At 72.2% G+C, this 115,343-nt stretch carries 93 protein-coding genes and 2 pseudogenes (2 of these 95 cut by a window edge); 48 read left to right on the forward strand and 47 right to left on the reverse strand.

From position 1 onward, the window contains the following. Positions 1 to 108: the start of a cytochrome P450 gene (locus ACFZBU_RS23500; RefSeq protein ID WP_391585573.1), read on the reverse strand. Its footprint begins 1,182 nt before the window's first position; 108 of the gene's 1,290 nt are visible here — the first part of the coding sequence; it begins with the start codon at positions 106 to 108; its stop codon lies beyond the left edge, outside the window. Positions 109 to 412: 304 nt separating this feature from the next. Between ACFZBU_RS23500 and ACFZBU_RS23505 the strand changes: the two are divergent. Next, a pseudogene (locus ACFZBU_RS23505) lies at positions 413 to 658 on the forward strand (ArsR/SmtB family transcription factor); the annotation flags it as partial. 133 nt (positions 659 to 791) lie between these two features. Here ACFZBU_RS23505 and ACFZBU_RS23510 read toward each other — a convergent pair. The 3 genes from ACFZBU_RS23510 to ACFZBU_RS23520 form a co-directional block, all read right to left on the reverse strand. Next, on the reverse strand, positions 792 to 2,033 hold the full coding sequence (locus ACFZBU_RS23510; RefSeq protein ID WP_391585574.1) for an ROK family protein: 1,242 nt from the start codon (positions 2,031 to 2,033) through the stop codon (positions 792 to 794). A 134-nt stretch (positions 2,034 to 2,167) separates the two neighbouring features. Further along, complete coding sequence (locus ACFZBU_RS23515) at positions 2,168 to 3,043, reverse strand: sigma-70 family RNA polymerase sigma factor (RefSeq protein ID WP_391585575.1); 876 nt, start codon at positions 3,041 to 3,043, stop codon at positions 2,168 to 2,170. Next, positions 3,040 to 3,432 carry a VOC family protein gene (locus tag ACFZBU_RS23520; protein ID WP_391585576.1) on the reverse strand — a complete coding sequence of 131 codons (393 nt, stop codon included), beginning with the start codon at positions 3,430 to 3,432 and terminating at the stop codon, positions 3,040 to 3,042. The genes ACFZBU_RS23515 and ACFZBU_RS23520 overlap by 4 nt, the downstream gene beginning before the upstream one ends. A gap of 395 nt (positions 3,433 to 3,827) precedes the next feature. Here ACFZBU_RS23520 and ACFZBU_RS23525 point away from each other — a divergent pair, with 395 nt between their 5' ends. After that, positions 3,828 to 5,306 carry a carboxylesterase/lipase family protein gene (locus ACFZBU_RS23525; RefSeq protein ID WP_391585577.1) on the forward strand — a complete coding sequence of 493 codons (1,479 nt, stop codon included), beginning with the start codon at positions 3,828 to 3,830 and terminating at the stop codon, positions 5,304 to 5,306. Positions 5,307 to 5,474: 168 nt separating this feature from the next. Here the strand turns inward: ACFZBU_RS23525 and ACFZBU_RS23530 are convergent, their stop codons facing one another. Continuing rightward, a complete protein-coding gene (locus ACFZBU_RS23530) occupies positions 5,475 to 6,251 on the reverse strand; it encodes an SDR family oxidoreductase (protein WP_391585578.1) in 777 nt (258 codons plus the stop codon). 378 nt (positions 6,252 to 6,629) lie between these two features. On the opposite strand from ACFZBU_RS23530, the gene ACFZBU_RS23535 reads away from it, so the two are divergent. The 3 genes from ACFZBU_RS23535 to ACFZBU_RS23545 all read left to right on the forward strand — a co-directional run bounded on the left by ACFZBU_RS23535 (position 6,630) and on the right by ACFZBU_RS23545 (position 9,335). Continuing rightward, entirely contained in the window at positions 6,630 to 8,096 is a 1,467-nt protein-coding gene (locus tag ACFZBU_RS23535) for an MFS transporter (RefSeq protein WP_391585579.1), read from the forward strand. Further along, a complete protein-coding gene (locus ACFZBU_RS23540; RefSeq protein WP_391585580.1) occupies positions 8,093 to 8,557 on the forward strand; it encodes a MarR family winged helix-turn-helix transcriptional regulator in 465 nt (154 codons plus the stop codon). The genes ACFZBU_RS23535 and ACFZBU_RS23540 overlap by 4 nt, the downstream gene beginning before the upstream one ends. Positions 8,558 to 8,714: 157 nt before the next feature. Beyond that, the gene (locus ACFZBU_RS23545) at positions 8,715 to 9,335 is read left to right on the forward strand and encodes an isochorismatase family protein (RefSeq protein WP_391585581.1); all 621 of its coding nucleotides are present in this window, start codon (positions 8,715 to 8,717) and stop codon (positions 9,333 to 9,335) included. Positions 9,336 to 9,747: 412 nt separating this feature from the next. On the opposite strand, the gene ACFZBU_RS23550 is transcribed toward ACFZBU_RS23545, so the two are convergent. The 5 genes from ACFZBU_RS23550 to ACFZBU_RS23570 form a co-directional block, all read right to left on the reverse strand. Then, entirely contained in the window at positions 9,748 to 10,728 is a 981-nt protein-coding gene (locus tag ACFZBU_RS23550) for a hydroxyacid dehydrogenase (RefSeq protein WP_391585874.1), read from the reverse strand. Between the two features lie 77 nt (positions 10,729 to 10,805). Continuing rightward, on the reverse strand, positions 10,806 to 11,750 hold the full coding sequence (locus ACFZBU_RS23555) for a carbohydrate ABC transporter permease (protein WP_391585582.1): 945 nt from the start codon (positions 11,748 to 11,750) through the stop codon (positions 10,806 to 10,808). Continuing rightward, on the reverse strand, positions 11,747 to 12,652 hold the full coding sequence (locus ACFZBU_RS23560; RefSeq protein ID WP_360317097.1) for a sugar ABC transporter permease: 906 nt from the start codon (positions 12,650 to 12,652) through the stop codon (positions 11,747 to 11,749). The genes ACFZBU_RS23555 and ACFZBU_RS23560 overlap by 4 nt, the downstream gene beginning before the upstream one ends. 140 nt (positions 12,653 to 12,792) lie before the next feature. Further along, a complete protein-coding gene (locus ACFZBU_RS23565) occupies positions 12,793 to 14,130 on the reverse strand; it encodes an ABC transporter substrate-binding protein (protein ID WP_391585583.1) in 1,338 nt (445 codons plus the stop codon). 119 nt (positions 14,131 to 14,249) lie between these two features. Continuing rightward, on the reverse strand, positions 14,250 to 15,422 hold the full coding sequence (locus ACFZBU_RS23570) for a substrate-binding domain-containing protein (RefSeq protein WP_391585584.1): 1,173 nt from the start codon (positions 15,420 to 15,422) through the stop codon (positions 14,250 to 14,252). A 225-nt stretch (positions 15,423 to 15,647) separates the two neighbouring features. Here ACFZBU_RS23570 and ACFZBU_RS23575 point away from each other — a divergent pair, with 225 nt between their 5' ends. Beyond that, positions 15,648 to 17,567, forward strand: a complete 1,920-nt coding sequence (locus ACFZBU_RS23575; RefSeq protein WP_391585585.1) for a DUF2264 domain-containing protein — start codon at positions 15,648 to 15,650, stop codon at positions 17,565 to 17,567. A 54-nt stretch (positions 17,568 to 17,621) separates the two neighbouring features. Here ACFZBU_RS23575 and ACFZBU_RS23580 read toward each other — a convergent pair whose 3' ends face one another. Next, positions 17,622 to 18,281 carry a class I SAM-dependent methyltransferase gene (locus tag ACFZBU_RS23580; RefSeq protein WP_391585586.1) on the reverse strand — a complete coding sequence of 220 codons (660 nt, stop codon included), beginning with the start codon at positions 18,279 to 18,281 and terminating at the stop codon, positions 17,622 to 17,624. 142 nt (positions 18,282 to 18,423) lie between these two features. Here ACFZBU_RS23580 and ACFZBU_RS23585 point away from each other — a divergent pair, with 142 nt between their 5' ends. Beyond that, positions 18,424 to 19,011 (forward strand): helix-turn-helix domain-containing protein, encoded by a 588-nt coding sequence (locus ACFZBU_RS23585; protein WP_391585587.1) that lies wholly within the window; start codon positions 18,424 to 18,426, stop codon positions 19,009 to 19,011. 99 nt (positions 19,012 to 19,110) lie between these two features. Here ACFZBU_RS23585 and ACFZBU_RS23590 read toward each other — a convergent pair whose 3' ends face one another. Together ACFZBU_RS23590 and ACFZBU_RS23595 are read right to left on the reverse strand one after the other, a co-directional pair. Continuing rightward, positions 19,111 to 19,701, reverse strand: a complete 591-nt coding sequence (locus tag ACFZBU_RS23590; protein ID WP_391585588.1) for a lytic polysaccharide monooxygenase — start codon at positions 19,699 to 19,701, stop codon at positions 19,111 to 19,113. A gap of 241 nt (positions 19,702 to 19,942) precedes the next feature. Continuing rightward, a complete protein-coding gene (locus ACFZBU_RS23595) occupies positions 19,943 to 20,674 on the reverse strand; it encodes a FadR/GntR family transcriptional regulator (protein ID WP_391585589.1) in 732 nt (243 codons plus the stop codon). 144 nt (positions 20,675 to 20,818) lie between these two features. Between ACFZBU_RS23595 and ACFZBU_RS23600 the strand changes: the two genes are divergently transcribed. The 4 genes from ACFZBU_RS23600 (at position 20,819) to argS (ending at position 25,390) form a co-directional block, all read left to right on the forward strand. Further along, entirely contained in the window at positions 20,819 to 21,343 is a 525-nt protein-coding gene (locus ACFZBU_RS23600) for a gluconokinase (protein WP_391585590.1), read from the forward strand. Next, on the forward strand, positions 21,340 to 22,740 hold the full coding sequence (locus ACFZBU_RS23605; RefSeq protein ID WP_391585591.1) for a gluconate:H+ symporter: 1,401 nt from the start codon (positions 21,340 to 21,342) through the stop codon (positions 22,738 to 22,740). The genes ACFZBU_RS23600 and ACFZBU_RS23605 overlap by 4 nt, the downstream gene beginning before the upstream one ends. Before the next feature lie 177 nt (positions 22,741 to 22,917). Continuing rightward, complete coding sequence (locus ACFZBU_RS23610; protein ID WP_391585592.1) at positions 22,918 to 23,529, forward strand: TetR family transcriptional regulator C-terminal domain-containing protein; 612 nt, start codon at positions 22,918 to 22,920, stop codon at positions 23,527 to 23,529. 82 nt (positions 23,530 to 23,611) lie between these two features. Further along, the gene (gene argS, locus ACFZBU_RS23615) at positions 23,612 to 25,390 is read left to right on the forward strand and encodes an arginine--tRNA ligase (RefSeq protein ID WP_391585593.1); all 1,779 of its coding nucleotides are present in this window, start codon (positions 23,612 to 23,614) and stop codon (positions 25,388 to 25,390) included. Between the two features lie 177 nt (positions 25,391 to 25,567). Here the strand turns inward: argS and ACFZBU_RS23620 are convergent, their stop codons facing one another. Both ACFZBU_RS23620 and ACFZBU_RS23625 read right to left on the reverse strand, forming a co-directional pair. Then, positions 25,568 to 26,386: a hypothetical protein gene (locus ACFZBU_RS23620; RefSeq protein ID WP_391585594.1), complete on the reverse strand. Its 819-nt coding sequence runs from the start codon at positions 26,384 to 26,386 to the stop codon at positions 25,568 to 25,570. Between the two features lie 4 nt (positions 26,387 to 26,390). After that, a complete protein-coding gene (locus tag ACFZBU_RS23625; protein WP_391585595.1) occupies positions 26,391 to 27,059 on the reverse strand; it encodes a papain-like cysteine protease family protein in 669 nt (222 codons plus the stop codon). 235 nt (positions 27,060 to 27,294) lie between these two features. On the opposite strand from ACFZBU_RS23625, the gene ACFZBU_RS23630 reads away from it, so the two are divergent. From ACFZBU_RS23630 to ACFZBU_RS23640, 3 genes are all read left to right on the forward strand, one after another. Then, positions 27,295 to 28,230 (forward strand): hypothetical protein, encoded by a 936-nt coding sequence (locus ACFZBU_RS23630; RefSeq protein ID WP_391585596.1) that lies wholly within the window; start codon positions 27,295 to 27,297, stop codon positions 28,228 to 28,230. Between the two features lie 130 nt (positions 28,231 to 28,360). Further along, positions 28,361 to 28,675, forward strand: coding sequence for a hypothetical protein (locus ACFZBU_RS23635; protein ID WP_391585597.1), 315 nt, complete (start codon positions 28,361 to 28,363; stop codon positions 28,673 to 28,675). A gap of 278 nt (positions 28,676 to 28,953) precedes the next feature. Further along, positions 28,954 to 29,895, forward strand: coding sequence for a ribose-phosphate diphosphokinase (locus ACFZBU_RS23640; RefSeq protein WP_391585598.1), 942 nt, complete (start codon positions 28,954 to 28,956; stop codon positions 29,893 to 29,895). Between the two features lie 192 nt (positions 29,896 to 30,087). On the opposite strand, the gene ACFZBU_RS23645 is transcribed toward ACFZBU_RS23640, so the two are convergent. The 5 genes from ACFZBU_RS23645 to ACFZBU_RS23665 form a co-directional block, all read right to left on the reverse strand. Beyond that, positions 30,088 to 31,125 carry an ROK family protein gene (locus tag ACFZBU_RS23645; RefSeq protein ID WP_391585599.1) on the reverse strand — a complete coding sequence of 346 codons (1,038 nt, stop codon included), beginning with the start codon at positions 31,123 to 31,125 and terminating at the stop codon, positions 30,088 to 30,090. Positions 31,126 to 31,231: 106 nt separating this feature from the next. Next, positions 31,232 to 32,524, reverse strand: a complete 1,293-nt coding sequence (locus ACFZBU_RS23650; RefSeq protein ID WP_391585600.1) for an ROK family protein — start codon at positions 32,522 to 32,524, stop codon at positions 31,232 to 31,234. A gap of 55 nt (positions 32,525 to 32,579) precedes the next feature. Continuing rightward, on the reverse strand, positions 32,580 to 33,242 hold the full coding sequence (locus ACFZBU_RS23655; protein WP_391585601.1) for a hypothetical protein: 663 nt from the start codon (positions 33,240 to 33,242) through the stop codon (positions 32,580 to 32,582). 157 nt (positions 33,243 to 33,399) lie between these two features. After that, entirely contained in the window at positions 33,400 to 33,612 is a 213-nt protein-coding gene (locus tag ACFZBU_RS23660; protein WP_391585602.1) for a hypothetical protein, read from the reverse strand. 599 nt (positions 33,613 to 34,211) lie between these two features. Beyond that, the gene (locus ACFZBU_RS23665; RefSeq protein WP_391585603.1) at positions 34,212 to 35,930 is read right to left on the reverse strand and encodes an amidohydrolase; all 1,719 of its coding nucleotides are present in this window, start codon (positions 35,928 to 35,930) and stop codon (positions 34,212 to 34,214) included. Between the two features lie 305 nt (positions 35,931 to 36,235). Here ACFZBU_RS23665 and ACFZBU_RS23670 point away from each other — a divergent pair, with 305 nt between their 5' ends. The 6 genes from ACFZBU_RS23670 (at position 36,236) to ACFZBU_RS23695 (ending at position 43,752) form a co-directional block, all read left to right on the forward strand. Further along, positions 36,236 to 36,928: a type 1 glutamine amidotransferase gene (locus ACFZBU_RS23670; RefSeq protein ID WP_391585604.1), complete on the forward strand. Its 693-nt coding sequence runs from the start codon at positions 36,236 to 36,238 to the stop codon at positions 36,926 to 36,928. Between the two features lie 1,283 nt (positions 36,929 to 38,211). Then, positions 38,212 to 39,279, forward strand: a complete 1,068-nt coding sequence (locus ACFZBU_RS23675; RefSeq protein ID WP_391585605.1) for a phytanoyl-CoA dioxygenase family protein — start codon at positions 38,212 to 38,214, stop codon at positions 39,277 to 39,279. Then, positions 39,261 to 40,574 (forward strand): DUF6271 family protein, encoded by a 1,314-nt coding sequence (locus ACFZBU_RS23680; RefSeq protein ID WP_391585606.1) that lies wholly within the window; start codon positions 39,261 to 39,263, stop codon positions 40,572 to 40,574. Before ACFZBU_RS23675 ends, ACFZBU_RS23680 begins: the two co-directional genes overlap by 19 nt. A 36-nt stretch (positions 40,575 to 40,610) precedes the next feature. Further along, entirely contained in the window at positions 40,611 to 41,834 is a 1,224-nt protein-coding gene (locus ACFZBU_RS23685) for a type III PLP-dependent enzyme (RefSeq protein ID WP_391585607.1), read from the forward strand. Further along, positions 41,835 to 42,491, forward strand: a complete 657-nt coding sequence (locus ACFZBU_RS23690; protein ID WP_391585608.1) for a GNAT family N-acetyltransferase — start codon at positions 41,835 to 41,837, stop codon at positions 42,489 to 42,491. Between the two features lie 10 nt (positions 42,492 to 42,501). After that, positions 42,502 to 43,752 (forward strand): MFS transporter, encoded by a 1,251-nt coding sequence (locus ACFZBU_RS23695; protein ID WP_391585609.1) that lies wholly within the window; start codon positions 42,502 to 42,504, stop codon positions 43,750 to 43,752. A gap of 110 nt (positions 43,753 to 43,862) precedes the next feature. Here ACFZBU_RS23695 and ACFZBU_RS23700 read toward each other — a convergent pair whose 3' ends face one another. From ACFZBU_RS23700 to ACFZBU_RS23720, 5 genes and pseudogenes are all read right to left on the reverse strand, one after another. Beyond that, on the reverse strand, positions 43,863 to 45,050 hold the full coding sequence (locus ACFZBU_RS23700) for an NAD(P)/FAD-dependent oxidoreductase (RefSeq protein WP_391585610.1): 1,188 nt from the start codon (positions 45,048 to 45,050) through the stop codon (positions 43,863 to 43,865). Between the two features lie 3 nt (positions 45,051 to 45,053). Beyond that, on the reverse strand, positions 45,054 to 45,242 hold the full coding sequence (locus tag ACFZBU_RS23705) for a ferredoxin (RefSeq protein WP_391585611.1): 189 nt from the start codon (positions 45,240 to 45,242) through the stop codon (positions 45,054 to 45,056). 66 nt (positions 45,243 to 45,308) lie between these two features. Continuing rightward, positions 45,309 to 46,163, reverse strand: a complete 855-nt coding sequence (locus ACFZBU_RS23710; protein WP_391585612.1) for a fumarylacetoacetate hydrolase family protein — start codon at positions 46,161 to 46,163, stop codon at positions 45,309 to 45,311. Then, positions 46,160 to 47,077, reverse strand: coding sequence for a catechol 1,2-dioxygenase (locus ACFZBU_RS23715; RefSeq protein WP_391585613.1), 918 nt, complete (start codon positions 47,075 to 47,077; stop codon positions 46,160 to 46,162). The genes ACFZBU_RS23710 and ACFZBU_RS23715 overlap by 4 nt, the downstream gene beginning before the upstream one ends. A 5-nt stretch (positions 47,078 to 47,082) precedes the next feature. Then, positions 47,083 to 48,540, reverse strand: a pseudogene (locus ACFZBU_RS23720) (aldehyde dehydrogenase); the annotation flags it as partial. Between the two features lie 183 nt (positions 48,541 to 48,723). On the opposite strand from ACFZBU_RS23720, the gene ACFZBU_RS23725 reads away from it, so the two are divergent. Both ACFZBU_RS23725 and ACFZBU_RS23730 read left to right on the forward strand, forming a co-directional pair. After that, positions 48,724 to 50,205: an aldehyde dehydrogenase gene (locus ACFZBU_RS23725; RefSeq protein WP_391585614.1), complete on the forward strand. Its 1,482-nt coding sequence runs from the start codon at positions 48,724 to 48,726 to the stop codon at positions 50,203 to 50,205. Positions 50,206 to 50,339: 134 nt separating this feature from the next. After that, positions 50,340 to 51,041 carry a gamma-glutamyl-gamma-aminobutyrate hydrolase family protein gene (locus tag ACFZBU_RS23730; protein WP_391585615.1) on the forward strand — a complete coding sequence of 234 codons (702 nt, stop codon included), beginning with the start codon at positions 50,340 to 50,342 and terminating at the stop codon, positions 51,039 to 51,041. Between the two features lie 41 nt (positions 51,042 to 51,082). On the opposite strand, the gene ACFZBU_RS23735 is transcribed toward ACFZBU_RS23730, so the two are convergent. Further along, positions 51,083 to 51,655, reverse strand: coding sequence for a MarR family winged helix-turn-helix transcriptional regulator (locus tag ACFZBU_RS23735; protein ID WP_391585616.1), 573 nt, complete (start codon positions 51,653 to 51,655; stop codon positions 51,083 to 51,085). 165 nt (positions 51,656 to 51,820) lie between these two features. Between ACFZBU_RS23735 and ACFZBU_RS23740 the strand changes: the two genes are divergently transcribed. Further along, the gene (locus ACFZBU_RS23740) at positions 51,821 to 53,281 is read left to right on the forward strand and encodes an APC family permease (RefSeq protein WP_391585617.1); all 1,461 of its coding nucleotides are present in this window, start codon (positions 51,821 to 51,823) and stop codon (positions 53,279 to 53,281) included. A 66-nt stretch (positions 53,282 to 53,347) separates the two neighbouring features. Here ACFZBU_RS23740 and ACFZBU_RS23745 read toward each other — a convergent pair whose 3' ends face one another. Then, complete coding sequence (locus tag ACFZBU_RS23745; protein ID WP_391585618.1) at positions 53,348 to 54,154, reverse strand: acetoacetate decarboxylase family protein; 807 nt, start codon at positions 54,152 to 54,154, stop codon at positions 53,348 to 53,350. Between the two features lie 181 nt (positions 54,155 to 54,335). Between ACFZBU_RS23745 and ACFZBU_RS23750 the strand changes: the two genes are divergently transcribed. The 7 genes from ACFZBU_RS23750 to ACFZBU_RS23780 all read left to right on the forward strand — a co-directional run bounded on the left by ACFZBU_RS23750 (position 54,336) and on the right by ACFZBU_RS23780 (position 64,263). Then, positions 54,336 to 55,694, forward strand: coding sequence for a glutamine synthetase family protein (locus ACFZBU_RS23750; RefSeq protein ID WP_391585619.1), 1,359 nt, complete (start codon positions 54,336 to 54,338; stop codon positions 55,692 to 55,694). 94 nt (positions 55,695 to 55,788) lie between these two features. Next, positions 55,789 to 57,036, forward strand: coding sequence for a cytochrome P450 (locus tag ACFZBU_RS23755; protein ID WP_391585875.1), 1,248 nt, complete (start codon positions 55,789 to 55,791; stop codon positions 57,034 to 57,036). Positions 57,037 to 57,097: 61 nt separating this feature from the next. Further along, positions 57,098 to 57,769, forward strand: a complete 672-nt coding sequence (locus ACFZBU_RS23760; RefSeq protein WP_391585620.1) for a hypothetical protein — start codon at positions 57,098 to 57,100, stop codon at positions 57,767 to 57,769. Positions 57,770 to 58,216: 447 nt separating this feature from the next. Next, complete coding sequence (gene lanA / locus ACFZBU_RS23765; protein ID WP_391585621.1) at positions 58,217 to 58,393, forward strand: SCO0268 family class II lanthipeptide; 177 nt, start codon at positions 58,217 to 58,219, stop codon at positions 58,391 to 58,393. A gap of 94 nt (positions 58,394 to 58,487) precedes the next feature. Then, the gene (locus ACFZBU_RS23770; protein ID WP_391585622.1) at positions 58,488 to 61,781 is read left to right on the forward strand and encodes a lantibiotic dehydratase; all 3,294 of its coding nucleotides are present in this window, start codon (positions 58,488 to 58,490) and stop codon (positions 61,779 to 61,781) included. Beyond that, positions 61,774 to 63,135: a lanthionine synthetase C family protein gene (locus ACFZBU_RS23775; protein WP_391585623.1), complete on the forward strand. Its 1,362-nt coding sequence runs from the start codon at positions 61,774 to 61,776 to the stop codon at positions 63,133 to 63,135. The genes ACFZBU_RS23770 and ACFZBU_RS23775 overlap by 8 nt, the downstream gene beginning before the upstream one ends. Before the next feature lie 60 nt (positions 63,136 to 63,195). Continuing rightward, positions 63,196 to 64,263 carry a PI-PLC domain-containing protein gene (locus ACFZBU_RS23780; protein WP_391585624.1) on the forward strand — a complete coding sequence of 356 codons (1,068 nt, stop codon included), beginning with the start codon at positions 63,196 to 63,198 and terminating at the stop codon, positions 64,261 to 64,263. A 376-nt stretch (positions 64,264 to 64,639) separates the two neighbouring features. On the opposite strand, the gene ACFZBU_RS23785 is transcribed toward ACFZBU_RS23780, so the two are convergent. Both ACFZBU_RS23785 and ACFZBU_RS23790 read right to left on the reverse strand, forming a co-directional pair. Further along, positions 64,640 to 65,329, reverse strand: coding sequence for an HU family DNA-binding protein (locus ACFZBU_RS23785; protein ID WP_391585625.1), 690 nt, complete (start codon positions 65,327 to 65,329; stop codon positions 64,640 to 64,642). A gap of 2,340 nt (positions 65,330 to 67,669) precedes the next feature. Next, positions 67,670 to 68,056: an MmcQ/YjbR family DNA-binding protein gene (locus ACFZBU_RS23790; RefSeq protein WP_391585876.1), complete on the reverse strand. Its 387-nt coding sequence runs from the start codon at positions 68,054 to 68,056 to the stop codon at positions 67,670 to 67,672. Between the two features lie 314 nt (positions 68,057 to 68,370). Between ACFZBU_RS23790 and ACFZBU_RS23795 the strand changes: the two genes are divergently transcribed. From ACFZBU_RS23795 to ACFZBU_RS23810, 4 genes are all read left to right on the forward strand, one after another. After that, positions 68,371 to 68,898: a gamma carbonic anhydrase family protein gene (locus tag ACFZBU_RS23795; RefSeq protein ID WP_391585626.1), complete on the forward strand. Its 528-nt coding sequence runs from the start codon at positions 68,371 to 68,373 to the stop codon at positions 68,896 to 68,898. Between the two features lie 564 nt (positions 68,899 to 69,462). Then, positions 69,463 to 70,635: a globin domain-containing protein gene (locus ACFZBU_RS23800; RefSeq protein ID WP_391585627.1), complete on the forward strand. Its 1,173-nt coding sequence runs from the start codon at positions 69,463 to 69,465 to the stop codon at positions 70,633 to 70,635. 215 nt (positions 70,636 to 70,850) lie between these two features. Continuing rightward, complete coding sequence (locus ACFZBU_RS23805; protein ID WP_391585877.1) at positions 70,851 to 71,957, forward strand: nitric oxide synthase oxygenase; 1,107 nt, start codon at positions 70,851 to 70,853, stop codon at positions 71,955 to 71,957. A gap of 188 nt (positions 71,958 to 72,145) precedes the next feature. After that, complete coding sequence (locus ACFZBU_RS23810; RefSeq protein ID WP_391585628.1) at positions 72,146 to 72,355, forward strand: cold-shock protein; 210 nt, start codon at positions 72,146 to 72,148, stop codon at positions 72,353 to 72,355. Positions 72,356 to 72,505: 150 nt separating this feature from the next. Here the strand turns inward: ACFZBU_RS23810 and ACFZBU_RS23815 are convergent, their stop codons facing one another. Further along, positions 72,506 to 72,910, reverse strand: coding sequence for a hypothetical protein (locus ACFZBU_RS23815; protein WP_391585629.1), 405 nt, complete (start codon positions 72,908 to 72,910; stop codon positions 72,506 to 72,508). A 189-nt stretch (positions 72,911 to 73,099) separates the two neighbouring features. Between ACFZBU_RS23815 and ACFZBU_RS23820 the strand changes: the two genes are divergently transcribed. From ACFZBU_RS23820 to ACFZBU_RS23835, 4 genes are all read left to right on the forward strand, one after another. Beyond that, the gene (locus ACFZBU_RS23820) at positions 73,100 to 75,079 is read left to right on the forward strand and encodes an ABC1 kinase family protein (protein WP_391585630.1); all 1,980 of its coding nucleotides are present in this window, start codon (positions 73,100 to 73,102) and stop codon (positions 75,077 to 75,079) included. 116 nt (positions 75,080 to 75,195) lie between these two features. Next, the gene (locus ACFZBU_RS23825) at positions 75,196 to 75,900 is read left to right on the forward strand and encodes a hypothetical protein (RefSeq protein ID WP_391585631.1); all 705 of its coding nucleotides are present in this window, start codon (positions 75,196 to 75,198) and stop codon (positions 75,898 to 75,900) included. A 208-nt stretch (positions 75,901 to 76,108) separates the two neighbouring features. Further along, positions 76,109 to 76,867, forward strand: coding sequence for a class I SAM-dependent methyltransferase (locus ACFZBU_RS23830; protein WP_391585632.1), 759 nt, complete (start codon positions 76,109 to 76,111; stop codon positions 76,865 to 76,867). Between the two features lie 90 nt (positions 76,868 to 76,957). Further along, a complete protein-coding gene (locus ACFZBU_RS23835; protein ID WP_391585633.1) occupies positions 76,958 to 77,191 on the forward strand; it encodes a hypothetical protein in 234 nt (77 codons plus the stop codon). Between the two features lie 108 nt (positions 77,192 to 77,299). Here the strand turns inward: ACFZBU_RS23835 and ACFZBU_RS23840 are convergent, their stop codons facing one another. Next, on the reverse strand, positions 77,300 to 77,881 hold the full coding sequence (locus tag ACFZBU_RS23840) for a dihydrofolate reductase family protein (protein WP_391585634.1): 582 nt from the start codon (positions 77,879 to 77,881) through the stop codon (positions 77,300 to 77,302). A 65-nt stretch (positions 77,882 to 77,946) separates the two neighbouring features. Then, positions 77,947 to 79,056: a helix-turn-helix domain-containing protein gene (locus ACFZBU_RS23845; protein ID WP_391585635.1), complete on the reverse strand. Its 1,110-nt coding sequence runs from the start codon at positions 79,054 to 79,056 to the stop codon at positions 77,947 to 77,949. On the opposite strand from ACFZBU_RS23845, the gene ACFZBU_RS23850 reads away from it, so the two are divergent. Continuing rightward, entirely contained in the window at positions 79,055 to 81,097 is a 2,043-nt protein-coding gene (locus tag ACFZBU_RS23850; protein WP_391585636.1) for a prolyl oligopeptidase family serine peptidase, read from the forward strand. The genes ACFZBU_RS23845 and ACFZBU_RS23850 overlap by 2 nt on opposite strands. Positions 81,098 to 81,188: 91 nt before the next feature. On the opposite strand, the gene ACFZBU_RS23855 is transcribed toward ACFZBU_RS23850, so the two are convergent. The 4 genes from ACFZBU_RS23855 to ACFZBU_RS23870 all read right to left on the reverse strand — a co-directional run bounded on the left by ACFZBU_RS23855 (position 81,189) and on the right by ACFZBU_RS23870 (position 85,781). Then, positions 81,189 to 82,049, reverse strand: a complete 861-nt coding sequence (locus tag ACFZBU_RS23855; protein ID WP_391585637.1) for a DUF6777 domain-containing protein — start codon at positions 82,047 to 82,049, stop codon at positions 81,189 to 81,191. An 827-nt stretch (positions 82,050 to 82,876) separates the two neighbouring features. Continuing rightward, positions 82,877 to 83,539 carry an NAD(P)H-binding protein gene (locus ACFZBU_RS23860; protein WP_391585638.1) on the reverse strand — a complete coding sequence of 221 codons (663 nt, stop codon included), beginning with the start codon at positions 83,537 to 83,539 and terminating at the stop codon, positions 82,877 to 82,879. Positions 83,540 to 84,143: 604 nt separating this feature from the next. Continuing rightward, complete coding sequence (locus tag ACFZBU_RS23865; RefSeq protein ID WP_391585639.1) at positions 84,144 to 84,452, reverse strand: AzlD domain-containing protein; 309 nt, start codon at positions 84,450 to 84,452, stop codon at positions 84,144 to 84,146. Between the two features lie 603 nt (positions 84,453 to 85,055). Next, a complete protein-coding gene (locus tag ACFZBU_RS23870; RefSeq protein ID WP_391585640.1) occupies positions 85,056 to 85,781 on the reverse strand; it encodes an AzlC family ABC transporter permease in 726 nt (241 codons plus the stop codon). A gap of 127 nt (positions 85,782 to 85,908) precedes the next feature. Here ACFZBU_RS23870 and ACFZBU_RS23875 point away from each other — a divergent pair, with 127 nt between their 5' ends. After that, the gene (locus ACFZBU_RS23875; protein ID WP_391585878.1) at positions 85,909 to 86,442 is read left to right on the forward strand and encodes a helix-turn-helix domain-containing protein; all 534 of its coding nucleotides are present in this window, start codon (positions 85,909 to 85,911) and stop codon (positions 86,440 to 86,442) included. Between the two features lie 208 nt (positions 86,443 to 86,650). Here the strand turns inward: ACFZBU_RS23875 and ACFZBU_RS23880 are convergent, their stop codons facing one another. From ACFZBU_RS23880 to ACFZBU_RS23900, 5 genes are all read right to left on the reverse strand, one after another. Beyond that, a complete protein-coding gene (locus tag ACFZBU_RS23880) occupies positions 86,651 to 86,896 on the reverse strand; it encodes a hypothetical protein (protein WP_391585641.1) in 246 nt (81 codons plus the stop codon). A 422-nt stretch (positions 86,897 to 87,318) separates the two neighbouring features. Next, the gene (locus ACFZBU_RS23885) at positions 87,319 to 88,710 is read right to left on the reverse strand and encodes a VWA domain-containing protein (RefSeq protein ID WP_391585642.1); all 1,392 of its coding nucleotides are present in this window, start codon (positions 88,708 to 88,710) and stop codon (positions 87,319 to 87,321) included. A gap of 770 nt (positions 88,711 to 89,480) precedes the next feature. Beyond that, positions 89,481 to 90,272: a DUF3152 domain-containing protein gene (locus tag ACFZBU_RS23890; protein WP_391585643.1), complete on the reverse strand. Its 792-nt coding sequence runs from the start codon at positions 90,270 to 90,272 to the stop codon at positions 89,481 to 89,483. A gap of 119 nt (positions 90,273 to 90,391) precedes the next feature. Continuing rightward, complete coding sequence (locus ACFZBU_RS23895) at positions 90,392 to 91,363, reverse strand: hypothetical protein (protein WP_391585644.1); 972 nt, start codon at positions 91,361 to 91,363, stop codon at positions 90,392 to 90,394. A 356-nt stretch (positions 91,364 to 91,719) separates the two neighbouring features. Continuing rightward, a complete protein-coding gene (locus ACFZBU_RS23900; RefSeq protein WP_391585645.1) occupies positions 91,720 to 92,232 on the reverse strand; it encodes a SigE family RNA polymerase sigma factor in 513 nt (170 codons plus the stop codon). Between the two features lie 160 nt (positions 92,233 to 92,392). On the opposite strand from ACFZBU_RS23900, the gene ACFZBU_RS23905 reads away from it, so the two are divergent. The 3 genes from ACFZBU_RS23905 to ACFZBU_RS23915 all read left to right on the forward strand — a co-directional run bounded on the left by ACFZBU_RS23905 (position 92,393) and on the right by ACFZBU_RS23915 (position 100,305). Next, positions 92,393 to 93,688 (forward strand): WS/DGAT domain-containing protein, encoded by a 1,296-nt coding sequence (locus ACFZBU_RS23905; RefSeq protein ID WP_391585646.1) that lies wholly within the window; start codon positions 92,393 to 92,395, stop codon positions 93,686 to 93,688. An 889-nt stretch (positions 93,689 to 94,577) separates the two neighbouring features. Next, a complete protein-coding gene (locus ACFZBU_RS23910) occupies positions 94,578 to 95,087 on the forward strand; it encodes a cupin domain-containing protein (protein ID WP_391585648.1) in 510 nt (169 codons plus the stop codon). A 619-nt stretch (positions 95,088 to 95,706) separates the two neighbouring features. Beyond that, positions 95,707 to 100,305, forward strand: coding sequence for a hypothetical protein (locus ACFZBU_RS23915; protein WP_391585649.1), 4,599 nt, complete (start codon positions 95,707 to 95,709; stop codon positions 100,303 to 100,305). Between the two features lie 122 nt (positions 100,306 to 100,427). Here ACFZBU_RS23915 and ACFZBU_RS23920 read toward each other — a convergent pair whose 3' ends face one another. Beyond that, positions 100,428 to 101,450, reverse strand: a complete 1,023-nt coding sequence (locus ACFZBU_RS23920) for an ABC transporter substrate-binding protein (protein WP_391585650.1) — start codon at positions 101,448 to 101,450, stop codon at positions 100,428 to 100,430. A gap of 265 nt (positions 101,451 to 101,715) precedes the next feature. On the opposite strand from ACFZBU_RS23920, the gene ACFZBU_RS23925 reads away from it, so the two are divergent. Then, complete coding sequence (locus ACFZBU_RS23925) at positions 101,716 to 103,113, forward strand: aminotransferase class V-fold PLP-dependent enzyme (protein WP_391585651.1); 1,398 nt, start codon at positions 101,716 to 101,718, stop codon at positions 103,111 to 103,113. 37 nt (positions 103,114 to 103,150) lie between these two features. Here ACFZBU_RS23925 and ACFZBU_RS23930 read toward each other — a convergent pair whose 3' ends face one another. The 3 genes from ACFZBU_RS23930 to ACFZBU_RS23940 form a co-directional block, all read right to left on the reverse strand. Then, a complete protein-coding gene (locus tag ACFZBU_RS23930; RefSeq protein ID WP_391585652.1) occupies positions 103,151 to 104,761 on the reverse strand; it encodes an ATP-binding cassette domain-containing protein in 1,611 nt (536 codons plus the stop codon). Between the two features lie 146 nt (positions 104,762 to 104,907). Continuing rightward, positions 104,908 to 107,871, reverse strand: coding sequence for a helix-turn-helix transcriptional regulator (locus tag ACFZBU_RS23935; protein WP_391585653.1), 2,964 nt, complete (start codon positions 107,869 to 107,871; stop codon positions 104,908 to 104,910). A gap of 79 nt (positions 107,872 to 107,950) precedes the next feature. Continuing rightward, positions 107,951 to 108,529, reverse strand: coding sequence for a GNAT family N-acetyltransferase (locus tag ACFZBU_RS23940; protein WP_391585654.1), 579 nt, complete (start codon positions 108,527 to 108,529; stop codon positions 107,951 to 107,953). Between the two features lie 314 nt (positions 108,530 to 108,843). Here ACFZBU_RS23940 and ACFZBU_RS23945 point away from each other — a divergent pair, with 314 nt between their 5' ends. Further along, positions 108,844 to 110,649 (forward strand): glycosyl transferase, encoded by a 1,806-nt coding sequence (locus tag ACFZBU_RS23945; RefSeq protein WP_391585655.1) that lies wholly within the window; start codon positions 108,844 to 108,846, stop codon positions 110,647 to 110,649. A gap of 130 nt (positions 110,650 to 110,779) precedes the next feature. Here the strand turns inward: ACFZBU_RS23945 and ACFZBU_RS23950 are convergent, their stop codons facing one another. After that, complete coding sequence (locus ACFZBU_RS23950; RefSeq protein WP_391585656.1) at positions 110,780 to 111,151, reverse strand: hypothetical protein; 372 nt, start codon at positions 111,149 to 111,151, stop codon at positions 110,780 to 110,782. Positions 111,152 to 111,425: 274 nt separating this feature from the next. Here ACFZBU_RS23950 and ACFZBU_RS23955 point away from each other — a divergent pair, with 274 nt between their 5' ends. After that, positions 111,426 to 112,046 (forward strand): histone deacetylase, encoded by a 621-nt coding sequence (locus ACFZBU_RS23955; protein WP_391585657.1) that lies wholly within the window; start codon positions 111,426 to 111,428, stop codon positions 112,044 to 112,046. 26 nt (positions 112,047 to 112,072) lie between these two features. Here the strand turns inward: ACFZBU_RS23955 and ACFZBU_RS23960 are convergent, their stop codons facing one another. Next, positions 112,073 to 112,798 carry a flavodoxin family protein gene (locus ACFZBU_RS23960; protein WP_391585658.1) on the reverse strand — a complete coding sequence of 242 codons (726 nt, stop codon included), beginning with the start codon at positions 112,796 to 112,798 and terminating at the stop codon, positions 112,073 to 112,075. A 303-nt stretch (positions 112,799 to 113,101) separates the two neighbouring features. On the opposite strand from ACFZBU_RS23960, the gene ACFZBU_RS23965 reads away from it, so the two are divergent. After that, positions 113,102 to 113,497, forward strand: coding sequence for a WXG100 family type VII secretion target (locus ACFZBU_RS23965; protein WP_391585659.1), 396 nt, complete (start codon positions 113,102 to 113,104; stop codon positions 113,495 to 113,497). Between the two features lie 3 nt (positions 113,498 to 113,500). Beyond that, positions 113,501 to 115,343 carry the 5' portion of a hypothetical protein gene (locus ACFZBU_RS23970; RefSeq protein WP_391585660.1) on the forward strand. It continues 284 nt past the right edge of the window, so only the first 1,843 of its 2,127 coding nucleotides appear in the window; it begins with the start codon at positions 113,501 to 113,503; its stop codon lies beyond the right edge, outside the window.

Here is a 115,343-nt window from a genome sequence, read left to right on the forward strand (position 1 = left end):
GGTCACCGGCACTACGGGGCCGAGTTCGCGGGCCTGTTCGTACAGTGGGTAGGGGTTCGCCCGAGTCTGCGGGGCGGTGAGCCGGTCGACGATCGCGGATGCATCCATGCGTTGCCCTCTCGTCCCGATCACGGGCCGTCACCGGCCGCCTGCCATCCGGTCAACCATTCACGGCCGTAGCGGAGTTCCCGCACACCCGAACCGATACGAGAACGAACTCCGGTACGAACCGGGCGACCTCACGGCGCCCCGGACGCAGGCGGGGGCCGAACGTGTTCGACTCCCTGCGCCCGAACCATGCCTGCCGCGTGAAGGGGTCACTCGGCGGGCCGGGTGTGCTCGCAGGGGTTTGCCGGGGTTCGGTCGTCGGGGGCCCAGCGGTGGATGGCGGCTGCCGCGGTCAGCCCGACAGCGCCTGGTGGCGCTGTCGCATCCGGTCCGGCTACGCCTGGCGCGCACGCTCGCGCGCGGCTCGCACACCACCGGCGAACTGGCCTCGGCCTGGGAACTGTCCGCACCCGAGGTCTCCCGACACCTGGCCGTACTGCGCAAGGCCGGGCTGCTGAAGATGCGGCGGCGCGGCCGGTACGTGCACTACGACCTGGACACGTCGGCGACGGCGGCGCTGGGCGCGGACCTGATGGCGGCGATGCTGCGCCGAGACGCCCCGCCCGAAGCGGATCCGGTACCGCCGCCGGGCAGGGCATCTCGTCCGACCGTTCGTACCCGGGACGCCGACTCCGGCCGAGGCCGTGGCGGCTGCCTCTACCGCCGTCGCTGCGGTTACCGGGTCAGGCCGGTGGGGTCGTCCGGTCGAGCGGGGGGACGGTCGCGGCGTCGTCGAGGGTGGCTTCCCGGCTGGTTCGCAGCGCTCCGTGCAAGGTGGCGTCCGGGCCCAATATGCCTTGTGCGATGGTCGGTTCGAGGTGCGGGGCGACCGCGCGGCGGCCCGCCAGGACGGCGTCGATACCGGGGGTCAGCCACGCGACCCAGGTCGCCAGGTAGCCGCCGAGGATCACCTCGCCCGGGTCCACCAATCCCGAGATCGCCAGCACCGCCGCGCCCACCGAGCGGCCCGCGACCGCCAGCGCGTCGGTCGCGCGCGGGTCGCCGGCGCGCAATCGGCGGTCGAGTTCGGCCAGGGCCGCGTCCACCCCGTCCCGCGCGGCCAGGTCGGCGAGTCCGGCGGCGGCGGTCAGCGGCTCGGGCCCGACGTACATGGCCAGGCATCCGCGCGCGCCACACGGACAGTCGGGGCCGTCGAACGCGAGCGGGATGTGGCCCACTTCGCCGGCCATACCATGCGTACCGGTATGCATCCGGCCGTCGACCACCAGACCGCCGCCGACACCGGTGTCGGCCTTGATGTACGCGGCTGCGCAAGGGAGTTCGCCACCCCGGTCGGCGCGGGCGTGGTACTCGGCCAGGGCCGCGACGTTCGCGTCGTTGACCACGTCCAGTGGGCAGGCGAGGTCGGGCAGGTGCGCCAGCACCAGCGCGCGCAGGTCGGTCCGCGACCAGCCGAAGTCGATCGCGGCGGCAACGGTGTGCCCGGCCCCGGTCACCGGTCCCGCCATCGCGATCACCACCCGGGCCAGATGCGCATCGGGCCGGGCTCGGACCACGGCCTCGGCCCGTTCGATCTCGCGAGCGAGCACCTCGGCCAGCGGCTCGGGGTCGCCGAACGGCGCACGGTGCGGTACCGACGCACGATGCGCCACCGCGCCGGCCAGGTCCGCGGCCATCACCTCGACCCGCTCCAGCGTCACCTGCAGCGCGATCGCCACCACGCGCCCCGGCACCAGGCGCAGCAGCCGACGCGGCCGGCCCCGACCCCCGGAGGACATGGAGCCGACCTCGGCCACCAGGCCGCGCCCGATCAGGTCGGCGGCCAGGGCGGTGACCGACGCATGTACCAGGCCGGTGGCCGCCGCGACCTCGGTACGCGCGCAGGGACCGTGCGCGGCGATCTCGCGCAGCACGAGGGCCACGTTGTGGCGTCGGACCGCGGCGGTGTCGGTGGGGGTGTTCACCCACCGATTCTGCCCCAGCCCGATCCGGCCACCTCCGGGTGACGCCGAGAGCCGGGCCGCCGGGCCACGGCCCGGGGCTCGGCACCGGGCCCGAGCAGCCCTCGGTAGCCGATTCCGGCTTCGGCGACGCCGGCTCAGGCCGGGGCGGGCAGCCGGATCGAGGCGAGTTCGACCGGGTCGACGACGATACGGATCCCGGTGATCCGGCCTTCGGTGACCGTGAAGGCGATGACGGACAGCGGGGTTCCGTCGGGGCGCCAGGACATGTGGCCGGGGATGCCGTCGAGCAGCACGCGTCGGTGGCGGGCGACCTCGCCGGAGAACATCCGGGCACCGGCGGCGACCCTGGTGGCGCCGAGGGTGACCACCACGCCGTCGGCGGTGTCGACGGTCAGCTTCACGTTCGGGTCGAGGACACGCAGGAGCGCTTCGAAGTCGCCGCCGAGGGCGGCGGCCTGGAATGCCCGGACGGCCTCCCGGTGCTCGCGACCGGGGCCCGCCGGCCGATCCGCGGCTCGGACCTTCCGGCGGGCGCGGCTGGCGACCATCTTGGTGGCATCGGCGGATTTGCCCAGGATCCGGCCGATTTCCTGAAACGGGACCGCGAACATGTCGTGCAGGACGAACGCCACACGCTCGCTCGGGGTGAGCGAGTCGAGCACGACGAGCAGGGCGAGGCCGACCGAATCGGCCAGCGCCACCTGCTCGTCCGGCGCGGGGTCGTCGTCGGGCAGCACCACGAGGTTCGCGAACTCCTGCCCGTAGCCGACTTCGGGGCGGGCTTGCCGGGACCTGAGGAGGTCCAGGCTGATTCGGCCGACCACGGTGGTCAGCCAACCCGCCAGGTTGCCGATGGTCGCCTCGTCCTGACGGACCAGGCGCATCCAGGCTTCCTGGACCACGTCCTCTGCGTCGGCGTGCGAGCCCAGCATGCGGTGCGCGACGGCGCGCAGCCGATCGCGCTGGGCTTCGAACGCCTCGGTCACGAAGCCGGACGGGTCGGCGGTCACGGCTGTCGCTGCTGACGGAGCGAGACCCGGTTGCCGTCCGGATCCACCGCCTCGACGCGGATCCCGAACGGATAATCCACGGGCTCGGATTCCTCGAAGTCGACGCCACGCCCGCGCATGATCTCGAAGTCCTTTCGCAAATCGTCGGATTCGAGAATCAGCGGACCGGGCGCGGCCTCCCGGCCCACGTCGGCCGGCTGTCCCGCGGCCGCCGGATGCGACCACAGGATGATCTGCACCGGGCTGTCGGGAACGCCGACGGTGAGGAAACGTCCGTCGGGCCCCGGGAAGTCGATCCGCTTCTCCAGGCCGAGCCCCTCCGTATAGAACGCCAGCGCGCGGTCCTGATCGGTGACGTAGATCGTCGTGTACATGATGTTGGTCAGCATCCGGTTCTCGATTCACTCGTTGGTGTGACGACCGTTCGGATTCGGTCTTCGCATCTACGACGGATGCCGACGCGAGAAGGTAACAGGACCGGTTCGCCGGAGCGGGCCGACGACCCCGCAGCCGCCGGAAGGCCGCCGACGTGACGACTCCGCGCCACCGCGGGGCGGCGGGGCGAGCGCCTCGCGCTCGCTGCGGGCCTCGGGCCTCGGGCCTCGGGATCCGCGACCTCGGTCGACGCGGTCGACGTGATTGCCTCGGATGCTCAACCAAAGCAATTTTTTCAACTCTTGTAATATATATCGGGCGAGGTCGATACTCAGCCATGCAACCGCAGGGAACGCTCGGGCCTCACCCCCGCGCCGACCGCCAGATTCCTCCGCGCAAAGGATGACCCGTGTCCCAGCAGCCGCTCGTCACCACCACCCTGGGCCCCGTCCAAGGGTTCTGGCAGGGCCGGTCCGCCCGCTTCCTGGGCATTCCGTACGCCAAGCCCCCCGTCGGCGACCTGCGCTTCGCCGCGCCCGAGCCCCCCGAGGCGTGGACCGAGCCGCTGGCGGCCACCGCGTACGGTCCCACCGCCCAGCGCCGCACGTTCGGTGACGGGCCGACGATCATTCCGGAGCCGTCGATCCCCGGCGACGACGTACTCGGCGTCAACGTGTTCACCCCGAACCCGAGCCCGGACGCCGCACTGCCGGTACTGGTCTGGATCCACGGCGGCGGCTTCGTGGCCGGCTCCGCGGCCAGCCCGTGGTACGACGGCGCCGCGTTCAACCGGGACGGCGTGGTGCTGGTCTCGCTCGGCTACCGCCTGGGCATCGAGGGCTTCCTGCACCTGGAGGGCGCTCCCGACAACCGGGGCGTCCTGGACTGGATCGCCGCGCTGCGCTGGGTCCGGGACAACATCGCGGCCTTCGGCGGCGATCCGGCCAAGGTCACCATCGCCGGCCAGTCGGCCGGCGGCGGCGCGGTGCAGACGCTGATGGTCACGCCGTCCGCACACGACCTCTTCCGGGCCGCGATCTCGGTCTCCGGCGCGGTGATGGAACCCCAGAGCCGCGCGGCCGGCCTCGCCGTCTCCGAACTCTTCACCTCCCGCACCGGCCTGCCCGCGACCGTCGCCGCGCTGCGCGACCTCTCGCACGACGAGATGCAGCGCCTTCAGGACCTGGTCACCGCACCCGAGGAGGGCGCCGCCGCACTGCCCGGCCTGCTGCTGGCGCCGTTCACCGACGGCGAGTCGATCCCCGAGGACGTACACGCCGCGTTCCGGGACGGCTCGGCCGCACCCGCGCCGCTGATGCTCGGCGCCACGCATCACGAGTTCAACGCCGCCGTCGAATTCGGCATGCCGGACGCCCCGATCGAGGCCGCCGTCGACATCCTCGGCTCGGTCGGCCTGCCGCCGGAGGGCATCGAGGCGTACCTCGCCCTGCACGACGGCGCGACCCCCGCCCAGGTGATCGGCCAGGCGCTCACCGACAGCCTGTTCCGCGCCACCGCGGTCTCCATCGCCGAGGCCCGCACCGACCGGGAACTGCCGACCTGGCTGTACACCTTCGAATGGCTCTCCTCCGCGCCCGTGTTCGGCGGCAAGGCGTTCCATTGCCTCGACCTGCCCTTCGCCTTCGACCTGCTGGCCGCCGAGGGAGCGGAGAACGCAACCGGCCCCGACGCACCCCAGAAGCTGGCCGACGCGATGCACGGCGCGTGGGTCGCCTTCATCCGCGACCTCGACCCGGGCCCCCAGTGGCCGCGCTACACCCGGGCCCACCGCGACACGATGGTCTGGGACACCACCCCCCGGGTCGCCCCCGACCCCCTCGGCCCCGAACGCCGAATCTGGACCACCCGCCGCACCCCGACCGTGTGAGCCGAACGGCGCCCCCGCCGGGCCGCGAACCGCGGGGCGGCGGCCCGGCATCGGGGGGGTGCCAACCGACCCGAACCGATGGACACGCCCGCCCCGTACGAGCGGTCCCGATCCGGGCACTCGGTGCCTACCGGTCGATGCGCGTGCGCCACGGCAGACCACCGGGGCCTACGCCTGGACGTCGAGCCAGTCGCGGTAGGTCGGGCCGGCGAGGGTGGCGTGCGGGGAAGGGAGCAGTGCGCCGTTCTCGAAGATGTCGCGGTCCGGGTTGGCCGGGTCGCTCACCTCTTCGATGCGGACGTCGAGGCCGCGTCGGGCCAGTGCCAACTCGGCCATCGCGGCGAGGTTCTCCTCGCGGGGGCCGGCTACCTCCGCGAACGGGGTGCCGGGCGACTCGGTCACCGGCCCGTCGCCGGTGGCCAGGTCGACCAGTGCTTCCGCGACGGCGCGGGCGGCGATCAGCTGGGTGCGCATCCTGGGCACGTAGCAGACGTCGCCCTGGATCCCCCAGCTCGCGAGCTCCGCCACGAACTCGTGGAACTGCGCCGCGCGCAGGATCCGAACCGGCAACGGACCGGCCAGCACGGCCTGTTCGTGGGCAAGCTTGGCCGCGTTGTAACCCGCGATCGAGGCATCGATGCCGATGATCGAGGCCACCACCATACGATTCACGCCGGCCTTGACGCCCGCCTCGTGCAGGTTGCGCGCCGAGGTGGTGAAGAACTCGGTGGCCTCGTGCTGTTCCGGCGACGGTGTGCTGGACACGTCGATGATGCATTCGATGCCGGTCAGCGCCGCTTCGAGACCTTCGCCGCTGATCACGTCCACACCGATGGACCGGGAGATCGGGACAGCCTCGTACCCACGCTCCCGAAGCACGTCCACGACATGCCGCCCGGCCCGCCCGGTCGCTCCGACGACGGCGATCCTCGAACGAGTCTCCATGGTTCTCTCCCTCTACGACGGTGTGCGATCCCCAGCCCGGCGGCACCGGATTGCGTCGACACAGCCCTGACGGACCCCGGCCCGAAGATGTGACAGCCGGGGGTGGGAAACCTCGATCCGGAACTCTTCGAAGCCCGGTACACGAAAGCCGCGACCCGCTCCGGGCCACCGGCACATCCATGGGTCGGTCCGTCGATCCGCCAATCCGTCGATCGGTCGGTCCGTCGCGCCGTCGTCACCCGCCGACCTCCGGCCCTCCGGCAGCGACAGGCGCAGCGCCGCGCAGCCACCAGGCGACCAGGCGACCGGTTGACTACCGCTTCAGTTTAGTTGTACAACCTATAATGATTGTACAGAAGTAATGATTGGAGTGATTGCATGGCGTTCACCGGGACCGGTCGGCACGGAAAACTCCTCGTTCTGTTCACCTGTTGCCTGAGTCTGTTCATCGTCGGGCTCGACAACACGATCCTGAACGTGGCTCTACCATCCATTCGGAGCGACCTGAACGCCTCGGTCTCCCAACTGCAATGGACCATCGACGCCTACACGTTGGTGCTGGCCTCCCTGCTCATGGTGGCCGGCTCGACGGCCGATCGCATCGGTCGGCGTCGGGTCTTCCAGACCGGACTCGTGTTGTTCGCGGCAGGCTCGGCATTGTGCGGTCTGGCGCCGGGACTCGGGTGGTTGATCGCGTTCCGGGTGGTCCAGGCCGTCGGTGGGTCGATGCTCAACCCGGTCGCGATGTCGATCATCACCAACACCTTCACCGAGCCCCGCGAACGCGCTCGCGCCATCGGCGTGTGGGGTGCGGTGGTCGGAATCGCCATGGCGCTCGGGCCGGTCGTGGGCGGCGCGCTGGTCGACTCGGCGGGCTGGCGGTCGGTGTTCTGGATCAACCTGCCGGTCGCGCTCGCCGCCATCGTGCTCAGCGCGCTGTACGTGCCCGAGTCCAAGGCGGCGCATCCCAGGCGGGCGGATCCGGTCGGCCAGTCGCTCGTGTTCGCGTTCCTGTTGTCGCTCGCCTACGCGATCATCGAGGGCCGCGCGGCGGGGTGGTCCTCGCCGCTGATCCTCGCGCTGTTCGCCCTCGCCGCGGGCTGCCTGACCGGACTGCTGTACTGGTCGCCGCGGCGTGCGGAACCGCTGATCGACCTGCGCTTCTTCCGCAGCGTGCCATTCGCGGGCTCGACCGTGATCGCGGTGTGCACGTTCGCGTCGATGTCCGGATTCCTCTTCCTGAACACGCTCTACCTCCAGGACGCGCGCGGCTACTCGCCGACCGAGGCGGGCCTGCGTACGCTGCCGATGGCGCTGATGACGGTCGTGTTCTCGCCGATCTCCGGACGGCTGGTCGGGCGGGTCGGCCCGCGCGTACCGCTGATCGCGGCCGGCCTCGCCATCGCGGCGAGCGCGGCGTTGCTGGTCGGGCTGGCCGACGACACCTCCACCGTGCGGATGGTGGCCGCGTACAGCCTGTTCGGCATCGGCTTCGGGCTGGTCAACGCGCCGATCACGAACACCGCCGTGTCCGGCATGCCGCGTGCCCAGGCGGGAGTGGCCTCGGCGATCGCGTCGACGAGTCGCCAGGTCGGCCAGTCCTTCGGGGTCGCGGTGGTCGGCACCACCATGGGGTCCGTCCTGTCCGCACCCGGCGGAGCCGGTCTGGCCGCCGCGACGCACACCGGATGGTGGATCGTGCTGGGCTGCGGCGTCTCGGTCGCGGGCCTCGGTATGCTCACCACGGGCCGCTGGGCCCTGCGCACGGCCGAACGCACGGGCGCGGAACTGATGCCCGCGGCGCCGCCCGCCGGGACGCCGAGGACGACGGACGTGAGGCAATGACCGGTTCCCCGGCACACGACGCGGCGAGCGACGCCCCCTCGGACGCGGCGGGACGCGTCTGGACCGGAATGCGCGTCCTCGTCCTGGAGCGCCACGACCGCCGCCGCGAGGTCGTCGAGGCCACCGGACTGAGCTTCATCCGGGTCAAGGCGCTGCGGCGGATCGCCACCGGTCCGCTGTCGATGCGCGAACTGGCCGCCGGGCTGTCCACCGACAAGCCGTACACGACGCTGGTCGTCGACGACCTCGAACGCCGCGGGCTGATCGAACGCACCGTCCATCCCACCGACCGCAGACAGCGGATGCTGGCGGCGACCGCACAGGGTCTGCGGGTGGCGCGGACCGCCCGCGAAATTTTGGACAACCCCCCGGAATTCCTGCGCAACCTCCCCCCGGCGGACCTGGCCGCACTGGACCGAGTGATCACCGCTCTCGTCGACGCGGACCACGCTGCGGAATAGCGCATCCCCACACCGGCTTCGGCACCGGCACTCGTGACCGTGACCGCGAGCCACTCGCCGCCATCCGCCGACGGGTTCCGCCGACCGGCGCTCGGACCGGGCGAGTCCGCGGACCCCACGAATCGGCGGAGCGGCTCGGCAGGCAGGATGGGGTGCCATGACAGAGAACACGGCCCCCGTATCCGCCCTGCTCGTCGTCGACGTGCAGATGGCCTTCGTCACCGGCGCCGGCGCGGTACCGGATGCGGAGCGCGTGGTGGAACGGGCCGCCATGTTGATCGCCCGGGCCCGGGCGAGTGGTGCGCTGGTGGTGCATCTCCAGAACGACGGGCCGGTCGGCGCGGACGACGAGACCGGCACGCCCGGGTGGGAATTGCGGCTGCCGGTGGAGGCCGGCCCCCGCGAGGTGGTGATCCGCAAGACCGAGGACGACGGCTTCGACGGTACGCCGCTGGCCGACCTGCTGACCCGGGCGGGCGTGGCGGGTGTGTCCGTGTGCGGGGTGATGTCCGAGATGTGCGTGGGCGCGACCGCGCGGGCCGCGCTGGAACGGGGCTACCGGGTGGTGCTGCCGCACGACGCCCATGCCACGTACGACATCCCGGCCGCGCCCGGCATCAGCGCGGCGGTACCGGCGCCGATGGTCTCGCGCGTGGCCGAATGGGCGCTGGGCGACGAGGTCGAGATCGTCGCACACGCCGAGGACGTGTCCTTCACCGCCGCGGGAGCCGCGGAAGCCGCCGCTCGGCCCGCCGAAGAAACCCGGGACCCGGCGTAGTTCACACCCGGGCTTTCGCGGCGCCCCACGCTCTCGACCGACGCTCGTCGACGCGATGCGACGCGACGCGACGCGGCACGGCACGGCACAAGACGGCACGGCACGGCACAAAGCTGAGGGCCTTTGGCGGAGCCGGCGCTTCGGTTGCTCCGGTTGGCCTCAAGCGCCGGCCGGGCTGAGTTCGGCGGCCTCGGGCCCGACCGGGCCGAGGTCGGCCTCCGGCCCGGCCGGGCCAGGGGGTTCGGCCGACATCACGCGTCGGTCGCTCTGGGGTGGCCTCGAACGCGGGCCGGGCCGGGCCGAGGTTGCGGAACTCGGGGGCTCGATCGAAACGAATCGGGGCCGGTACCCGCCCGGTTGTTCGCATGCCGGCCGGGGTCCTCTTCGGGCCCGGCCGGCGGTCGGGGGTTGTTCAGGCCGAGTGGGTCAGGGTTGCCCGTTCCACGGCGTGGGCGAAGGGGATGCCCTGGGTGTAGCGGTCGAGTTCGTCCAGGGCCAGGGCGACCATGCGGCGCAGTTCGCCGCCGAGGGAGCCGGCGATGTGCGGGGTCAGGAGCACGTTGGGCAGATCGTAGAGCGGCGAGGCGGCCGGGAGTACGTCCGGTTCGGTGACGTCGATGACCGCGTCGAGGCGGCCCGCGACCAGTTCCTCGGTGAGGGCGTCCTGGTCCACGAGGGAGCCGCGGGCGGTGTTGATCAGCGTCGCGCCGTCCCGCATCAGCGCGAGCCGGCGGCGGTCCAGGAGGTGCCGGGTGGACTCCAGTTCGGGGGCGTGCACGCTGACCACGTCCGAGCTTCGCACCAGTTCGTCCAGATCCACGCTGCGCGCGCCCAGTGCCTCCGCCTGATCGGCGGTCACGTACGGGTCGTGCAGCAGCAGTTCGAAATCGAACGGGCGGAGCAGTTCGAGCACCCGGCGGCCGATCCGGGAGGCGCCGACGATGCCGATGGTGCGTCGGTAGTTGCCGAACCCCGGGAATCGCGCGTCCCAGTCCACCAGGCGCCGTTCCGCGCGGTAGGCGTCCCGGATCCGCAGCACCCGCTTGTTGGCGAACAGCACGGCGGCGACGGTGTATTCGGCCACCGGCAGGGCGTTGGCGGCGGCGCCCGAGGAGACGATCAGGCCGCGTTCCCAGGCGGCGTCGGTGAGGTGGTGTTTGACCGAGCCCGCCGCGTGGACCACCGCGCGCAGTCGCGGCGCCCGAGCCAGCACCGCGGCGTCCAGGCGGGCGCTGCCCCAGCAGGTGAACAGGACTTCCGCCTCGGCCAGCGCCGCGGCGGCCTCGGGACGGTCGAAGTCGTCGACGATCAGGTCGAGATCGACGTCGGCCAGCGCGTCGAGCCGCTCGCGGGCCTCGGCGTCCAGGATGCGTGCGGCCACTGACGGGTCCATCGCGAGCAGGAGTCGGGGCCGGTGCCGCGCCGGCGCGGACGTACCGGCGGGGGACTCGAATCGGGTGGTGCCGTTGGTCACTTGACGCTCCCCGCGGATAGGCCCGCACGCCAGTGGCGCTGGAGCGAGACGAAGGCGACGACCAGCGGGACCACGGCCATCAGCGATCCGGTGATGACCAGCGGATAGAACTCCGGGTACGCGTGCGCGTTGGTGTTCCACGAGTACAGGCCCAGGCTGACCGGGTACAGCTTCTGGTCGGAGAGCATCACCAGGGGCAGGAAGAAGTTGTTCCAGATCGCGGTGAACTGGAACAGGAAGATGGTCACGAAGCCCGGCATCATCATCGGCATGGCGACCGAGAAGAAGGTCCGGATCTCGCCGGCGCCGTCCATCCGGGCGGCTTCGAGCACCTCGCCGGGGATGTATCCGGCGCTGAACACCCGGGCCAGGTAGACCCCGAACGGGTTGACGATGACCGGGATGAACACCGCCCAGAAGGTGTTGACCAGGCCCACCTTGGACGCGAGCAGGTACAGCGGCAGCGCGACGGCGGTGGTGGGCACGAGCACGCCCAGCAGCACCCCGCCGAACAGCTTCTCCTTGCCGGGGAAGTCGAACTTGTCGAACGCGTAGCCGGCCAGCACGCTGATGAACGAGCCCAGCGCCGCGCCGACGCCGGCGTAGAGCAGGCTGTTGAGGTACCAGTGCCAGTAGATGCCGTCGCCCTCGGTGCCGACGGCCTTGACGTTCTCGGTGAAGTGGAAGCCCTCGAAGGCGAAGCCGTCGCCGCCGAACAGGCCGCCCATGTCCTTGGTCGCGGCGATCAGCAGCCAGGCCAGCGGCAACATCATGTAGAGGGTGACCAGGACCAGGGCACCGTTGACGGCGACCTTGCCCATCAGCGCCTCGGTGGCGCGAACCTTGGCGCGCGGGCGGCGGGCGGGCTTGGTTGCGGGTGGGCGGGTCGGCGCGGGCGCGTCGGCCGCGACCCCGTCCGGCTGCTGCACGGTGGTGCTCATGCGGTCCTCCGTCCGGACGACAGGCGGGTGACGCCGAACGACAGCGCCGCGGCGAACACGGCGAGCAGCACCGAGGCGGCCGCCGCGAGGCCGAAGTCGTTGGCGCGGAAGGCGGCCGAGTAGGCGTACATGTTGGGTGTCCAGGAGCTGCCCACGGCGGGATTGGCGTCGCTGAGGATGGACGGTTCGGTGAACAGTTGCAGCGAGCCGATGATGGTGAACAACATCGTCATCGCGACGGCGGCGCGGATCATCGGGATCTTCACCGAGACCGCGATGCGCACCGGTCCGGCGCCGTCCACGGTGGCGGCCTCGACCACCTCGCGCGGGATCGCCTGGAGCGCGGCGTAGAAGATGATCATGTTGTAGCCGATCCACTCCCACGTGGCGATGTTGACGATCGAGAACAGCGCGGTGTCCGAGGCCAGGAAGTCCCAATGCAGGCCGCCGGATTCGAGCAGTTCCACGACCGGGCTCAGGCCCGGGGTGTAGAGATAGACCCAGATCAGCGCGGCGATGATGCCCGGGACCGCGTGCGGCAGGAACAGGGCGAGTTGGAAGAACCGGCGGGCCCGGGCGAGCGCCGAGTCCAGCAGGAGCGCCAGCGCGAGGGCGGTGCCGACCATCACCGGGATGTACAGGAGGCAGTACAGCCCGATCGCGACGAACCCGTCGCGGAACTTCTCGTCACCGAGCGCGTCGGCATAGTTGCCGAAGCCGCTGAATACGCGTCTGGTGCCGCCGAAGCCCAGGCCCGAGGTCTTCTCGGTGAACAGGCTGAGCCAGATCGCGTAGCCGATCGGCACGACCATGGTGGCGATGAACAGCACGTAGAACGGGGTCAGGAACAGCGCGGCGGTGGTCTTCCGGCGCCGGCGTCCGGCGCGCAGGGATGTGTTCATGGAACTGCTTCCTCGTGGCGGTCCCCCGGTGCGGGCGGCGCGGGGCGCCGGGGGCCTGCGGATCACGGGCCGACGGGCGGCCGCGCAGGGCTGGTGCCGTGGCCGGGAACGTCGCCGGTTCCCGGTCACGGCACCAGTGGTCAACTCTTGACCGAGATGCCGCGCTTCTTCAGGTCCTCGACGGTGCTCCGCTGGGCCTCCTCCAGGGCGCCCACGATGCTGCCGCCGCTGGAGAGCTTGCCGAACTGGTCCTTGAGGATGGTGTTGGTCTGGGTCATCGACGGGCCCCAGGTCCAGCCGCCGCCGATCCTGCCGGTCGCCTCGGTGAACAGCGGGTAGATGTCCTGCTTGCCGAAGTAGCCGGTGTCGAAGAACTGCGCTGCGACGGGCACCAGCTCGGTGGCGGCGGGGTAGGCGCTGGAGGTGCCGGAGGCGATCCGCGCGGAGATGCCCTCCTTGGTGGTGGTCATCCACTCGATGAAGGTGAGCGCGGCCTTGCCCTTCTTGCTGTCCTTGCTCACCGCGAAGGTCGAGCCGCCGAGCATGCCGTTGGAGGGGGTGCCCCAGTCCGGCAGCGGCGCGACCGCCCACTTGCCGGCCAGGTCGGGCTGGCTGCTCTTGAGGACACCCGCGCTCCACGAGGCACCGACGATGCCGACCGTGCCGCCGCTCTTGAGGTCGGCGTTCCACTGCTGGCTGAACGAGGGCTGCACGCGCACCAGGTCGTCGGAGACGAGCTTGTTCCAGTACTCGCCGACCTTGCGCGCGTTCGGGTCGGTCAGCGAGACCTTCCAGGCGTCGCCCTCGGTGCCGAACCACGCGCCGCCGGCCTGCCAGGTCAGCCCGGCCATGGTGCTGGGGTCGTCCGGGTAGAAGGTGCCGATCCGGGCGTTCGGGTCGGCCTTCTTGACCTGCTCGGCCGCGGCCCGGTACTCGTCCCAGGTCTTGGGCACGGCGATGTTGTGGTCGGTGAAGAAGTCCTTGCGGTAGTACAGCGCCATCGGTGCGGCGTCCAGCGGCACCGCCCAGGTCTTGCCGCCGAGTTCGGTCAGCTTGTTGACCGACGCGGGAAACTTCGACTTGAGGCCGGACACCTTCGACGTGAGGTCCTGCACGGCCCCCTGGCTGACGAAGTCCGGCAGTTGCGGGTACTCGATGGTCAGCACGTCGGGGGCGTTGCCCGCCTTGACCGCGTTGGCCATCTTCGCGTAGCCGCCCGCGTTGCCGGAGGGGATCTGCTCGTACTTGACCTGGATGTCGGGATGCGACTTGTTGAACGCGTCCACGACCTCCTGGGTGCCCTTGGTCCAGGACCAGAAGGTGAGCTCCTGCTTCTGGCCCGGGGCGCCGCCGGGGGCGGCGGGGGCGGCTCCGGCGTCCTTCTTCTTGTCGTCGCCGCCGCCACAACCGGTGACGAGGCTCAGGGCGGTGACTATGCCGACGAGAGCCGTGCCGAGTCTGATGGATGTGCGCTGCATGGACGCTCCTGGGTCGAACCTGCATCGAAGGCGATAGCGAGCATCATTCGGTCAGGAGCGAACAGCGTCAAGAGCAAATGAACAATCGATGAAAAACGAAACTCGCTATGATCGTTCGATCACAGAGTGGCTGGGTTACTTTCGCTTGTCCGGACGGGTTCGGCCCGCGTGGTCCGCTCGCCCTCCCGCTCGATCGGCTCCCCCGCGTCGGCCGGCTCGGTGGTGGCCCGCAGCCGCAGCCTGGGCACCAGCGAGATGTGCCGCGGCGCGCGCCCGTCGTCCCCGTCGGCCAGGCGCGCGGCGAGCAGCTCGACCGCGATCCGGCCGACCTCGTGCTTGGCCGGCGCGATCGCGCTCAGCGGCGGATCGGCCAGCGCCGCCACCTCGTCGTCGTAGGCGATCAGCGCCAGGTCACCGGGCACGTCCAGACCCGCCGCGCGCAGCCGGGACACCAGCAACAGCGCGTCCTGGTCGTTGTGCACGAGCGCGGCGGTGGCCGCACCCGAGCGGGCCGCCTCGATCACCCGCGACACCGCCCGGTCGAAGCCGTCCGCGTCCTCGCCCGGATGCGGCGTCTCCACCCCGGCCGGGTCCGGCGGGGTCAGCCCCAGGGCGGCCATCGCCGCGGTGTACCCGGCGTGCACGGCCGGCGTGGTCGGACTGCCCAGCCGGGCCACGAGCAGGATGCGCTCGTGGCCGAGCGTGCCCAACCGGCGCACCGCCTGGGCCGCGCCCAGCGCGTGGTCGGAGGCGACCCGGTCCAGGTGTTCGAGCCCGGAGCCGATCTCGGCCCGGCGCTCCACCAGCACGACGGGCACCGGGAGCCGCCCCATCCACGCGTCCTCGCCACCCGGTCCCGGCGCCCGCGAGGGGGTCAGCAGCAGGCCGTCCACGCCGCCGCGCAACAGCTGGTCCACCTGGTCGCGGTCCTCACTGGGCAGATAGCGCGAGATGCCCAGCACCAACCGCCCACCGATCGCCTCGACCGCGTCCCGGGCGCCGCGCACGACCTCCGGGAAGTAGTAGGTGGCGGACGGCACGAGCATGCCCACCGTCGGCCCGTCGTGGCCGTTCGCCGGCGGCCGGCCCGGCTCCGGCGCGGAGGGGCGGGCGTGCGGCAGGGTGGCACCGCCGTGCACCCGGGCCAGCAGACCGCTCGCCACCAGGGCGGTCACGTCGCGCCGCACGGTGACCAGGGACACGCCCAGTTCCTCGGCGATCTCGACCACCTTGACGCTGCCCTGTTCGCGGGCCGTCCTGAGAATGAGTTCCTGCCGCTGTTCCGCCAACACCGTGGACGTCGTCCTTCCGATCAGCGCACGCCCGGAACGGGCCGTGCCCCCCTGCGCCCGGCTGCTGTCCGGCCACCGGCTCAGCCTAGGGCATCGCCATTCGATTTTGATTGAAAAGGATCGTTCGATCAAACCGACTCTTGACCTGATCGATCGACCCCGCCTAGCGTGTCGACGCCCGGGCGCGTCCAGCCGAGGAGGTCCGTGCACACGTCGAGGAGATCCGTGAACACACCGCACCCCTTCGTGCTGCCCCCGGAGGACCGCACGCTGAGCCCGTACACCGGCTGGACCCGCGCGCACTGGGAGGCGGTGGCCGACGGCCTGCTCGCCGCGGTGCGCCCGTACCGCTCGCCGGGCGGCGCGCTGATCACCCTTCCCGGGCGCACGAGTTGGTCCGGCGAGCGCTCGGACGGCCTGGAGGGCTACGCCCGTACGTTCCTGCTCGCGGCGCTGCGCGCGGCCGGCACCGTCGCCTGCGGCCGGCCCGTCCCGGCCGGACTGCTGGAGCCGTACGCGGACGGGCTGCGCACGGGAACGGCCGCGCCCGGCACGGCGGATGCGGAATCCTGGCCGGCCGTGGTCGATCGCGGCCAGGCGATGGTGGAGGCCGCGTCGGTGGCCCTGGCCCTGCACCTGACGAAGGCTCAACTGTGGGACCGGCTCGACGAGAACACCCGCGAACGGGCCGCCGACTGGCTCGCCGGCGCGCTGCGGCACGAACCGGTGGACAACAACTGGTGGCTCTTCCCGGTCGCGGTGGGCACCTTCCTGGAGGCGGCCGACCGGCACACCGAGCAGGCCCGGGCGGCAATCGAGCGGGGCCTGGCCCGCATCGAGCGGTGGTACGTCGGCGACGGGTGGTACACCGACGGCGCCGGGCGCTACTTCGACCACTACAACGGCTGGGCCATGCACCTGTATCCGCTGCTGTGCGCCGCGGTCGCGGGTGCGCCGGCCGACCCGGTCCGGCGCGAGCGGCTGCGCGAGTTCCTGACCGGGTACGGCCGGCTCTTCGACCGCACCGGCGCGCCGCTGCACCAGGGGCGTTCACTGACCTACCGGTTCGCCGCGGCGGCCCCGCTGTGGCTGGGCGCGCTCGTGGACGCCACGCCCTACGCACCGGGCACCACCCGACGCCTGGCGAGCGGCGTGCTGCGGCACTTCCTGGACCGCGGCGCCGCCCGCGACGGCCTGCTCTCGCTGGGCTGGTACGGCCCGGACGCCGCGACCGTGCAGCCCTACTCGGGCTCGGCGTCGCCGTACTGGGCGGCCAAGGGCTTCGTCGGCCTGCTGCTGCCCGAGCGGCACGAGGTGTGGACCGCGCGCGAGTGCGCCGGGCCGGCCGAGGAGGGGGAGCCCGACCCCGCGCTCGGCCTGCCCGGTCCCGGACTGCTCGTGCACGCCGGGCACGGCGTGGCCCGGTTGGTCAACCACGGCGCCGACCACCAGCCGGCCGCGCCGGCCGGCGCGCTCGACGCGGACGATCCGCTGTATGCCCGGCTGGCCTACTCGACGCTGACCGGCCCCACCCGCGGCGGCGATCCGGCGGACAACCACATCGGTCTGGTCCTGGCCGATCGGGTGACCGAACGCGGCCGGATCCAGCCGCTGGGCGCGGGTCCCGGATGGGCCGCCTCGGCGCAGTCGCCCACCCTCGACGGGCAGCCGGTCCCGGACACCCGAATCGTCACGGTCAGCGTGGTCCGCGGCCCGTACGAGGTGCGCGTGCACCACGTACGGGCGGCGGCGGGCACCACGGTGCGCGAGGGCGGGTGGGCGCCGGCGGCCGGGCCCGGCGAGGAGGTGCGGGCCTCGGTCGACGGCCTCGGTGCCCGGGTGGCCACCGCGTCGGTGCACAGCACGCTGACCGGCGCGCACGGCTGGGACCGGGCGGCCGTCCGCGCGGCGCCGCACGGGACCGCGTTCGGTGAGCAGGCCGAACTCGCCGTGCTGGAGGGCACGGTGGCGGCCGGCCCGCTGGTCACGGTGCTGTCCCTGACCTGGGCGGACGCCGCCCCCGCCCCGGCGCCGCGGGTGTCGGCGACGGCGGCGGACGTGGACGTGACGTGGGCGGACGGCGGCGTGAGCCGGATCCGGCACGCGCCGGCGGACCACTGGTCGGTCACCCACGAACCGGCCTGACCGGATGCTCTCCCGGCACCGGGCAGATCGGCTCCGGTCGTGCCGGAACCCCGCTCAGCCGGCCGGGCGACGCCGCACCATCACGGTGTTGTCCGTGCGGGTGATCGGCCGGCCCTCGGGGTCGTTCTGAATCCGCTCGTGCTCGTCCTTGCGGAGCACCTCCCACTCTCCGTCCGGGAGTTCGAGCGCGGCGAGCACCTCGTCGGGGGTCGGCAGGACCACGTCGGGGTGCGGGTTCTTCTCCCACGGCGGCATCCCCGAGTGCCCGACGATCAACAACACGCCGCCGGGTGCGACCGTCGTGGCGGCGGTGCGCAGGATCGCCTCGCGGTCCAACTCCCCGTGCGAGTGCAGGAAGTGCGCCGAGACCAGGTCGAAGGTGCCGGCCGGGAAGGTCGCGTTCAGGTCGTGCCACTGCCAGTCGATCAGATCGGCCACCCGCTTCGCCTTCGCGTGCTCGGCCGCCCGCTCCAGGGCGATCCGGGACACGTCGGTGGCCGTCACCCGCCAGCCCCGCTCGGCAAGCCAGATCGCGTCGCCGCCCTCGCCGCAGCCCAGGTCCAGGGCCCGGCCGGGCGGCAGGTCCGAGGTCTCCCGGACCAGGGCGGCGTTCGGCTTGCCGCTCCAGATGCGGGTGCTCTCCGCATAGCGTGCGTCCCACACCTCCGCCGCCGAGGGCTGTCCGGCGTGCTCGGCGATTCGGTCGTCGGTCATCGTGGGGTCCTCCGTGCGGTGGGGGATGCGGCCCGACCGCAGCCGATCGGGCCGGGCGGCGTGTGGTTCGGCGCCCGATCGACATGGTCCGCCCGCTGCACCGCGGTTGACAAACGTTGTTGCCGAGTCGGCAAATGGAGCCATGAAAGATGGCGAACTCGTCTCCGTCCTGACCGCCGTCGGCCCGCGTCTGCGAGCCCTGCGGCAGGAACGGGGCACCACCCTGACCGAGCTGAGCACGACGACCGGGATCTCCCCCAGCACGTTGTCCAGGCTGGAGTCCGGACAGCGCAAACCCACCCTGGAACTGCTGCTCCCGCTGGCGAAGGCGTACGGCGTGCAGTTGGACGAGCTGGTGGACGCGCCGGAGACGGGTGATCCGCGGGTGCACGCGCGCCCGATCCAGCGCTACGGCATGACCATCATCCCGTTGACCCGGTACAGCGGCGGGCTGCACGCGTTCAAGCAGATCCTGCCGCCCGGACTCGGCGGGTCCCAACCGGAGTTGCAGACGCACGAGGGCTACGAGTGGATGTACGTCCTGTCCGGTCGGCTGCGGCTGTTCCTGGGCGAGCACGATCTCGTCCTGGCCGCGGGCGAGGCCGCCGAGTTCGACACCCGTACCCCGCACGCCTTCATCTGCGCCGGGCCGGAGCCGGTGGAGTTCCTCAGCCTGTACGGCAAGCAGGGCGAGCGCATGCACGTACGGGCCCGGCCCGGCGGCGGGTGAGCCCGGTCCGCGCGGGTGGCCGGGCCGGTGGGTCGCCGCGGTACGGCGACCCACCGGCCCACCCCGGTCCCGCCGGCGTGGGACGGCGGACGGGGTCGATCAGAAGGTGACGTCGGTGCACTGGTAGAAGGCGTTGCCGGTGTCCGCGATGTCCCAGACCGCGAAGATCACCGCCTTGCCGCTGCGGCCGGCCGGGAGCGTGCCGGTGTGCGAGACGGTCGCGGCGGGTTGGACCCCACCGTAGGGAACGGTCAGGAACGGGGTGCTCTCCAACTGCGCCCGGGTGATCGACTGGCCGGGACTCCAGCTCGACTTGGTGATGAAGTAGCGGAACGACGTGGTGGCGTGCCGCGCGGTGAGCTTCCAGGTGAACGTCTTGCTCGACCCCGAGCTCACCGGGGTGCTCGGCCACGCGCCGCCACGCGGGTCGTCGAGTTCGGCGAATCGGCTGTTGCCGCCCGCGCAGAGCCTGCCGTCGGCCGGTCCGCGCGCCGGGAAGCCCTTGGGGCCCTCGACGCTCTGCGGCTCCCACTGGATCTCACCGCAGTTGCTGACGGTGCCCTGGGCACAGTAGGCGGCTCGGCTCGGCGGGCTGGTGACCCAGCCGTGCGCGCCCGCCGTGCCGGCCATCATCAGGGGAAACGAGACGGCGGGGATGGTCAGCGCCGTCAGGATGGTCCTTTTACGCATGGAACTCTCCTAGGGGACGAGTGAATGCGAAGGACGTTCGAACGGTCCGGGTCCGCGTCGTACGCCTTATTTCACCGGTTGTTCACATCCGTAGTGCGCTCCTCAAGTTAAGAGGTCCAGACCACTCGGTCAATGGTCTGGACCACGTCAACGAAAGCGAAGTCCCTTTCCGGACAATGCGGTTGGCGATCATGCCGGCGCCGACGGCGCAGGCCGGGGCCGCCCGCGGGCCGGGGGACGATCACTGGACCCGATCGACGCCCGTCTCGAACTGCGGTGCCAGTACCTCCAGTTCGGCCATCGCACCGACGGTGATCTCGCGGGTCAGCCGCTCGGCGCCGGCCGCGTCGCCCTCGCGGATCGCCTCGGCGACGCGTACGTGCAGCGTGACCGCGGTCGGGTCCGGGTCCGGAAACATCACGTGGTGGTGGGTGCGACCGGTCAGCACCTCGGCGACCACATCGCCCAGCCGGGCGAACATCTCGTTGCCCGACGCGGCCAGGATCACCCGATGGAAGGCGATGTCGTGCACGAGGTACGCCGCCAACTGCCGACCGCGCGAGGTGGAGACCATGCCCAGCGCGTGCTCGGTCAGCGCGGCGCACTGGGCCGGCGTCGCGGACACCGCGGCCAGCGCCGCCGCCGCGGGTTCGATCGCCGAGCGCAGCGCGGTCAGCGACCGGAGCTGGCGCGGCCGATCGGCGCCGGCCAGGCGCCAGCGGATCACGTACGGGTCGAAGACGTTCCACTGCTCGGGCGGGCGCACGGTGACCCCGACCCGGCGCCGCGACTCGACGAGCCGCATCGATTCCAGCACCCGAACGGCCTCGCGGACCACGGTGCGCGAGACCTCGAAGCGGTGCTCCAGCTCGTCGGTGCGCAAAACCGTGCCGGCGGGGTAGGCGCCGGCCGTGATGGCCGGCCCGAGGGACTCCAGCACCTTCATATGCAAGCCCCGGCCCTCGTTCTCCATGGCGTCAGCCTACTGGGAGGGGTGCTCCGAGCCGCCCGGATTACGTATGACTTAATTGCTCCGAAGTCTTGATTAAGTACTACCTATGCGTTTGGGTATGGGACGGCGCCCGGGCACCAGCCGGGCAAAGACAGCGAGGTATCGATGAACGCCCCCCACGTCGTGGTGGTCATGGGTGTGTCCGGCACCGGGAAGTCCACGGTCGGCCGCATGCTGGCCGCGGAACTGCGGGTGCCCTACGCGGACGCGGACGACTTCCACCCAACCGCCAACGTCGCCAAGATGTCGGCCGGGATCCCGTTGGACGACGTGGACCGCGCGCCGTGGCTGGACGCCATCGGCGACTGGCTCGCCGCGCACGAACACTCCGGCGGCGTGGTCGCCTGCTCCGCGCTCAAGCGCGCCTACCGCGACCGACTGCGCCGAGCGGTCCCCAGGGTGATCACCGTCCACCTCGTCGGCGACCGCGCGCTGATCGCCGCACGCCTGCACGAGCGGACGGGCCACTTCATGCCGGAGGCGCTGCTCGACTCGCAGTTCGCCGATCTGCAACCCCTGGAGCCGGACGAGGCGGGCCTCGCGGTCGACGTCTCGCCCGGGCCCGAGGCCATAACCGAGCAGGCCGTCGCCGCGCTGCGCCGCCTGGACGCGGATCAGGGAACCACGTGAGCACCATCGACCTGCCGGCGCTGGCGGCGGGGACACCCACCGCGCCGATCACCTCGGCCGGACACGCCCAACTGGGCCTCGCGGTGCTCGTCGGCATCGGCGTGATCGTGCTGCTCATCGGCCGGTTCAAGCTGCACGCCTTCCTCGCGCTGACCATCGGGTCGCTCGTGCTCGGCGCGGTGGCCGCCGCTCCGCTGGACAAGGCGATCGCCAGTTTCACCTCGGGTCTGGGCTCCACGGTCGCGGGCGTGGGCGTGCTGATCGCGCTCGGCGCGATCCTGGGCAAGCTGCTGGCCGACTCCGGCGGCGCCGACCAGATCGTGGACACCATCCTGGCCAGGGCGAGCGATCGCACCATGCCGTGGGCGATGGCGCTGATCGCGGGCGTCATCGGGCTGCCGCTGTTCTTCGAGGTCGGCGTGGTGCTGCTGATCCCGGTGGTGCTCCTGGTGGCCAAGCGCGGCAACCACTCGCTGATGCGGGTGGGCATCCCCGCACTGGCCGGCCTGTCCGTGATGCACGGCCTGGTTCCGCCGCACCCCGGACCGCTCGCGGCCATCGACGCGATCCACGCCGACCTGGGCGTGGTGCTCGCCCTGGGCGTGCTGGTGGCGATACCGACGCTGGCCATCGCGGGCCCGCTGTTCGGCCGTTACGCGGCCCGCTGGGTGGACATCGCACCCCCGCAGGACCTGGTCCCGGAACGCTCCTCGGCGGACCTGGAGCGGCGGCCCGGCTTCGCCGTCACCGTGGGCACCGTGCTGCTCCCGGTGGTGCTGATGCTCGGCAAGGCGCTGGTCGACATCGTCGTCGACGACCCCGCGGACCGCGTCCAGCGGGTCGCGGACGTGGTCGGCTCGCCGTTGATCGCACTGCTGTCGGCGGTGATCGTGGCGATGTTCACGCTCGGTCGGGCCGCCGGATTCACCCGGGACCGGCTGTCGACCACGGTGGAGAAGGCACTGCTGCCGATCGCCGGCATCCTGCTGATCGTCGGCGCGGGCGGCGGCTTCAAGCAGACCCTGGTCGACGTGGGCGTCGGCCGGATGATCCTGGACATCTCCGAGGACTGGTCCATCTCACCCCTGCTGCTCGCGTGGTTGATCGCGGTGGCGATCCGCCTGGCCACCGGGTCGGCGACGGTGGCGACCATCTCGGCGGCGGGTCTGGTGGCGCCGCTGGCGGCGGACATGAGCAGCACGCACACCGCCCTGCTCGTACTGGCCGTGGGCGCGGGGTCGTTGTTCTTCAGCCACCTCAACGACGCCGGATTCTGGCTGGTCAAGGAGTACTTCGGGATGAGCGTGGGCCAGACGGTGAAGACCTGGTCCCTGATGGAGACGATCATCTCGGTGGTCGCGGGCGGCTTCGTGCTGCTGCTGTCGCTGGTGTTGTAGCGCACCCCCAGGGGGCGACGGGCGCGACGGGTACGACGCGCACCGGCGACGGGCACGACCGATGCGACCGGGCAGCGCGGGGTGCATCGGGCGGGAGGAAGGTCGCCCGATCCGGCGCAGCGCGAAGCACGGTGCGGGGTCCACCGGGATCGGGCGGACAGGCTTTAAGCTGCCGGCATGTCGGGTCCCCAGGATGCTGCCCATGACCAGGACCGAGTGCGGGCCGCCGCGTTCCGGCTCGTGACGGCGAAGGGTGGCGCCGCGGTCGCGCCCGAGGAGGTGGCCGCGGCCCTGGACCCCCCGCCGGCGGAACTCGACCTGGCCGATTCCGACGACGTGCTGCTCGCCGCCGTGCACTGGTCGCACCGGCGGATCGCCCGGCGCTTCTTCGACCTGACCGCGGGCCGCTTCGGGCTGGCCGCGCTGCGCGCCGGCCTGACGGACCTGCTGCCGCTGGACGAGGACCACCTCCTGGAAAGCATGCTGGAGGTGGCCGTGTGGCATCGCAGCCTGGCCGCCCCGAAGGTCGCCGAGAGCAACCGCCGCGAACGCGAGGACCTGAGGGTGATCGTCCGCGGCGTGCTGCTCGACGCCCGGGACAACGGCGAACTGGCCGACGGCGTGGACGTGGACCGGGCCGCGGCCGACCTGCTGGCCCTGATCGACGGCCTGAGCGTGCACGTCCTGCTCTACCCCGACCGGCTGAGCCCCGCCGCCGCTGCCCGCACGCTCGACGCCGAACTCGACCGGATCACCCGCTCCGACAACTCGCCCCCCGGCACTCGATGACCCACCCCGCGCCCGCCCGATCCGCCCGCGCGGCCGGGAAAATGGCATGAACCCGGTGCGCCCGGTGGGCTAGCTTCCGCACATGGTCACTCCGGAGAAGCTGCTCATCGAGCGGCTGGCACCGGCGTTCGCACAGGTCGCGGGCATGCCCGCGGACCCGTCGATGCGCCGCGGCCGGCACGCGGACTTCCAGTGCGACGGGGCCCTGGCCCTGAGCCGACGCCTGGGCCGCGACGCGCGTGAGATCGCGGCCGAGGTGCTCCGGTACGCCGTGCTGGACGACGTGTGCTCGGCGGTGGAGATCAGCGGGCCCGGCTTCGTGAACCTCACCCTCGCGCCGACCGGACTCGGCCGGCTGCTCGCCGGGATCGCCGCCGACGAACGGCTCGGCGTGCCGCGGACCGCCCGGCCCGAGACGATCGTCGTCGACTACTCGGGCCCGAACACCGCCAAGGAGATGCACGTCGGCCACCTGCGCTCGACGATCATCGGCGACGCCGCCGTGCGGGTGCTGGAATGGCAGGGGCACACCGTGCTGCGCCGCAACCACCTCGGCGACTGGGGCACGCCGTTCGGCATGCTGATCGAGCACCTCCTGGACATCGGCGAGACCGAGGCCGCGCACGAACTCTCGGTCGGCGACCTGACCGGCTTCTACCAGGCCGCACGGCGGGCGTTCGACGCCGACGAGGCGTTCCGGGTCCGCTCCCGCGAACGTGTGGTCGCGTTGCAGGCCGGTGATCCGACCACGTTGCGGCTGTGGCGGGTCCTGGTGACCGAATCCAAGAAGTACTTCATGGCCGTCTACGCCCGGCTCGGTGTCCGGCTCACCGCGGACGACTTCTTCGGGGAGAGCCGGTACAACAATGAACTGCCGCCATTGGTAAAGGAGTTGGCCGAGCTGGGTCTGCTTCGGGAGAGCGCCGGCGCGCAGTGCGTCTTCCCCGCCGGATTCGTCAACCGCGACGGCGAGCCGCTGCCGCTGATCGTGCGCAAGGGCGACGGCGGATTCGGTTACGCCGCCACCGATCTGGCCACCCTGCGGCACCGGCTGCGGGACCTGGCCGCGGACCGCTTGTTGTACGTGGTCGGCACGCCGCAGAGCGAACATCTGGCGATGGTCTTCGCGACCGCGCGGGACGCGGGCTGGCACGGTGCGGCCGCGGACGGGGCCGGCCCGACCGCGGGCGACGCGGGCCCGCCGCGGGCGCCCACGCGGGTCGAGCACGTCGACTTCGGCTATGTCCTGGGCTCCGACGGGAAGATCCTGCGCACCCGGGCCGGGGCCTCGGTCAAGCTGGTGGACCTGCTCGACGAGGCGGTGGCCCGGGCCGCCGCGACGATCGCCGAAAAGGACCCGGACCTGGATGCGGACGCCCGGGCGGCGCTCGCCCGGGCGGTGGGCATCGGTGCGGTGAAGTACGCGGACCTGTCCGGGGATCGGCGCAAGGACTATCGCTTCGACTACGACCGGATGTTGTCCCTCGACGGCAACACCGCGCCCTACCTCCAGTACGCGCACGCCCGAATCCGCTCGATCTTCGCCCGGGCCGCCATCGAGGCGCCCCGGGTGGCCTCCGGGCCCCTGGTGATCCGGGAGCCCGCCGAACGAGCGCTGGCCCTGCGGCTCCTGGCCTTCCCGGACGTGATCGAGGAGGTCGGCGAATCGCTGCGGTTCCACCGCCTCACCCACCATCTGTTCGAACTGGCCACCGCATTCACCGGCTTCTACGAAAACTGCCCGGTGCTGCGCTCGGAGGGCGAGATCCGACACTCGCGGCTGGTCCTGTGCGACCTGACCGCGCGCACCCTGGCCCGCGGCCTGGACCTGCTGGGCATCGAGACGCCCGAGCGGATGTAGTCGCCCGTACCGCGCTTGCACCCGCACCCGCACCCGCCCCCGCGTGCTCGGCGGGTGCGGGCGCGGGCGCGCGGGCCGTCGTGGCAGAGCCGTTCCCGAGCGGGGTCGACGTGGGGAGGGGCGTCGACCCCGCTCGGCCGGAAGGTCCCGGCCCGGTCGGGCCGGGACGCATCGGGGTCAGCCGCGGCGGCGCCGCACCTTGACCAGCACGCCGCCCACGCCGGCGACGCCGAGCAGGCCGGCCGCGGCGATCGCGGTCGGTCCGACGCCGAACGGGTCGTCGGCGGTGCGCGCAGCGCCCGTACCGGTGTCCGTCGGCCCGAAGCCGCCCGCGAGGCCCTTGGCGTCGTAGCCGGAGCCGGGCAACTTGTCCGCGTAGGCCCGGTGCACCCGGTCCCGGTACGCCGAGACGCTGGTCCCGGCGGCGCCGATCGCGCGTTTCGCGTCGGCGTTCAGCGGCAACACCCGGTCGCCGCCCTGCACGTACCAGGCGTTGATCTGCGGCTCGCGGAAGACGATGCCGCCGGCCGGCAGACGCGCGCCGGCCGCGGCGTAACGGGCCTCGTCGTCGCCGTCCGCGATGTTGACCACCTGCCGGCCGCGCGGCGTGTCGGCCGTCCACACCGACGCCTTGCGGCCGTCCGCGGCCACGACCGTGGCGGCCAGGAACTCCTGCCGGGCGATCGGCACCGGCCGAGCCCCCGGTCGGGCCGCGACGAACTCCGGGGCCAGTGTGTACACGGCGACCACGTCGCCCTCGATCCTGGGTGCCGCGTCCGCCGCGGCGAGCGCGCCGTCGCGGGCGAAGAACCTGGACAGCGTGTCGAGCGTGCCGGGCGCCGCGACCACGTCGCGCGCGGCGCCCACGCTGATCGCGTCCGGCGCCGGCGGCGCGGGTACGGACGCGGCGTGCGCGGACTGCGGGGTGAGCGTCAGGGTGAGCGCCGCCGCGAGGGTGCCCGCCGCGAACAGGCGCTTGATGCCGCCTCCGGTCATGGCGTCACGCTCCGATCCGGTAGAGCGAGTGGGTCCAGGAGAACTCGTTGTTGTCCACGTACCAGTTGTGCGCGGCCCAGTTGTAGCGGTAGTTGTCCGGCCACGGGTCGCCCCAGTAGACCCAGTTCTGCGCGGTGTCGTAGCCGTGGATCACGTGCATGTGGCCGCCGCCCGAGGACCACTGGATCCGGGTCTCGATCGGCCGGTTCGCGTTGACCTCGGTCTGAACCGTGCCGTACTGGAGCCAACCGCTCACGTAGGAACCCGAGTTGATGCCGGCCCAGCGCAGCGCGGTCTGCACGTTGCCCAGCGTGGCCTGCGAGTTGGGGCACTCGGTGCTCTGCGAACGGCCGAAGGCCGCGTTGCAGAACTGGTTCTGGCTGTAGTTGCGGCCGTACCAGGTCGCGATGGTGTTGCCCGCGCCCGCCCAGCACCAGTTGCTCTTCTGCTGGGCCTGCATGGTGATGTTCAGCTTCTTGGCGGCGAGCGCGAACGGCTGCGCCTGCTCCGCGGAGTTCTGCGTCCGTGCGGCCGGTGCGATGGTGCCGGCGGTCGAGGCGGATGCGGCCGAGGGCACCGCGAGCAGCGCGGAGAGCAGCGCGAGCACCGTGAGGGTCAGCGCCGACGTGCGGCGGCCGGATATGCGGCCCGTTCGTGGGGACGTTCGAGTCATGACGTTCCTTCCGTAACGGAGGGACGAGGTGGGGCGTGGTGCGCGTCCGGACGCTGCAAGGTGGAGCATCGGGTGTTGTCGTGGTGTGTTTCAAGACGCTTCAATGCGGGGTGAAGCGGTGGTGTGAACGCCTCGACCGGCCTGTGAACGACGCGTGACCGGTCGACCGGAACACCTCGGTCGCGAGCGCCGATCCCGACCGGTCCGCCGTGAACGTTCACAAGGGAGGCGTGCGATGCCGCGGACCGACACCCGGGGCGAGCCGGTCGAGGCGGAGTTGGCCCGGGTCCTGCGTGCGGGGCCGTTCCATCTGGCGCTGCGCGCGGCGCTGGCCGCCCGCGGCCTGGCCCTGCACCGGGTGCAGCACCGGTTGGCCCAGCGCGGAGTGCAGGTCGGGGTGACCAGCCTCAGCTATTGGCAGCAGGGCGCGCGTCGGCCGCAGCGGGCCGAGTCGCTGCGCGCGGTGCGAGCGCTCGAAGAGGTGCTGGACCTGCCGCCGCACGCGCTGACCAGGTTGTTGGAGCCGGGGGCCGCCGAGCACACGGCGTCGCGCTCCTATCGTGCGGTGGTGGAGGAGTCCGGCACGCTCGGCCGGTTGTTGACCGACCTGGAGTCGCCCGCGGACGGCGGCCTGCACACGGTGTGCCAGCTCGAACAGGTCCGGGTCGGAGCCCGGCGCGAACTCCTGGGCCGCGCCTCGCAACACGTGGTCCGCGCGCATCGCGACGGGGTCGACCGCTATCTCGCCATCCACATCGGCGACCGCGGCTGCGCGCCCGAGCAGGTTCGGGTCCGGGCGACGGAGAACTGCCGGGTGGGACGGGTGCGCTGGAGCCGGGACGCCGCCGTGCTCGTGGCGGAGTTGTTGTTCGACGCGCGGTTGCGCGCCGGCGACACCTACGTCTTCGGCTACGGGTTCGAGGACGGCACCGGCGGGCCCAGCGACGAGTACGTGCGCGGCTTCACCTTCCCGTGCGGGCAGTACGTACTCCAGGTGCGTTTCGACCCCGCCGCGCTGCCGGTGCACTGCCGTCGGTTCACCCGGAGCACGGCGGGCGCGCCGCGCACCGACCGGCGCGATCTGACCCTGAACGGCCGGCACTGTGTGGTCCACCTGGCCGAACGGGACGTCGGGCCGGGCATCCTGGGCATCGGCTGGGACTGGACCTGACCGCCCGGGAGTTCGGCCGCCCGGGTACGCGGTGGGCCGAACCGCGCGTCACCCGATGGGCGCAGCAGCGGAAGCGCCCGGGTGCGCGATGGCGTTGGATGGGCCGCACCCGACGGAAGGAGCGGCGCGCGTGAGCGACGCGATCGAACGGCCCGTCCTGCGAGCCGCGAATTCACACCTGTATCCCGGTGCCCTGGTGCGCGTGCACGCCCCGGGCACGACCGATCCGCACCGGGCCGGGACGGCGCCGGGCGACCTGCTGTTCGCGGACGGTTCGCGGACGACGGCGCAGGTGCTGGTCGATCCGGACGAGCACTCGACGCTGTGGGTCGGGGAGTACACGACCGAGCGCGGCACCACCATCTCCGAGCGGGTGTGGTCGGTGCACCCCTCCCCCGACGGTTCGGGCGACGTGCTGCTGCGGATCGGCGCCCGGCTCCCGTAGCACTCGGCGTCGCTCGCGTCGCGCAACCCGGATCCGCGCCGACAACCGCACATCGCGCGGGTCACCCGGGCCGCCGAGCGGCTTCGGGCCGACATGGCTGCCCGAGTCGATCGACGGCCACCGTCCCGCGTGATCACACCCGCGAACAGCGGCACGCACAGCGGCCGACGCGGCCGCGTCGCGGGCGGGCGTCGTCGTTCTTTCGGTGTCTCGGGGGGTCGGCCCATAGCATGTGGCGACGGGCCCACGACTGCGACTCGAAAGAACAAGGAGCGTTCGTGCGAGAGATCGCCGTGTTCAGCGGTAGCGCACATCCCGAACTGGCCGCCCAGGTCTGCGCACACCTGGGTGTCCCCCTCAGTCCGACCCGGGTGAACAGATTCGCGAACGACTGCCTCGAAGTGCAACTTCAGGCCAACTGCCGTGAACACGACGTGTTTCTGATCCAGCCGCTGGTCGCGCCCGTCCAGGAGAACCTGGTCGAGTTGTTGCTGATGTGCGACGCCGCCCGCGGCGCCTCGGCGGGCCGGATCACGGTGGTGATGCCGCACTACGCCTACGCTCGCTCGGACAAGAAGGATGCGCCGCGCATCTCGATCGGCGGCCGGCTGGTCGCCGACCTCATGGTCGCCTCCGGCGCGAGTCGGGTGCTGGCGATGACGCTGCACTCGCCGCAGGTGCACGGATTCTTCTCGGTCCCGGTCGACCATCTGCATGCGCTGCGCGAGTTGGCCGAGCACTTCCGGCGCTACGACCTGTCCAACACCACCGTGGTCTCGCCCGACCTGGGCAACGCCAAGGAGGCCGCCGCGTTCGCCCGGATGCTCGGCGCGCAGGTGGCCGCCGGCGCCAAGCAGCGCTTCGCGGACGACCGGGTGGCGATCAGCGCGGTGATCGGCGAGGTCGCCGGCCGGGACGTGATCGTGCTGGACGACGAGATCGCCAAGGGCAGCACGGTCCTGGAACTGCTCGACCGGCTCCGCGAGTTGGGCGCGCGTTCGATCCGCGTCGCGTGCACGCACGGCCTGTTCGCCGCCGGGGCCCTCAAACGCCTCTCCGACCAGCCCGACGTGCTGGAGATCGTCTGCACCAACACGGTCCCGGTCCCCTCCGGTGAACACACCGACAAGCTGCGCGTGTTGTCCATCGCCCCCGCCCTCGCCGAGGCCGTCCGCCGCATCCACAACGGCGAAAGCGTCAGCGCACTGTTCGACATGTGATCGACGCCCACCCGCCCCCCGCCCCGGGGCGGGCAAGCCCGCGGGCCCACTCCGACGCTCGCGCGGCTCGCCGCTCCGGGATCATCACGACGGCGCCCCGGACCGACCCGGCGGACGGCCCGCCCGGATCCACGGAGCCGATCCCGCGTGGTACGGCCGCGATCACGGCCGTACCGAATCGCGGAGGAGGCGTCACACGGCGGCCGCGACCGGGGTCGGGGCGTCGGCGCGGGTGGCGGGTGGCTCGTCCAGGGCGAGGATGGCGGCGCCGACGATGCCCGCCTCGGTGCCGAGGGCGGCGGGGACGACGGGGGGCAGTTTTCGGTGGTCCCGGGCGACGACGAGGCGCTCGAAGGTGGCCCGGGTGGGACGGAACAGGTGGTCGCCGGTGGCTCCGAGGCTGCCGCCGATGACGACGATCTCGGGGTCGAAGATGTTGACGAGTGAGGCGACACCGGTGCCGAGCCAGAAGCCGAGCCGCTCGAAGAGGGCGCGCGCCGTGGGGTCCCCCTGTTCGGCGGCGGCGAAGACGGTCTCGCCGGTCACCTCGCCGGAACTCGGGGCGAAGCCCGCCAGCGCACCGTCGGGGTCGGCGGCGACGGCCTCGCGGGCCATGCGTCCGAGCGCCGTTCCCGACGCCTGGGCCTCCAGGCAGCCGGTGGCCCCACAGCCGCAGATGTTGCCGCCTTCCGGGTTGACGATGATGTGCCCGACCTCGGAGCCGATGCCGGTGTGCCCGCGGTAGAGGGCGCCGTCGAGAATCAGGCCGCCGCCGATGCCCGTTCCCACGGTGAGGACGACGACGTCGGCGTGCCCCGCCCCGCCGCCGAGGCGCACTTCGGCCCAGGCGGCGGCGTTGGCGTCGTTCTCCACGACGACGGGTAGGCCGGTGCGTTCGATCAGCAGGTCCCGCAGAGGCAGCTCCTGGTAGTCGTTGTTCGGCGCCCAGCGCAGGAGCCCGGCGGGCCACTCGACCATTCCCGCGGCGCCGACCCCGACGGCTTCGACGGTCGGGTACTCGGCGCGGAGGCGGGCGATCAGGTCCAGGAGGGCAATGGGGGTCCCGTCGCGTCCGGGGGGCGTGGGGACGCGCAGGTACCGCAGGAGCTCACCGGACGCGGCCACGACGCCGCCGGCGATCTTGGTGCCGCCGATGTCGAGGCCGATCGCGAGACGGGGGATGGGCGGTGCCGCGCTCCGCGCGGGGGCCGAGGGGACGTGTTCAGACATGGGCACAGGCTCCGTCTTGTGGCGGTGGGGTGGTGGCGGTGGGGCGGTGGGGTGGTGCGGGACATGTGGGCGCGGCGGCGCGGTCGGGGCGTGTTCGGCCCGGCGCTCAGCGCTCGGCGGTCGCGCCGACGTCCACGGCCCCTGCGATGACGTCGCGGATGACCATGGTTGCCGCGCCGCGAGGACCGTTCCAGTGCTCCCTGTCCTGGATGAGCAGGAACGAACCCGGCGGTGGACCGGAGAAGACGGTGTACTCGTCGACGGCACGAAGCATCGCCTCGTGATAGTGGTCGCTGTACAGGACGAGCCGCTGTGCGTCCGACTCCGACGCGGTGACGGCGTCACCGGTGAAGATGATCTTCGCCGGGTCGATGCAGGTGATCATGGACGCCAGACCACGCCCGAGCGCGGTGCCCGCGTCCACGAAGGCCTTCCGGGCGCCGGCATCCTGGTCGGCGGCACGCGCGCGAGCCTCGGCCAGGTCCTTCGCGTCGGCGGCCTTGACGATCGCCGACGTGGTGGCCACGGCCTCCACGCATCCACGATTGCCGCAACGACACGGCTCGCCGCCGGGGACGGCGACCACGTGGCCGAGTTCCCCGGCCTTGCCGGTCGCCCCTCGGTGGGGTTGGCCGTCGCGGAACTCGCATGCGCCGACCCCGTCCCGGGTGACGAGCACCATCAGGAACGAGTCTTCGTTGCGGGCGGCCCCGAACCATCTCTGGGCCGTGCCGAGCGCGTTGGCGTCGTTGTCGACCACGGTGTGCAGCCGGGTGGCCGCGCGCAGCAGCCGGCGCAACGGCACCCGCGGGATGGCCCAGTGTTCCCCCCACTGGAGGTCGGGGGAACAGACGACCTCCCCGCTGCGGCCGTCGATGTGGCCACCGAGTTCGACGCCCAGCCCCAGGAGCGGCGCCTGCGCGTCGTCGCGAAGTGCGCGCAGACTCAGGGTCAGTTCGTCGACGAGGTCGCGTACGCCGTCGACCAGGAGGTCGACGTCCATGGGTCCGCGAACGGGGGCCAACGCGAGTTCGCGCCGCTCGCCGACGGGCTCGCCGCGCAGGTCGACGATCAGTCCGGTGAGGCCGTCCCGGCGGATCTCCACCCCGGCGAGGTAGTGCCTGCCGGCAACGACGCGGACCCGGGCGGACCGGCCGACGCGCTTCGACCCGTCGGAGGCGACGGGCTTGCGGGTGATGAGGTTCTTCTCCTCCATCCGCTGCAGCACCCCGGTCACCGTGCTCCCGCCCAGGCCGGTGATCTCGGCGATGTCCTTCGCCAGTGGCCCGTCGACGCGGACGATGGTGTCGAAGATGCGTTCCCAGTTGCGTTGTTGGGCCTGGAGTTGCAGGGCCACCAGTTCCCCGCGTCGCCTGCGCAGACCCGCTTGGCGCAGCATGACTTCGACGGGGATTCCTTGATCGCCGACGGGCACGGTCGACACATCCGTTCTCTCAGGCGGCGGTTTCCGCCGACACGTGAAACGCGCGTTCCATGGGGGTGACACCGAGCCGGCGGTCGCGCCCTCCGGGTGGGGTGAGCAGGACCGCGACCGGAGACCTTCGCTTGGCGTCCCACGCCAGGCTGAACTCGACGTGGTCGCCCACCCGGAGCCCCTCACGGTCCCGGGGCAGCAGTCCGTTGTGGTGCTGCCGTCCTCCGCCGGAATACCAGACCTCGCCCCGCTTCTCCTTGTGCGGAAGCAGATTGACCCGCCCGGTGTACCTGCGCGGCAGCAGGTCCCAGGGCTCCAGGCGGTGGTGGAGGTGTTGCGCGTACTGCTCCTGGTGTCCGTTGAGATAGAGCACGACGTGGAATGTGCAGGAACCGAGGCCGAGCACCAGGGTGGAGGGCCTGGGCATCGGAACGAAGACGTTGCTTCCGCTCGCGTTGGCCGCCGCGATCCAGAGCGCTTCGGGCTTTCGCCCGACGACGGCGTAGAGAGCGGTGTAGTGAAGATCGTTGAATCCGGCGAGGAGTTCGATGTCCTTGCGGAAATCGGATCCCAGCCGCAGTTCCGAGTTGTACTCGGCGGCGATCCCGCGATACTTCTCGACGGCCTCGCAGGCCCTGGCCGCCGTGCGTTCGCGGTCGCGTTCGTTCTTCCCCTTGCGCATCGGGGTCCCCTATTCCTGCGTCAATCCGGAGTTCGCGCCCTCATGTGGGCGGGGTCGATCGGATCCCGTGGGTCCGGGCGACGCGTGTCGTCCGGACCCACGGGCCGATCACCTGTTGTCGGTCGGGTGGCGTCTTCGGTCGGTCGTGCGGCGTCGGTCAGTCGTGCGGCATCGCGCGCAGGGCGTACACGATCGCGACGACCACGGCCACGAGGCCGGCCGCCCACCCGATGTCGGCGGGTGCGCCGAAGTGGTCCGTCGATACGGCCCGCTCGCACATACCGGCGGCGCACTCGGCAGCCGTGAAGGCATGCATCGCCCGCCACCGCTCCTCATTCGGGTCCTGGGGCCCCGTCCCGGCCGTACTCATAGGGACATTCCTCCTCGCCATCGCGCTTTTCTCGGTGGGCGGTACACCGCAACGAATGCGGCCAAGCGCCGAAAGACAGGCGACGGTGACGAGGGACCGAACAGGAGAATGATCAATTAGCCGTTCGGAGCTTTAGGATGACCTCTTGAAGGGAGCGTACGACGGTTTCGGGCGGAGAACAAACGTCTCCCGATTCACGGCTCCGGATCATTCGTTTTTGATTTTGATGGCCGTCCGGTTTTCACCGCTTCGGCCGGCCCGAAGGAAAGAATACGTACAAAACAGTTCACCTCGGGGCGTGCTCGACCGGGTTTCGATGGATTCCGGTCGTCGAGGCTCCGAGCCGGCCGGGAAAAGAAATTTTCGAAGATCTTGGAACGGTCTCCCCGACGGATCGGCGACGCGAAAATCGATGCGGGATGCACGAATTCCGCCCGAATAACTGATGGTCCGTCAGGCAGCGGGGGTACCGACGCACCGGCATACTCCGAAACCGCTCCCGGTCGCGCGAAGGTCCGCCGTCCTCACCTGGCCCCGACCCGGCCGCCGCGGCGAGGCGGTGGGGTCCGGCGACGGACCCTGCGGCGCTGTGGGCGGCGCTATCGGGCCGCGTACACGATCCGGCCGTCGAAGATGGTCAGCGCGACCGCGAGGTCGGCGATCTCGTGCGGGTCGGCGGTGGTCAGGTCGCCGTCCAGGACGCAGACGTCGGCCACCTTGCCCACCTCCAGCGAGCCCTTCCAGTCCTCGGCGAAGTCCTGGCGCGCGGCGTTGATCGTGTACGCGCGCACCGCCGTGGCCAGGTCCACGCACTGCTCGGGGCCGCTGGTCCGGCCGGTGGCCTTGGATTCGCGCAACATCATCGCGGACACCCCGCGCCGCCAATCGGGGTGCGTGATCGGCGCGTCCGAACTCGCGGTGACCGCGATGCCCGCTTCCACGGCGCTGCGCACCGGCCACTGGTAGGCGGAGCGTTCCGGACCGACCACGCCGTCCATCAGGTCGGCGATGGTCCACTTGATCGCCGGGTTCATGTTCACCCCCCAGCCGTGTGCGGCGAGCGTGCGCAGGCTGCGCGGCGTGCAGAAGTCGCCGTGGATGACGTAGTGCCGCTCGTCCCGACGCGGGCACGCCGCGGCAGCCTCCTCGAACGCCTCGACCAACGCGTCGATCGCCCGGTCGCCGGTGACGTGCACGCCGATCTGGTGCCCGGCGGCGTGTGCGTGCCGGACGATGGCGCGCAGTTCGTCCACGCGCAGGACATCCGAGTCGCCGTGCATGCACAGGCAGCCGTTGCCGCCGCCGACGTACTCCTCGCGCATCCACGCGGTGCGACTCGGCGGTATCCCGTCCGCGAAGACCTTGACGCCCAGGATCCGCAGCAGTCGGGGGTCCAGGTCGGCGATCCCGTCCGGGAGCGGTGCCGCCAGCCGCTCGGGCAACACGTCGGCGGCCTCGCCCATGGCCAGCGGGAGCAGCAACACGCTCACCCGGGCCGCGAGTTTCCCCGAGCGGGCCAGCTCCGCATAGACCGCCAGGGTGTCCGCGCCGGCCGCGCCGAGGAACAGCGAGCCGCCGCCGGGGCCCAGGCCCGGTTCGGTGAAGCTGGTGATGCCCTCGGCGTGGCAGATGGCCACGGCCGCGCGCACGGCCCGCTCCCGGTCGGCCCGGGTCATCGGCGGTACGGCCGCGTTGACCAGGTTCTGCGCGCCCTCGCGGAGCAGGCCGGTGGGCTCGCCGGCGGCGTCGACCTCGATGATGCCGCCGGGCGGGGCGACCGTGTTCCGGTCGATCCCGGCGACCCGGAGGGCGTGGCTGTTCAACCATGCGGTGTGCCCGCTGAACTCGTAGAGCAGGACCGGTCGATCCTCGACCACCGCGTCCAGGTCCCGGCGGTGCGGCAGGCGGGCGCCGGCCTCGGTCGGTGCCGGCGACCGGCACTCCGCCAGGTAGCCGATGTCCCAGCCGTTGCCGATCACCCAGGCGTCCGGCGGCAGCGTCTCGGCGTGCCGGGCCACGGCGCCGGCGATGTCGGCGATCGAGCCGACGGCGGGGTGCGACACATCGACGGCGAGCGGCGGGCGGGTCGCGCCGAAGGCGCACGCGTGCAGGTGCGAGTCGTTGATGCCGGGCAGCGCGGTGCGGCCGGCCAGGTCGACCACCTCGGTCCCGGGGCCGATCAGCGGCCGGATCTCGGCATCCGAGCCGACCGCAACGATCCGGCCGGCGCGCACCGCGAGCGCCTCGACGACGGTGAACGCGGCGTCCACGGTGAGGACGCGGCCGTTGATCAGGACGAGATCGGCGCAGACCGGCATCCGGGTCTCCTTGCGTAGCGACGACACATCGGGGAGTCGACACCCAACATTATTTGAGGCCAAACGATATGGATCGACCCCGGCCGCCACAAGACCTCGGCACGATTCTTCGACCTCGGACGGGGAGACCGACGAGCGCGAGCCGCCCGATCTCGCAAACCGGCCCCGCTCTCCGAGCCCCTGGGCCGGCCCTGGACCCCGGGACCGCCCCGGCGCCCCCGAGACCTCGCAACCGGCGACCCGACCTTGTGATCCGCGCCGACGCGGCTTATCGTTTGGGATCAAATCAGTCTCGGAGGCCTTCGGTGCGCGCCCTGATCATTCGCCACGACCACCACTCGCACGCCGGATACGTGGGTGCGCGGCTGGCCGAACGCGGCTTCGTGCCGCACGAGGTGACGGTCGTGCCCGAGCGGCGTTTCCACTCCCCCGATGTGCGGGTCGACTTCCCGCGCCCCACCGACTTCGACCTCGTCGTGTCGCTGGGTGCGCCGTGGTCGGTCTACGACACCGCGACGATCGGTACCTGGATCGGCGAGGAACTCGCGCTGCTGGCCGAGGCGGTCCGGGCGGACGTACCCGTCCTGGGGATCTGCTTCGGCGCACAGGCGTTGGCCGCCGCGCTGGGCGGACGCGTCGAGCGGGCACCGCGGTTCGAGCTGGGGTGGCACCCGATCGCGTCGGACGAGCCGACCCTGATCTCGCCCGGCCCCTGGTACCAGTGGCACTTCGACCGCTTCACAGTCCCGCCGGGCGGGCGGGAGATCGCCCGGTCCGCGGCGGGTCCGCAGGCGTACGTCGTGGGGCGCTCGCTCGGCGTGCAGTTCCATCCCGAGGTCACTCCGGGGATCGTGGCCGCCTGGCTGGCCGGCGGCGGCGCCGTCCAGGCCCGGGAACTCGGCCTTGACGTCGCGGCGTTGCGACGGATGGAGCCGGATGCCCGAGAGCGGGCCGACGCGCTGGTGGACGCATTCCTGGCGGACGTGGCCAAGCTCTGAGCCACCCCCGACACCGGCGGCCGAGAGCCGCTCGGTGAGCCCCGGCGGCCGAAACACGTCGCGCGGTCGCGCCCCGTCTGTCGGGTGGCCGGATCCGGCCGGGTCGGCGACGTACTCGGCGTCCGTCGGCGGTGTGCGCCTGCGCCGTCCGATCGGGCGCGAGCACTCCCGGCACACGGGTGACGACCTTGTGTAGCGGCGGATCTTTCGAGTTCCTTCTGATCCTGTGAGTAGATCGCGGCGTGTCGCGGCGTGTCGCGGCATCGTCGGGCACCGGCGCAGAGCCGCCCGGGGGTGCCGGCCAGACGCGATCGGGCACGTCGAGCAGGCGGCCCGACCAGCCGGCCGCAGCCGCGATCACCGCCACCGGCCGGTCGGCCGCACCACGCCGGCCGCTTGCCGCGTTCATCCAATCTTGAGAACGAACTCCCTTATTCATAACCGACGTTGGTCTATCATCCCGCCCTTCGCATCGACTGCCCGCGCGCCCCGACGCACGAAGCGCATCCGTCACCACACGTCAACGGACGGCTGCAAAAAGGATCAACGCGGGGGTTGACACTGAAAGTTGGTCTAGACCAACCTAGTGGAACGGGGATCGGAGAGGTGTGCCCGGCATGGCTGTCCGCCGACCAAGCGGACCGGCCGCGGCCGGCACCGCGCGTCCGCCGCGGGCGTTCCACGACCCGTACGGGCACCGAGTACAAGGAGGTAGGAATCCCGGCTCTGTCATCGCGGAGAACCACGACCTCCGCAGCGCGACCGGCCGGGGGCGGCAGTGCGCTCTCTTACCAAGTCCGCTTGGCATAAGGCCCGTTCAGCTCTTCACGACACCGCAGCATGGGTCCGGCGCCCGGCGCGGCGAGGGACCACGAACCGCTCATCCATCTGCCGATCGGCGCCCGCCGGCGGGCCGGTGGACGGTCACCGCCGGGGGCCGCACCGCGGCTGCCGCGGCCCTGTCCGGCGGATCCCGGCGGGTCCGCGACGCGACTTCCGCCGACCGGGATAGCGGTCCTCGGTCACGTCCTTCCGATGTGCGCGAACTGCCCTTGGCGAAGGGCTGCTTCACCATGCCATGACACGGATCCGGCGCGGCCGCCCGCCGGGCCGGCGATCCCGGACGGCGACGGCGACCCGGTCGAAGCCGTTCCCGGTGCCGGCCGCGGCGCCCTGACACCCGCTATCCGACGTCCGACATCCGACATCCGATCGATCAACCGCCGAGAGTGCGGTCGATGTGCGCTCAGCCACGGAAAAATCTCGCGCCTTGGAGTGATCACATGCCGACGCCCGACCCTTATCCGTATCGAGCAGCCTCCGACATCCCCTACTTCAGCGCGGACGGCGAGACGTATCTGGCTCCGACCCCGCTGCGTGACCTCAAGAAGTCCCGGCCGCTGCGGGTGTTGTCCGAGCAGGACTTCGACTTCTGGCAGACCTACGGTTACGTCGTGGTCAAGGAGGCCATCCCGGCGGCTGCGGCGGCCCGCCTGCTGGAGTTCGCATGGGACTTCCAAGGGCTCGACCCGTCCCGGCCGGAGAGTTGGTACCGCGACGATCGGCAGTTCCGCTCCGATCTGGACCGGGAACTGCACATCTACGGGTTCGTCGAGGCCTACCACCATCAGCTCATCTGGGACAGCCGCCAGACCCGGCGCGTCTACGACGCGTTCGTCGACGTGTGGGACTGCGAAGAGTTGTGGGTGACCCTGGACCGCCTCAACCTGAACCCGCCCAATATCCGGGACCGCGATCGTGCGCACATCGCGCCCACGGACAAGGGCTTCGACATCGAACTGCACTGGGACGTCGACACCACCCAGGATGTGCCGCCGCAACGGGTACAGGGCATCATCGCGCTCGACGCGACCCGACCGGACCACGGCGGATTCCAGTGCTCGCCCGAGTTGTTCCGCCGGTTCGGCGAGTGGAAGGCCGGCCAGCCCGCGGATCGTGATCCGATCCGACCCGCCGCCGACCGCGACGAGTTCCCGGTGATCCGACCGGAACTCGAAGCCGGCGACCTGCTGATCTGGAACGGGATGCTCGCCCACGGGGTGGCCCGCAACACCTCCACGAACGGTGTGCGCGCGGTCCAGTACCTGTCCATGATGCCCGCCCTGGAATCCCACCACGAGCAACGTCGGTCCCGGATCGAGTCCTGGCGTCACCTGCGCACACCGGACTGGAACAAGACGCTCGTCGGCGACGCCACGAAGCACGAATCGCTCAGGTACGGCACCGCCACGCTGAACGACCTCGGCAGGAAACTCCTGGGGCTCGACTCCTGGAGCGGGCAAGACACCGACCAGTTCACCGGAGAGCCGGCATGCACAAAATCTGCCTGACCCTGCCCACGAACCGAGCCTGCGCCGCCACGATATCCGCCATCGGCGAGGAGGCCGCCTACGCGGCGACGCACTTCGACGTCGAGGTGCATCTGCTGATCCTCGACTCCTGCGAGGAGTCCGCGTTCGCGATCCACGCCAAGGCCGTCGACGCGACGCCCGCGACGCCGAATGTGATCGTGCACCATCTCGACGAGGCCGCACAGCGGAACTTCCTGCGCCGGGTGGTCGACCGATCCGGCGTCGACAGGCCGGACCTGTTCCTCGACCTGATGTTGCCCGCCGCGGTCTCCTACGGCGCCTGCACCAATCGTGCCTTCCTGATCGCCGCCGCACTCGGGTGCGCCTCGGTCCACCGTCGGGACTCGGACAGCAACTATCAGACACTGGACGGGCAACCGGTCTTCCCCATCCACCACGAGCTGACATCGCTCGGCAAGCGCGCCCGCGACGCGGCGTACGGCGTGAGCGAAACCGTGCTGGATCCGGCCCACGCGGACAAACCCGTGGTATTGGCGGGCAGTTCGTTCGTCGGGGAGTTGTCGGTGGACATCGGCGAGATCCAACGTCTGGACCCGGAAGCCTACTTCGACATCGTCAGTCTGTGGGCACCGACCGAGTGGTCGCCGGAGAAGAAGCGGCGGCTGGTCGAGGAGTCCTTCACCGGCGCGGGCACCGACCCCTTCGTGCGGGATCACTCGACGCTGACCATCGTCGACCCGATGCGGCTGGACATGTGCAACATCTCCTTCCGGCACGAGGTGTACGAGCGGGTGCCGCTGCCGCCGGCGACAGACACCATCGGCAGCGACTACTTCCTCATGCACCTGGTGCACGACGCCCGGTTGCCGGGGGTGCTGCACAACCGCAACATCGTGAACTTCTACACCGAGGAACGACGCACCGACTCGGGCTTCGTCGCCTATCAGTTGCGGCTGACCAAGTTCTTCCTGTCGATGCTCTACTTCAACGCCGTCTATGCCGAGATGGCGACGGCCGGCGCCGCGCTGCTCGATGCCGAACAGCGCCTTCGGCCCGCGGCGGTCGCCGAACTCGCCCGGGCCGCCGCCCGGTCGGATCGCGCCGAGAACGTACACCGTCTGCGCAGCCTCGACCGCTCCTACCGCAGCCTCGGCGGCCGATACGCCGCGTTCGCCGACACGCTGGCCGCCTGCGGCCCACGCCTGCTCGACGAGGCCCAGGCGGACATCGAAGACTTCGCGCTGCTGATCGAGGCGTGGGCGGCACTGATCCACACGAGCAAGGCCACGAGCGTCCACGAACCGCACCGATAGTGGGACCCGGACCCAATCATGCACGTAAACGCACACATGCGCGCTGCCCTGGCGGCCTCCACCGAGGACCGCATCGTCTTCGATCTCGCCGGCATCGAGGAGCGATACGACTCGCTGCTCGCGGAGTTGCCCGACATCTCGGTCAGATTCGCGATGAAGGCCTGCCCCGTCGACGAGGTGCTCTCCTGCCTGGCCCGCAAGGGCGCCGGCTTCGACGCGGCCAGTCCGCACGAGATCGAGCAGGCGATCGCCACCGGCGTACCGACCGACCGCATCCACTACGGCAACACCATCAAGTCGGACCGGAACATCCGGGACGCATACCGGCTCGGGATCCGGGACTTCGCCACCGACAGCGTCGAGGACGTGCGGGCCGTCGCCGTGCACGCCCCCGGTGCCCGGGTCTTCTGCCGGCTGGCCACCAGCGGCGACGGGGCCCTGTGGGGCCTGAGCCGCAAATTCGGCTGCTCGGGCCCGGATGCGATCCTCGTCCTGGAGCAGGCCCGGGCCCTGGGTCTGACCCCGTCGGGTCTGTCGGTCCACGTCGGCTCGCAACAGATGACCGCCGAAGCCTGGCAGGACGCCTTCGACAGACTGGCGGACGTCCTCGCGGACCTGAATCGACGCGGCATCGCCCCGGACCACATCAACCTCGGCGGCGGGCTGCCCGCCCTGGGCTACCTGGACCGGCGCGGGCGGCCGCTGGATCCGCCGCTGGACAAAATCTTCGTGGTGATCCGCGAGGGCATCCAACGGCTCCGCGAAGTGTCCGCATCGCCATTGCACTTCCTGATGGAACCGGGTCGCTGGTTCGTCGCCGACAACGGCGCGATCCGGGCCCGGGTCTCCCGCTTGTCCGCCCGGGAGCAGCTGGACGGCGAACGCCAGTTCTGGCTGTACCTGAGCTGCGGCAAGTTCAACGGGCTGTACGAGATGGACGAATTGCAGTATCGGCTGGTCTTCCCCACCCACGAGGGCGCGGAGTGCGTACCGGCCGTCGTCGCCGGCCCGACCTGCGACAGCGACGACGCCTACCCGCACGAGGACGACCTCGTGCCGGTGCCGAGGGCGGTCGCCTCGGGGGATCCGGTCTGGATCGTCTCCTGCGGCGCCTACGTCACCAGCTACACGACCCGGGGATTCAACGGCTTCGCTCCGCTTCCGTACACCTGCGTCGGCGGCGACCACGACGCCGGCAACCAGGCGCGGAACCCGAATCCCTCCTCCGCCGTCGACGTACTTCCGGAAGGGCTGGTGTAGATGGGACACGACGTGCGCATCCGGCACATCGTCGAAGGCGACTGGGACGCCATCGTCGCGCTGGAGGCGGCCACCTACTCCGCCGGCGCGCTGTCCGAGGAGCGGCACGCGCTGGAGTCCCGGGCCCGTTCCTCGCCCGGGACGTGCTTCGTGCTGGACTTCGAGCAACGACCCGCGGGTTACGTACTGGCCCTGCCCTACCCGATGTTCCGCTATCCGGACCTGTCCCGCGCGGAGGACGTGGTCCACCACTCGCGCAATCTGCACCTGCACGACCTCGTCGTCGCCGAGCACGTGCGGGGCAACGGCCTGGCCCGCGAACTCCTGCACCGGCTGACCGCGACGGCCCGGGCGAAGAAGTACGAACGCATCTCGCTGATCGCGGTCGGCGGCAGCGAGGCCTTCTGGTCGGCGAACGCCTTCGACGCCGTCCCCGAGGTGGCGCTCGCGCCCGGTTACGGCGCGGGCGCGGTGTACATGTCCAAAACGCTGTCCACGTCCAGGGCGGCGTACACGGCCGGTCCGGCGTACACGGCCGGTCCGACGTACACGGCCGATCCGACGTACATGTCCGAAGCGGTGCACGAGGACCGCGATGCGAGAAGGCGAAGCCAGCCGATGGTCCCGTCCGCGGATCATCCCCGGAAGACGAAGTAGGCCGATTCACATGTTTCGCGTTCGCGATGACTTCCGCCGAGCACAGGTGGCGATCGCAGCACTGTTCTGTTTTCTCGGGCTGCAATACGCCACCTGGGCATCGCGGTTGCCCGCGATCAAGGCGGAACTCGACCTGAGCGAAGCCGAGGTCGGCCTGTTGCTGATGGCCTGCGGCGCGGGCGCGGCGGCCTCCTTTCCGCTCGTCGCGGCGTTGACCAAGCGGCTGGGCTCGCGCCTGTTGGCGCTGTCCTCCGCCCTGGCGCTGGGCCTGCTCCTGCTCGCGCTGGCCGCCGCGCCGAACTATCCGGTCGCGCTGGTGATCATCTGCTGCGACGGCGTCGCCGTCGGCTGTCTCAACGTGGCGATGAACGCGCAGGGCGCCGCGCTCGAAGTCGAATACCGGCGCACCGCGATGTCGCAACTGCACGCGACGTTCAGCGCCGGTTCGTTGTGCGCCGCACTGCTCGCGTCCGGGATGAACGCGCTGACCTCGAACCTGGCCGCGCACTTCGCGGTCGCCGCCGTACTGCTGTTGCTGCTCCTGGCCTACGCCCGACCCGGGCTGCTGACCGACGATCGAGCGGCGGCCGAATCCGCCGAGGCCGAGGAGTCGTCGCGGTCGGAGCGGCGGGGGTTGACGCTGCCGTCCCGGATCACCATCTGGATGGGCTGTGCGATGGCGTTCGGCACGGTGACCGAGGGCGCGATGAACGACTGGTCGGCGCTGTACATGAAGGACGTCGCGCACGCGGCGTCGGAGGTGGCGCCGCTGGGCATCGCGGTGGTCTCGGTGATGATGGTGCTGGCCCGGGTGTTCGCCGACGGGTGGCGCAGCCGTTGGGGCGACGGGCGGATCGTCCGGGTCGGCAGCGCGCTGGCCGGCGTCGGGCTGGCGGTCGCGCTGCTGGTGGGTGGTGTGGTGCCGGCGCTGATCGGCTTTGCGTGTGTCGGGTTGGGCGTCGCCGCGGTGACGCCGTGCGTGTACGTGGCGGCGGCCCGCGCGGGCTCGGACGCGCTGGCCCTGGTGGCCGCCATGGGCACGACCGGCCTGCTCGCCGGGCCGGCGCTGATCGGCTTCATCGCGAGCGGCAGCAGCCTGGTGTGGGGCATGGGCGCGGTGGCCGCCTCGGCGGTGCTGGTGTCGGTATGCGCCACGCAGATCCGCTGGACCGGTCCGGACGAGGCCGAGTCGGTCACCGCGGTCGAACCGCACGGGCGACCCGAGCCGGGAACGGAGGTCGAGCCGCTCACCGGCGCCTGAGCTCCGCCGCCGGGAGGGTGGGGGCAACCGGCTCCCGGCGGTGCTTCGCGATCGGTCGACCCGCACCGCCGATACTTCGCACGCGGTCGGCTACCGGCGCGGGCCCGCGGTCACGCGATCAGCTCCCGGCGGTACTTCGCGGCCAGGGTGATCGCCCGTCCGCCCAGCGCCACCACGCCGACCAGTGCGCCGGCGCGGTGGTAACCGACCGCGCAGTCCGCGTCCCAATCGCCCTCCAGGAGGCGGATGTCCGCGCCGCCCAACCCGGGAGCGCCGTACGACTGGAGGCGTTCGTCGTACTGGTCCGACCAGAACGTGGGCAGCGGTGCGAACGGGGTCGACGCGCGGTCCGCGCTCCCGGCCAGATACGCGGCGAGCGTGCGGGCCGCGTGTTTGGCGCTGTCGGTGGGGATGCTCCAGTGCTCGACCCGGCGCGGTACGTCGTCGTAGCGCGGATTGGCGAACCTGGCCACGTCGCCGACGGCGACCACGTCCGGGCGCGACTCGACTCGCAGGAGGGCGTCGCAGCGTACCCCGTCGGCAAGGTCGAGGCCGTTGCCCGCGAGCCATTCGGTGTTCGGGATCGCGCCGATCGCCTCGACCACGGCGTGCGCCGGCAGTTCCCGGCCGTCGTCCAGGACCACCCCGGCGACCTGCCGATCACCGATCAACTGCCGTACGGTGTGCCCGAGTTCGAAGCGCACGCCGCGGGCGAGATGGCGTCGGCGCAGCGCCGCGCCCAGGTCGGTGCCGAGCGGGCGGTGCATCGGCTCCGGCTCGGGCGCCACCACCGTCACCTCGGCCCCGAGCGAGCGCGCCGTCGCGGCCACTTCACAGCCGATGAAGCCGGCCCCCACGACCACCACCCGGCGGCCCGGCCCGAGTGCGGCATGCAGCCGGTGTGCGTCGTCGAGGGTGCGCACGACGTGCCGTCCCGCGCTCGGTCCCGGGCAGGTCAGCCGGCGCGGGCGCAGGCCGGTGGCCACCACGAGGCCCGCGTAGGACAACGACTCGCCGCCCGCGAGCCGTACCGTACGGGCGGTCAGGTCGACGCCGACGGCCGGTCGGCCCAACCGCCAGTCCACGTCGGCGCAACCGGCCCGCAGCCGAAAGGCGACCGCGGCGTGCGTCACCCCGCGCGCGAGCGCCTCCTTGGACAGCGGCGGTCGGTTGTACGGCATGTGCGGCTCGTCGCCGATCACGGTGATGCCGCCGTCCCAACCGGCTGCGCGCAGCTGTTCCGCGGCCCGCAGGCCGCCCATGGAGGCACCCACCACGAGGACCCGGGGAGCGGTCATGGTTCAGTCCTCGATCGTGATGGCCTGGAGCGGGCACACGTCGGCGGCCTCCTCGACCGCGTCGCGCAGCGCGTCGTCCGGGTCGGCGACGAACTCCAGCCGGCCGGAGGCGTTGATGTGGAAGACCTCGGGTGCGGAGAACACGCACTGTCCGTGGTCCCGGCACCGGTCCATGTCGACGACGACCTTCACGGTGGTGGTCCTTTCCGATCGATGGGCGGGTCGAGTGGGCGAAACGCGGGGCGGGGGCGCCGGCGGTCAGCGTCGCGGGGCGCGGATGCCGCGCAACTCCCAGTCGCCGCCCAGTGCGGTGGAGCGCACCTCTTCGGACTCGGTGGGCTGCGCGCCGCAGTCGGTGCGGATCGGGGTCGGGCCCTCGACGATGTGGTTGGCGAGTCGGCCCAAGCCCTCCACCTCGACCTCGACCACGTCGCCCGGCTGCACCGGACGCGATCCGGCCGGTGTGCCCGAGAGCAGCACGTCGCCCGGATCGAGGGTGATCGTGCGGGCGATGTCGGCGACGAGGTAGTGCATGTCCCACTCCATCTCGTCGGTCGAACCCTCCTGCGCCACCATGCCGTTGACGTAGGTGCGCAGGGTCTTGCCGCGGAAGTCCCAGCCCTCGACCAGTCCGGGGCCCAGCGGGCACAGCGTGTCCGAGCCCTTGACCCGGAGCATCGAACCCGCGTCGGTGTCCCGGAAGTCGTGCAGGCCGTAGTCGTTGGCCACGGTGTAGCCGCGAATGAAGGTGCCCGCGTCGGCGGGGGCGATGTTGCGGCAGGTGCGGCCGATCACGATGGCGATCTCGCCCTCGTAGTTGAGGTACTTGCAGCCGGCCGGACGCACGATCGCTCCGCCGTGCGCATTCAACGACGAGGTCGGCTTGTGGAAGTAGGTCGGCGCGGGCGGCAGTGTGGTGCCGAACTCGTCCACCCGGCTGCGGTGGTTGAGATGCACGGCGATGATCTTGCCGGGCTCGACCGGCGGCAGGTGCCGGGCCTCGGAGACCCTGGTACGCCTACCGTCGGCGGCGACCAACTCGGCGCCCTCGCGCACGACTTCGACGATCGTGCCGTCGAGCAGGATGCGGCGGTACTCGGTGGTGCTGCTCATGCGACGTGTCCTTGGCTGGTGGGGGTGCGGGCGTCGGGGGTGGTCCAGCCACCGTCGGGTCGGTCGAACCAGACGTGGGCCTGGCCGGTGCCGGTGGCGTTCTCGTAGTCGCCCACCAGCCGGCCGGGTGCGGTGCAGCGTTCCTCACCGAGCGCGCCGAGCATCATCAGGTAGTGCCCGAAGCGCGCCTCGGGCTTGTACCGCAGGAAGTCCGGCATGCCGGCGAGCACGCTCGCGTGGTCACCGCGTCGCATCCAGGCGATCCGCTGTTCGTCGGCGGCCCGGGCCTGCGGGGTGCGCACGTGCACCGGGTCGGATGCCTCGTGGGCACGCAGTTCGCGCAGGTTCCAGAAGGTGTGCGAGAAGGCGCCGGAGGCCACGAGCAACACCTTGCGATCGGTGGCCGCGATGCCGTCGGCGAGCGCGCGGCCCAGCCGCAGGTTGTCCTCCACGTCCGCGGTCTGGCAGCAGCCGATGCCCATCCAGCGTTTGCCGGGCACGCCGAGGTGGTGCCACAGGTTGACGGTGGCGTAGTGGATCGGCAGGTACGGATCCTCGATCGCGGTGATCCAGGTGCCGTGCCGGTCGGCGAAGGCGGCGGTGGCGTGGGCCAGTTCCGGATCACCGGCGAAGTCGTAGGGGATCTGCCGCATGCCGCGCGGCAGTTCCTCCGAGGTGTACAGCCCGCTGCGGTGCGGCTGTGCGGCGATCACGTATTCGACGGTGGTCGCCCAGTGCGAGTCGAAGACCACGACGGTGTCGTAGTCGAGCCGCTCGAACACCTCGGCGCGCAGCCGGGCCAGGGCCGGAACCAGGCTGATCTCCCGGCCCTCGTTGAGTTCGTACCGGACCTCGCGGGGCAACATGATGGTGGGCGAATGGGCCAGGATGCCCGCGCCGACGATCTCGCCCATGGTCAGTGCCATCCGTTCGGCGCGGTCACGGTGTTCTTGACGTCGCAGTAGAAGTCGAAGCTCCAGGTGCCGCCTTCGCGGCCGATGCCGGAGTGCCGGGCGCCGCCGAACGGCGCCCTCAGGTCGCGGACGAAGAAGCAGTTGACCCACAACGTCCCGGCCACGAGTTGCTCGCCGACCCGCCGGGCACGATCCCGATCCCCCGTCACCAGTGTGGCGGCGAGCCCGAATCGGGTGTCGTTGGCGAGCCCGATCGCCTCGGCCTCGGTGCCGAAGGTCTGCAGGGTCAGGACCGGGCCGAAAACCTCCTCCTGGACGATCTCGCTGTCCTGCGCGACGTCGGCGAGCAGTGTGGGTCGGTAGTACAGGCCGCCGAGGTCGGTGTTGCGCCCGCCGCCGAGCAGTGCCTTGGCGCCGGCGTCGAGGGCACGGCGGACGAAACCGTCCACCCGCTCCACGTGGTCGGCGTGGATGTTGGGCCCCACGTCGGTGGCCGCGTCGCGCGGGTCGCCCTGGACCAGGGTGCGTGCCTTGGCCAGGAAGCGGGCGGTGAACTCGTCGGCGATCGAGGCGTCCACGAGCAGTCGGGTCCCGGCCAGGCAGACCTGGCCCGCGTTGTCGTACTGCTCGACGGCGAGTTCGACGGCCAGGTCCAGGTCGGCATCGGCGAAGACCAACAGCGGTGATTTTCCGCCGAGTTCGAGGCTCACCGGAGTCAGGTTGGCGGCGGCCGAGGCGCCGATCCGACGGGCGGTGGGCACCGATCCGGTGAAGCTGATCCGGCGTACGTCCGGGTGTGCGGTCAGCGCGGCGCCGACCTCCTCGCCGTAGCCCTGCACCACGTTGAACACGCCGGCGGGCAGGCCCGCCTCGGCGGTGATGTCGGCGAGCAGCGACGCGGTCAGCGGCGTCCACTCGGCGGCCTTGAGCACGACCGTGTTGCCGGCCGCCAGCGCCGGGGCGACCTTCCAGGTGGCCAGCATCAGCGGCGCGTTCCACGGGGTGATCAGCACGCACGGCCCGGCCGCGTCCCAGGAGACGTGGTTGCCGTGGCCGCGGGTGTCGAAGTCGTCGTGGCCCAGGTGTTCGGTGAGCCAGTCCGCGAAGAAGCGGAAGTTGTGGGCGACGCGCGGCATCACCCCGCGCAGGTGCGAGCGCAGCAGCGCGCCGTTGTCGGTGGTCTCGACGATCGCCAGGTCGGCGAGCCTGGCCTCGACTCCGTCGGCGATGGCGTGCAGGAGGCGGGCCCGCTCGGCGCGCGGCGTGGCGGCCCAGGCGGGGAACGCGGCGCGCGCGGCGGCGACGGCCGCGTCCGCCTCGACACGGCCGGCCCGGGCGATCTCGCCGAGGGTGGTGCCGTCGATGGGCGAGACGTCGGTGAAGGTGTCCGCGGACCCGACGCGCTCGCCACCGATCCAGTGCCGGGTGTCGACGGTGACGCCCGCAACGGTGACCTCGGTCATGGAAAAGCCTCCAAGTCGTTTGACCCCAAACAATTTAGCCGGCTGCGATCGGGGCGGTCAAGGGGCGTGCGGGCTTCGCCCGGCGTTCCGACGAGGCCGGTGGGGCTCCGGCGGCATTCCCGCCGACCGGGCTCGCGTTGTATCGTTTGCTCCCAAACAATCTCGTCGGCGAAAGCGGGCACCATGGCGCGGCTCTCCCATCAGGACTGGCTCGACCGGGCGGCACGGCTGCGCCCGGTGACCGTCCACCACATCGACGGCGCCGACCACGCGGGCGACGGCGACACGTTCACCGTGATCGCGCCGCGCGACGGGAGACCGCTGGCCGAACCGGCCCGGGCCGGGCAGCGCGAGGTGGACCTGGCCGTGGCCGCCGCCCGCCGCGCCTTCGACACCGGGGTCTGGCCCCGACTCGCGCCCGCCGAACGCGGTCGCGCGCTGATCCGGTTCGCGGACGCGATCGAGGCGCACCGGGAGGAACTCGCGCTGACCGTCGCGCTGGAGATGGGCAAGCCGGTCACCGAGGCATACGACATCGAACTGCGCGCGGTCGCGGCCTGCTTCCGCTGGTACGGCGAGGTCGCCGACAAGCTGATCGACGAGGCCCCACAGACCGGCCCGGACGCACTCGCACTGGTCACCCGCGAGCCGGTGGGCGTGGTCGCTGCGGTCGTCCCGTGGAACTTCCCGCTCACCATGGCCGCCTGGAAGGTCGCCCCGGCGCTCGCGGCCGGCTGCACCGTCGTTCTCAAACCGGCCGAGCAGTCACCGCTGTCCGCCCTGCGGCTGGGCCGGCTCGGCGCCGAGGCCGGCCTGCCGCCGGGCGTGTTCAACGTGGTCGCCGGCGAGGGCCCCACCGCCGGGCGGGCGCTGGGCCTGCATCCGGACGTCGACGTGCTCGCGTTCACCGGCTCGACCGCGGTCGGCCGACACTTCCTGCGCTATGCGGCCGACTCCAACCTCAAGCGGGTCTGGCTCGAACTGGGCGGCAAGTCCCCGAACATCGTGCTGCCCGACGCCGACCCGATCGCCGCGGCGGCGAGCGCGGCGTGGGGCGTCTTCTTCAACCAGGGCGAGATGTGCACCGCGCCGTCCCGGCTGCTCGTGCACTCCTCGATCGCGGAGCACGTGACGGATGCGGTGCTCGAACGGGCCCGCGCGCTGCGCATCGGCGACCCGCTCGACCCGGCCACCACGATGGGCGCGCTGGTGAGCGCGGCGCACCTGGCCCGGGTGCGCGCGCACATCGCCGGAGCGCAGGCGGCCGGCGCCCGGTTGCGCACCGGCGGGGAACGGGTGGACCGGCCCGGCCACTTCCTGGAGCCGACGGTGTTCGACCGGGTCGCCCCGGACATGGCGTTGGCTCGCGAGGAGGTGTTCGGTCCGGTGCTCGCTGTACTGACCTTCGACACCGAGGACGAGGCGATCCGGCTCGCCAACGCGACCGAGTACGGCCTCGCGGCGGGCGTGTGGACCACGAACCTGTCCGCCGCGCACCGGATCTCCCGCTCGGTGCGGGCGGGCACGGTCTGGGTCAACTGCTACGAGGAGGGCGGCCTGAACGTGCCCTTCGGCGGGATGAAGCAGTCCGGCCACGGACGGGACAAGTCGCTGCACGCACTGGAGAAGTACACGGACCCGAAGACCACCTGGATCCGGCTCTGACCCGACCGCGCCCGCATCCCCCGCCCATCTCCCTCCCGCCCTCCTTCCTTTCGAACCCGTCGAACCCGTCGAGCCCGTCGAGCCCGTCAAGCCCGTCAAGCCCGTCAAGCCCTTCGAGACCCGCGGAGACCGCAGTGACCCGTCCGCTGATCGCCATGCCGTGCCGGTTCGCGGCCACCACGTCCGCCCTGCGCTACGCCGCCGAGGTGACCGCCCGGGCGCTGGCCGAGGCGGTGTACGCGGCGGGCGGCGAGCCGTTCATGATGCACCCGGCCGAGCCCGCCGGCGCCGCGTCCCGACTCGCCCGCGCGGACGGCCTGTTGCTGCCCGGCGGCGGCGACCTGGCGCCGAGCACCTACGGCGCGGACACCGTGCACGACCGGGTGTACGACGTCGACGCCACGCAGGACGCCTTCGACCTCGCCTGCGCCCGGCACGCGCTCGCGGTCGGCCTGCCGACCCTGGCCGTCTGCCGCGGCCTCCAGGTGGTCAACGTCGCCCTGGGCGGCACCCTCACCCAGGACATGCCCGTCCACCACCGCCACCTGCTCCACCGGGTCACCCTGACCCCCGACTCGACCATCGCCCACGCCACCGGCACGGGACACCTGAACGTCTCCTGCTACCACCACCAGGCCATCGACCGGGTGGCCCCCGGCCTCCGCATCACCGGCACCGCCGCCGACGACACCATCGAGTCCCTCGAACCCACCACTCCCACCGGCTGGTTCACGGCCGTCCAGTGGCACCCCGAGGACACCGCCCACACCGACCCCACCCAACATTCCCTCTTCACCACCCTCACCGAGGCAGCCCACCACCACGCCCGCCGCTGACCCGACCGTTCATTGGCCCGCGTCGGCCGAGGGTTGCGTGGTCAGCCCTTCGCCCGCCGCCCCCCGCGCCTCGGCTTCGGTGCGTCACCGCCGAGCAGGTCCTGGCGGCGTTCCTCACCCTTGGCTTCGAGGCGGGCGACGATGCGGCGCAGGGAGTCGGCGAGGGTGAGGCACTCGTCGGCGGTGAGGTCGTCGGTGACGAACGCCTCCTCGGCGTTGAACGCCGGGAAGACCTTGGCCATCAGTGCCTCGCCGGCGGGGGTCAGCGAGAGCAGCACGAGCCGGCCGTCGGTGGCGTGTGCGGCGCGGGTGAGCAGGCCACGCGACTCCAGCGTGCGGGCCACGCCGGTGAGCGTGCCCTTGGAGATGCCCGCCTCCTCGGCGACGTGCCGGGTCTCGCTCTCCCCCCAGATCCACACCTCCCACAGCACGGTGAACGCGGTCCAGGTGAGTTCGGCGTCGCGCAGCACCGAGTTCTCCAGGTGCTGGCGTACCGCGGCGGCGGCGCGGTAGATGTTCGACACCGCGGCCATCTGCTCGCGCCGCAGCGGGATGTCGCCCAGTCGTGCCTGGACGGCCTTCTCCGTTTCGGTGATGGACCGCTTGCCGACCACGTGCTCCGCCTTCCTCGTCGACCGCGTCCGGGTGGTGCCCCGATACGCCTTCCGCACCCCGAAATCTAGTCCTTGTGGCGACCTGTTTGCATCCGTACGATCAGCGGCACCCGCAGATCGTACGGGCCCAAACGAATGGGTTCCCGCCCCTCGGAGGCGCCGGGCATGGCAACCAGACAAGCGTCGACGAACGGCATCACCGACCCCACGGCCGCCCCCGCGCGCGGTTCGCTCGGCGTCGCACACATCGTCTTCTTCGTGGTGGCGGCCTCCGCCCCGCTCACCGTCGCCGCAGGCGGCATCCCGCAGAGCCTCGCGGTCACCGGCACCTCCGGCATCCCCGCGGTCTACCTCGTACTGGCCGCGCTGCTCGCGGTGTTCAGCGTCGGCTACGCCGCGATGAGTCGGCGCATCACCGGCGCGGGCGCGTTCTACGCCTACGTCGCGCAGGGCCTGGGCCGGGTGGCCGGCCTGGGCGCCGCGTTCGTGGCGCTGATCTCCTACAACGCGATGCAGATCGGCATCTACGGCCTGTTCGGCTTCACCACCGCCGACTTCCTGGACGCCAAGCTCGGTTGGCACCTGGAGTGGTGGGTGGTGGTCCTGGTCGGCATCGTCCTCGTGGGTGTGCTGGGCTACCTGCGGATCGACCTCAACGCACGGGTGTTGGCCGCGCTGCTGATCGCCGAGACGGTGACCGTACTGATCTTCGACATCGGCGCGTTCAGCCGGGCGCCGGACGGCCTGTCGCTGCACCCGTTCTCCTGGGACGCGCTGACCTCGGGCTCGATGGGCGCGGCGTTCTGCTTCGTGATGGCCTCCTTCACCGGCTTCGAGTCGGCCGCGATCTACGGCGAGGAGTGCGCGGATCCCCGGCGCACCGTGGCCCGCGCGACGTACGTGTCGGTCGGCGTGATCGGCGTGCTGTACGCGGTCACCGCGTGGGCCCTGATGAGCGGCGCCGGCACCGACAGGGCGGTCGAGGCGGCGACCGAGCACGGGCCGAACCTGATCTTCGTGCTGGGCGGCGACCGGATCGGCTCCGGCTTCGCCGACCTGGCCCAGGTGTTCCTGATCACCAGCCTGTTCGCGGCCCTGCTGTCCTTCCACAACGCGGTCGCCCGCTACTTCTTCGCGCTCGGCCGCGAGGGCGTGCTGCCCTCCGCGTTGGGCCGCACCCACCCGCGCAACGACTCGCCGCACATCGGTTCGGCCACCCAGAGCGTGCTCGCCGCCGCGGTGGTGATCGTCTTCGCCGCGCTCGATCGCGACCCGATGGCGACGCTGTTCAACTGGTTCACCAACCTGGGCGCGCTGGGCGTATTGCTGTTGCTCGTGCTGACCTCGCTCGCGGTGATCGCGTTCTTCCTCCGGCGGGGCGCGGACGGGGAGAGTGTCTGGAGCCGGTCGATCGCGCCCGCCGGGTCGGCGGTGCTGCTCGCGGCGGTGTTCGTCGCCGCGCTGGACAACTTCGGTGTCCTGCTCGGCGTGGACTCCGGCTCCGTGCTGCGCTGGGTGTTGCCCGCGCTGGTGCTCGGCGCGGGGGTGGTGGGCGCGCTGTTCGCGCTGTACCTGCGCGCGGCCCGGCCGGGCGTGTACGCGGGCATCGGGCGCGGCCGGAGCTGACCGGCGGCCCACGCGTCGGGGCCGGCACCGTCGGGTACCGGGCCCCGGCGCGTTCGTCGCCACCCGCTATGCCGCGCCCGAACCGCCGCTCTCCAAGAGCGTGCCGCCGTTCCAGACCACGCCCACCTGCCGGTAGTAGGCGCCGATCATCTCGACCGGCTCCAGTCGGGCCAGTTCCTCGGTGGGCGCCTCGAACAGGGTCAACTCCGCGTCGCCGGTCCAGGCCTGCCCGCCCTCGGCGGACTCGGCGCCGGTGGCCACGAGTTCGTCCAGCGCCGGACCCCGACCCGATTCGATGGACGGCAACCAGCGGTGGTGGGCCATCGGGTGCCCGTTGACGAAGCCGTTGGTCGGCGACGGCTCGCGCAGCGTCACCACGGCCTCGGCCAACCGGCGGTCGGCGGCGGCCAGGGTCGCGCCGAACCTCGCGCCCGCCTCGATCCGCGGCGCCGGGCCGTACGGGTGCGGCCGGGTCTGGTGGATCGAGCCGAGCTTCTTCGGATACCCCTGGTGCAGGCCGCGCGCGATGGCGAAGTCCTTGTCGACCCAGATGTACACACAGCGCGAGTAGGTCACCCCCGCATACCGGCAGCGCACCACGGCGAAGCACTCCTTGTACTGCGCGCGCACCGGATCGAGCAGTTCCGCGCGGCCGGTCGAGCAGGACTGCCAGTCGGCCCAGATCAGCGCCACCGCCCCCGGGTCCTCCTCGGCGAGCGCCAACTGCGGGGGCAGCAGCTCGGCGACCCGCGCGGGATCGGTGCGGTACTCGACGGTGAGCAGGTCGCCCGAGTACGACCAGGGCGGTGCCGGGATCAGCGAGGACCGGCCCGTGCCGGTCTTGGGGTGGAAGAAACCGTGTACGCCGGTCATGGCGCCTCCCTCTGCGAACGTGCCAATCGTTTGGGTCCGTACGATATGCCTCCCGCAGCGCGTTGTCACGCACGCAAAGCCTTGCCCTCAACCCCTTGTGCGACGTCTGCCACGTCCATATGGTTTGGGCTCAAACGAATCGGCCGTCCCGCCGTCGCCCGTCCTGTGCGAGGAGAATCCGGTGAATCCATCCGAAGCGGACCGGGCCCACGCCGTCGTCGCCGACCTCAAGGCACGCGGCATCGACGTGGTCCGGATCGCCTACCCGGACCTGATCGGCACCGATCGCGGACGCGACGTGCTGGTGGACCACCTGCCCTCGGTGTGCGCACACGGTCTGGCGTTCTGCCGGGCGGTCTTCCACACCACCCCGCGCGGCGAGACCGTGCCGGTGGCCGGCGGCATGGACGTCGGACTGCCGGACATCTGCGTCCACCCCGACCTGGACACCCTCGTCGACATCCCGTGGGAGCCCGGCGTCGCGTGGTGCCTGGGCGAGACCACGGACCCGGCCGGCAACGGCCCCGCCGCCGAGGCGCCCCGTTCGCTGCTGCGCGACGTGCTGGCCCGGATGGCCGACGAGGTGGGCCTGCGACCGGTCGTCGGACCGGAGTTGGAGTACTTCCTGTGCGAACCGGACCCGCGGCGCACGGGCGGTTGGCGGCGGTACGGCGACGCGCCGGGCAACGTCTACGTGGCCGGGCGCCGCGGCGACCCGGACGGCCACCTGCTGCGCACCCTGCGCAGCCTCGGTCCGCTGGGCATCGGCGTCACCACCGGCAACCACGAGTACTGCTCCGGCCAGTTCGAGATCAACCTCGACCACTCCGACGCGCTGGACGCCGCCGACCGGGCCTTCCGCTTCAAAGCCGCGATCAAGGAACTCGCGCGCCTGGAGGGCAGGTTGGCCACATTCATGGCCAAACCCTTCAACGACGAGGGCGGTTCCGGCTTCCACCTGCACCTGAGCTGCCTGGACGCGGACGGCGCCAACGCCTTCGACGACCCGGCCGGCCCGCACGGCCTGTCTCCCGCCGCACACCACGCGATCGCCGGCGTCCTGGCCCACGCCCCCGCGCTCACCGCGCTGTTGAACCCGACGATCAACTCGTACAAGCGGTTCGGCCCGGACACGCTCGCGCCCTGGCTGATCGACTGGGGCCTGGACAACCGCAGCGCGATGGTCCGCATCCCACCCGAGCGCGGCGCCGGCGCCCGTCTGGAGATCCGGCTCGGCGACGCGAGCGCCAACCCGTACCTGGCCGTCGCCGGCGTGCTCGCCGCGGTCCACCTGGGACTGCGCGACAAGGCGAGCCCGCCGCCACCGCTGGAGGGCTACGGGTACGACGCCGCCAAGGCGCCGATCCTGCCCGCGACCCTGGCCGAGGCACTGGACGCGTTCGAGGCCGACACGGAACTCACCGCGCTGCTCGGCGCGCGGTTCACCGACGCGTTCACGACCTACAAGCGCGACGAGGTCGCCCGCTTTCGCCGGCACGTCACCGACTGGGAGTTCACCGAGTACGCCTACCACCTGTGAGTCCACCCGCGCCGGCGCCCCCGCGCACCCGGCCGATCCCCCGCGAGGAGCCTTCGTGAGCACCACCACCACCGCCTCCGCGGTCCCCGAGCCGATGCCGCTCGACGAGATCGACCTCGCCGACAACGACCGCTTCGTGGACGGCGAGACGCCCTGGCGGATGTTCCACACGCTGCGCCGCGAGGACCCCGTGCACTGGCAGCCCGAAGCGGCCCCCAACAGCGGCTTCTGGGCGCTGACCCGGCACGCGGACATCGTCGCGGTCGACCGCGATCCGCAGACCTTCACCTCCTCGCGGTTCACCAACCTGGAGGAGGTCGACGACTCGCAGATCGCCATCCGCCGCTCGCTCCTGGAAACGGACGGGCTGCGGCACACCGCGCTGCGCCGGCTGCTCCAGAAGCAGTTCACCCCGCGCGCGATCGCCGACTACGGCACGTTCCTGCGCGGGCTGACCGCGCGCACCCTGGACAACGCGCTGGCCAAGGGCACCTTCGACTTCGTGCACGAGGTCTCCGCCGACTTCCCGATCAACGTGTTGGCCAAGATGCTGGACGTGCCCGGCGAGGACACCGGCAGGCTGATCGACTGGGGCAACCGGATCATCGGCAACACCGACCCGGACTACGCGGACGTGCTTTTGGAGAGTGCGGAGAGCGAGCGCTACCGCGAGTTGCCCTTCCGCAGTCCCGCCTCGCTGGAGGTCTTCGAGTACGGACGGGAGTTGGCCGCCCGACGGCGCGGCGGCACCGGCACCGACCTGGTCAGCCGGCTGGTCAACCAGACCCCCTCGGACGGCGTTCCGCTGTCGCGGCACGACTTCGACAACTACTTCCTGCTGCTGGTCGTGGCCGGCAACGAGACCACCCGGCACGCCATCTCGCACGCGATGCTCGCGCTGCTGCGCAACCCGGAGCAGCTGGCGCTGCTGCGCGACAACCTCGCGCTGATGCCGGACGCGGTCGAGGAGTTCCTGCGCTGGGCCTCCCCCGTCTACCACTTCCGCCGCACCGCGACCCGGGACACCGAACTGGGCGGCCGGTCGATCCGCGAGGGCGACAAGGTGGTGCTGTGGTTCGCCTCGGGCAACCGGGACGAGGCCGTGTTCGAGAACCCGTACGACTTCGACGTCACCCGCCGCGGCGTGGACCACGTCACCTTCGGCAAGGGCGGCCCGCACTTCTGCCTGGGCAACGCCCTCGCCCGCCTGGAGATGCGGATCATGTTCGAGGAACTCCTGCCCCGGATCGCCGACATCCGGCTCGCGGGCGAGGTACGCCGGGTCCGGTCCAACTTCGTCAACGGCATCAAGGAACTCCCGGTGACGGTGACCCCGGCCTGAACCCGCCGTCCGGCCGACGGCGACCTCGGCGGCGTCCGGGCCGTCGATTAGGGTGCGCCGCATGGACACGCGTGGACTCACCGCAGGGGTCGTACTGTCGGCGGCACTGTTACTGGTCGGGTGCGGGAGCACCGAGGCCGGCCACGGCCCGGCGGCCGGTTCGGGCGGCCTGCACCCCCAGGGCGCGAACCCGCCGACCGGGGACCCCGGGTCCGCCGGTACACCGCCCGCGGGCGTCGAGCCCCGGTTCGTCCACGTCACCGACGTGCCCGGCTACGTGCTCGCGCGGCAATCGGTCGCGGTGTACGAGGACAGCGGCTTCCAGGCGGTCTACGTATCGGCGCAGGGCAGGCAGATTCACCTCGGCGTGGACGCGGGCGACTCGAACTCCGCGGACTGCCGGCCGAATCCGCCGGCGGGCGAGACGTGCGTGGCGGACGGCACCGCGTGGTATCGCAGCACGTCGGCCGAGCACACCTACTCCCGCGCCGGCAACGGCATGGTCGTGCGGGTGTGGGCCGACCCGAAGGAGATCGACCGGGCCACCCTGTACGCGGCGCTGCTCGCCGCCCGCCCGGCCGAACCCTCCGCCGCCCTCCCGGCGCCCCCGGCGTCCGGCACCCCCGCGCCGCGCTCGGCGCCGACCACCGCGAACACCCCGGTCGAGCGTGGCGATCTGCCGCCGGTCGGGGACGGTGCCCCGCTGAACCACCCGCCGCGTGCCGGCGGGTGATGCGGGCGGGCCCGGACCCGACATCCCGCACCACGGCCTCGAACCGAAGCGAAGATCACCCTCGAAGATCATTTCCGAATAGGGCCGGGCGGCTCATTCGAATGAATTCCACGAGACCCTGCGGCCCGCACCGAAAAATTGCCGCGCGGAATGTTCTCGACGCAGAAGATGCCAACGAAATCGGTTAACCGGGATTCACCTCCCGGCCCGTCACGACGCAGGCGACCCCCTCGTGAAGACGCCGGTCCGGCCCGCACCCGCTCGGCATCCTTGCAGGGTAGGAGCCTGATCGCGCTTTCCACAGGGAGATTTCCAGCCGGCGCGGATGGCTGGTAATCGTTCTTGTCGGCCGCCTATTCAGCGCTTAGCGTCCTCCCCGAGATCAAACAGATCTCCTGGATTCGCGGCACCCACCAAAGCGCTGCGACCGATATCGCGGGAGTTGTCATGAACGACAAGATTCTGCTCGAAGAAACCACCGAGACGCGCGACTTCGCCGACTTCGACCTCGACGTCCGCATCGCGGACGGCGAGCTCGAGGCGGCCGACTTCGGGGCGGCCGGCGGCTGGACCTCGCCGAGCACGTACGGCGTGCAGTCGCGCTGTCCGCTCTGCTGCGCCTGACCTGCAAGTCCGGGGGCGGGCGGTTGCGCCCGCCCCCGGGTGTCATCCTTCGGCGAGAGCCGGTCACACGGGCATGGGGTCGGTGCGGAACACGGTGCGACACTCCGAGCGGAATCCTGGGCACGTCGACGGTCCCGGCGCGGGACGCGACGACGCGCGAGACAAGCAATACGAACCGGCCGGCCCGGTCTTCGTGCGGATGGCGAGCGTGCCGCGCGCCGGCTCCGGCTCCGGCCTCCGACGCGCCGAATCGGCTCCGGAGACGGCCCACGCGCACACCGCCGAGGGGCTGCGCCGGATCATCGCCGACCCGCTGCTGCGCGAGGCGGTACGAGTCGCCAGCGGCAGCCTGGCCGCCGCCCTGGATCGGCTCGACGCGGGCGTGGACCTCGGCGCGAAGCGGCTGACCGGCACCGCGCTGTCGGTGACCCGGTACGCGCTGCGGATGAGCGGCCGGCCGACCCCGTTCGGCCTGTTCGCCGGCGTGACCACCGCCCACCTGGGAACATCCGCACGAGTGCGGGTGCACGGCCCCGGCACCAAGGCGGTCCGCCCGGACGCCGGCCGGCTGGACGAGCGGGTCCGGGCCTGGCTCGCCGAGCCCGAGGTCCGCCGGCGCGTCGACGTGGTGCTCAACGACCTGTGTCGGGTGCGCGGCGACCGGCTCGTGTTGTCCGGCCCCGAGCGGGAGATCTCGGTGCGGCACAGCCCACTGGTCGCGCACATCCGCGCGGCCGCACCGCACCCCGTCCCGTACCGGACCCTGCTCGACCGAGCCGCCGAGGCGTTCCCCGGCGCACCCCGCGACCGGCTCGACGCCTCGGTGGCGCAACTGCTGCGACACGGCTTCCTGCTCAGCTCGATCACCCCGCACCGGCTCGACGACGCACTGCTCGATCGCATCGATGCCGCCGTCGAGGAACTGCCGTCCGTCGCCGCAGAGTTCCGGGCCACCCGCAGTGCGGTGCGCGAATACGAGAAGGCCCGGCCGGGCGAGGGCACCGAGCCGTGGCACCGGTTGATGGCACTGGTCGATCCGCACGCGGACGCCGCCCGTCCGCCCGTGCAGGTGGACCTGCGGATGGACGCCGAAGTCACCCTGCCCCGAGCCGTGGGCGAGGAGGCGAGCGCCTACGCCGACGCGATGTGGACGCTGTCGGACGCGTGGGTCACCCACGAACACATGCGCGACTACCGAAATCGGTTCATCGAGCGGTACGGCACCACCCGGACCGTCCCGCTGGCCGAACTCGTGGACCCGCACCGCGGCCTGGGCTTCCCGACCGGCTACGGCGACCGCCTGGCGCCGGGCGAACAACCCACGACCCGCTACCGACCCGGCCGCGACCGGCGGGTGCTGGTCGCCGAACTGGTCCAGGAGGCACTGCTGCGCGAGGACCGCGAACTGCGGCTCACCCCGGAGCTGATCGAACTGCTCGCCGGGACCGCGCAGTCCGAGGGTGGCGAACCCGCCGCACCGCCGAACTCGCTCGACCTGTGCTTCCAACTCCTGGCGCCCGACGCCGCCGCACTGGACCAGGGCCGCTTCACGCTGGTCGGCACTGCGCACGCGGGCTCCTGGGTGGCCGGCTCGATGGCCGGGCGCTTCGCCGAACTCACGGACGGCAGCGCCGAGTTGGCCGAATTGGTGGCGGCCGCGGCGGATGCCGACGCGGTACCCGCCCAGATCTCGTTCCGCCCGCACACCGCTCGCGCGCTGAACATGATCCAGGTACCGCGCCTGTTGCCGCACGAGATCCCGGTCGGGGTGTACGCCGATCGGCGCGACCCGCACAGCCTGGACTGGCGCGAGTTGCTCGTGGGAGTGGGCCCGGCCGGTCTGCACCTGATCCTGCCCCGGACCGGGCAGCGGGTGATGCCCGTGGTGCCGCACATGCTGGCGCTCGATCGCGAGGCGCCCAAGGTGGTCCGGCTGATGGTGGACATCGTCTTCGGCCGGTCCCGGACCTGGACCGGATGGGACTGGACCGGCCTGGAGGCGCTGCCGCTGCTGCCCAGGGTGACCTTCGGCCGGGTCGTCGCCGCACCCAAACGCTGGACCCCGGACCGCGCGATGTGCGCGGCGGCCGAGGACCCGCCCGAGTTCGACCGCGCGCTGCGCGAATGGAGCGACCGCTACGGCGTGCCGGACCGGGTCCAGGTGGTGCACTGGGACCGGGTGTACGGCGTGGATCTGGCCCTGCCCTGGCACCGCACGCTGCTGCGCCACGAGGTGCGCCGGGGCCGGATCGCGCTGCTGGAGGACCTGAGCGAGGACGGCCGCGGCTTCGGCTGGGCGCACGGGCACAGCACCGAGGTGGTGGTCCCGCTGACCCGCCGCGCCACGGTTCGGGCGTTGCCCGCGATCGCCCCGGCCGTGCCCGAACCCGTCGTCGAGTCCGCCGCCGCCTACCATCTGCCGGGCGAGGACTGGTTGTTCGCGAAGCTGTACGCGACGCCGGACACCCACGACGAACTGCTCCGGGTGCACCTGCCCGCGCTGCTCGCCGACGTCGGTGAGCACGTCGACCGCTGGTTCTTCATCCGATACCTGGACCCGGACCCGCACATCAGGATCCGCCTGCACGGCGCCCCGGCCTCGCTGCGCGACCGGGTGCTGCCCGAACTGGCCCGGCATGTAAGGGCCATGCGCGATGTGGGTGCCATCCGCACGATGGCACTCGACGTGTACGAGCCGGAGACCCGGCGCTACGGCGGGCCGAACGCACTGGCGGCGGCGGAGCGCCTGTTCACCCTGGACAGCAGGTCGGCCATCGCCCAACTGCGTCTGCGGGCAGGCGGTGCGCTCGCGGTGCCGGACGAGGTGCTGATCGCGGTCAACCACGCACTGCTCCTGGAGAGTCTGGGCGACTGGGACTGGCCCTCGTGGGTGCGGTACGCGTTCGTCAAGGACCCGGACCAGAGCGCGTTCCGCCGACATCGGCCGCTGATCCGGGAGCTGATCCGGCCCGGACACACCGCCGCGGCGGTCGGCGAACGGCTGGGCGTCCCGGCGCTGGCCCGGTTGTGGACGCGGCCGGAGTACGGCCGCGCGTACGGCGCGATCGTGTTGTCCGACGCGGGCCGCCGACCGGCCGGCGCCGCGCACGAGAACGCCGTGCTCGGCCTGTTGCACATGCAACACAACCGACTGCTCGGCATCGACCGGGCGGGCGAACAGCGCGGCTACGCCCTCCTGCGCGGGATCGCGAGCGACCACCTGGGCCGGCTCGCGCACGCCCCGGGACGGCCCGGGGCGGCGGAGCCCGGCGCCACCGGCCCCAAGGCCGCGATCTCGAAGAGCGCCACCCGCCCCGGGGCCGCGGGCGCCGGTTCCGGGACCGGCGAGGGCGCAGACGACCGGGAGAGGAACGAGCGGGATGGCTGAGCCGGCGCAGGACGGCACGACGACGACCACGGTCGGCGCACCCGCCGAGCCCCGCTTCGCCGACCGGGCGCGGGCGATGGTGGCGCGGGTGTTGGAGCGGCTCGCCGACCCGGCCGCGGTCGCCGCGGACACCGCCGTCCTGGCGGAGATGTCCTGGGACGGCGACGACCAACCGTTGTGGGTGGACCTGTCGCTGTCCAGCGGATTCCCGGGCGTCTCCCTGGCCTTCAGCGGCAGCACCCCGCGCGGGCCCGAGCACGCCGCCCGCGCGCACGCGCACCTGGCCAGGGCGATGGAGGTACTGGCCGCGGAGCGTTTTCCGGCGGCCGGCATCTTCACCGGGCCGGGCTCGGTCGCGTTCGCCACGCTGGTCGCCCACCGCGCGACCGGCGGGTATGTGAACGCCTTGGCCCGCATGGACGAGCACCAGCGCCGGGTGGTCCGGGCGGCGCTGCCGCGCCCGCGCACCAACACACCGCTCACCACCAACGGCGAGTTCGAGGCCGTCCGCGGGCTGAGCGGAGTCGGCCGCTACCTGCTGGCCCGCGACGCCGACGGCGACGAGTTGCGGATGGTGCTGTCCTATCTGGTCGGGCTGGCCGAGGGCGAGATCCTGCATCGGGGCCGGCGGGTGCCGCGCTGGTGGACCCTGGCCGCGCCCAAACTGGGCCAGGAGGTGGAGATGCCCGCCGGCCATCTCAACCTGGGCCTGTCGCACGGGATCGCCGGACCGCTGGCGCTGCTCGCGCTGGCCTGGCGTGCGGAGGTACGGGTACCGGGGCAACGCGCCGCGATCGAACAACTGGTGGCGCTGCTCGCCGAGTGCGCCGTCCCCACCGGCGATGCCCTGTGGTGGCCGGCTTTTCGAACCCTGGAGCAGTGGGCGACCGCACCCGACCCGGGTACCCCGGCGCAGCGCCCGTCCTGGTGCTACGGCGCCCCCGGGGTCTCCCGTGCCGTGCAGTTGGCGGCGCTCGCCCTCGACCGGGCCGACTGGCACGAGCTCACCCGCCGTTCGCTCACCGGCCTGCTCGGCACGCCGGTCGCGGACTGGGGCATCGACGATCCGGCGCTGTGTCACGGCTGGGGCGGGCTGCTGCACCTGCTCGGCCTGCTGGGCGAACACCTGGACGACGCCCGACTGCCTTCCGTTCGGGACGAGTTGGCCGCGCTGGTGTTGGCGCAGTATCGCGACGAGTACCGTTTCGGCTTCCGCTCGACGATGACCCGCGTCCCGCAGGGCGTGGACGTGCCGGCGTTCCTGGAGGGCGCGGCGGGTGTCGCGCTCGCCCTGGACGCGTACGCCGAGGGTCGCGTGGTGGCCGGCTGGGATCAGGCGCTCCTGGTGGCGTGATTCCGGCCGGGCGGTCGACGGGGGTCAAAACGCGGCCTGTTGCGAGTACGTTCCCCTGCCATGGACTCTTCCAGCGGCACACCGACCGCCTCCCCCGGATCCCGGGAACGACCCCGATCCCGCAGCAGGTTGCGCCCCTTCGGCCGGCCCGGACGTGGCCTCCTGTTCGTGGTGCTCGCGCTCCTGGCCGCCCTCGTCCCCTCGACCCTCCCCGGCACGGCCACCGCGGCACCCCTCACCGCCGCGGAGCAACGCTGGGGCAACGACCGGCTCGACCAGGTCACTTCGTTGACCACGCACAACTCGTTCACCAACTACGAGGACTCGCGCTGGTCCTCGGTCAACCAGTCCGAGTCGGTACGCGGGCAGTTGGACCGGGGCGTACGCGGGCTGATGCTCGACACGCACTGGTACGAGCACAGCACCGGCCTGTGCATCATCAGTTTTGGCAGCGACTGCTACCCGAGCGACGTGTACCTGTGTCACGGGGACTGCAAGGCGTTCGCGGGGGTGACCTATGCGCTGCCTCGGCAGAGCCTCGCCGGGACGATGCAGACGGTGGTCGACTTCCTGAAGGCGAATCCGCTGGAGGTGGTCACCGTGTTCCTGGAGGACTACGTCGACACCGACCGGCTCCGCCGGTCCCTGGAGCAGGTGCGCGGCCTGCCCGATCTGCTGTTTCGGCCGGACACCGCCGGCGTGCGGAACAACGGCTGGCCCAGGGTGGCGGACATGGTCACCGCGGACAAGCGCCTGCTGCTGTTCTCCGACAAGCCCGGCAAGGAGGGTCTGGGTGTGATGTACGACCGGGACTGGACGGTGCAGAACTACTGGAGCCTGGGTGACCTGGGCAACGATCTGGCCTGCACCAGCCGATGGTCCGACATCCCGCTGAACCGGACCGAACCGGGCTTTCGCCGGTTGTTCGCGATGAGCCACTTCCGCAATGTGCCGACGATCGGGACCGCCGCCCTGGACAACGGGACCAAGCTGCGCAATCGCATCGCACAACAGTGCGCAACGGCGGCGGGGCGGAATCCGAACTTCGTCGCGGTGGACTTCCATCGGCAATCCGACGGGAGCGGGCACAGCCCGGCATCGATCGTCGGCGAGTTGAACGGGGGCTGAGCGGCGGCCGGCGGCGGAAGCCGAGGGGCCGGGCGAGGTCGCGTGGTGCGGGCCCTGGGCGCATGGTGGGCGCGGGGCAGGCCCGTGCCGCGGGACGGGCAAGGCGCGAAACACCCGGGTGGCACGGGGCGGGTCGGCGTGGGGGCGAGAAGGCACGCGGGGCGGGCCCGGGCCGCGGCGACCCCGTTGTCGCCGGCGTGATCCCGCGCGATCCGGCGGATTCCGACGCACGGCGGGGCGACCGGCGGCACGACGCGTGTGCCGGTCGGTCCGCCGTCGGAACGCTCCGGCGGGACCCTCGGGGCGTTCCGACCCGGCACCCCGGTCGGACCGCCCCGCACGGGCGGTCCGACCATCGCATCCGACCGGGTGGTCCTCAGGCGCGATTGGCGGTGCGAGCGCCCGTCGCGCGCTTGGCGCCGGCCGTCTTGCGACCGGGCGCGCTGCGCGTGGTGGGCGTCTTCTTGGCAGTGGTCTTCTTGGCCGCCGTGGACTTCGCGGTCGTCTTCTTCGCGGTGGTCTTCTTGGCCGCCGTCGACTTCGCGGCGGTGGTCTTCTTGGCGGCGGTCGTCTTGGCGACGGCCTTCTTCGCCGTGGTCTTGCGGGCCGGAGCGGCGGTCTTCGCCGCAGTGGTGCCCCGGGTGGTCGCCTTCTTGGCGGGGGCCTTCTTGGCGGTGGCCTTCTTCGCGGTCGTCTTCTTGGCCGCGGCCTTCTTGCCGGCGACGGTGGTACCGCCGGTCACCGTGCCCGGCGAAGCCTTCTTGATCGCGGTCTCGCCACGGGTCAGCTTCTTGGTGCCGCCGGTGAGGTCCTTGAAGCCCTGGCCCGGGCGGAAGCGCGGCACCGAGGTCTTCTTCACCCGAACCCGTTCGCCCGTCTGGGGGTTACGGGCGTACCGGGCGGCGCGCTCGACCTTCTCGAACGAGCCGAAGCCGGTGACCGAGACGCGGTCCCCGGCGACGACCGAACGGATGATGGTGTCCAGGACCGCGTCGACCGCTTCCTCGGCCGCAGCCCGGCCGCCGAGCTTGTCGGCGATGGCTTCGACGAGTTGTGCCTTGTTCATGAGATGCCTTTCGTGGTGCGGGGGTACCGATCGTTTCGACCGGCCGGACCATCCGACCGATCGGGTCGAACGCCGTTGCGCCAGTACCCATTTCCATGACTGTAACTCTCCGTCACACGGGGGGCATTTCGAACCGCGGCAAAGACGCGCCCGAAACACCCCCTTGGATCAACGACGAGGGCCCACGCGGGGATCCGCGAAACGCTCGACAAATCCTCCTGTCCGGTCCCGATGTTGACCCACCGAGGGGCGGTTTCCCCTTGTGGCGCAAGGCCCGAGGCACTCCGGACGAGCTTCCCCCGTGGCCCGGCGACGGTCTCCGCAGGTGCGGTAATCGGGAAATACTCGCCGACGCGAGCTTCCGCCGAACGGATTTCGCACATTCGGCGTGGCAACGTCCGTCCGTGGACGTGATCCGCGCCCCGAGCCGCCGGCAACTCATCGAATCCGACCCGCAATCGATCGACCGCCCGACACTCCGTGCGGCCCCGGCCGGCGCATTGCGACCGGCCCCCGCCCGAAGGCGGAATCGACCCTCGATCTCCGACACCGCGGCGCCACCACAGGGCCGTTGACGTGCACGAATGCCCAGCAATGGGCGCCGGCAGCGACCGAACGGGCGGTATGTCGGGGTCGCACACCGACCCGCACACCGACCCGCACAACGACGACTCCGGGCTCTCGAACCGGGCCCGATCACAGCCCCGGCCGTGGTAATTCCGGCCGTCACCGGGCCGACCCGGGCCCGAAGACGCGAAATCGGTCCGCCCGGGGGCTCGTGCCCGCGAAATCCGCCCGCCGGAAGGGCCGATCCGAGGCCGGAACACGGGAAAGCGGACCGGTGAAGCCGGATCCGGGCGGCCGCCCGGGGCGGATCAGGGCCACCGAAAGCCGATTCCGCGGCCGCCGTCGGCCGATCGGGAGGGCCCACGGGGGCATCGGCGGGCCGGTGGAGGGGGCCGAATCGGGTCGATCCGCGCCGGATCGCCCCGGGTCCGCCCTGAATCCGCCCTTCGTCGCTGCGGATCCGCCCTTCGCCGCACCGGATCCTCCGCGGGCGTCGGGGAAATCGCAGCCGATCCGGACGAATCCTCGATTTCGCGACGGGTCGAGGCGCGAGCCATCCGGTCAGGGCACGGGCCGAGTCGGCGCACGCCGAGCGCGTCGAGGCGTTCCGGGCCGATTTCGGCCACGCACAGCCCGCCGAGAGCGGAATCCGCAACGCCCCGAAGCACATCCGCGCCACCCGACGGCGGGCTCGGCGACGGACTCGGCGGCGGGCGGTGGCGTGTGGCGCCGGCACCCGGCGGATCCGGGATCCGCAGTGGTCGGCGCTGGTCCGCGCTGGTCCGCGGTGGTTCGTAGGGGGACGGGCTCACCGGCGCAATCCGGCTCCCCATCCGGTGCACCGGCGCGGTCGAGGACGGAATCACGCACCGGGACAAGGCGCGTACGGGCCTGCCGGAACGGATTCCGTGGCCGGATGGGATCCGTCGAGCAGGCCGGGGTCCGATTCCGCGGCGTGCCGGGCGGATCGGGGCTCGGGAGCCGACCCGCCGACCGTCTCCTCGGACTGGTGCGCCGGTCCGGTAGCGCAGCGTGATCCCTTGTCGATGCCGAAGGGGCCCACCGGCAGGCTCGGACGGAATCGGCGGCGGCGACCACGTGCGGACCGGGTCGACGGGCGGTTCGGGATCACCCGAATGGTCGTGCCCGGGCCGATCGGCCCGCCCGGGGCCGCAGCGGTGGTCACGGACGCGCGGAGGCCGATCGGGCAGGCGAATCCGGTGCCGAGACGGGCCGGCTCACGGGCGGCGTCGGTCGGTCGGCCGCCCGGCCGAGAGGGCGCGGGCGGGCGGCCCTGCGCCGCGCCCGGCGCGAGTTCGACCGGCGTGTTCGCCCGGCTCGTCGGACGGTACGCGCGGCCGGGATCGTGCCCGGCCGAGTCGGCGAGACGACGCGTACGCCGACCCGTACGCCTCCTCCGAGCGCAACCGATCGGGCCGGATGAACTCGTCGGCGTGGCGTGTCGATTCGCTCGATCGGCACCGAGCAGACAATCCAGGGGTCGGGGCCCGACCTGCGTCGACCGGGGTCAACATCGCCTCGAAGCCGACGTGTTCGACCGCCGCGGTGATCTGCGCGAGGTGGCCCGAGCCCAGGTGGGCGACGACCATGCCCAAGCACGCCGGCGGTGGCGGTGGCAATGGCGGCGGAGCGTAACGGAGCCGGCCGTCCGGCGACATGGCCGTCGGCTCCGGGTGTCTCGCCACCCGGACCGGCCGAATCCACCCGGCGGTCGGCCGCGTTCGCCCGATCGACCCCGGCCGGCCGGGGCGGCTATGCCTGTTCCGGCTGTTGTCCCGGCCAGTCCAGCTTCAGCCGTTGCAGCTTGGGCAGTTGGGCGACGACGAGGTCGTAGGAGTCCTCGATCAGGTCCCGCACCATCGTCTCCGGCAGCGAGCCGTCGAGGGTCACGGTGTTCCAGTGCCGCTTGCTCAGGTGATAGCCGGGAGCGATCGCCGGGTGTTCGGCGCGCAGCCGGATCGCGAGTTCCGGGTCGCACTTCAGGCTCACCCGCAACGGCCGCGGGTCGGTCAGCGTCGAGAACGCGAAGATCTTCCCGCCCACCTTGAACGTCGACAGGTCGGGATTCCGGCCGAACGGAAACTCCTCCACGGCTCCGTTGAACTCCAGACACATGGCCCGCAGCCGCTCGGCCCCCATCCCCGCCAACCCCTGCGCATCGACCATCCCGCCAGTATGCCCACACCACAACGGCCCACCCGAACCGGGCGGCACCCCCGGCACACGACAACCAGGCGCCCGACCCGCCCCGGCATCGAAACGCCCCCGCCCGACCCCCTGCCCGTCCGCCCTGCCCTCGCGGCCGCCCCCCGGCAGTCCGTCCCCGCCACCCTCGCCCGGCCCCGGTCCCGGCAGCTCCCGTCCCCCCTCTCGGCGGCCCGACGCCCGAGTCGCAGGCCCTAGAGTGCGGTCGCGACGGACCTGCCAAGGTCCACCCACCGACGAGGAGGACCATGACGAACCCGCTGATCGCCGCCGTGGGCGGGCACGAGCCGCAGATCGATCCCGCCGCATTCGTCGCCGCGAACGCGACCGTCGTCGGCGCCGTCTCCCTCGCCGCCGGCGCGAGCATCTGGTACGGCGCGGTGCTGCGCGGCGACGCCGAATCGATCGCGGTGGGCCCGGACACCAACATCCAGGACAACTGCACCGTGCACAGCGACCCGGACTTCCCGACCGTGATCGGCGCGCGTGTGTCCGTCGGCCACAACGCGGTGCTGCACGGCTGCACGATCGAGGACGATGTCCTGGTCGGCATGAACTCCACGGTCCTCAACGGCGCCCACATCGGTGCGGGCGCCCTGATCGCCGCCGGTGCCGTGGTGCCCCAGGGCATGCGTGTACCGCCCGGCGTCCTGGTCGCCGGCGTACCGGGCCGGATCAAGCGCGAGCTCACCGAGGACGAACGCGCCGGCATCAAGGCCAACGGCGCCGGCTACCAATTCCTGGCTCGGGCGCACGACGAGATCACCTTCGACTGATCTCGGGGCGGCTCGATCCGACCGACCGGCATCGAGCCGGCAGGTCGGTATCGAGAAGCGAGGACCGAGGACCGAGGACCGAGAACCACCGCATCCAACCCCAACGCCGGCCGGTGCGCAAGGGTGCTCCGGCCGGCGGCAGTCGGCCCGTCGACGGAAATCGCGGTCCCGGGCAGCCGTCCTCGTCGTCGCCTCGGGCCGAGCACTGCGCTCGCCGGCGCCCGATGCGTCCGGGCCGCGGCCGAGCAGCCTCCCCGGCCGCGCGCCGGGCCCGTCGGGCCATCCGGCACGGCCGTCGAGCGTGGAGCGCACCGGCTTGAATTCGCCCTCCCATCAGGCAACTTCAGAGCCATACGTAAGCGTATGGCTGCGGAGAGTGTCCGATCGAATGCCGCCAACAGCCGCAAAGGGGACTTCTGTCGATCCACAACCGGAACCGGGCCTTCGACTTGACGCCGGTACGACAACCCCATGATCGTGTTCCGGCCGCCGGTGTTCCGCGAAGGACTCTCGACGGAGCCGGCCGGACAACCCTCATGCGGAAGGGCTACCGATGGGCCGATTTTGGAATCTCAAGACGCAGAAATCATCCGACAGAATCTCGCGGTCATCGCCCCCCAGGCCGCGGATGTCACGTCCCACTTCTACGCACTGCTGTTCCTGCGCCGTCCCGACCTGCGCGACCTGTTCCCCCCGGCGATGGACGTCCAGCGCGACCGTCTGCTGAACGCGCTGATCCGCATCGTCGGCGACCTGGACAACGCGCCGGCGCTGACCGGATTCCTCGGCCAACTCGGCCGAGACCATCGCAAGTTCGATGTCATCGCCGAGCACTACGACCTGGTCGGCGAATGCCTGGTCGCCGCCCTCGCCCGATTCAGCGGCGAAACCTGGAACGATGCGGTACAGGACGCCTGGGCACGCGCGTACGGCGCCGCCGCGGGCATCATGATCGGCGCGGCCGACGAGGACGCCCTGACCAACCCCCCACACTGGACCGCGGAAATCGTCTCGCACGAGAAGCCCGCCGACGACATCGCCGTGGTCACGGTGCGCCCCGACATCCCGTTCCCCTACCGGGCAGGCCAATACACCTTCCTGGAAACCCCGTGGTGGCCGCGCGTATGGCGGGCGTACTCGATCGCCAACGCGCCCGACCCGAACGGCCTGCTCACCTTCCACGTGCGCTCGGTGCCCGCGGGCTGGGTCAGCAACGCCCTGGTCCACAAGGCCAAACCGGGCGACCGCGTCAAACTGGGCGCCGCCATGGGCGAGATGGTGGTGGACCACCTGGCGCCCAATCCGGTGTTGTGCGTGGCGGGCGGTACCGGACTGGCGCCGCTGAAGGCGATGGTCGAGGAACTGGCCTACTACGGCACCGATCGATTCGTCGACCTGTTCTACGGGGCGAGCGCGCACAGCGGGCTGTACGGCCTGGAGGATCTGCTGCGGCTGTCCCAGCGGGTGTCCTGGCTGCGCGTGCGACCGGCACTGGACGACCTGACCCTGGCCGGGATCAGCGGAGGGGTCTCCGACGTGGTCCGGGAGTACGGGCCGCGCTACGACTGCGACGCGTACCTGAGCGGACCACCCGCGATGGTGCTGGACAGCGCCCGGGTGCTGCGCCGACTCGGCCTGAGCAAGCGACAGATCCACCACGACCCGGTCGTCGGCGCGTATTCCGCCGACGACGCGGCCCAACCGTCCGCCCCGGTGCCCGCGGATGCGCCGGGCTGACCCGCGAGCCGTCGCCGGCTCGTACCCCCACCAGACCCGAAACAGGCTCCCGCGACCTCGGTCGCAGCGCCGAGCCGGTTCCCAGGAGAGCGTTGACCGAGCACAGCATCACCCGGATCCGCGGCGACCAGCCGTCGTGTCCCGTGCCACACCACCCGCAAATCCCCGCCCAGCAGCCCCCGTCCGCCCCTCCCGATGTCACTCCCGAGGGCGCCGTGGACCCCGCCCGGGCCCTCGCGTTCCTCGATCGATTCCATCAGGAGACCAGGTCGCCGGAGGATCGGGACACTCGCCGGCGTGAGATCGTCGAGCAGATCCGCGAAACCGGCACCTACATCCACACCTCGGCCGAACTCGTCTGGGGCGCCCGGGCCGCCTGGCGCAACTCGGCCCGCTGCATCGGCCGGTTGTACTGGAACAGCCTGGTCGTCCGGGACCGCCGGCATGTGAGCCGCCCCGAGGAAGTGGCCGCCCAGTGCGCGGGACACCTGCGCGAGACCTGGCGCGGCGGCCGAATCCGGCCGACGATCACCGTATTCGCGCCCGACGCCCCCACCGGGCCGAGGGTACGGATCTGGAACGAGCAGTTGATCCGCTACGCCGGCTACCGCCGGGCCGACGGCGCGCTCGTGGGCGACGGACGCAACCTGGGCATCACCGAACTCGCGGGCGAACTCGGCTGGCGCGGCGCGGGCACCGACTTCGACCCGTTGCCGCTGATCATCGAGGGCGCGGACGGCCGACTCCGCGCGTACGCGCTGCCGCCGGACGCGATCCGCGAAATCGCGCTCACCCACCCCGAACACCCCGGCTTCGCCACCCTGGGCCTGCGCTGGCACGCGATCCCGGCGATCTCCAACATGCGCCTGGAGATCGGCGGCGTCTCCTACAGCGCGGCGCCGTTCAACGGCTGGTACATGGGCACCGAGATCGGCGCCCGCAACCTGGTCGACGCGGACCGCTACGACATGCTCCCGGCGATCGCCGCCCTGTTCGGCATGGACACCTCCAGCGAACGCACCCTGTGGCGGGACCGGGCCTTGATCGAACTCAACCGCGCCGTACTGCACTCGTTCGACGCGGCCGGTGCGACCATCACCGACCACCACACCGAATCCGACCGCTTCCTCCGGCACGTCGAACGCGAGGCGGAGGCGGGCCGCACGTGTCCGGCGGACTGGAGCTGGATCGTGCCACCGGTCTCCGGCGGCCTGACCCCGGTCTACCACCGCTACTACGACGACCACGACGAAAGTACGGAGAGCCCGGCCTACCTGCTCGACGAGGCCGCCGGCCGGCGCTCGGCGGGCCGGCGCCCCTGAACATGCCCGGCCACCGGGCGAACGAGTGAAATTCGGCGGACCGGGCGGGGCGTGCCCGGTCCGCCGCCGCAGGCACGGGGTGTTTCGCCGGTGGCGGGACGGGAAATCTCGGGGGCCGCAGTCGCGACAAGGCTCCGGTCGGCGCGTCCTTCACGACACGTCGTGGCATCAGGTGAAGGAATGGATCGATGGCTACAGGCAAGGTGAAGTGGTTCAACGCGGACAAGGGCTTCGGCTTCATCGAGCAGGACGACCGCGGCCCGGACGTGTTCGTGCACTTCTCGGCCATCCAGGGCGCGGGCTTCCGGCAGCTGGAGGAGAACGACCTGGTCGAGTTCGATGTCGTCCAGGGCCCCAAGGGCCCGCAGGCGGAGAACGTCTCCGTCCGCAAGGACTGACGCGTAGCAACCCGACCGCCGCACGACGACCGGGCACCGCCGGGACCGACGTCCCGGCGGTGCCCCGGTGCATGTCCCGGCCGGCCGGGCGGCGGGCGAAACGGCGGGCGGGCGGCGGACGGACTGCGAACCGGTCGGCGCGTTGCCCGATCAGCCCGGCAGGCCGGCCCGTCGGGCCTGCTCGCGGCGGCATCGGCCGCGGGCGACGGCCAGGCCGACGAAGCCGGCGACGGCGAGGACGGCGGTGATCGCGGCGGCGAGCAGCCACAGGTCGACCGTGCCCTGGTGGTCGTTCCACGCGGACGGCGGGACCGCCGAGCCGTCGCCGTATGTGGTCGTGTCGTGCAGCGACTTGCCCGCCCGCACGCCCGCCCACACCACGCCGGCGACCACCACGCACGACACGGCCAGGACCGCCGAGCCGGCGGGCGCCACGTACCACGCACCGTGCGGACGCACCGGCGCCGGCGGCGGGACGTGCCACGGCCGGGTCGGGAGGGGCGAGGTCGGCCGGGGCACGGGCGGGTACGACTGGTGGTTGATCACGGCCACCATCCTGGGTCCTCCCGGATCGGGCGTCCCGAGTACCCCTACTCGGATTCGCCGCGGCTTCCGGCCCGGACGATAGGTTCTCCTGCGCACGTGTGTGCGATCACTCGGGGAAGGTCTCATCGGCATGTCGCAAGCAATGTCGCGGTCCGACGGCGCGCACGTCGCGCTCGGTTCGTGCCGGGGGTGGAATCCGTGCTGAGTACGGCCGAGCCCCCGGTGAGCGCGGGTGTGTTGTGGGTGGCCACCGCGCTCACCGCGCTGTTGCTCACCCTCGGACTGGCCTGGGGTGCACGGCGATTGCTCGGGCTGCCGGTGGGCACGCGGCGCACGCTGGCCGCGGGGTTGCTCGGACTCGTGGTGTCCTGGGCGCTCGGCGGGAGCATTCAGCGGCACAATCCCGGCGTCTTCATGACCGTCACGCTCGGTGTGGCACTGCTCGCCGCGATGACCTTCATCGTGGTCGTCGAGGCACTCGTGCCGAGCGGATCGTGGCCGGGCACGGTCGAGTTCGCCCGCGGACTGCGCCGGCGCCTGGCCCGCGGGCGCCGTTATTCGCAGATCAGCCGGATCGCCGCCCGGCACGGACTCGGGCCGTATCTGCGCGGCCGTCGGGCCGATCGCACGAGTCGGCGGGCCGGTCTGGCCCGGTCGTTGCAGGAGGCGCTCCAGGACGGCGGGGTGACCTTCGTCAAGCTCGGGCAGGTCCTGTCCACCCGCCGCGACCTGCTGCCGGTCGAGTTCGTGGACGCGCTGGCACTGCTCCAGCATCGGGTCGCGCCCGCGCCGTGGGCGGAGGTGGAACGGGTCCTCACCGCCGAGTTGGGCGCACCGGTGACCGAGGTGTTCGCCGAATTCGACCCGGAGCCGCTCGCGGCCGCGTCGATCGCGCAGGTCCATCGGGCCCGGCTGCGCTCCGGCGGCAAGGTGGTGGTCAAGGTGCAGCGTCCGGGGATCGGCCCGATCGTCGAGCGGGACCTGGACATCCTGGCGCGGCTCGCGGCGAGCCTGGACCGGCGCACCACGTGGGGGCACGCGCTGGGTCTGGTCGAGCTCGCCGACGGCTTCGCGGTGGCACTGCGCGAGGAGTTGGACTTCCGGATCGAGGCACGCAATACGAGCGCGGTGACCGCCGCCGGGGTCGGGCGGCGGCATGCGAACCTGGTCCTGCCGCGCCTGCATCCCGAACTGAGCACCGCACGGGTGCTGGTGCTCGACTGGTTGGACGGCATACCACTGGGCACCGCCGCGACGACCCTGGACGAACGCGGGGTCGACCGGAACGAGTTGGCGCGCATCCTACTCGGCGAGCTGCTTCGACAGATCATGTTCGACGGGATCTTCCACGCCGACCCGCACCCGGGCAACATCATGCTGCTCGGCGACGGTCGGCTGGCCCTGCTCGACTTCGGCTCTGTGGGCCGGATCGACGCACAGTTGCGGTCCGGACTCCAGGAGTTGCTGCTCGCGCTCGGGCAGGCCGATCCGGTCGCGATGTCGGATGCGCTGCTCCAGGTGGTGACCCGGCCTGCGGAACTGGACGAACAGCGGCTTCAGCGGGCGCTCGGCCAGTTCACGGCCCGCCATCTCAGTGCGGGACTGGCGCCGGATCTGGCCATGTTCACCGACCTGTTCCGGCTGGTGTCCGCGTTCGAACTGACGGTCGCGCCGGAGATCGCGGCCGTCTTCCGGGCGCTCGCCACGGTCGAGGGCACGCTGACCGGCATCGAACCGGGCTTCGACATCTTCGCCGAGGCGCGCGGCTATGCGACCAAGCACGTCACGGAAACGTTGGAGCCGACCGGTCTGCGGGACGCGGCCACGAGCGAACTCCTGCACCTGCTACCGGTGTTGCGTCGGCTGCCACGTCGCTTCGAACGGGTGACCGGGGCGCTGGAGGAGGGCCGACTCGGGGTCAACGTGCGACTCCTGGCCGACGAACGCGACCGCCGGGTGCTCACGTCCATGCTGAACCGCACGCTGCTGACGGTGCTCGGCGCGACCGCCGGGATCATGGCCGTGCTACTGCTCGGTACCGAGGGCGGGCCGCAGGTGAGCGACCGCGTGGGGCTGTACCAGGTGATCGGCTACAACCTGCTGGTGGTCAGTTGTGTCCTGGTCCTGCGGGTGTTGTTCACCATCTTCCGAGCGGAACGCGCCGACGCCCGGACATGACGCGGCGCGGCGCGGCGCCGAAGTACTACCGCCGTTTCGGCACCGGTGTCGTTCGGCGCCGAGGTGGTTCGGCACCATGGTCGTTCGGTACCACCACCACTCCCAGGGAGAACTCGATGAAGCGTTGGCCTGCCGCCCTCGTCCTCGCCTTCGGCATCACCATCGGCGCCGGCGGCGCCCAGACCGCGGTCGCCGCCGGCCCGCACAGCCCGGCGTGCGCGGCCGACGCGTCGCCCGGACACACCCGCCGGCACCTGCCGGAGGCGGAGATCTTCGTCACGAACAACACCGCGGTGATCAGCGATCCCGACGACCCGCGACTGAACACCCGGCTGAACGGCTTCGCCTGCGAGGTGCGCGCGATCATCCGCGCCCACGGCGCCGATCCGGGGAAGTCCTCGCTGCTCGACGGCGTGTTCTGGTCCGGCGAGCTACAGAACACCACCTATGAACGCTCGCGCGAATTCGACGTCGACGACATGGACGCCGCCGGGCTCAACCATGTCGCGGAGGTGCTGCGCAAGCGCTTCGCCCAGGAGTCGGTACTGACCTTCGAATACCTGCGCATCGACTCGCCGCGGGCGGATGCGATCGAGGTCGAGGTGCCGGGCGTGGACGTACAGCGCCTGCACGACGGTCTGGTCGCCGATGCCGAGGCACGCGAGCGTCTGTTCGGCGGCTCGGTCACCGTGCGCGGCGGCAAGCTGATACTGGTCGCCGACCGTGCGGACGCGGCCCTGGTCGAGCGCTTCGTCGGCACCCTGGGCGGCGACTGGTCCAAGGCCACGGTCCACTACGGGGACCGGGAGTTCGTCGGCTAGAGCACCGGGCGGCGGTCGGCCCGGCAGGTGTTCCACCCGATCGGCACCGCCGGGCCGACGGCGCACGGGGGCGGGGCGGGTGCGCTTCCCGGCCGGCGGCGCGACCCGCCCACACCGCGCATTTGCCCAGGTCATGGCCCGTCCGGTGGTTCGAAAGGCGGGTGAAACCCGTTTGGCGAACCCGCCGGTTCGCGGTAATGATTCGGTTATGTCACGCACGTTCGAAGATCTGTTGGCCGAGGCCGAGTCGGCCTCCGTGGACGGCTGGGACTTCTCCTGGCTGGCTGGGCGGGCCACCGAAGCACGCCCCTCGTGGGGTTATCAGCGGCTGATGGGTGAGCGACTGGCCGGTGTGTCGGCCGCGCTGGACATCCAGACCGGCGGCGGCGAGGTGCTGGCGGGTGCGCCGAAGTTGCCGGCCACCATGGTCGCCACCGAGTCGTGGCCGCCGAACGTGGCCAAGGCGACCCGACTGCTGCACCCGCTCGGCGCGGTCGTGGTCGCGGATCCGGACGAGCCGCCGCTGCCGTTCGCCGACGCCGCGTTCGACCTGGTCACCAGCCGGCATCCGGCGACGGTGTGGTGGGCCGAGATCGCCCGCGTGCTCCGCCCCGGCGGCACGTACTTCGCACAACACGTGGGTCCCGCCTCGGTGTTCGAGCTGGTCGAGTACTTCCTCGGGCCACAACCCGAGGCGCGCGAGGGCCGCCGGCCCGAAACCGAGAGCGCGGACGCGCGGGCGGCGGGACTGGAGATCGTGGATCTGCGCCTGGAACGGTTGCGGATGGAATTCTTCGACGTCGGTGCGGTCGTCTATTTCCTGCGCAAGGTGATCTGGATGGTGCCCGGCTTCACCGTGGCGGCCTACCGGGACCGGCTCCGCGAGCTGCACGAACTCATCCAACGGGACGGCCCGTTCGTCGCACACTCGACCCGATTCTTGATCGAGGCACGGCGGGCCGACTGAGCGGATGGGCGGGCCGGCCGGGCCGGGCATGGGCGGGTCCGGGCGGGTGACAGGGCGTGCCCAGGAGGCGGTCTCGCCGTTGAGGATGGCATGACGCACACTCGACGTATTCTCGCCACCGTCCTGCTGACCGCGGGCGCCGCGGCGCTGGCCGTGCCGGTCGCCAACGCCGGCCCCGGACAGGACATCACACTCACCACGTCGGACGGGACGGCTCCGGTCGCCGGCGGCGCCGGCACGGGCACCGGCACCGACACAGGCGCCGAGGCCGCCGACACTCTCGACACCGCGGTGACCTCACTGATGGGCGGCCTCACGAGCTGACGCCGCGCGGGGGCTCCGGGCCGGCGACGGCACGGGCCTCCGCCCCGGCCCCGAGTCCGAGCGGCGGGCGCTCTCCCGTGGAACGCCCGTCGCCCCCGCTCGGATCAATCAACGGCGCACCCGATAGCGCAGGTGAAGCACCCGGTCGCCCTGAATCACCACGTCGGGATCCTCCAAGAGGTGCTGCGCCCGGACCGACCCGAAGTAGCGCTTGCCGGACCCGAACACGACAGGTACGACGTCCATGCGCACCTCGTCGATCAGACCCGCGGCAAGCACCTGGCCACCGACGTCGCCGGCGGCCACCTCGACCAAGCGGTCACCCGCAAGCTCCCGCGCCTTGGTCACGCCCGCCTCGATGCCGTCGACGAAGTGAAACGGCGCCTCGGGGTCCCAGCCCTCGGGCTTCGGCCGGTGCGTCACGACGACCACGTGGTCGATCCCGCCCGGAGGCTTCCCGTCCCAGCCGTCCGTCATGTCGAAGACGTGGCGGCCGACGAGCGTTGCCCCGATCTGGTCCCAGTACGGCCGGGTGTAGTCGTAGGACGTCTGCGACACCCTCACCTCGCCGCTCTCGTCCAACGGGACGTCACCGCCCGACAACCAGTCGAACAGGGGTCCGGGCTGGTCATTCTCGTCCGCGACGAAGCCGTCCACCGACACCGAGCCGTACATGACCACCTTGCCCACGGGGCTCTCCTCTGCTTTGGGGTGCCCCAAATTAGCGTGCCGTGAGCTGTCGCTCTTGTAAGAAATCAATCGGCCGGCAGCGGCCAGCCGTCCAGCGCGTGGCCGGGGTGCTCGCGCAGGAACCGCCGCCGGACTTCGACGTACCGGGTCGGCGTGAGCCCGGTGAACGCCCGGAACTCGTGGCCGAAGTGGGCCTGGTCGAAGTAACCTGCGCCACCGACCAGTTCGCCCCAGTCGATCGGTCCGGCGGGGTTGATCGCGAACACGGTGGCGGCGAAGCGGTAGGTGCGGGCCAGCCGCTTCGGCGTGACGCCGATGAGCTCCTTGAACCGCTGCGCCAGATGAGTGCTGCTGACCCCGGCCGCCGCGCTCAGATCGCCGATCGCCACCGCCCCCCGGGTCGCCGCGATGACGCTGCTCGTATGACGGACCAGCCCCAGTCCGGCGGTCTCGCACAGCCGTCGCATCAGCTCCTCCTCGAGCACCGTCAGCATCTCGTGCGGTCTGTCCGCAGTGGCCAGCCGGTCTCGCAGCTCGGCAACGGCGGGCCGGCCCCACACCTGCTCTACCGTCACCGGCCGGTCACACAACTCGGCCGCGGGCATCGGCAGGAACGGCGCGGGCCCCCACGGCTTGAAGTGCACGCCGACGGACCGGGTCCCGAGTGGGTAGCCGAACTCCAACGCGCGGGTGGGCGTGGTGATCACGCAGCCGTCGGCGTACTCGGCCGTCTCGATGTCGGTGCCGGCACGGATGCGGAACGGCGCCCCGAGGTTGACGATGAGCACCGCCGCCGGCATCGGCGGCAGCGTCAGCCGGGCGTACGGCGGCGCACCCTCCAGGTAGTAGAGGTCGTCGATCAGCCCGTCCAGCGGCGGTCGCGGCACTCTGGACACGTACTCCACGCGCACAGCATCGCCGACGACCCGCCGGCATCGCGCGCCGGGATGGTCCAGCCGCGCTGCCGCCGACATCGAGCCGACGCCGATCCCGGACCCGGCGCTGTCGGCGAGCGTGTCGCCCGGCCGGGCGGTCGGTCGGGCGGCCGGGCGGCCGGGCGGCCGTGGGTCGGTCGCGTCCGCCCATGCGCCGCGATGCCCCACTCCGACGCCGAGGTTTCGCTGCTCCGCGAAACACTGGAGGGACCGGGCGGCCGGGTTCAGCCTGAGCCGCATGTCGACGATCGAGTTGCCCCGCCAGTTCGTACGGACCCGGCGTTTCTCCGCCGGTGTCCCCACGGCCTTCACCGTGTCCCCGGACGGCACCTCGGTGTTGTTCCTGCGCAGTCGATCCGGTGACGACCCGGTCGGTTGTCTGTGGCACCTGGACCTGGACTCGGCGACGGAGCGGCTGGTCGTGGATCCGACCGCGCTGCCCGGGTCGGCCGGAGCGTCCGGGATCACCGGCTACGCCGTCGACGACGCGGCCGGCCTCGCCGCGTTCGCGCTGCCCGGCGGCCTGTGGGTGGTCGAGGTCGCTTCCGGCCGGACCCGGCGGCTGCCCGTCGAGGGCCCGGTGCTCGACCCCCGGCCGGACCCGACCGGCCGGCGGGTCGGCTACCTCGCCGACGGCGCGTTGCGCGTGATCGACGTTGCCGGGACGAACGACCGGACGCTCGCCGAACCCGACGGCGCCCATGTGCGGTTCGGTGTCGCCGAGTACGCGGCGACCGCGTCGATCGGCCGATCGCGCGGCTACTGGTGGGCCCCGGACAGCGCCCGACTGCTGGTGGCCCGGGTGGACGAGAGCGAAGTACCGATCTGGCACGTGTCGGACCCGACCCGTCCGGCCTCGCCGCCGCGCACGGTGCGCTATCCCGTGGCCGGCGGTGCCAACGCCCGGGTCACCCTGCGGGTCGTCACGCTCGCCGGGGATCACACGCAAGTGTCCTGGGATCCCCGGGAGTTCGAGTACCTCACCGCTGCCGACTGGGATTCCCACGGCCCGTTCGCGGCGGTGCAGAGCCGCGACCAGCGCACCGTCCGCACCCTGGCCGTGGATCCGACGACCGGCCGCACCCGGCCGCTCGCCGAGCAGCACGACCCGCACTGGGTACACCTGTTGCCCGGTACGCCGGTGCGTACCGGGTCCGGCGCACTCGTCGCGCACAGCGACGCGGACGGCACCCGACGGCTGACCCTGGACGGCGTCCCGATCACCCCGCCGGGGCTGCACGTCCGCGAGGTGTTCGGGGTGGACGGCGACGACGTGCTGTTCGGCGCCTCCGCCGAACCGACCGAGGCACAACTCTGGACCTGGCGACCGGGCACCGAGCCGCGCCGCCTGGACACCGAACCCGGCGTACACAGCGCCGTCCGCCGCGCCGGGACCCTGATCCACACCGCGCGCACCCCCGACCGGCCCGGGGCGCGCACCGCGGCCCTGCGCCCGGGCCGACCCGCCGTCCCCGTGCGCTCGTCGGCACACGACCCGGTCCTGCGGTTGTACGCCACCCGGTTCACCACGACCGAGCGCAACCTGCACACCCAGTTGCTGCTGCCCTCGTGGTACCGCCGCGGCGCGCCGCCGCTGCCCGTGCTGGTCGACCCGTACGCGGGCCCGGCCCTCCAGCGGGTCACCGCCCAACAGGGCCCGATGGCCTTCGTGTCGCAGTGGTTCGCCGAGCAGGGTTTCGCGGTGCTGATCACCGACGGCCGCGGCACCCCCGGGCGCGGTCCCGCATGGGAGCGCGAGGTGGCCGGCGACATCCTCGGACCGGTACTCGCCGACCAGGTGGCCGCGCTGGCCGAAGTCCTCAGCGCCCGACCGGAGTTGGATGCGACCAGGGTCGCCGTTCGGGGTTGGTCGTTCGGCGCGATGCCGGCAATGGCCGCGGTGCTGCGCCGTCCCGACGTATTCCACGCGGCGATCGCCGGGGCCGGTGTCAGCGATCAGCGGCTGTACGACACGCACTGGCGTGAACGATTCCTCGGCCGACCCGACGAATATCCCGAACGCTACGCCGCCTGCTCGCCGTTGGCCGAGGCGGCGCAACTGAGCCGACCGCTGCTGCTGGTGCACGGCCTGGCCGACGACAACGTGTTCCCGGCGAACACCCTGAGACTGTCCGCCGAACTGCTCGCCGCCGGACGGCCGCACGAGGTGCTGTTGCTACCGGACACCGGACACGCGCCTTCGGACGAGAACCTGTTCGAGAAGCTACTGCTGCATCAACTCGACTTCCTGCGACGCCACTTGGGCATCCCGGCGGGCTGAGCGGGGGCGGGGCGGGGGCGGAACGGAGCGGGGACCGGCGATCGGCGGTCGGCGGTCGGCGGTCGGCGGCGGCCCCGCTCCGTCGGTCCGGTCAGCGGAGCACAGGGGCGATCGACGCGGGGGCGATCGACGCGGGGGCGCTGCCGGGTTTTGCGGACTTCCCGCCTCCCGGCGTGGTCGGCCGCCGGGTGCCGGTCGAGGTCGAGGTGGACTTCGAGGTCGAGGTCGACGAGGCGCTTCCGGACGGGCCGGTGACCGCGGCGGTGCCGGTGGACCCGCTGGGTGTCGCCTTCTTGCCTCGCTCGGGCAGCGGCGGCGGGGTCGCGGTGGGCGCGTCCCGGTCCCCCGTACTCCCCGGTGGCCGGGCGACGGCGAGGTCGGGGCGGATCGGGTCGGTGATCACGAACGTCTTCACCGGCTGCTTGGCCTTCTTGATCGCCGTGGGCTTGGATCCGGTCCGCTTCCAGTCGGCGTCGCCGGTGTCGAGGCGTACGCGCCCGGCGTCCTTCTCCGGCTCGGCCAGCGGGTTTCCGCAGTTGCACTTGACCACCGGTTTGCCGCGTTCGTCGATCAACACGGCGGTACCGGCCTGAAGAATCGCATCGAAGGCCACCAGCGTGCCGTTCTTGAGCGTGTGGTTGCGCACGAGGGTGTCGGTCCGTAGTACGACCGGCGTCAGTCGTGCCACGAACGTGCGGATGGCCGGTGTGCCGACGATCTTGAGTGCCTTCATCCACCGGGTGGCGGGCACCACGTTGGCGGCCAGGCCGAGGAATTCGATCAGCCGCTCCTTGTCGCAGATCCGCGCCTTGTTGGAGCCGCCGAAGAGCCCGGGGGTATCGCCGGACAGGTTCGTGGCGGACACCTTGGGACGCAAACCGAGCGCGTCCAGTCCGAAGTTGACCGAGAAGAACGGGTCCGCGCCCAGGTCGCCCGCCACGATCCCGAGCACCCTCGGCACCTTCGAATCCTCACAACCGGACGCGGCCCCGAGCAGCAACGCACACGCGGTACACACCGCAACGAGTGCCGCGTACCACGGACGCCGCCGCCGAACGGCCCTCCTCCGCACAGGCGTCGGCCAAACCTCCATCGGACCCCCCGAGCCAACAGAGCGGAACCTCTCCCCGATCCCGCGTCCCTCACTCCATGATGAGCCAAAAACCCGCCCACAGTCAGCCAAACCATCACGTTTCCCACCCCGCCCTTTCCGGACGGCGCCCCCACCCCCACTCCCACTCCCGCCCACGAGCAAGCAGCCTGGTGGCGCCGGGCGGGGTGGGCCTGCGGCGGGAGCGGGCCGGGAGGGTGGCCGGCGGATGGGGCGGCGACCGTGCCGGTAGCGCTCCGAACGGGTGCGAGCGGGCCGGCGGGGCAGACCCCGCGTGTCGGTGCTCTCCTGCGGCTCCGAGCGAGTGCGGGCCGGCCCGACGAGGGGCGGGCTGGTGACGACGTCGGGCGGGGCGAGCCGGGGTCGTGCCGGTGGCGGATCGAGGATCGGTAGCGGATCGGGCGGGAGTCCTACGGGTGGCGGGTCCGGCGGGTACCGGGTCGAGCCGGGCGGCGGGGCCGGGCGGAAGTGGGTCGGGTGGGCCTCACGGGGAGCAGCTCTGCCGGGCCGGAATCGGCCGGGTGGACGCGGGCGCGAGAACGGGCCTCGTACGAGCCGACGCAAGGGCGCTCACCCGGACACGGTGGCGGTCCGGGCAGGGCGTACACCCCGGGACGGCGCGCCCGGAGCATGTCGGCGAGGTCGGGTGGGGCGGCTGGGTGGATCGGTCAGGGCCGGGTGAGGGTGGTGATGGCCTGCGGGATGGGCGTATCGCCGTCGATCAGGTCCAGGCTGCGGCCGGCCGTGGCGGGTTCGTCCAGGAGTGCCACCAGGACCGCGGCGACGTTGTCGCGGGAAACGGCGCCTCGGTCGGTGTGTTCGGCGAGGGTGACCAGACCCGTGCCGGGGTCGTCGGTGAGTCGGCCGGGGCGCAGGATCGTCCAGTCCAGTTCGGCCCGGGCCCGTACATCCGCGTCCGCCGCGCCCTTGGCCCGGAGGTAGGCCGCGAACACCTCTTCGGTACCGGCGGGCGGTTCGTGGTCGACGCCCATCGCCGAGACCACCAGGAAGCGCCGCACGCCGGCCGACTCGGCCGCGTCCGCGCACAGTGTGGCGGCGGCTCGATCCACGGTGTCCTTGCGGACGATGCCACTGCCCGAACCCGCGCCGGCCGCGAACACCACGGCGTCGGCACCCACCAGGTACTCGGCCAATTCCTCTGCGGGGGCCGCTTCGAGGTCGCACACGACCGGTTCGACTCCCACCGCGACCAGATCGTCGGCCTGTGCGGCGCGGCGGATCAGTCCCACCGCCTCGTCGCCGCGTCCGGCCAGCAACTTCCCCAACCGGAGCCCGATCTGCCCGTGCCCACCCGCAATGACAATGCGCATGAGCTCGATGCTAACGCGCCCCGCGAACCCCACCCCGGCAGGAAAACGCCCCACCGCCACAACCGACCCGCACCCGGGCCGGCCAACCGCACCGATGACTTGGGCCCGACGGGAGTGCGCGTGGTGGAGCACGCCACCGACTCCGCAGACCCCGCCGGGTGTCGCGAAGCGTGCTCCCACCGGTGCCGCCACCGGCCGGGCTCGCCGCCCAGGCTCAACCTGACGGCCCCTGCGGACGACAATCGTGCAGCGGCCGAACGCACCCGGGTGGGCCGAGTCCCATGGGTCACGAGACCGTCGTCACGCCGGCGCCACCATCGGCCGGCCCCGCCATCCTCGGCCCAACCCGACGACTCGGAGACGCAAGAGAGTTCGCGGCCACCTGCGCGACCGAGGCCGCAGAGTCCGATGGGGGTCGCGAGGCCGTGTTCCCACCGGCGCGGCGACCGACCGGGACCGGGCCCGCCGGCCCCGCGCCGACCAACGGCTCAGGGGCGGCAAGAGTGCCGGCGCCGAACACGCGCCCGGGGCCGCCGAGTCCGGCGACGATCGCGGGGGCGCGTTTCCGCCGGCGCCGCCAACGGCCGGGCTCATCGCCCTCGGTTCAGGATGCTCCGGCCAGCCGTAGGAGCGCGGTGGTGCCGATCGCCGCGACCACCACCGCCGGGAACGGCGCGCGGCGGATCGCCAGGATCCCGGCGACGAGCACGCCCGCCGGCCTGGACCAGCCGGCGAAGTCGTGCCCCTCGGTGAGGGTGCCGACGCCGACCAGGGCGATCAGGAGGACGGCGGCGGCGATCCCGAGCAGTCGGTGTGCCCGCTCGGGCAGGTGTATCCGGTCTCGGGAATGTGGGCCGACCAGGCGGAGGGCGTAGGTCCCGGCGGCGAGGAAGGCGATGGCTAGCAGCGGCATCAGGAGGGCTCCCGGGTCGGAACGTTGCGCCGAGACGGTCGGCGGGACGATGTGCCGGCGAGCGCAACGGCCGCGCCGAGCGGTGGCATGCGGACGATCGGCCGACGCGGCTCGAAGAGCGCCACGCTGCCGGGACCATGTACGCCCGGCGCCCGGCGATCGCAGCGTCGGGACGACTGCCGAGCCCAGACGGGCGGGGCCGGACGAGCGGGGGGCAGGTAGGCGGTGCGGGTAGGCGGTGCCGGCGGGCGCTGATTGCGGGGTGGGCCCGGCAGCACGAGCGCTACCTGCGGGGCCGGCGGACCGGAATGCGGACCGCCCCGCCGCGATCGCCTGAGGGCGGCTCCCGAGGCGGCCCAGGCCGGATCGGGCGAACACCGACGGCGCCGGGTGGGCACAGATGGGGGCGGCCGAGCAGCGTGAGCGGTGCCGGCGCGCCAGGGCGTGGTCTGCGCCCCGCGGTCGCGCCAAGGCGACTCCCGAGGCGCGCAGGGCGGTGGCCGGCGAGTGCCGACCGCGCGGGTGGGTGCGGATTGGGGCGGATGGCCCCGGCGGGCGCGAGCAGCGCCGGTGCGTCGGCAGGCCGGGGCAGTCGCAGTCGCATCAGGACGGCTCCCGGGGTGGAGCGGGGGGCGTCGGGCGAGCGTTGACGGCGCGGGTTGGGCGTAGGTAGGGGGTCAGGCCGAGCAGGGCGAGTAGGACGGGTACGCCGGCCGGCAGGAACGGGGTCGCGGCGAGGGCGACGGCGGCGCCGAGGAGTGCCGCGTTACGGGTGGCGCGGTCGCGGAGCGCGGGTAGGACGAGGGCCAGGAGTACGGCGGGGAAGGCCGCGTCCAGGCCCAGGGCGGTGGGGTCGCCGAGGCCGGTGCCGGCCGCCGCGCCGCCCGCGACGGCCAGGTTCCAGGTGACGAACAGGGCGACGCCGCACAGCCGGAAGACCGCGCGACGGCGCGTCGGATCGGTGTGGCGCAGCGCGAACGCCACCGTCTCGTCGGTGATCAGGTGTACGCCCGCCAGTCGGGTCCACCGGTGTCGCCGATCGTCGAGCACGTCCGCGACGGCGAAGCCGAACGGCAGCAGTCGGGCATTGAGGACCAGCGCCGCCAGGACGGCGGCCACCGGACTGCCGCCGGCAAGGACCACGCCGACGGCGGCGAACTGGGCGCCGCCGGCGAAGACGAACACGGACATGACGATCGGCACCCAGGGGTCGAGGCCGCCGCTGACGGCGATCGCGCCGAAGGAGGCACCGACCACCGCGTCGGCGACACAGACCAGGAGGATGTCGCGGAGGGTGCCGCGATCGAGTGTTCGGTATGACGAACGCATGTCCGGTACAGTGAACGAAGCAGGAGCCGTTCGTCAAGCCGAACGAAACAACGTCTGGAGCGAACACTTGGCCGGCCACATCCCGCCCGCACCCGACCCCTCGCCGCCGCCGGCCGCCGGCCCGATCATGCTGATCGCGGTGTCGGTACGGCGCGAACGCGAGCGCGCGAGGTTGTCGCTGACCGAACTGGCCAAGCGGGCCCGGATCGCCAAGTCCACGCTGTCCCAGCTCGAAGCGGGCCTCGGCAATCCCAGCGTGGAGACGTTGTGGGCCCTGGCCGTCGCGCTCGACGTGCCGTTGAGCCGGCTCGTGGACCCGCCGCACTCCAACGTCCGGGTGATCCGCGCCGGCGACGGACCCGTCACCCACTCGGAGCAGGCCGACTACGCCGCCACGCTGCTCGCCACCTGCCCGCCCAACGCCCGCCGCGACCTGTACCGCGTCGTCGCCCAACCCGGCGAACCACGCACCTCCGAGCCGCACCCGGCCGGCACCACCGAGCACGTGGTGCTCGCCACCGGCCGCGCCCTGGTCGGCCCGATCGAGGCTCCCGTCGAACTCGCACCCGGCGACTACATCACCTACCCGGGCGATGCCCCACACATCTTCGAGGCGCTGGCCCCGGACACCTCCGCGATCCTGATCAGCGAACACATCTGAAGCTCCCGATCAGGGAACGCGAACGCGCCCGCATCCCTGAACGAGGGACGAGCCCGAAGGCCCGATCAGGACCAGCCCGAAGCCCCATCAACGGACACGTCCGAAGGCCCATCGGCGGACAAATCCGGTCAGCCGACCGAAGCGCGGTCCCGGATCGGCGACCGAGGCGTGTCGGCCGCCGACACCGCCGGCATGCGGAAGAGCCAGGTCAGAGCTTCGGCGGGCCCGGATCAGCAACCGAAGCGATCGAAGCAACCAAAGCGACCGAAGCGACCGAAGCGACCGAAGCGACGAAGGTCGAACGCCGCCGCCCGACTGCGACCGCGGGCAGGTCACCGGCCTTCCCAACCGGCAGATCGCCGGCGCTTTCCACCGAAGCATCCCCGCAGCCCGCGCGAAGGCAGGCCACGACGGGAACTCCCTTCTCGACCATCCCGGGCGCGAACGCATCCACAAAACAAGCGACTTCATGATGGGAACCAGCCGCGGGGCGTAGCGTCGCTCGCACGAACCAAGGAGGGTGACATACCGGATGGCGCGATACACACCGATCAAATGGGCGGACTACAGTCCGGACAAACACGGCGAGAACACGGTTGCCCACCAAGGCCGATGCAGCCTGCACGGCAGCGACTGCTCCGAGTCGCCCGTCGCGTCGATGATCGGGAGGGACCGCGGCGGCAACGACGTCCGCCTGGCGCTCTGCCCCCGCGGAAAGAGCGAGTACGGACTGCAGGACATGCCTTCCGCTTGGTGAACCGAACGCTCACGATGCCCACGAGCCCGACCGGAAGCCCGGGCGGGCGGCGAGCATCGGTGCCGATTCGGCCATGTCCGGGCGGGCCCCGCGCGCGCACGGCGTGCGGGGCCGCATTCTCAAAGGACGTTCTTGCGACGAGCGGCGGTGATCCAGGTCGGGAACTCGGAGAGCAGCCGATCGTAAAGCTCTTGATCGGGGACTTCGCTGATGTCGTCCACTGCGAAGAAGCCGACGTTGTCGACGCGGCGACCGCGCATGGTGTCGAGTCTCCGCAGTACGCCGTAATCCGCGTTGCCCAGGCCCACGAACTGCCAGAACACCGGTTCCTTCGACGCGTCCTTGAGTTCACCCTTGATCTGGGCGTTGCAGTAGATGCCGCCGTCCGAGAAGAACAGCACCAGGGTGGGGGCGGCGGACGGATGTGCCCGGACGTATGAGCGAACCTCGGCGATCACCTTGTGCTCTTCGTTGCCGTAACCGACCGCCACCATGTCGACCTGACCCGGTTGCAGCCCCTGCTCGGGCTTGTCCCCTCCCGGGCGGACGTGCAGCCGCAGCCATTCGGGGAGTTCACCCACACGCAGGTCCGGAAGGCGCGCCGGGTCCGAGGCGAATGTCCAGGCCTGCATCACACCGTCGTCCTCCAACTGCGCGGCCACGGCCGTCATGCGCTCCACCACGTCGGCGACGACACCGCGGGAGTAGAGCGAGTCCATGGAGCCGGACGCGTCCATGACCAGGATCACCCGGGCGGCGATGCCCGGCGCCCCGTGCTTCCGGAGACTCACCGCCACCTGCTCCTTGCGGAGCGAAAGGCGATTGCGCATGTCCACGGGCAACGCCTCCACGCCGTGCCCGACCGGCGCGGCGACGGGCGCGGGGACGGGCGCGGGCGCGGTCGGCGACTCGGACGGAGGCCGAGGAGCGACCGAGCGATCCGGAACCGTCGGGGCCGCGGCAGGCTCGGCCGTCGGCTCGTCGTGCACCGTGATGCCGTAGTCCGTGGCCAGCCCGGCGAGCCCTGAGGCGTAGCCCTGTCCGACCGCGCGGAACTTCCACCGCCCCTGGTGCCGGTACAACTCGCCACTGACGAAGGCGGTCTCGCTCCCGCCCTCCATGTCGAAGCGTGCGATCTCGGCCGACGTCCGAGCGTCCGACAACCTGAGGCTCAGGTCCGGCACCTGGCCGAACGTGCCACCCTCGGACGACGCGCACAGCAGGACCCGCTGTATCGCGTCTTCCACGACGGCCGGATGCACCGCGAGCGTGTCCGTCACGCGGTCGGCGGTCGTCTCCTTCCCCAGATGCGTCACCGCTTCGGACGGGTGGCACGGCTGGTTGTAGAAGACGAAGTCACCGTCTCCACGCACGCGTCCGGCGTCCGTGAGGAGCAGCGCCGACGCGTCGATGTCGGGCACCCCGGGACCTGGGGACCACGAAAGCTCGGCACGGACGGCCGAGGAATCGATGGACAAGTTGGCACCTTGGCTCAAAGTCGGAGGTTTCACGCCACAAGTTTGCCGAATGTTCGCTGCTCCACCACGACCCGGGTCTACCCGCCGACACGAACTCGTCGACCTGCCCCGGCACGTGCGGCGTGTGGGGCGCGGGGTACGGGGTGCGGCATGCGACGCGGGCGCACCGTCCGCAGGGCGAGGTCGCCGGCATGCGTGGTCGGTGGCGTGTCCGCCAGGTGACTCCGTGCCGCGTCGGCCCGGACCGGCGAAGACCGGCGTCAGTCCGGGCGTCATCACCCGTTCGGCGTGCTGTCGGCGCAGCCCGGCGCATATCCGGGCATGATCACCCGTTCGGCGTGGTGTGATGGCGGTGGGCGGGGCAGACACGTGGGTGCACGCGGCCACGTCGGGCCGACGAGCGCGCGCGTGAACAAGCGGCGTCCCCCGGTGCGCGGCAATGCCCCTGTCAGAGGCGGCGGATAGATTTCTCTACGCCAATCGAGGCCGGTCAGAGTACCTTCGGGGTCCGCGGTCATGGGGGGTGGGGCCAGTTGGGCACAACTGGATAGCGGAAGAGGCCCTCACAGGGGGACGCCCTACTGGCATCCATACTCCACCCCCCTTCCCGTCGCCGGTTGCGCGGCCAGGCCGGTGACCGGCAACAGCGCGGCCGCCGCGCCGGTCAGGATGGTGCGTCTCAGGTTCCGCATCGGTCCCACTCTCCGTTCCCGCCACGCCCGGAGCGGTGGCTTCCGGGGCCACTGTTTCGGGCCGGCGCGCCGGACGTCTTGGCGAAAACCGACGTCCGGCGCGCCGACCGGTCAGCCGGCGGAGGGGTAGGGCCACGGATTGGCGCCGCACACCTTGCCGTTGGCCGCCTCGCGGCTCTTGGTCTGCTGCATCATCACCGGCGCCAGGCCGCCGGGACCGCATCGGGTGCTGTGCTGGTTGCCCAGCCGATGGCCGACCTCGTGGTTGATCAGCATCTGCCGGTAGCCGCGGATGTCGTCCCCGTACGCGGTCGAACCCTGGGCCCACCGCCAGCCGTTGATCATCACCCACGGTGTTCCGGTGGCGTTGCAGGACACGTTGGTCCTGCTGGTGTCGCCCACGATGGGCGAACAGATCCGATGCAGGGTACCGGGGCTGGACAGCCGCACCACGAAGGACGCGGTCGCGCCGTCGGTGCGATCGAAGGCCCGGCCGTCCCGGGCCCAACTGCGCGGATCGTTGAGGGTGTTCTGCACCATCGCGGCGAACAGGGGGCCGTCCAGCGCGAGGCCCTCCTCGATCTCCACGCGATAGGTGACGCGCCTGCCGACCGCGGGCCCGGTGTCGCCGCCCGGCACGGTGACGAACCGCCCACCGAGCCGGAGAGTGGGCTCCAACGGAAAACGCAGCCCCGCCTGCGTGTCCGGGTCCTGCGACGCGGATCCCCGAACCGGCAGGTCCCGCCGCCCCGACGGCTGTTCCGGCGCCGGTATCGACTCGTCCGGTCGCGCACTCGGCACCGGCGTGGCGCCGGTGTCGGGCGTGGCGCCGAGGTCGACGGTCGATGCACCGCCGCCGGAGATCCCGGGCACCACCGCCAACACGCATAACGCGACGGCCATCGCGCCCACCGCGAGCGTCGCACGACGCACGACGCGCGGCCGACCGGCGGCACGAGCATGCACGGCGTTTCGGGTGCCGGCGGCACGCGGTTTGGCCCGACGGCCCGAGCTGCGCCCGCTCACCCCGTCCCCACGCCGGATTCCAGGAGTCGCCGGGCGACCCGTTCCCACTGGGTACTCCGGGCGATCTCCTTACCCGCGTCGTCGGTCAACGCAGGCCTTCCCTTGATGCTCTGGGGGATCTTCCCGTCCAAGGGTCCGTTGGACCAGATCAGGCGGAGCACGGTCGAGCCGACCGACAGGTGCACCCCCTGAGCCCGGAAGGGGCCGTCCCCGGCGAGCACGGTCTCCGCCGCGACCGCGTTCCCGTTCCGGTCGAGTCCCACGCACTTGATGCTGTGCGTGAGTCCGAATGCGTCCCTGTGCTCCGCCGGAGTCGCCACGGTGGCCGGGCAGTCCGTCAGCGCGCCGGGCCGCAACGATACGGACACCACCCCGCCCGGTCCGTCGCCGTCCTCCCGGGTCACCTCGGCAGAGATGCCGGTGTCCGGCGCGTATCCGGTCCGCACCGGCGACCAACTGCCCTGCGGGAGCAGGCCGGTGAGCACCTCGCCGAGGTCCCGGGCGATCGCCGCGCGGGCGGCTTCCAGCCGACCGTCCGCGCTCGGCGCGGTCGGCCGGTCCACCGTCGGGGGCGGTATCGCCGCCCGCTCGGGAGCCGACTCGCCGTCCTGAACGGCGATCGTGGCCGCCCCTCCGATCACCGCCACCACCGCGGCAACGGCGGCCACGATGCCACCGGTACGGACCAGTACGCGCCGGCGCCCTCGGGATGCCGCGCGGGCCACCACCTCGGCCATCGGACGGCTGCCCTGGTCGGCCAGTTCGTCGTCGAGCCGACGCCGAAAGGCACGTTCCAGATCGAGCTCGCTCTCACGCCCGCCGTCGACACCGAAACCGGAGGCGGAGCCGGAACCGAAGCCGAAATCGGGACGCGAATCGGGCCCCGATCCGGGACCCGAAGCCGGAGCCGAATCGGGGCCGGCTCCGAAATCGGGGCCGGAGCCGGGAATTGCCTTGTCGCGTGCCATGGTCACCCCCTCTCTCGTTCGATCATCGATCGCCGGCCCCACCTGGCGCCGTCGATGCATGTCGCCACTGCCTGTCGCCTGTCGTGTGTCGTCTGCTGCCTCCTGCCTGTTGCCGGTGCGAGTCGGGAACGCCACACCTTCGGCACGCGGGTGCGCGCCTCCCGTACACGCCTCCCGTACCCGCCTCCTGTGCGCGCCTTCGACGGTCGTACGCGACGAACGAGCGCACCCGAGGCCCGAACCCGAGGCCCGAACTCAGGCCCCGAACCCAAGACCCGTACCCAGGGCCCCCATCCGAGCGCCACGCCCACCGGCGGTACGCAACGGCCTCCCCCAGACCCGCCGTCGGCCGCGGTTCAGCCGACCAGCGGGTTGACCTCCAGCGTGCCGCGCAGTCGGGCCAGTGCGCGCGGCCCGGCGCTCTTGACCGCAGAGGGCGACATACCGAGCATCTCGGCGACCGCCTCCACGCTGTGGTCCTCCCAGTAGCGCAGGACCACCACCGCCCGATCGCGCGGTGGCAGTCGCATGAGTGCGTCGATCAACGTCATCCGCACGTCCGGTAGATCCGCGTCGGCCGACGCATCGGGTCTGCCCTCCAGGGCCGATGCGTCGATGCCGGGAAGCTCGGTGGAACTCCGGCGACGTCTGCGGTCCAGGTAAGCGTTCAAAAGCACCCGCTTGGCATATGCGTGCGGTTGGTCGGTGTGTTCTATTCGGCGCCAGGCCACGTAGAGCTTCTCCAGCGCGATCTGGGTGAGGTCCTCGGCGAGATGCCAGTCCCCGCACAACAGATACGCCGTCTGACAGAGGCGGTGCGCCGAGGTCCGGGCGAACTCGGTGAACCCCTCGCGGCCCTGTGGGCCCATCCCGTCCTCCCCTCCTGCCGCTTCCGTCCTTGATCCATACGCATCCGAGGACCGATAGGATGCATGTGGTCTGCATCACAGCGGACAACGGCCGGTCGTGCGCCGCGCCGCCGGCCGGAGGGGCGCGGCTCGCCCCGGACCCATCCCGGAGGTTCGGAACGTGCCACGCACCTCGCCGAAGCCGAACCATCCGGCCCCCGGCGACCTGCCGTTCGCCGCGCACGAGTGGTTCGGCAACCCCGGCGACCCGTGGTTCTTCGTCCTGGTGCGCTTTCGGGGCGGCGCGCCCGAGTTGGCCGACCTGCGCGAGTTGGTCCGGTCACGCTGGGGGCCGGTGCCCCGAATGCGGCTGCGAGCGGGCCCGACGCCGACCGGCCGCCGGCGCGGGCGTCCGCACTGGTTCGTGGCCGAGCACCTGGACCCGGAACAGCATGTGGTCGCCGCACCGCTCGGCCCCGGCCCGGATGCACTGCGCGAGCGAGTCGGCGCGTTGCTCGGCGAGCCGCTGCGGTCGACCGTGGCGACGTGGCGGCTGTACCTGCTGTCCGGCCCCGAAGCCGACGGGTTCGCCGTGCTGTTCCGGGTACACCACGCGGTGGCCGACGGCGTCTCGGTGATCCGGCTGCTGGAGCGACTGCTGGGCGACGGCGCCGAACCGCGAGCCGCGTGGCCCGGCGCAGCGGTGCGCCGGGTGCCACCGGGCCCGGCCTCGGTACGCGGAGTCCTGGCCACGGCCGCCGGGGTGCTCCGGGGGAACGCCCGGCTGCCGTTCAACGGCCGACCCGGCGACGGTCGACACCCGGCCTGGGTGACGGTGTCCGGGCAGACGGTACGAGCCGCCCGGCACGCGGCTCCGGGCGAGCCGCGCCCGACCGTGAACGACGTATACCTGGCGGCGGTTGCCGGGGCGCTGCGCACCGTCCTGGCCGACCGGACGCTACCGTGCCGCGTCGCCGCGCTGGTCCCGGTGAACATGCGGACGACGGACGAGGCTTCCCGCATCGGCAATGTGGTGTCCTTCTTCCGGATCCCGCTACCGCTCACCACATCGGATCCCGGTGCCCGATTGGCCCGAGTCCGCACCGAGACGGCACGCGCCAAGGCGCTCGGCCAGGCTGCCATCGCCCGAACCGCCATCGAGGTCGCCGCCCGATTGCCGCTGCCGGTGATCCGGCTCGCCGGCCTGATCACCATGTCCGCGCGCTATGCGAACACCAGTTGCACCAACATCCCCGGCCCGGATGCGCCGTTGCGCCTGTTCGGCCGGCCGGCCGTCGAACTGATCGCGGCGCCGCCGCTGATGGGGTCGCAGAACGTGGTCTTCGGCTTCACGAGCCACGGCGACACGTTCACGGTCGGTGTCACCACGGACGGCGCCCACCGGGCACTGGCCGACCGACTCGCCCGGGCCCTCGGCGCCGAATTCGAAGAACTGGCAGCGGCCGCGACGCCCTGAGCCGGGCCCAGCCGTTCCGCGCCGGGCCGCGCCGACCGAGGACGGCCGTCCCGCGGACGCGTGTCGCGATCGGTCCCCTGTCTGGCATGTCGGGCCATCCGTGTCGCCCCCACCCGGGTCGTACGTTTCTTCTGTACCCCGGAACGGGCACGCCGTCGATCGATCCGGTCGCCGGCCGCTCCGCCGCGACCTCGACGAAGCGCGCCCAGCCGGACATCGAACCCCTGCGAAGGAGCACGCGCGATGAGTGGCGTCGAAATCCCGGGCATGTGAGCGGCCACGAGACCCGGTTCCGGCCCGGGAAGGAAACCGCCGGAAACCCGCCGGACAGGGTTCGTCCCGCAGCAGACACAGAACGCTCGGGAACCCACCACAACCGGCGAACGACGACCTACGAACGAGCGCGAGCATCAGGGTGAGCAAAGGCACGGGTACCGACGCGAGCACGGGCACTGACGCGAGCACGGACGCGCTCGCAGGCACGACCGCGGACACGAACACGGGCCCGACCAACGGCCCACGCGACCCGGCTTCGGTGGCGAACGCCGGGCGCTGAGGTCCCTCTCACCCACCCGGACCGCCGGGATCCGACCGCGGGGAGCGCCGTCGGGCCGAGTTGCGGCCGCGGTGCGCGCGAGGGAGGGGTTTCGCCGTCACGGGGCGGCGAAACCCCTCCCGTCCGGCACGACGGCACGGCCTCCCGGCTCGAACTGAATTGACCCATCATTTCGCCAGGGGAATGCACCACTCCGTGGGTCGAAAGCCGCCGTAGATTGGTACCAACGAACAGCGGGGCCGGACGCCGAGAGACCAGCGGCGCACACCACCGGCCCACCGATCCACCCGGTCGACTCGGTCGACCCACCTCGCCACGCACCAGGGAGCCACCGTGTCCACGCACGCCTCGAACACCGCCGACACCACCACCACCGCCACCCCGATCCTGGTCCGCACCCGGGAGGCGGAGATCGTCCAGGACGGCCCCACCAGCCTGATCACCTTGCTCGCCGACACCCCCGGAATGACCGCGAACCTGGCCACCTTCCAGAAGGGCTCCCCCGGCGCGCCCGCCCACTTCCACACTCGGGCGAGCGAGATGTTCCACGTCACCGAGGGCACGATGCGCATCCTGCTCGGCGAGGAGATCGTCACCCTCGAAACCGGTGACTTCCTGCTGGTGCCGCCGCACATGCCGCACGCCTTCGCCCCTGCGCCGGACACCGAGGCCAAGATGCTGGTCGTGTTCACCCCCGGCATGGACCGCTTCGACTACTACCGGCTCCTGGAGCGTGTGCACCGCGGTGAGGCCGACTTCGCCGAACTGCGCGAGACGTCCGAGCGGTTCGACAACCACTACGTGGACAGCCCGGTGTGGCGACAGGCCCTCGCCGGCGCGTGAGGTCCCGCTCCGATCCGTAACCGGCCGCCGCGTCGACTCCCTCCCGGGCAGGCGCGGCGGCACTCTCCCCTGTCTTGCCCTGCCGGCACCGCCCAGGCCCGAACCGCCCGCCGTCGGTACTCAGGACAGACGTTCGGTACTCAGGTTCACGGCCGAGTAGTCGAGCGGATGGTCGGCGTCGGCGCGCACCGTCAGGATGTGTGTGCAGGCAGCGGGCGTGGGTGGGGCGGGACCGCCGACACGGGGTGGCGGAACGGGGCGTCGGGACGGGTGGGTTGTTCGAAGAGGTGGGGGGTGGGCGCCCCCGGGGGGGGGGGAACCCCCCCCCCCCCCCCGCCCGCCCCCCCACCCCGCCCCCGGGGGGGGGGGGGGGCCCCCCCCCCGGGGGGGGGCGCCCGGGGGGGGGGGGCGGGGGGGGTGGTCCTCTGTGGGGGGTTGCCGCCCCCCGGGGGGCGGCCAAACCCCACCCCTTCGCACGTCCGGCCCCCTATCCGGCCCCCTGGCGATGGCCCCCGGAGCCCAACCGTCGGTGAGTTGTGGTGGGGTGGTCGTCGTGAGCCCGGCCGCACCGGCGGAACGGCGGTGGGCGGGTCGGGCCCCGACGAGGGGACATCGCACAGTGACGCATGGAGCCGCGCGCCGGTACGATCCGGCCGCCGAGGTGCTGCTCGGGCTCGCGGTGGCGAGCGGCGAACCCGGGGACGCGGGCCGGTTACGCCATCGACTGGGCGAGACCGACCCCGGCTACCTGGCCGACGCGTTGTTGCCGATCGCCGCCCGTACCATGGCAGTTCGCGATCCCGACGTGCTGGTGCGGCGTGCGGTGGCGCGCAACCCGCGGGCCACCGTCGCGGATCTGGCCGCACTGTTGGATCGGCCCGACCCGGTGGTGGATCGGCTGGTGTACCGGCATGCCACCGCGCTGCCGTGGATGCGCCGTGAAGTGCTCGCCCCGGGCCGACATCCGGATCCGGGCGCGCTCACCGCGTTGTTGGAAGAGATCCGCGCCTGTGCCGAAGACCCGCCGGACCACCCGCACTTCGTCGGGGCCGCCGTGGTGTCGGACGTGCCGGCGCTGGTCGAGCACGCGCTGCGCACGAGCGGCCGGCGGCTGACCACGGCCGAGCAACTCCGCGGCGTCCTCGGTCTGTTCGCGGACCCCGCACGATTGACCGGGCTACTCGCGGAAGCAGGCGCTGAAGCCCAAGCGGAAGCGGAGGCCCAAGCCCAAGCCCAAGCCCACCCGCAGGCGGATGCGCCAACGGATCCGGGCCGCCGCCGGCCCGGATCGCCGATGGCAACCGACCGCTCCGGCGCAGCCCCGCCGATCGCGCCGCACGTCGCCGCTCTCGCCACCCGCGCCCTCGTCTCGGGACGGGTCGCCGATCTGCGGGCCGCGGTGTTCGCCGCCGAGGGCACCGCCGGACTGATCGCCGGTCTCCGCGCCGGCGAGCCGGAACCGTCCTGGCGCCGCGACCCGGACTGGGCCGAACTGGTCACCGCCCAGCGGGCCGAGCCGCTGCCCGAGGCAGCCGCCGCCACCCTGGCCGGGCACGAGGACTGTCCCGATGCCCTGCTCGTGGAGCTCTACCGCACGCACCCGGAGTCCGTGGCCAGGGCCGCCCGCCCCTCGGCCGCGCTCCTCGTCGCCGCCGCGCACCACCCCGGCCACCCCGAATCGGCCCGGATCGCCGCCGCGGCAGCTGCGGCCGGGCTCACCGACGAGCGACACACCATCCTCGTCCTGGAGACGATCGCACCCGCCCGGGTCGCGGTCGCGACGCTGGCCGAACTCCCGGCCCGCCGGCCGCTCGCCGACCTGATCCACCGTCACCTGGGCGGCTCGGCGAACCGTTGGGCCACCCTGCGGATCGCGCTCTCGCGCCACCGGGGCACTCTGGCCGAGCTGTTGGCCCGGATCGCCGACGGATCCGTTCCGGACGCCGGCGCGGCCGTCCCGCCGGCGCTGTCCCGGCCCTATAGGTTTCTTCTCTACGCCGCCGAACCCGAGGACCTTGGCGCCCTGTTGCCGCGGTTGCCCGACGAGTTGCTGCGCGACCTGCTGGGCAGAGGACCGCTCCCGGCGCACGCGCTCGACGTCGCGCTGGCCACCCGCGACCCGCGGGTCTGTGCGGCCGTCGCCCACAACGCCGGCCTGGATCCGCGCGAGCTGGGCCGACTGGTCGCGCTGGACGAACCCGGTGTGGACGCGGCCGTGTACCGCAACCATCACACCCCGCCGACCCTGCGTCGCACCATCGCCTCCGGCGTGCCGCGCACCCCGGGCCGCACCGAACCCGTGCCGCTGGACCCGCGGTTGCGCGCCGACCTGCTCGACTGCCGGGACCAGCGCCGGCTCACGCCACTGGTGGTCAGCGGCGACCCGGAACTCGTGCACGCCGCGCTCCATACGTTCCCGTCCGCGGACGCCCGTTGCTTCGCGTTCCTGCGGGTGTGGCAGCGCGGCGGCCCCGACGCGGTCCGACGCCTGGTGCGGCTGCTCGGCGGCCCGGGCGGCTCGCATCCCACCGACGCCGTCCCGGATGCGCTCGAAGGCCCGGACGGGCCGGGCCGGTTGGGCACATTGCGCATCCCGTACGAGGATCCCGAGGCGCTGCCGCGCGTCTTCGCCGGCACCAGGGGACGCAACGCCACCCGTCGGCTGATGGCCGGCCTCGTCCACGAGCCGTACGTCTACGACCTGCCGCGTCTGGTCGCCCGGCATCGCGAAACGCCGTACCCGCCCGAGGCGATCGACGAACTCCTGCGCCACGAGCACGCCGACGGCGAGCTCGGCCGACTGCTCAGGCTCGCCCTGGTCAACCGAACATGCGGCGCCGGCCCCGAGGATCTCAACCGCGAACCGGTCGACCGGCTGCGCGCCGTCGCATTCGCCCGCGCCGAAGCCGGGTGGGTGAACGACTGCGTCGATCACGACCTGCTGGATCCGGTCAGGTTGGTGGACACCGCCCGACCGGCCGGCGAGGTGCTGCGCGCACTGCCCAAGCTGACCCCGGAGACGGTGGCCGCGCCGATCCACGCACGGCTGGCGGAACTGGTCCGGACCCACCTGGCCGGGCACGTCGAGGCCACGGTGATCGGGCTCGGCCTGCTCGACTCGTTCGCCGGCACCGTCGCCGAGCTGATCACCGTCGCCGCACAGGCGGCCGGCCCGCCGCCCGGGGCCGCGCAACGGGCCCTGGACGACTCGGAGATCGCCGAGTACGCCCGTGCCCTCGCCCGCCACGCCCCACCCGGACGCACCCGCGAGCCGGCCGGGCCGACCCTGCCGACCAGGCGCGGTCGGCGCAACACCCCGGATCGGAGCTGCGCGCTCGCGGCGGCGCAGATGTTGCGGGAGATCGTGCCGGACGCGCCGATACCCACCGACCCCGCGGTGCTCGCGGCATTCGCGGAAACCCCCGAAGCGGACCTGCCCGGCCTGTGCCACCCGGAATGGCTGGTCGCGGCGTGTGCGGCCGACCCGGGCGAGCCGGCGCACGAACGACTGGCCCGGCGGGATCCGGCCGGCTTCCGGGACACCGCCTCCGCCTCCGTGCGCTATCGCGCGGGCCTGATCGGGCCGGCCGAGATGATCGCCACGACGCCGGCGCGCGCGCTCGCCGCGGCCCGCCCCGGCGAGTTCTCCCAGTTGGCCCGGGAACCGCTCACCCGGGCGGTACGCGCACTGCTCGCCGATCGACTCGGCCACGATCGCCGCCGGTGGCTCGCCGCGGTGGCCGCGATGGACACGGACGCGGGCGAACTGCCGCTGCCCGCACTGCTCGACCGGCTGACAGCCGGGCCCGGCCCCCGGCTTGAATCCGCGCCCGCGTCGCTGACCGGTGCCGGTTCGGCCCTGCTCGGGTACGCCGACGTGCACGTGCTCCGCGCCGTGCTCCCGCTGCTGGGCCCGGGCGCGGCGGACACCCTGGCCCGCGAGGCCGAGCGCACCCGGCAGGTCGGCGAAGACCTCGTCGAGTACGTGCTGGAGCAGGCCGACCCGGGCCCCGCACTGGTCCTGGCCGAGGGCGACCCGCGCTCGCCGCACACCCGGCGGATCCGGGAAGGACTGCTCGATCGCGGTGACCCGGTGCTGGAGGACCGGCTGTACGGCGACGTCAAGCGGCGTGGGGACGTGGCCGAGCGGCGCCGGATCCTGGCCCGCGCGACCGGGGACACCCGGCCGTTGTCGCCCGTGCTGCGCCGGCGCCTGCTCGATCCCGGGGTGTTCTCGAAGTACCGGGCCGACGTGTTGCGAGTGACCGTGGAGGCGGCCTGCCCCGACGTGGTCGAGGCCGCGCTGGCCGGCCTGGCCGGGAAGTTGGCGCTGCTCGACCAACTGATCGCGGCCCGCAACGCGTTGCGCTTCGGCGGCCCGCACCGACTGCGCGTGCTGATCGACCGCGGACTGCTCGGCAGCGGGGCCGCCGGGGTCGCCGCGAAGGCACTGGCCGGCGCCGACGGCGGCGACCCGATCGGCTCCGGCGTCGCGATGCTGACCTCGCGGATCGACCGCGAACTGTCGCCGACCCGGCTGGTGGCCAGGCTGCGTGCCTGCCACCGGCTCGCGGATGCCGAACGCGTCCTGGACCGCCCCTACCGGCGCGACTGGGCACTGCTGGCGGACGAGCACGCCCGTGCGCCGTGGCCCGTCGGCGTAAGGCAGGCGCTGGTGGGTCGACCGGACGCACCCGACGAGATCATCGTGGCGATGCCCACCGACCTGCGTCCCGCCGAGGCGTTCGCGGCGGCCCGGCGCAGCCCGCGGGCGGCCCGGACCGTCGCCGCGTGGGTGCTGCCGGACGGCGGCACCGCCGAATGGCACGTCGAGATCGAGCGGTTGATCGAGGCGGGCCTGCTCACCGGCCACGACCTGGTGCACGAGGTGGGTCATGCCGACCGCGTGCTGCGCTACCTGGCCGACGCCCGGGCACGCATCGACCCGTCCGAGCCGATGCGGGTGGCGGTGGCCGCCGCGTACGCCGAGGTGGCCGCGCTGACCGTGGATCTGCTCGGCACCGAGGACCGGTGCTGGCAGCGCCTGTTCGCCGCGCTGACCGAGCGCGACGAGCACTGGCGCCGCGCCGAGGGCCCGGCGGCGGGGGTTGCCGCGCTGCTCGCCTACGCGGCCCGGGAGCCGCTGGGGCCGGTCGGGCCCGGCGCCCTCGCGCGGGTCGCACAGGTCGCGTCGAGCGCCGCCGCGGCGGGGGCCTGACCGCGCCGGGCACCGGATCGAGCCTGGTCGGGCGGGTCGGCCCGGCGAAGCACGTCGCCGGATCGGGTCGCCGACCCGGCTGATTCCGGCGCCGCGTCGGCGCTCGACCCGCCCGGTTCGGCTCAGCCGATCAGGTTCTTCTCCAGGTCGCCCAGGATCGAGTTGGCCGCGACCACGCCCAGGCCGAGGTACCAGGTCTCGTCGGGGACCGTGACGGCCTTGCCCTTCTCCACCGCGCCGAGCTTCTTCCACAGCGGGTTGTCGGTCACCCGGGCCTGCGCGGTCTTGTCCGCCGGGCCGTAGGTGCCGACGAAGATCCTGTCCGCGTCGGCCTCGGTGATCCGCTCCTCGGACAACTCCACGGCCAGGTCGTCGATGTTCTGGTTGGCCGGGCGCGGCAGGCCCACGTCCTGGAGCACGGTGCCGATCAGCGACTTGTTCGCGTACAGGCGGATCTTGCCCGGCATGAAGCGGACCATGGAGATGGTGGGCTTGTTCGCGCCCAGCTTGTCGCCCAGCGCCTTGGCCCGGACCTGGTAGGCGTCCAGCTGCTGCTTGGCCTCGGCGGTCTTGTCCAGGGCCGCGGCGTTGAGCAGGAAGTTCTCCTTCCAGGTGTAGCCGGGGCGCACCGAGAACACGGTCGGCGCGATCTTGCTCAGCACCGCGTACTGCTGTTCCGCGCGCAGCTTGCTGCCCAGGATCAGGTCCGGCTTGAGGTTCTCGATCGCCTCCAGGTTGAGGCTGTTGGTCGTGCCGACCTTGGCCGGCTTGCCCGCCTTGCCGTCGAGGTACGCCGGGAGTTCCTGGGACCCCTCGGTGAAGGCGACGCCGACCGGCTGCACGCCCAGCGCCGCGACGTTGTCCAGTTCGCCGGTGTCCAGCACGACGACCCGCTTGGGCTGCGCCTTGAGCGTCACGTCGCCCATCGCGGTACGGATGGTGCGCGGGTACTGACCGGGCGCGGCGTCGGTGCCCAGGCCGGTGCTCACCTGGCCGGCGCTGCCGAACTCCTTGCCGCCGGCTGCGACGGCGGGCTTGCCGCCGCCCTTGTTCCCGTCGGACGAGTCCGAGCCGCAGGCCCCGGTGAGCAGGGCGGCGGACAGGGTCACGGCAACGGCGGCGATCCGGCGGCGAGGTATCGGCATGGGTCCTGGTTCCTTGGCGCGTGTGGGGACACGAGCCGGGCGCCGCGACGAGGCGGTGCTCGGCCCGCACTGCTGAGGCAGGGCGATCCGCTGAGGCAAGCCTTACCTTTCCTTACCCTAGGGGATCCTTGCCACGGATCAACCATCAGGGGTGAGAACGGGCATCGGCGGCCCCGGCCCCGGCCGCCCACACCGCGCCCGGCGCATCCGTTGACGCCGCCGCCGGTGCGGCGCAAGACTCGGCAGACCCGGGGAGGTGGTGCCGGTGGTGGTCGCCGACGTGCTCGGTCCGGACTTCGACGCGATCCGTCGGAAGGAGTACGGCTACCTGGACGACGAGGGCCTGGTCTACCTCGACCACACCGGAGCGGGACTGGCCGCACGCCGCCAACGACAAGCGCACCAACAGCGGCTGTCCGGGGCCACCTACGGCAATCCGCACTCCGAGCACCCGGCCTCGACCGCCTCCACGACATTGGTGGAGAACACCCGTCGGGCGATCCTGGACCACTTCAACGCCGATCCCGACCGGTACGCGGCCGTGTTCACCGCGAACGCCACCGGCGCCTGCCGACTGGTCGGCGAGGCCTACCCGTTCCGCCGCGGCACCCGCCTGGTGTTGCCGATCGACAACCACAATTCGGTGAACGGGATCCGCGAATACGCCCGTGCCCGCGGCGCTCGCACCCACTACATCGGCCTGACCGGCGCCGATCTGCGGCTGGACGAAGACGCGCTGCGCACCGCGCTGGCCCGCCGCCGCGGGTTGTTCGCCTATCCGGCGCAAAGCAACTTCACCGGGGTCCGACACCCTCTGGACTGGATCGGCGTCGCCCAGGCACGCGGCTACGACGTGCTCCTGGACGCGGCCGCGTACACACCCACCAACGTGCTCGATCTGCGGGTGGTCCAGCCGGAGTTCGTCGCGGTGAGCTGGTACAAGGTATTCGGCTACCCGACCGGCGTGGGCTGCCTGCTCGCCCGCCGGGACGCGCTCGCGCGACTGCGCAGGCCGTGGTTCGCGGGTGGCACGATCGAGGCGGTCAGCGCGCAGGGCGGCTGGCATCGCATGGCCGGCGACGAATCCGCCTACGAGGACGGCACGCTCAACTTCCTCGCCATTCCCGATGTCGCGCACGGCCTGGCCTGGGTGGATTCGCTGGGCATGCGGGCCATCCACGAGCGGGTCGCCGAGCTCACCGCCCATCTGCTGGCCGGGTTGGCCGAGTTGCGCCACCACAGTGGCGCGCCATTGATCCGGGTGTACGGGCCGGACACGGTGCACGCCCGAGGCGGCACGGTCGCGCTGAACATCCTGGACGCCGCCGGCACCGTGGTCGACGAGCGGATCGTCGCCCGGGACACCGCCGCCGCCCGGATCTGCGTGCGCACCGGCTGCTTCTGCAATCCCGGCGCGGGCGAGGCGGCGTTCGCGATCGGGCGCCGCACCCTGCGCGGCGCGGTGTTGCGTACGGCCGCCTCCGGCGGGACGCTCGACGACTACCTGGCCCGCCTCGGGCTGCCCTCGGGCGGCGCGGTGCGGGTCTCGCTCGGCCTGCCGTCCACGATCGCCGACGTGGACGCCTTCCTCGACTTCGTCGCGCGCACCTACCGCGACCGGCCCGCCGATGCCCGGGGGCTGGCCCCTCGGCTGCGCTGTTGACCCGCCCGATCCGCGGGGCGGCCGCTCGCGGATGTGCTCAGGACCCGGCGCGCGGACATCGGCGGGCCAGCACCGCGCAGGTCGCGGCGACGAACAGCACGGCGCAGCCCGCGAGTACGGCCCAGCCGAGCGCGGGCGGGTGGTCGAAGCTGTCGCCGTAGGAGGCGAGCAGCGGCGGGCCGAGCGCGGAGCGGCCGTGCGCCCAGCGCCCCGGCAGGTCCAGGTCGCTGCCCAGTGCCTCGAACGCCCATCGGTTGGTCATCGCGTAGCTGAGCGTGTGTCCGATCACCGGCATCCGAGGCACCGGCACGAACGCGCCGGAGAAGAGCACCTGGGGAAAGCACAGGAGCGGCAACATCAGCGTGGCCTGGCTCACCTCGGTGACCGCCGCGGAGGTGAGCAGGCCGAGCGCGAGCGCCGCGGCGGATGCCAGCAGCAGCGTCGTCAGCAGGGACCCGTACACCCCCCAGGACGCGGCGGGCAGCCGGTCCAGCCCGCGCAACACCGCGAGCAGCAGCACGTCGGCGAAGGCCAGGATCGGCAGCAGTACGGTGAACTTGGCCGCGACGTATGGCCCGATCCGCAGCACGGTCAGCCGTTCGCGGCGCACGATCGGCAACTCCACGCAGATCTGCAACAGGCCGTAGGTCAGCCCGAAGAAGAACCCGCCGAAGGCGATCCAGAACAGGATCATCGCCGTGCCGGAGGGACTCGGGTCGGCCGGGTCGAACGCGCCGGGCCGAAAGAGCATCGCGAACATCGCCACGATCACCAGCGGCGAGCCGACCAGCATCGCGGCGGCCGGCCGGTCTCGGGTGATCAACTCCAGGTCGCGGCGGGCCAGGATGGACCACTGCCGCAGCGCCCGCCCGGCCTGCGGCGCGGCCTGATCGCTCGTCTCGACGGGCTCCGGGATCGGGCCCAACTCCGGTTCCAGCGCCCAGATTTCGGGTTCCAGTTCGAGTTCCGGTTCGCGTTCGGCGTCCGCGCTCGCACCGCGCGCGGCCACCGCTGCGTACACGTCGGCCTCGGTCTCCACGCCGAAGTGCGCGCGCATCGCCCGCGGATCGCCCACGTACGCGAGCCGCCCATCCGGGGCCAGGAACACCACCCGGTCGCAGCGCACCAGATCGGCCGGCGCGTGGGTGGTCAGCACGACGGTGGTGCCGGCTCGGGCCAACTCACGGAGTACGGTCATCAGTTCCGCCGCGGCGGCCGGATCCAGGCCGGACGTCGGCTCGTCCAGGAACAACACCCGGGGCCGGGTCAGCAACTCCACCGCGATGCTCGCCCGTTTGCGCTCGCCGCCGCTGAGCGCGCCCACCCGCCGGTCCGCGCACGCGGTCAGGCCCAGGGCGGCCAAGGCGCGTGCGACCGCGGCGTCCACGCCCTCGTCGGCCGGCTCGCGCAGCGCCGCGGCGTAGCGCAGGCTGTGCGCCAGCGGCAGCGCCCGGTGCAGGATGTCGTCCTGCGGGACATAGCCCAGACCGCGTGCGTCCGGTGGGCCGCCGTCGTGCCGCACCTCGCCCGTGCCGGGCAGTCGAATCCCCGCCAGGGTGTCCAGGAGCGTGGTCTTGCCGGATCCGCTGCTCCCCGCGACGGCCGAGACCTCACCGGCCTCGGCGACCAGCGAGACGTGCCGAAGCACGGTGCGTCCCCCGACCGTTCGGCTCACCCCGCTTGCCGCGACACGTACTCCGTGCTCCTGCACGACCACCCCCGACGGCATGCCCCCGAATTACCGAACGGACCATGTATAGCCCGTCCGAACCGGCGAGGGCACCCCGCTCGGGCCTATCCGACGGGGGGTTCGTCGTCCACCAGGTGCATGCGGTGGGCCAGGGCGGCGGCTTCGCCGCGGGTGGCCACTTCGAGCTTGGCCAGGATGTTGGACACGTGCACGCTGGCCGTCTTGACGCTGATGAACAGGGTCTCGGCGATCTGCCGGTTGCTGCGTCCCTCGATCAGCAGCCGCAGCACCTCCCGCTCGCGGGGCGTCAGGTCGCCGGCCTGATGCGCCGCGCGTCCGGCACCGGTCCCGGGCCGGCCCGGCAGATCGATCCGGGCCCGGCGGGCCAGCAGTTCGACCTGTTCGCGCAGCGGGGTCGTACCCAGCTGTTCGGCGGCGGTGCGCGCCCGGGCCAGGGCCGCGCCGGCCGCGCCCCGATCGCCGGCGGCCACCAGCGCGGCGCCCAGGTCGGCGTGGGCCTGGGCGGTGGGATACGGCTGGGTGGTCGCCTCCCAGGCCGCGACCACCTCCTGCCACTGCGCGACGGTGTCGTTGCCCTCGGCCCGGTCCAGGTGCGCGACCAGCGTCAGTGCCTGCGTGCGGTCCAGCTCGCAGTGCACGGCCAGCGCGGCGCCGGCCGCCCGGATCCGGCCGAGCTCGGCCCGAGTGGAGGCGGTCGGCTCGTCCTCGGCGTACGCGCGCGCCGCCTCGATCAGCAGCGGGAAGGCGAACCGCTGGTTGCCGACCCCGAAGCCGGCCCGCAGCTCCGCCTCCAGAATCTCGCCCAGTTCGGCGCGTCGGCCCAGCGCCCGGGCCAACGCGATCTCGGCACCGGACTGCGGGATCCGGTGTTGCGCCTCCTGGTACATCCCGCGGGCACTCTCGTGCGCGTGGGTCAGGTGGCCGGCCGCCTCGGACACGTTGCCGCGGACCAGGTGGGCCATGGCCAGCACCCGTTCGGCGTGTCCGGTGGCGCAGCCGTCGGCGTCGTGCTCGCGGATCTCGTCCACCGTCTTGGCCACGTCGTCCCAGCGGCCGAGGGAGAACAGGCTCTCCGCGAGGTTGCCCAGGACGAACGCGCCCGTGTTGCGGATCACGCCGCGATCCCGGGACAGGTCCAGCGCCCGGCGGGCCGCCTCGACCGACTCCTCGTGTCGGCCGACCCCTTCCAGCACCGAGGCCCAGTTGCCGAGCACGTACACGAGCGTGTCCGGCTTGCCGCCCCGCGCGGCCTCGGCGACGCGGACCGCCTCCAGGCCGTGCGACAGCGCCTGCGACTCGTCGAGTTCACCGCTCCCGGTGAGGAACCAGGACAACGTCTGGAGGGTACTGGCGATCATGTCCTGGTCGCCGAGGCGCCGGGCGATCTCCAGAACCTGCCGGGCGATCCGGATCGCCTCGTCGGCGCCGCCCTCCAGGAAGTGCGCGCGGGCGATCCGGATCACCACACCCGCGTACTCGATCGATTCCGGTCGGTCCTGCAACAGCCGCTGGGCGTGCTCCAGTTCGACCATTCCGGGGCCTCGGCCCAACCGGCTCAGTGTCTTCGCCCGCTGGGTCCACAGCGCGGCCGCCCGGACCGGCTCCCGGTCCTCCTCGACCAGACCCAACGCCTGGCGCAGCAAAGCCAGTTCGCGATCACCGGAGTTGTCGTAGCGGGCCGCGACGATGGCGCCGTCCAGCACCTGTGCCAGGGTCGTGCCGGTCAGCCGCTCCGGATCGGGAACCTGGTCCCACATGGTGATCGCGCTCTCGTACAGCGCCCAGGCCTCGCCGAATGCGTAGCGGTCGGCGGCGGCGGCCGCGGCGGTCACGCTCGCGGGCAGCGCCAGGGCCGGGCGGCCGGCGGCGATCCAGTAGCGGGCCCGGCGGTCCACGTGGTCGCGGCGCGCCGGCAGCTCGCCGCGCTCGATCAGCGCGTCCAAGGCCTGGGCGAACGCCGCGTACATCCGGGTGCGTTCACCCGGAAGCAGGTCGCCCAGGGCGGCCTCGCGCACCAGCGCGTGCCGGAACGAGTAGCCCTCGCCCTCCGCCTCGGCCACCAGGACGTGCCCGGAGACCGCCGCACGCAGGGCCGTCTCCAGGGTGTCCGGATCGAGGCCGGCCACCTCGGCGAGCAGCCGATGCTCGACGCCGATGCCGCCCACGGCGGCCAACCGCACCACCCGGCGGGCCTGCTCGGGCAGTTGCTCGATCCGGATCAGCAGGAGGTCGCGCAGCGTGTCGGAGAGACCGGCGAGCCGGCCGTCCCGGACCCCGGCGGCGAGTTCCTCGACGAAGAACGCGTTGCCCTCGGAGCGCTCGTACACCTGCTGGGTGAGGGCGCGCGAGGGGGTGCCGCCGAGCAGGGCGGTCAGGTGTTCCTCGACCTGGGGCATGGTGAGGCGGCCGAGTTCGAGCCGGGTCACCGTGCGGATCCGCTCCAGTTCGGCGACCAATCGGCGCATCGGGTGACTGCGGTCCATCGCGTCCGCGCGCAGCGTGCCGACCAGCAGGATCCGGCCCCGGCGCAGCGAGCGGACCAGGAACGCGAGCAGTTCGCGGGTGGCCGAGTCGGCCCAGTGCAGGTCCTCGAAGGCGACGATCAGCGTACGGTCCTCGCCGATCCGCTCCAGCAGGCGCAGCGCCGACTCGTACAGCCGGGCCCGCTCGGGCGCCGGGCCGTGCCCGGGTTCGGCGGCCAGGGTCGGCGAGATCCAGGCCAGTTCGCGGCGCCGGTCGCCGACCGCGGCCTCGAAGTCGTCGCCGAGCGCGTCCGCGAGGGTGCGCAGGATCGCCGAGAACGGCGCGAAGGGCAGCCCCTCGGCGCCCAGTTCCAGACACGCGCCGACCGCGACCGAGGTCTGCTCGGGGCGCCCGACCGCCTGGGTCAGGAACTCCTCGAGCAACCGGGTCTTGCCGACTCCGGCCTCCCCGGTGGTCAGCACGATCCGGGGCTCGCCTCGATCGGCCTCGCCAAGCGCCTCGACAAGTCGCCCCATCTCGGGCTCGCGTCCGACAAAGAGTGGCACACCGCCGAGAACAGTCACGCGGCGCAGCCTCCCATGCGGCCCGAGGCGGCCGACAGAGCGGGTGGGTGGGCCGGCCCGCGGGCCGGGATGCGCGGGCTCATTCGGCCGCGGGCGCGATCGTGGACGGGGTCCAGTCGCCTCGGGTGAGGGAGTACTCGACCTCGCCCAGCTCGGAGCCCTCGATCGGCTCGGGCCAGTCACCGAAGTAGGTGCGCAGCAGGGTCAGGCCCGCCTTCTCCAGCACCCGCCGCGAGCGGGTGTTCACCGTCATCGTGTTGGCGGTCACCTCCCGCAGGCCGAGTTCGGCGAAGCCCTTGTCCAGCAGCGCCCGCGAGCCCTCGGTGGCGTAACCGAGGCCCCACGCGGCGCGACGCAACCGGTAGCCGAGCTCGACCACGTCCGCGGTGTCCTCGGCGACCGGCCGCAATTCGAACCAGCCGACGAATCGGCCGCCGGCCCGCTCCCGGGCGGCCCAGAAGCCGCGGTTGCCCCAGGCCGGATACCCACGCATGAGCATCGGCAGGACCCGGTCACGCACGAACTCGGGCGAAGCCGGCAGGCCGCCGGTGATGTAGCGCATCACCTCCGGATCGCGATACAGCTCGACCAGGTGCGGCAGATCGTCCGCGGTGAACGGGCGCAGTTCCAGCCGCGAGGTCTCCAGGAATATCGACATCCGGCCATCCTCACGGACCGCGCCCGCTCGGGCCGGCGAATTTCTCCGCACCCCGACCCGGCGCCCGGCGCGGTCCGCTCCGGGCAACCCCGCCGTGCGGCCGGCCGGCCGGTCCTCGTAGCATGGCCGGCGATCAACCGCCGTAGCGCGCCCCGCCGGGTGCTTCGGTCCCGGTACGCGCCGCGGGGATCGCCCCCTCGGTCGGGATGCGCCTCGCCGACCGGGTGCCGCAGTGCGTTCGCCCGTACGGGCACCGGACCGGGGTCGCGCGCACGCCCGTGGCGGGCAGCAGCCCCCGGAAGGACCCAACACCCATGCCCGTCGCCGAGGCCCGGCAACGCACCGATCCCCGACTTCTCGTGCGCGGGCTCTCCATCCGCGGGCTGCGCGAGGGGCGCGCGGTGGACTGGTGGGTGGGCGCCCTGTTCCTGGGCGTGGCGTTGTGGCTGTACAAGGGCCTGTGGGCCGACCTCGACCGTGCCTATCTGGTCAACGGCGGCCAGGACCAGAACATGTGGGAGTGGTTCTTCGACGCCACCGCCGACGCGGTCCGCAACTTCCGCGACCCGCTCGTGTCGGACCTGCAGAACCATCCGCTGGGCGTGAACATGATGGCCAACACGGCCATGCTCGGCCTCGGTATCCCGCTGACCCCGGTCACCCTGCTCTTCGGCCCCACCACCACGTGGGCCCTGGTGCTCACCGGCGGCCTGGCCGGCAGCGCCTTCGCGTGGTACCGGCTGCTGGCCCGTCGGGTGGTGCGCGGCACGCCGGCCGCGGTCCTGGGCGGCGCGCTGTGCGGCTTCGCGCCGCCGATCGTCTCGCACGCCAACGCGCATCCGAACTTCGTGGTGCTGTTCGTGATCCCGCCGATCATCGAGATGCTGATCCGGCTGTGGCAGGGCGAGCGGCCGGTCCGCAACGGGGTCGTGCTCGGGCTGCTGATCACCTTCCAGATCTTCGTCGGCGAGGAGCCGCTGCTGTTCGCCGCGGTCGGCCTGGTGGTGTTCGGGGTCGTGTTCGCGATCGGCTCGCCGGACGCGGCACGGGCGGCGGCGCGGCCGTTGGGTACCGGGCTGCTGATCGGCGCCGCGGTGTCGTTGACGCTGGTCGCGTACCCGCTGTGGGTGCAGTTCTTCGGACCACAGCACTACTCCACGCTCGAACACGAGTCGGGCAACGATCTGGCCGCGTTCACCGCGTACGCGAGCGACTCGCTCGGCGGCGACCGGGCCGGCGCGGCGGCGCTGTCCGAGGGGAGCACCGAGGAGAACGCGTTCTTCGGCTGGCCGCTGGTGATCCTCACCGTCTTCCTGGTGGTCTGGCTGCGCCGACTGGCCGTCGCCCGCGCCGCGGCGATCACCGCGGCGGTGGGGGCGCTGCTGTCGCTGGGTCTGGACATCGTGGTCGACCACGACGACACCGGCCTGCCGGGTCCGTGGCGGTTGCTGAACGACCTGCCCCTGTTCGAGTCGATCCTGGAATCGCGCTTCACGCTGGTCTGCGTCCCGGCCGTCGCGGTGCTGCTGGCGCTGGCCACCGACCGGGTCCTCGACTCGGCCCGGACCGCCCCCGAGGGCCGCGAACTCCCGGTTCGGCTGATCTGGGCCGCGGTGCTGACCATGGCGCTGCTGCCGATCGCGCCCACGCCGCTGGACGTCCGGGACCGGCGGCCGGTGCCGACGTTCTTCGCGGACGGAGGGTGGCGGTCGTACGTGGACGACGGATCCGTCGTGGTGGTGCCGCTGCCCAACGTCGGCGACGCCACCGCGCTGCACTGGCAGAGCGCGACCGATCTGGGCTTCCCGCTCGCGGAGGGCTACTTCGTCGGGCCGTGGGGTCCCGATCGGGTGGGCGTCTACGGAGCGGAGTACAGCCCGACCTCGTCGCTGCTGGGCCGGGTCGCCGCCGACGGCGTGGTCCCGGAGATCACCGAGACCCAGCGCCGCGAGGCCCGTGCGGACCTGGTCCGCTGGCATGCCGACGTGGTGGTCCTGCCCGAACACCGCCACCGGGCCGAACTCGCGGCGACGCTGACGGCCCTGCTGGGGCCGGGTCGGCAGGTGGACGACGTACAGGTGTGGGACGTGCGGCACCCGGACGGTGCGGGGGTGGGGTAGGGCGGCTGCTCGGTGCCGGCCGTGCCGGCGCTCGGTGGCCCGGCTCCGCGTCGGCTCGGCTTCTCGGTTGCTCCGTCGGTCCGCCGCCGGCGAGACCGATTGCACTCAGGGGCGACTCGCGCCGGGGTCGTCAGCCGGCCTCGGTCGTGGCCGCCACCTCGTCCAGTTCGATCCTGAGCACCCGTGCGGCCGAGTCGCCGGCGACCTCGCCACCGGGACGCTCCAGGCGGTAGCTCAACGTCACCTCGCCGCCCGCGTGCGGGAGGATCTCGGCGGCGGGCACCTTGAACAGGACCGGTCGGCCGACCGCGTGTCCCGTGATCGGCACGCAGACGGTGAAGGCCGCGGTGTCCGGGCCGCGCCAGGACAGGGTCAGCAGGTCGCCCACCGCCATGTCGGGGTACGGGTCCACCCGAACGGTCGCCTCCAGCGGGACGTCGTGGGCATCGAGAACGTCCGCGACGGCGTGGTCGACGGCGGGCGGCGGCAGCGGATCGGGCATCCTGGGCTCCTTCGCGGTGCCTGCACGCCGGCGACGGCGCGATCGGCCGTGGCCCGGCGCGCACGGGACTTCGGTTCCGGCCCCGGCCGACCTCGGGTCGACCCGGCGACCGGCCGGACTCGGCGCGTCCTCATGGTTGCCCGGAATCGCGCCGCCCATCCGCGCGTTCACGCCCTCGGCCCCGCCCGGACCCGCCCGCGCCGCCCGTTCGGCGCACGACACGACGCACCCGGGGGCGAGCCGACCCGCCGGGCGCAGCGTTAGGCTGCGTCGGGTGGGTCGCGACCTGGTCTGGTATGCCGCGTACGGGTCCAACATGCACGCCGCCCGCCTGGACTGTTACCTGCGCGGCGGCCGACCGCCCGGCGGCGTGCGCACGTATCCCGGCTGCCGGGACCCCTCCGCGCCGCGCGCCACGCGCCCGGTGGTGCTGCCGGGCCGGATGTACTTCGCCTTCGAATCCAAGAACTGGACCGGCGGCCTCGCCCTGTACGACCCGCTGGATCCGGGCCGCACCCCCGCCCGGGCCTATCTGCTGACCAGGTCGCAGTTCGTCGACCTGGCCGCGCAGGAGATGTACCGCCCGCCCGGCACCGATCCGGACCTGAGTACGTTGGCGACCATCGGACGGGCCACGCTGGGCCCGGGCCGCTACGAGACGGTCGTGCAGGTGGGCACCGTCGACGGGCACGCGATCCTGACCCTGACCGCCCCGTGGCGCAGCGCCGACGCGCCGTGGAACGCGCCGGCCGCCGCCTACCTGCGGCACCTGAGGGCCGGCCTCGCCGAGGCCCACGGCTGGTCGGCGCTCCGCGCGGCCCGCTACCTGGCCGGTTGCCCGGGCGCGGCCGGCACCTGGACCCCCGAGGCGATCGCCGCGCTGCCACCGCCGTAGCACCGGCGGCCCGGCCGAGGGGGTGGCTACCGATAGTCCGGGTTCTCGAAGTCGTACCGACACCCCGCATCCCAGCCCGCGCGCTGGTTGCCATGCGCCGGCATCCCGCCCGCATCCTTGAGCATGCGGGCCAGGTGCATCAGATTCCAGGTCATGAACGTCGTGTTGCGGTTGGTGAAGTCGTTCTCCGGGCCACCCGAACCCGGGTCCAGATAGGACGCCCCGGGCCCGACCTCGCCGATCCAGCCGGCGTCCGCCTGCGGCGGGATGACGTAGCCCAGGTGCTGGAGGCTGTACAGCACGTTCATCGCGCAGTGCTTGACGCCGTCCTCGTTGCCGGTGATCAGGCAACCGCCGACCCGCCCGTAGTAGGCGTACTGCCCCGCGTCGTTGAGCAGACCCGAGCACGCGTACAGCCGCTCCACCACCCGCTTGAGCACCGAACTGTTGTCGCCCAGCCAGATCGGCCCGGCCAACACCAGGATGTCCGCGGCCGACACCCGCTCGTACAGCGCGGGCCACTCGTCGCCGGGCCAACCCCGGTCGCTCATGTCCGGCCACACGCCGGTGGCGATCTCGTGGTCGACCGCGCGGAATTCGTCGACCGTGACCCCGTGTCGGGTCATGATGCCGCGGCTGAGGTCCACGAGTCCCTGGGTATTGCTGACCGCGGGTGAGCGCTTGAGCGTGCAGTTGACGAACAGGGCTCGCAGGTCGTCGTAGTGGGCGGGCGGTGGTCCGTTGTCGGTCATCCGAGGCTCCCGGGGTGTCCGTCGATGGGCGATCACGACAGCGTCTCGCGCGCGTGGCGTGATCGCCGGTACATCCGCCCGAGCCTCGCGCCGACGGGGACGGGTCACCCGCACGGGCCGGCATCCGACCGCAGCACCCGCGCGCCCGGCGTCCGTTCGCGGAGCGCCCGTCGTCGAGATCCCGATCCGGCATCTTCCGTCCGGATGTCCGCGGGTTGGTTGATCAGGTCGGGCCCGGTGGTCTTGGATGGCCGGATACCACAGGTGTATGACGCGTATCGCTGGTGACTCGGGGGTTACACCATGACGACCGACTTCGACTCGATAATCAATCCGGGGATGCCCCGGTCGAGTACATACGCCGCGACGAACACGCCCGATCCGCGCCCGGGTTGTGCGCCGCAGGCACCGGACGTGCACGTCGAGCCCGGCACGCTCGACTCCGCCGCCGGCCGACTGCGGGAGATCGCGGGCGACTTCCGCAGTACCGGCCTCAAGGGCGTCACCGCGCTCGAACCGGTGTCCAAGGCGCTGGCCGGCTTCGACCTGGCCAAGGCGCTGGACGGCGCGCACACCGCCTGGCACGACCGCACCATCGCGGTGGCCGACACGCTCGCCGGCCGGGCGGGCAATCTGAACGGCACGGCGAGCAACTGGCGCAGCACCGAGAAGACCGTCTGCACGACGTTCGGAGGCTGACCCGTGGTCGACTTCATCCACCTGCGCGATGTCGACCTGGGCACGCTGACCACCGCCGCCGAGGTGTGGGCGACGCTGCCCGACCGCATGCACACCCAACACGGCGACGTGGACCGGGACGTGGTCTCCCCGCTCGCGAACGGCGCCTGGAAGGGCGCCGAGGCGAACCACGGGATCGACGAACTGCGCACCATGTCGGGACAGATCGAGGACGCGCACACCGAGGCGGCGGCGCTGCGCACCGTGCTGCTCGACGCCGCGAGCGACCTCCGGACCGCCAAGGAGCACCTGACCGAGGCGATCGCCGACGCGGTCGACCGGAAGCTGACCGTGGACGACAGCGGCGGCGTGCACTGGACGGCGCCGCCGTACGCCCGCAATCTGCCGCCGGACGACTACGAGGCGGTGACCAAACCGCTCAAGGAGGCGGCGCAGGACATCGCGGACCGGATCGCCAAGGCGCTGACCGAGGCCACCGCCGCCGACCGGCGTGCCGCGTTCGCCTTGAACGCGGACACCCGCGGCGCGGATCCGAAGAAGTTCAACGGGAACGCGGTCGGCGCCGGTCCGGTCCAGGACGCTCGCCGGGCGACCGATCTGGCCGACCGACTGATCATGCTCAGTCCGGCCGAGCGCGGCGAATTGCGCAATCTGCTCGCCGCCGATGCCGACGACCCGGCGTTCGCCACGCCGTTCCTGAACCGGCAGGGTCCGCGCGGCACCCTGTGGCTGGCGGGCATGATCGCCAAGCTGGGCGCGGGCAGCGACGTGCCCAAGGATCAGCAGGAGGATCTCCAGGCCATCCAGGCCGATCTGGGCCGGGTGTTGGCCGCCGGGACCGGCAAGGGGCCCGGGCCGCACGTCGATCCGAGTTGGATCGACGAACTCAAGCGGGCGGGCCGGGAGAAGACCGACATCGGGCTGTATTCGTTTCGGCCCTACGGCTACCAACTCCTGGGCACGCTGCTGGACACCGGTCGTCAGGACACCGATTTCCTGCGCCAGGTCGGCCAGGACATGCGTGCCATGGAGCGGGAGGATCCCGCGGTGTGGCTCGGGAACACCCCGTCGGGCGCGATATACAACGGATTCCGGCTCGACATCACCGACGGGCACGGCGCGGGGCTCGACCCGATGACCGGGCTGATGGCCGCGTTCGGCAACAACCCGGAGGCCGCGAAGGAGTTCTTCGATCCGGCCGAGCATCCGGGTGAGGTCGCCTACATGCTCAAGGACCGGCACTGGCTGATGGACTGGGCCGGCGCCGGGCCGATTCCCGAGGGCCACAACCCGCCCGGCTACGACCGGTTAGGGCGCGCGTTGGAGGCAGCGGCCACCGGCGAGGTGCCCACCGGCGGCTACGGCCTGCCCGGCGGGGCCCACCCCGTGCACGACGAGACGATGAAGCAGATCATGCGCGACACCGTCTCCGTGCTCGGCGGCGAGGACGGGAAACAGGGCAGGTTCCCGGCGATCATGCGCGACAGCGTGGGCAACATGGTCGCGTCGTACATGGGCGACGGCGTGTACGACCAACTCGTGGCCAAGGACGGTCGAAACGGTTCGATGTTCCACGACCAGGACCTGATGCGGGTGATCACCGCGGCCGGCACCGACCCCGAGGCCTTCGCGGTCATGCACGGCGCAACCGTCAACCACGCGGCCGACGTGCTGGACCGGCATCCGGTGGTCAAGGCGCCGGGAGCGTTGCCGGCCATGGACGTCGAGGCCCGGCAGGCATTCAACGCGCTCGGGACCATGGACGGCCTGCGCGACGAGTCGATCGTCGCGGCGCGCGAGGCGGGGGTCACCGAGGCGACCTGGAACCGCAAGTTCCAGTACCTCA

Origin of the sequence: Embleya sp. NPDC008237 (genome assembly GCF_042956465.1) — a bacterium.
Classification (GTDB): domain Bacteria; phylum Actinomycetota; class Actinomycetes; order Streptomycetales; family Streptomycetaceae; genus Embleya.

Coding starts and splice junctions, on each gene's coding strand:
- ACFZBU_RS23625 (WP_391585595.1), bottom strand. CDS start 27,059: ATGACTCGAACGTCCCCACGAACGGGCCGCATATCCGGCCGCCGCACG.
- ACFZBU_RS23690 (WP_391585608.1), top strand. CDS start 41,835: ATGGGACACGACGTGCGCATCCGGCACATCGTCGAAGGCGACTGGGAC.
- ACFZBU_RS23715 (WP_391585613.1), bottom strand. CDS start 47,077: ATGGGCGAGATCGTCGGCGCGGGCATCCTGGCCCATTCGCCCACCATC.
- ACFZBU_RS23850 (WP_391585636.1), top strand. CDS start 79,055: ATGTCGACGATCGAGTTGCCCCGCCAGTTCGTACGGACCCGGCGTTTC.
- ACFZBU_RS23725 (WP_391585614.1), top strand. CDS start 48,724: ATGGCGCGGCTCTCCCATCAGGACTGGCTCGACCGGGCGGCACGGCTG.
- ACFZBU_RS23675 (WP_391585605.1), top strand. CDS start 38,212: ATGCCGACGCCCGACCCTTATCCGTATCGAGCAGCCTCCGACATCCCC.
- ACFZBU_RS23945 (WP_391585655.1), top strand. CDS start 108,844: ATGCCCGTCGCCGAGGCCCGGCAACGCACCGATCCCCGACTTCTCGTG.
- ACFZBU_RS23950 (WP_391585656.1), bottom strand. CDS start 111,151: ATGCCCGATCCGCTGCCGCCGCCCGCCGTCGACCACGCCGTCGCGGAC.
- ACFZBU_RS23755 (WP_391585875.1), top strand. CDS start 55,789: ATGCCGCTCGACGAGATCGACCTCGCCGACAACGACCGCTTCGTGGAC.
- ACFZBU_RS23665 (WP_391585603.1), bottom strand. CDS start 35,930: ATGCCGGTCTGCGCCGATCTCGTCCTGATCAACGGCCGCGTCCTCACC.
- ACFZBU_RS23795 (WP_391585626.1), top strand. CDS start 68,371: ATGACGAACCCGCTGATCGCCGCCGTGGGCGGGCACGAGCCGCAGATC.
- ACFZBU_RS23560 (WP_360317097.1), bottom strand. CDS start 12,652: ATGAACACATCCCTGCGCGCCGGACGCCGGCGCCGGAAGACCACCGCC.
- ACFZBU_RS23845 (WP_391585635.1), bottom strand. CDS start 79,056: ATGCGGCTCAGGCTGAACCCGGCCGCCCGGTCCCTCCAGTGTTTCGCG.
- ACFZBU_RS23815 (WP_391585629.1), bottom strand. CDS start 72,910: ATGGTGGCCGTGATCAACCACCAGTCGTACCCGCCCGTGCCCCGGCCG.
- ACFZBU_RS23530 (WP_391585578.1), bottom strand. CDS start 6,251: ATGGAGACTCGTTCGAGGATCGCCGTCGTCGGAGCGACCGGGCGGGCC.
- ACFZBU_RS23865 (WP_391585639.1), bottom strand. CDS start 84,452: ATGCCGCTGCTAGCCATCGCCTTCCTCGCCGCCGGGACCTACGCCCTC.
- ACFZBU_RS23785 (WP_391585625.1), bottom strand. CDS start 65,329: ATGAACAAGGCACAACTCGTCGAAGCCATCGCCGACAAGCTCGGCGGC.
- ACFZBU_RS23810 (WP_391585628.1), top strand. CDS start 72,146: ATGGCTACAGGCAAGGTGAAGTGGTTCAACGCGGACAAGGGCTTCGGC.
- ACFZBU_RS23680 (WP_391585606.1), top strand. CDS start 39,261: ATGCACAAAATCTGCCTGACCCTGCCCACGAACCGAGCCTGCGCCGCC.
- ACFZBU_RS23535 (WP_391585579.1), top strand. CDS start 6,630: ATGGCGTTCACCGGGACCGGTCGGCACGGAAAACTCCTCGTTCTGTTC.
- ACFZBU_RS23545 (WP_391585581.1), top strand. CDS start 8,715: ATGACAGAGAACACGGCCCCCGTATCCGCCCTGCTCGTCGTCGACGTG.
- ACFZBU_RS23780 (WP_391585624.1), top strand. CDS start 63,196: ATGGACTCTTCCAGCGGCACACCGACCGCCTCCCCCGGATCCCGGGAA.
- ACFZBU_RS23900 (WP_391585645.1), bottom strand. CDS start 92,232: ATGGGCCCACAGGGCCGCGAGGGGTTCACCGAGTTCGCCCGGACCTCG.
- ACFZBU_RS23825 (WP_391585631.1), top strand. CDS start 75,196: ATGAAGCGTTGGCCTGCCGCCCTCGTCCTCGCCTTCGGCATCACCATC.
- ACFZBU_RS23740 (WP_391585617.1), top strand. CDS start 51,821: ATGGCAACCAGACAAGCGTCGACGAACGGCATCACCGACCCCACGGCC.
- ACFZBU_RS23565 (WP_391585583.1), bottom strand. CDS start 14,130: ATGCAGCGCACATCCATCAGACTCGGCACGGCTCTCGTCGGCATAGTC.
- ACFZBU_RS23870 (WP_391585640.1), bottom strand. CDS start 85,781: ATGCGTTCGTCATACCGAACACTCGATCGCGGCACCCTCCGCGACATC.
- ACFZBU_RS23895 (WP_391585644.1), bottom strand. CDS start 91,363: ATGGCACGCGACAAGGCAATTCCCGGCTCCGGCCCCGATTTCGGAGCC.
- ACFZBU_RS23890 (WP_391585643.1), bottom strand. CDS start 90,272: ATGGCCGTCGCGTTATGCGTGTTGGCGGTGGTGCCCGGGATCTCCGGC.
- ACFZBU_RS23710 (WP_391585612.1), bottom strand. CDS start 46,163: ATGAGCAGCACCACCGAGTACCGCCGCATCCTGCTCGACGGCACGATC.
- ACFZBU_RS23960 (WP_391585658.1), bottom strand. CDS start 112,798: ATGACCGACAACGGACCACCGCCCGCCCACTACGACGACCTGCGAGCC.
- ACFZBU_RS23965 (WP_391585659.1), top strand. CDS start 113,102: ATGACGACCGACTTCGACTCGATAATCAATCCGGGGATGCCCCGGTCG.
- lanA (WP_391585621.1), top strand. CDS start 58,217: ATGAACGACAAGATTCTGCTCGAAGAAACCACCGAGACGCGCGACTTC.
- ACFZBU_RS23695 (WP_391585609.1), top strand. CDS start 42,502: ATGTTTCGCGTTCGCGATGACTTCCGCCGAGCACAGGTGGCGATCGCA.
- ACFZBU_RS23920 (WP_391585650.1), bottom strand. CDS start 101,450: ATGCCGATACCTCGCCGCCGGATCGCCGCCGTTGCCGTGACCCTGTCC.
- ACFZBU_RS23585 (WP_391585587.1), top strand. CDS start 18,424: ATGAAAGATGGCGAACTCGTCTCCGTCCTGACCGCCGTCGGCCCGCGT.
- ACFZBU_RS23610 (WP_391585592.1), top strand. CDS start 22,918: ATGTCGGGTCCCCAGGATGCTGCCCATGACCAGGACCGAGTGCGGGCC.
- ACFZBU_RS23520 (WP_391585576.1), bottom strand. CDS start 3,432: ATGCTGACCAACATCATGTACACGACGATCTACGTCACCGATCAGGAC.
- ACFZBU_RS23580 (WP_391585586.1), bottom strand. CDS start 18,281: ATGACCGACGACCGAATCGCCGAGCACGCCGGACAGCCCTCGGCGGCG.
- ACFZBU_RS23655 (WP_391585601.1), bottom strand. CDS start 33,242: ATGCGCAAGGGGAAGAACGAACGCGACCGCGAACGCACGGCGGCCAGG.
- ACFZBU_RS23830 (WP_391585632.1), top strand. CDS start 76,109: ATGTCACGCACGTTCGAAGATCTGTTGGCCGAGGCCGAGTCGGCCTCC.
- ACFZBU_RS23860 (WP_391585638.1), bottom strand. CDS start 83,539: ATGCGCATTGTCATTGCGGGTGGGCACGGGCAGATCGGGCTCCGGTTG.
- ACFZBU_RS23775 (WP_391585623.1), top strand. CDS start 61,774: ATGGCTGAGCCGGCGCAGGACGGCACGACGACGACCACGGTCGGCGCA.
- ACFZBU_RS23760 (WP_391585620.1), top strand. CDS start 57,098: ATGGACACGCGTGGACTCACCGCAGGGGTCGTACTGTCGGCGGCACTG.
- ACFZBU_RS23835 (WP_391585633.1), top strand. CDS start 76,958: ATGACGCACACTCGACGTATTCTCGCCACCGTCCTGCTGACCGCGGGC.
- ACFZBU_RS23590 (WP_391585588.1), bottom strand. CDS start 19,701: ATGCGTAAAAGGACCATCCTGACGGCGCTGACCATCCCCGCCGTCTCG.
- ACFZBU_RS23745 (WP_391585618.1), bottom strand. CDS start 54,154: ATGACCGGCGTACACGGTTTCTTCCACCCCAAGACCGGCACGGGCCGG.
- ACFZBU_RS23875 (WP_391585878.1), top strand. CDS start 85,909: ATGCTGATCGCGGTGTCGGTACGGCGCGAACGCGAGCGCGCGAGGTTG.
- ACFZBU_RS23630 (WP_391585596.1), top strand. CDS start 27,295: ATGCCGCGGACCGACACCCGGGGCGAGCCGGTCGAGGCGGAGTTGGCC.
- ACFZBU_RS23645 (WP_391585599.1), bottom strand. CDS start 31,125: ATGTCTGAACACGTCCCCTCGGCCCCCGCGCGGAGCGCGGCACCGCCC.
- ACFZBU_RS23595 (WP_391585589.1), bottom strand. CDS start 20,674: ATGGAGAACGAGGGCCGGGGCTTGCATATGAAGGTGCTGGAGTCCCTC.
- ACFZBU_RS23700 (WP_391585610.1), bottom strand. CDS start 45,050: ATGACCGCTCCCCGGGTCCTCGTGGTGGGTGCCTCCATGGGCGGCCTG.
- ACFZBU_RS23650 (WP_391585600.1), bottom strand. CDS start 32,524: ATGCTGCGCCAAGCGGGTCTGCGCAGGCGACGCGGGGAACTGGTGGCC.
- ACFZBU_RS23940 (WP_391585654.1), bottom strand. CDS start 108,529: ATGTCGATATTCCTGGAGACCTCGCGGCTGGAACTGCGCCCGTTCACC.
- ACFZBU_RS23555 (WP_391585582.1), bottom strand. CDS start 11,750: ATGAGCACCACCGTGCAGCAGCCGGACGGGGTCGCGGCCGACGCGCCC.
- ACFZBU_RS23620 (WP_391585594.1), bottom strand. CDS start 26,386: ATGACCGGAGGCGGCATCAAGCGCCTGTTCGCGGCGGGCACCCTCGCG.
- ACFZBU_RS23550 (WP_391585874.1), bottom strand. CDS start 10,728: ATGGACCCGTCAGTGGCCGCACGCATCCTGGACGCCGAGGCCCGCGAG.
- ACFZBU_RS23540 (WP_391585580.1), top strand. CDS start 8,093: ATGACCGGTTCCCCGGCACACGACGCGGCGAGCGACGCCCCCTCGGAC.
- ACFZBU_RS23660 (WP_391585602.1), bottom strand. CDS start 33,612: ATGAGTACGGCCGGGACGGGGCCCCAGGACCCGAATGAGGAGCGGTGG.
- ACFZBU_RS23790 (WP_391585876.1), bottom strand. CDS start 68,056: ATGGGGGCCGAGCGGCTGCGGGCCATGTGTCTGGAGTTCAACGGAGCC.
- ACFZBU_RS23685 (WP_391585607.1), top strand. CDS start 40,611: ATGCGCGCTGCCCTGGCGGCCTCCACCGAGGACCGCATCGTCTTCGAT.
- ACFZBU_RS23600 (WP_391585590.1), top strand. CDS start 20,819: ATGAACGCCCCCCACGTCGTGGTGGTCATGGGTGTGTCCGGCACCGGG.
- argS (WP_391585593.1), top strand. CDS start 23,612: ATGGTCACTCCGGAGAAGCTGCTCATCGAGCGGCTGGCACCGGCGTTC.